Genomic DNA, 111,768 nt, shown 5'->3' with positions numbered 1-111,768 from the left:
TGAACGAGATCCTCGACGCGAGCAACGGCCTCGGTGCCGCTGTGAAGAAGCGCGAGGACACCCACAAGATGGCCGAGTCCAACAAGGCCTTCGCTCACTACCGCTGGTGACGGCGAGGGGCCGTACGACCCGCACCGCGCGTCGTACGGCCCCTCACCCCACGAGCTCCCACCAACTTTCGAGGGACTGAGACACAACAGTGGCTGTCGACATCACCACCGACCTCAACAAGGTCCGCAACATCGGCATCATGGCGCACATCGACGCCGGCAAGACCACCACCACCGAGCGCATCCTCTTCTACACCGGCATCACCTACAAGATCGGTGAGGTCCACGAGGGTGGCGCCACGATGGACTGGATGGAGCAGGAGCAGGAGCGCGGCATCACCATCACGTCCGCCGCGACGACCTGCTGGTGGAAGGACCACCAGATCAACATCATCGACACGCCCGGCCACGTGGACTTCACCGCCGAGGTCGAGCGCTCGCTGCGCGTCCTCGACGGCGCCGTGGCGGTGTTCGACGGTGTCGCCGGTGTGGAGCCGCAGACCATGACGGTGTGGCGCCAGGCCAACAAGTACTCCGTCCCCCGCATGTGCTTCGTCAACAAGCTCGACCGCACCGGAGCGGACTTCTTCCGCTGCGTCGACATGATGGTCGAGCGCCTCAACTCCACCCCGCTGGTCCTCCAGCTCCCCATCGGTGCCGAGTCCGACTTCCTCGGTGTCGTCGACCTGGTCGGCATGCGTGCCCTCACCTGGCGCGGCGAGACCACCATGGGCGAGGACTACGAGGTCGAGGAGATCCCGGCCGAGCTCGCCGAGCAGGCTGCGGAGTACCGCGAGAAGTTCATCGAGACGCTCGCCGAGGCCGACGACGACATCATGGAGAAGTACCTCGAGGAGGGTGACGAGAACTTCACCGTCGCCGAGCTCGAGGCCGCGATCCGTCGCGCCACGCTGGCCGACAAGCTCAACCCGGTCCTGTGCGGCACCGCGTTCAAGAACAAGGGCGTCCAGCCCCTGCTCGACGCGGTCGTCAAGTTCCTGCCGTCGCCGCTCGACATCGACGGCATCCAGGGCCACTCGGTCAAGGACGAGAACGAGGTCATCGTTCGCCAGCCGTCCGACAGCGAGCCGTTCTCCGGCCTGGCCTACAAGATCGCCTCCGACCCGCACCTTGGCAAGCTGATCTACGTCCGCGTCTACTCCGGCAAGCTCGAGGCCGGCTCGACCGTGGTCAACTCGGTCAACGGCCGCAAGGAGCGGATCGGCAAGGTCTACCAGATGCACGCCAACAAGCGTGAGGAGATCGCGTCGGTCGGCGCCGGCCAGATCGTGGCGGTGATGGGTCTGAAGGACACCAAGACCGGTCACACGCTCAGCGACCCGAACAACCAGGTCGTGCTCGAGTCGATGACGTTCCCGGCCCCGGTGATCGAGGTCGCGATCGAGCCCAAGACGAAGAGCGACCAGGAGAAGCTGGGCACCGCGATCCAGCGCCTCTCCGACGAGGACCCGACCTTCACGGTCAAGGCCGACGAAGAGACCGGCCAGACGATCATCGCCGGCATGGGCGAGCTGCACCTCGAGATCCTGGTCGACCGCATGAAACGCGAGTTCCGCGTCGAGGCGACCGTCGGCAAGCCGCAGGTGGCCTACCGCGAGACCGTCCGCAACACGGTCGAGAAGCACTCCTACACCCACAAGAAGCAGACCGGTGGTTCGGGTCAGTTCGCCAAGGTTGTCGTCAACCTCGGTCCGAACATCGACCCGGAGACCGGCACCGGCGCGGGCTACGAGTTCGTGAACAACGTGTCCGGTGGTCGCGTGCCGAAGGAGTACATCCCCTCGGTCGACCAGGGTGGCCAGGAGGCCATGGAGTTCGGCGTGCTCGCCGGCTACCCCATGGTGGACGTGAAGTTCTCCCTCGAGGACGGCGCCTACCACGACGTCGACTCGTCCGAGCTCGCGTTCAAGATCGCCGGAAACCAGGCCTTCAAGGAGGCCGCACGCAAGGCAAAGCCGGTCCTTCTCGAGCCGATGTTCGCCGTAGAGGTCACCACGCCCGACACGTTCCTGGGCACCGTGATCGGCGACATCAACTCGCGTCGTGGCCAGATCCAGGCTCAGGAGGAGCGTCACGGCGACATGGTCGTCAACGCCCTTGTGCCCCTGTCCGAGATGTTCGGGTACGTTGGCGACCTGAGGTCCAAGACCTCCGGTCAGGCGTCGTACTCGATGGAGTTCGACTCGTACGCCGAGGTTCCCACGAACATCGCCGACGAGATCATCAAGAAGGTCCGCGGCGAGTAATCTCGCCCGGATCCTCGGCACCAGCACCACCCCACACCCACGAGTCAAGTAACAACAATCAGGAGGAGCCCCAGTGGCTAAGGCGAAGTTCGAGCGGACCAAGCCGCACGTCAACATCGGCACCATCGGTCACATCGACCACGGCAAGACGACGCTGACCGCGGCGATCACCAAGGTGCTGCACGACAAGTACCCGAACCTCAACGAGGCTTCGGCGTTCGACCAGATCGACAAGGCTCCCGAGGAGCGCCAGCGCGGCATCACGATCTCGATCGCGCACGTCGAGTACCAGACCGAGGCGCGCCACTACGCGCACGTCGACTGCCCCGGTCACGCCGACTACATCAAGAACATGATCACCGGCGCGGCCCAGATGGACGGCGCGATCCTCGTGGTCGCCGCCACCGACGGCCCGATGCCGCAGACGCGTGAGCACGTGCTGCTCGCCCGCCAGGTCGGCGTGCCGGCCCTGGTCGTGGCGCTCAACAAGTGCGACATGGTCGACGACGAGGAGCTCATCGAGCTCGTCGAGATGGAGGTGCGCGAGCTCCTCTCGGAGTACGAGTTCCCGGGCGACGACATCCCCGTGGTTCGCGTTGCCGCCTTCCCGGCCCTGCAGGGTGACGAGAAGTGGGCCGACTCGATCGTCGAGCTCATGACGGCGGTGGACGAGTCCATCCCGACGCCCGAGCGCGAGACCGACAAGCCGTTCCTCATGCCCGTCGAGGACGTCTTCACGATCACCGGTCGTGGCACCGTCATCACCGGTCGCATCGAGCGCGGCATCGTCAAGGTCAACGAGGAGGTCGAGATCATCGGCATCCGCGAGACCGCCCAGAAGTCGACCGTCACCGGTGTCGAGATGTTCCGCAAGCTCCTCGACGAGGGCCAGGCGGGCGAGAACGTCGGTCTGCTCCTCCGTGGCACCAAGCGCGAGGACATCGAGCGCGGCATGGTCGTCATCAAGCCGGGCACCACGACGCCTCACACGAACTTCGAGGCCTCGGTCTACATCCTCAGCAAGGACGAGGGCGGCCGTCACACGCCGTTCTTCAACAACTACCGTCCCCAGTTCTACTTCCGTACGACTGACGTGACCGGTGTTGTGACCCTGCCCGAGGGCACCGAGATGGTCATGCCGGGTGACAACACCGAGATGTCGGTGGAGCTCATCCAGCCCATCGCGATGGACGAGGGCCTGCGCTTCGCCATCCGCGAGGGTGGCCGCACGGTCGGCGCGGGCCGCGTCGTCAAGATCACCAAGTGATCTGAGCGCCTGAGGGCGCACCAGCACCACACCGAGACCCCGTCTCCCGCAAGGGAGGCGGGGTCTCGTGCGTCCCGGGTCGGACCCGCCCGGCAGGATGTCAGCCATGGGGTTCACCAGGGCCGAGCTCGAGTCCTTCCGCGACGTGGAGGTCCCCGACCTCCTCCCGTCCGCCGGCCAGCCGTTGCGGCTGCTGTTCGTCGGCATCAACCCGGGCCTGTGGACCGCCGCCACGCAGTCCCACTTCGCCCGCCCCGGCAACCGGTTCTACCCCGCGCTGCTGCGCGCCGGGATCCTCGCATCTCCGATCGACCCGGCAGCGGGCATGACCGACGAGGACCGCGACCTGCTCCGGCGGCAGGGGATCGGCATCACCAACGTGGCGCCGCGAGCGACGGCACGGGCCGACGAGCTCACGGCAGCCGAGCTGCGGGAGGGCGGGGAGCGGCTCCGCGCACTGGTGGCAGAGCGTCAGCCGGCCGTCGTGGCGGTTGCCGGCATCACCGCCTACCGCACGGCGTTCGGCGAGCCCCGGGCCCGGGTCGGCGAGCAGCCCGGACGCTGGGGCGCCTCGCGGGTGTTCGTGGTGCCCAACCCGTCGGGGCTCAACGCCCACGAGACCGTCGCCACGCTGGCCCTGGCCTACGCCGATGCGGCCCGGGCGGCTGGAGTGCTCGGGAGCACGCCGGAGCCGTGACCTGACCCCCGCGGAGCCGGGAGCGCCCGTCAGGCGGCGTACGGCGGCGGGAGCAGGCCGTGCTGGACGAGCAGTCCCTCCACCCGCTGGCGCTCGTGGTCGAGCTCCTCGCCGGGCGGGAGGACGGCCAGCAGGTGGGGGCATCCCGCCATGTCGGCGGCCTCGCCGAGGACCCGGTCGTAGGCCAGCCGGCAGCCCTCGTACTTCGCGAAGCGCATGCCGCCGCGGTGGAAGGTGGAGTGGAGCCGGCGCAGGTCGGCGCCCACCCTCTCGACCGGTCGGTGGAGCGGGACGACGTCGGCACCGCGCCTCCGTGCGCGCCGTGCGCGCCGCGCTGCGGCCCGGGCGCTGCGCCACTCGGCGAGGTCGCCCCGGAGGGCGGCGCAGGCCAGTCGGAGCAGCACCAGGGCCAGCAGCAGCGCGCCGACGGTGATGAGCCAGCTCCTCATCCGTCCACGGTACGCCGGGCGCGCTCCGGGCGTCAGCCCATGTCGACCCCGTCGAAGTCCTCCGGGACGAAGTCCCGCTTCTCGACCAGCACCATCCAGTTGCCGGAGTTGTCGCGCATCAGCGCCTCGACGCCGTAGGGCCGCTCCTCCGGCTCCTGCAGGAACTCCACGCCCTTGGCCTTGAGGTCCCGGTAGGTCGCGTGGCAGTCGTCGACGTTCATCCCGATGCCGGGCAGGCCGCCCTCGTCCTGCGCGCGCTTCATCGCCTCGATGAGGTAGTCGGGGAGGGGGCCGCTGGGAGTGGTCAGGTGGAGGTGGACCTCGGGCTGCCTGGAGTGGAAGACCGTGCACCAGCGGAAGTCGGGCCCGAGCTGCAGGTCGTCGCCGACCTCGAAGCCGAGGACGTCGGTGTAGAAGGCGAGGGACTCGTCGATGTCCTTCACCCAGACGGACATGAGGGAGATGTTGGTGATCATGCGACGAGCCTAGGAAGGACCGGCGCCGTCCTGCTTCTCCTGCGTTGCGGTCGTGCCAGCACCGCGCTTCTCGACGAGTCCGGCCATGAAGACGTAGCACCCGGGGATGCGCGGGTTCCCTGCCGCGGCGTAGCGCCGCTGGAAGTCGCTGGGGCTCTCGCCGACGATCTCGCGGAAGCGGGAGCTGAACGAGCCGAGGCTGCTGTAGCCGACGGCGTGGCAGACCTCGGTCACGGTCAGGTTGGCCGCACGCAGCAGGTCCTGGGCCCGCTCGACGCGACGCTCGGCGAGGTACGCCGCCGGCGTCGGGCCGTAGGTCATCGCGAAGGACCGGATGAAGTGATAGCGGCTCATCCCGGCGAGCTGCGCGAGGTGGTCGAGGTCGAAGGGCTCGGCGAAGTGCCGGTCGAGGTGGTCGCGCGTGCGGCGCAGGTGCACCAGCACGTCGCCGGGGACGCGTCGTGGCCCGGTCGTGCGCCCCGTCATCCGAGCAGCGCCTCCACGGCGCCGCGGAACGCCGACGTGTGCGCGTCGACGTCCGACCGGTCGTGGAACGGCGAGAAGAGCGACATGTTGTGGAACGGCGCCAGCAGCACGCCGCGGTTGACGGTCCAGAGGTGGAAGAACGCGTCGAGCTCCTCGTCGACGGCGGCCGCGGCCTCCGCGCCGGTGCGCGGCGGCGGGCAGAACCAGTACTCCGCCCGGCAGCCGAGCCGCTGGACGTGCCAAGGCAGCTCGTGCTGGGCGATGACGTCCCGGATGCCGTCGGTGAACTGCTCGGCGAGCGGGATCGAGACGTCGAAGTCCTCCTGCCGCAGGGCGGTGAAGAGGGTGGCCCGCACGGCGGCCATCGCGAGYGCCGACCCCGACAGGGTGCCGCCGACGCCGGCGACGTCGATGTCGTGCCCGAGCATCGGACCCTCGAGTCGCGAGGCGACCTCCTCGGTCATGCCGTAGGCCGCGACCGGGATGCCACCTCCGATGGGCTTGCCGATGACCACGAGGTCGGGGTCGAGGCCCCAGGCTGCGGTCGCGCCGCCCGGGCCGGCGCAGATCGTGTGTGTCTCGTCGTTGACGAGCAGCACGCCGTGGCGCCGGGTCACCTCCCGGACGCCGGCGAGGTAGCCGTCGTCGGGCAGCACGATGCCGATGTTGGTGAGCGCCGGCTCCATCAGCAGGCACGCGACGTCGCCCCGCGCGAGCCGAGCGTCGAGGGCGTCGAGGTCGTTGAACGGCACCACCGCGGTGGTGGTGGCGACGTCGACCTGCGGTCCCAGCGCGCCGGGCCGCGCGACGACCCGGTCGCCCGCACGACCGTGCTCGAGGACGCCGAGCGTCTCGTCGACCGTGCCGTGGTAGCACCAGTCCATCACCGCGATCCGGGGCCGGCCGGTGAGGTGGCGGGCGAACCGGAGCACGAAGCGGTTGGCGTCGGTGGCCGTCATCGCCATCTGCCACCGGGGCAGCCCGAAGCGGCGGCTGAGCTCACCGGCGACCCACGCGGCGTCCGTCGAGGGGAGCATCGTGGTGATGCCACGCTCGGTGCGCTCGCGCACCGCCTCGGCCACCGCCGGCAGGCAGTGGCCCGTCATCGAGCCCGTGTCGCCGAGGCACAGGTCGACGAAGTCGATGCCGTCGACGTCGGTGAAGCGTCCTCCCGCCGCCGACTCGACGAACAGCGGGAAGGAGCCCGGCCAGCGGGTCATCCACGGCATCGGGACGCCCGCCAGCAGGTGCTCGCCCGCCTCCTTCGCCAGCCGCGCCGAGGTGGGGTGCAGGTCGACGAAGCGCTGCTCCTCCTCCGCGTGCAGGGCGGCCAGTCGGGACCGGTCGACCGTCGTCACGGGCACCTCACAGGGCGCTGCCGACGTACTTGGTCTCGAGGTACTCCTCGATGCCCTCGAAGCCGCCCTCGCGGCCGAACCCCGAGTGCTTGACGCCGCCGAACGGGGCGGCGGGGTTGGACACGATGCCGGTGTTGACGCCGACCATGCCGAAGTCCAGCGCCTCGCTGACGCGGAGCACGCGGGCGTGGTCGCGGGTGAAGACGTAGGCGACCAGGCCGTACTCGGTGTCGTTGGCCCGCCGGACCGCCTCGTCCTCGTCCCCGAAGGTGGAGACCGGCGCGACGGGACCGAAGATCTCCTCGCGGAACACGCGTGCCGAGGCGGGTACGTCGACCAGGACCGTGGGCGGGTAGAAGTGTCCGGCACCGTCGGGGACCGCGCCGCCGACGAGCGTCCGCGCACCGGCGGAGACGGCGTCCTCGACGAGCTCGTGGACGCCGGCGCGGGCCTTCTCGGTGATGAGCGGACCCACGTCCACCCCGTCCTCCGTGCCGTCCCCGACCGTCAGGGCTCCCATGCGCTCGGCGAACCGGCGGGAGAACTCCTCGGCAACCGACTCGTGCACCAGGAACCGGTTGGCCGAGGTGCAGGCCTCGCCGATGTTGCGCATCTTGGCCAGCATCGCGCCGTCGACCGCGGCGTCGAGGTCGGCGTCCTCGAAGACGAGGAAGGGTGCGTTGCCGCCGAGCTCCATCGACACCCGCAGCAGCTGGTCGGAGGCCTGGGCGACGAGCTTCTTGCCGACCACGGTGGACCCGGTGAAGGTGAGCTTGCGCAGGCGCGGGTCCTTGATGATCGGCTCGCAGACGCCGCCGGAGTCGGTGGTGGTGACGACGTTGAGCACGCCGGCCGGCAGGCCGACCTCCTCGAGCAGCGCGGCCAGGGCGAGCATCGTGAGGGGGGTCTCGGCGGCGGGCTTGACCACCATCGTGCAGCCGGCGGCGATGGCGGGCCCGATCTTGCGGGTCCCCATCGCGAGCGGGAAGTTCCAGGGCGTGATCATCAGCGTCGGGCCGACGGGAGCCTTCATGGTGATGAGCCGGGTGTTGCCGGCGGGCGCGGGGGAGTAGCGCCCGTGGATGCGGACGGCCTCCTCGGAGAACCACCGGAAGAACTCGGCGCCGTAGGTCACCTCGCCCCTCGCCTCGGCCAGCGTCTTGCCCATCTCCAGGGTCATCAGCCGGGCGAAGTCGTCGGCCCGCTCGGTGAGCAGCTCGAACGCGCTGCGCAGCACCTCGCCCCGCTTGCGCGGCTCGGTGGCACGCCACTCCTGCTGGGCCTCCGCGGCGGCGGCGAGGGCGCGCTGGCCGTCCTCCGGCCTGGCGTCGGCGACCCGCGTGAGGACGCCGGCGTCGGCCGGGTTGTGCACCTCGAAGGTCGCGCCTCCTGTGGCGTCGACCCAGTCGCCGCCGATGAGGAGCTGGGTGGGAACGGTCTCGATCACGGAGTCAGTCACGGCCATCACCCCACCCTGCCACCAGGGCCACCGACCGCCTCCTCGAAGGCGGCCTCGAACACGTCGAGCCCCTCGGCGAGCAGGTCGTCGCCGATCGCGAGCGGTGGCAGGAACCGGAACACGTTGCCGAAGGTGCCGCACGTCAGCGTCACCAGCCCCTGCGCCGAGCAGGCCCGGTGCACGGCGCCTGCGAGCGCGGCGTCCGGCCTACGTCCCGGGCCGTCGCTGACCAGCTCGACCGCCAGCATGGCGCCGCGTCCGCGGACGTCGCCCACCCRGTCGGGGTGGCGCTCGGCGAGGGCGCGGAGCCGCGGCAGGAAGGCGGCCTCGATCTCCCGTGCACGGGCGGGCAGGTCCTCGGCCTCCATGGTCTCGATCGCGGCGAGCGCAGCGGCGCAGGCGACGGGGTTGCCGCCGTAGGTGCCGCCGAGGCCGCCGACGTGGACGGAGTCCATCACGTCCGCGCGACCCGTGACGGCTGCCAGGGGCAGGCCGCCAGCCATGCCCTTGGCGGTGGTCACCAGGTCCGGGACGACCCCTTCGTGGTCGCACGCGAACCAGTCGCCGGTGCGCGCGAAGCCGGTCTGGATCTCGTCGGCGATCAGCAGGATGCCCTGCTCGCGGCACCAGTCGGCGACGCGCGGCAGCCAGCCCGGCGGCGGGACGATGAAGCCGCCCTCGCCCTGGATCGGCTCGATCAGCACGGCGGCGCACTGGTCCTCGCCCACCTGCGCGTGGACGGTGTTGACGAAGGCCTCGAACGCCTCCTCGGCGCACGCCTCGGCGCCACCGGGCCAGCGGTAGGGGTAGGCCATGGGGGCGCGGTAGATCTCGCCGGCGAAGGGCCCGAAGCCGTGCTTGTAGGGCATGTTCTTCGCGGTCAGCGCCATCGTGAGGTTGGTGCGGCCGTGGTAGGCGTGGTCGAAGACGACGATCGCGTCGCGGCCCGTGTGGTGGCGCGCGACCTTGACGGCGTTCTCCACCGCCTCGGCCCCGGAGTTGAAGAGCGCCGACCGCTTCTCGTGGTGGCCCGGGGTCAGGTCGGCCAGCTTCTCGCAGACCGCGACGTACTCCTCGTAGGGCGTGACCATGAAGCAGGTGTGGGTGAAGTCGGCGACCTGGCGCTGCACCGCCTCGACCACGCGCGGGGCGGCGTTGCCGACCGTGGTGACGGCGATGCCCGAGCCGAAGTCGATCAGCTGGTTGCCGTCGACGTCGCGCAGGATGCCGCCGCCCGCCTGCTCGACGTAGACCGGCAGCGTCGTGCCGATGCCGGCCGAGACGGCCGCGACCTTGCGGGCCTGGAGCGCCTGCGAGCGCGGGCCGGGGATCTCGGTGGCCAGGATCCGTTCCTGGGTGAGCGTCGTCGGGGTGTTCATGTGCGGTTCTCCATCCCCCACGGGGAGCCGTAGCCCTCCGGCTTGGGTGCGGCGAGCAGGTCGAGGAAGGGCTTCGGTGGCAGGGCCTCGGGTCCCAGGACGCCGCTGCCCGACCAGGTGCCGTCGGCCAGGAGCTCCAGCGCGACGACGGGGTTGATCGCGGTCTGCCAGACCACGCACTGCGCGCCGTAGTCGCGCATCGAGTCGGCGTTGTCGACGACGTGGAAGAGGTACGTCGACCGGGGGGCACCGTCCTTGCCGGTGCCGGTGACGAGGAGCCCGGCGCACGTCTTGYCCTCCATCCGCGGGCCGATCGTGGCCGGGTCGGGCAGGCACGCCGCCACCACGTCGCGGGGCGAGACCTGTACACCCTTGACCGACACCGGCTCGGTCGAGTCGAGACCGAGCGTGTGCAGGGTGCGGAGGATGCCGATCATCTCCTCGCCCAGGCCGTACTTGAAGGTGACCCGGTCGGCCTCGACCCAGCGAGGCATGAGGAGCACCTCCTCGTGCTCGACGTGCACGCACTCGACGGGCCCGATGCCCTCGGGGAAGTCGAACACCTCGGGCTCGGAGAACGGCGGCAGCGTGAAGAAGCCGGCCTCCAGGTCGCCACCGCCCCGCTCCCGCTCCCACACCACGGGCGGGTTGAGGCACTCCTCGATGATGGTCCACATCGAGAAACCGGGGGCGAACACCTCGTTGCCGTCGTCGTCGCGGATGACGAGGTTGGCGCCGTCGCGGGTGCCGAGCTCGTCGATGTGGTCGAAGAGCTCGTCGGCGGCGTAGCGGGCGAACACGTCGGAAAGACCGGGCTCCACACCGATGCCGAGGAGGGCGAGCCGCCCCGCCGCCTCCCACTCCGCGGCCCGGGCGAACTGCTCGTCGCCGAGCTTCACGCCGACCTTCTCGTAGGGGGCGTCGGGGTGGCGCGCGGACAGGCTCATCGCCATGTCGAGGTAGTCGGCGCCCGCGGCGAGCGCCCCGGTGAAGATGGGCATCACGAACCGCGGGTCCACGGCGTTGAAGACGTGGGTGGCCCGGACCTCGCGGGCGAGCGCGGTCACCGCGTCGGCGTCGGAGGCGTCGACCTGCGCGGTGCTGAAGCGCTCCTCGCCCGTACGACGTCCGCGCGCCGCCTCGACGGTGCGCTCGGCCCGCTCGACGTCGTAGTCGGCCACCACCCAGGCCTCGAAGAAGTCGCGCTCCACCGCGATCCGGGCCGCGGCGTCACCGACGCCACCGGCACCGACCATCAGCACGCGCATGGGTTCAGGCACTCGATCTCTCCTAGCGGGGAAGGGGGTCAGCTCTTGTACTTCGAGGCCCGCAGCGAGCTCACGGCCTGTGCGCCCAGCACGAGCAGGACAGCGATCACGAACATCGAGAAGCCGATGACGTTGGCCTCGGCGGGGATGCCGCGCCGCGAGGCGACGTAGACGAACTTGGGGAACGTCGACTCGTTGCCGGAGACGAAGTTGGTGATGATGAAGTCGTCGAAGGACAGCGAGAAGGCGAGCATCGCCGCACCGGCGATGCCGGGCAGGATCAGCGGGAAGGTCACCTTCCAGAAGGTCTGCATCGGGCTCGCGTAGAGGTCCTGGGCGGCTTCCTCGATCCGTGGGTCGAGGGACTGGATGCGAGCCCTGACCGTGACGACCACGAAGCTCACGCAGAACATGATGTGCGAGAAGACGATGGTGCCGAAGCCGAGGTTGATCCCGATGTTGGCGAAGCCCTGCACGAAGATCGTCAGCAGCGCGGCGCCCATGACGATCTCCGGCGTGGCCATCGGCACGAAGATCAGCACGTTGCTGGCCGCCTTGCCCCGGAACCGGTAGCGGACCATCGCCAGCGCCATCAGCGTGCCGAAGACCGTGGCCACGACCGTGGAGATCACGCCGACCTCGAGCGAGGTGACCAGCGACTCGCACACGCCCTGCACGCCGCAGGGGTCCTGCCAGTGCTTCCACGTGAAGCCCTGCCACACGATGTTGGTCTTGCCGTGGTCGTTGAACGAGAAGGCGAACGTGTAGGCGACCGGGAGGAAGAGGTAGAGGAGCACCAGGATCGCGCTGATCATCGCGAAGTGGTTGGCCAGCCAGACTTGGGCGCGCTTGCCGGCGGACGGCCGGTAGGCCGTCGGCCGGGTCGTGGTCGCGGGTGGGGTCCGGCGCGTCGTCGTGGTCATCTCACACCAGCTCCTCGGTGCCGAAACGGCGGACGTAGAGGAAGACCAGGACGAGGATCGCGGCCATGAGGGTGAAGGACAACGCCGCCGCCACCGGGTAGCCGCCGGGGACGGCGAGGAACTGGTCGTTGATGACGTTGCCGATCATCTTGCCGCGCTGGGGGCCGAGGAGCTCCATGTTGACGAAGTCGCCCGCCGCCGGGATGAAGGTGAGCAGCGTCCCGGCGAGGACACCCGGCATCGAGATCGGGAGCGTCACCGTCCGGAAGGTCGTGAACCCGTTGGCGTAGAGGTCGCCGCCGGCCTCGATGACGCGCGGGTCAGCGCGTTCGAGCGAGGCGTAGATGGGCAGCACCATGAACGGCAGGAAGTTGTAGGTGAGGCCCGCGACCACCGCGATAGGGGTGTTGATGATGTGCCCGTTGGGGAGCACGTGCAGGAAGTTGAGGACGCTCGCCACCCACCCCTCGTCCGCGAGGATCTGCGACCACGCGAACGTGCGCAGGATGAACGAGGTGAAGAACGGCGCGATGACGCAGATCATCATCAGGTTGCGCCACCTCCCGGCCTTGAACGCCATGGCGTACGCCAGCGGGTACGCCACCGCGAACGCCAGCAAGGTCGCCAGGCCGGCGTAGAGGAACGACCGGGCGAAGTGTGGGGCGTAGTCGGTGAGGGCACTGGCGTAGTTGGAGAAGTTGAGGTCGCGGTAGTAGTAGCCCGGGAAGCCGGGGTAGCGGCTCTGCAGGCTCACCGACGCGAGCTGCACCAGCGGCAGCAGGAAGAAGACGCCGAGCCACAGCACGCCCGGCAGCATCAGCAGGTAGGCCGTCCAGGACCGCTGCTTGGACTCGGGCGCCGCGGGCGCGGGCTCCAGCTCCGGGTCACCGGCCACCTGGGCGAGCGCGCTCACGCCTCCTCCGCGGGCACACCGAACGCGTGCCCGGGGTTCCAGGTCAGCCAGACCTCGTCGCCGGGTCGCAGGTCGAGCGGCTCGACGTCGAGGTTCTGCTCGTAGCAGCTCCAGGTCGCGCCGCTCGGCATGTCCACCAGGTAGCTGGTGGCCACGCCCAGGAAGGACACGTCGCGCACCACGCCCCGGACGTCGTTGCCGGCGCCCTCCGGCTGCCTGCGCGACACGGTGACCTTCTCCGGCCGGACGCCGAAGAGCACCTCGCCCTCGTGCACCTGCGAGCGGGACTTGAGGATCTTGACCGGCGTGCCGAGCACGTTGACGACGAGGTGGTCGCCGTCGACGTCCTTGATCGTGCCCGCGCCGGTGTTGGCCTGCCCGAGGAAGTTGGCGACGAACCGGGTGCGGGGCAGGTCGTAGAGCTCCTCCGGTGCTCCGAGCTGCTCGATGTGGCCCCTGTTCATCACCGCCACGGTGTCGGCCATGGTCATGGCCTCCTCCTGGTCGTGGGTGACGTGGATGAAGGTGAGGCCCACCTCGGTCTGGATGCGCTTGAGCTCGACCTGCATCTCGCGGCGCAGCTTGAGGTCGAGCGCGCCCAACGGCTCGTCCAGCAGCAGCACCTCCGGGTGGTTGACCAGGGCTCGCGCCAGCGCCACCCGCTGCTGCTGGCCTCCGGAGAGCTGGGCCGGCTTGCGCGCGGCGAAGGACGCCATCTGCACCAGCTCCAGCGACTCCTCGGTGCGCTGGGCCGCGTCGGCGACCTTGCGCCGCTTGGGACCGAAGGCGACGTTGTCGCGGATCGTCAGGTGCGGGAACAGCGCGTAGGACTGGAACACCGTGTTGACCGGGCGCTCGTAGGGCCGCGAGCCGGTCAGGTCGGTGTCACCGATCGTCACCCGCCCGGCGGTGGGCTGCTCGAGGCCGGCGATCATCCGGAGCGTGGTCGTCTTGCCGCAGCCCGACGGGCCGAGCAGGGCGAAGAAGGAGCCGCGGGGGACCAGGAGGTCGATGCCGTCGACGGCGGTGAAGTCCCCGAACCTCTTGGTGACGCCCTCGAGCCGGAGGTCGCCGCTCGCTTCGCGAAATCCGGCCATGTCAGTTCCCCATCACCTTCGTGGACCAGAGGTCGGCGTACAGGATGTCCTCGTCCGCGTCGAGCACCCGGAACTGCTGGACGTTGTTGTCCTCGATGAACTCGACGCTCGGGAAGATCCACGGGCTCTCGGCCAGCTCGGGGTCGATCTTCTCCATCTCGGCCTGGGCGCCCTCGACGGGACACACGTAGTTGACCCACGCCGCCACCTGCGCCGCGACCGCCGGCTCGTAGTAGTAGTCCATCAGCCGCTGGGCGTTCGAGCGGTGGGTCGAGGTGATCGGGACCATCAGGTTGTCCGACCAGAGCGTGCCGCCTGACTCCGGCAGGGTGAAGGTCCAGCTGGGGTCCTTGGTGTCGGCGGCGAGGACGAAGATGTCACCGCTCCACGTGATGCCGGCCACCGCGTTGCCGCTGGTGAGGTCCTCCATGTAGGAGTTGCCCTTCACCTTGCGGATGTAGCCCTCGTCGATCTTCTGCTCGATGAAGTCGAGCGCCTTCTCGAACTCCGCCTGCCCCCAGTCGCTCTCGATGTCGACGCCCTGGGACTGCATGACCAGGCCGGCGGTGTCGCGGAACTCCGAGAGCACGACGACGCGGCCCTTGAGGTCGTCGGTCCACAGGTCGTCGAGGGACTTCAGCTCGCGACCGACCTTCTCCTTGTTGTAACCGATGCCCGCGAAGCCGCTCTGCCACGTGATCGAGTGGAGCCGGCCGGGGTCGAAGGAGGCGTCCTTGAGCGGCTGCAGGAGGTTGCTCACCACGTTGGGCATCTGGATCAGCTCGAGCGGCTGGACGACCTGGTCCCGGATGAGCCGGGCTGCCATCCAGTCGGTCAGCGTGATGATGTCGCGGTCGATGTCCTGACCGGCACGCAGCTGCGGGCCGACCTTGGCGTAGTAGGAGTCGTTGTCGTCGATCTCCTCGAAGTAGTCGACGTCGATGCCCGACTGCTCGATGAAGGCAGAGAGGGTCGGGGACGTCGTCTCCTTGCCGTTCATGTCGAGGTAGGCCGTCCAGTTGGCCCACTTGAGCGTCTTCTCCTTGTCGGAGACGTCGGTGGGCAGGTCGAGGCTGGCGATGCCTCCCGCCGCGGGCGGCTCGGGCGGGGCGCACCCGGTGAGCGCCAGGCCGGCGCCCGCCGCGACGCCGGTGCCGAGCAGCGCCCGGCGGCTGAGCCCGCCTGAGGCGGCCGCGGTCAGGGCCGCGGCCGGCGCGGACTGGGGGCGCCGTCGGCGCGGGATGGGTCTCATCGGTGCATCTCCTCCGCTTCGCCCCCGAGTCGTGCAGGTGTGGTGGTCGTGGCTGTGTCGACAATGGTGCTCGCCATGTGGTCGCGCGCCGCTCAGCCCTCGATGTTGGCCATGACGTGCTTGATGCGCGTGTAGTCCTCGAAGCCGTACATCGAGAGGTCCTTGCCGTAGCCGGACTTCTTGTAGCCGCCGTGCGGCATCTCCGCGACGAGCGGGATGTGGGTGTTGATCCACACGCAGCCGAAGTCGAGCGCCTTCGACATCCGCATCGCCCGGCCGAAGTCCTTGGTCCACACCGACGACGCCAGGCCGTAGTCGACGCCGTTGGCCCAGCGGAGCGCCTCCTCCTCGTCGGTGAAGCGCTGGACCGTGATGACGGGGCCGAAGATCTCGTTCTGGATCGCCTCGTCGTCCTGGCGCAGGCCGGACAGGACGGTGGGCTCGAGGAAGTAGCCGTCGCCGAGGTCCGTACGACGGTTGCCGCCCGCCGACACGGTCGCGTGGGACGGCAGGTCCTCGATGAACCGGCTCACCCGGGCCAGCTGCGTGGCGTTGTTGACGGGGCCGAAGAGGGCGTCCGCGTCGTCGGGCAGGCCCACCGGTGCCGAGCCCCTCGCGTAGTCCGCGAGCGCCGCCACGAAGTCGTCGTGGATGCCGGGGGCGACCAGGACGCGGGTGGCGGCCGTGCAGTCCTGGCCGGCGTTGAAGTAGCCGGCGATCGCGATGCCCTCGACGGCGGCCTCGATGTCGGCGTCGTCGAAGACCACGACCGGCGCCTTGCCGCCCAGCTCGAGGTGGACCCGCTTGACCTGCGGGGCGGCGCTCGCCGCGACCTCGGCGCCGGCCCGGACCGATCCGGTGATCGCGACGAGCCCGGGCGTCGGGTGCTCGACGAGGAGGCGGCCGGTCTCGCGGTCTCCGGTGACGACGTTCAGCGTCCCGGCCGGGAGGAACTCGGAGGCGAGCTCGGCCAGCCGCAGCGTGCTCTCGGGGGTGGTGTCGCTGGGCTTGAGGACGACCGTGTTGCCGGCGGCGAGGGCCGGGCCGATCTTCCACACCGCCATCAGCAGCGGGTAGTTCCACGGGGTGACCTGGCCGACGACGCCGATCGGCTCGCGACGGATCCACGAGGTGTGCCCCGCCATGTACTCGCCGGCCGCCTTGCCCTCCAGCACGCGGGCCGCCCCGGCGAAGAACCGGAGCTGGTCCACCATCGGCGGGATCTCCTCGCTCGCGGTGAGCGCCTTGATCTTGCCGGTGTTGGCCGACTCGAGCTCGATCAGCTCCTCGGCGTGGGACTCGATCGCGTCGGCGATCTTCAGCAGCGCCTGCTGGCGCTCGCTGGGCGTCGTACGCCCCCACTCGCCGAAGGCGCGGTCGGCGGCCTCGTAGGCCGCGTCCACCTCCTCCGCCCCGCTGACGGGCGCCTGGGCGACGACCTGGCCGGTCGTCGGGTCGACGACGTCGCTCGTCGCGCCGGCGCTGCCGTCGACGTACGTGCCACCGATGAAGTTGCGCAGCGTGCGTGGGCTGGTCACGGGGTCCTCCCGGTCGGGTGCAGTGAGGGGAGACTAGGACGGGTAGGCCCGCAATCGCCATACTTGTTGCCGAAGATTGTGCGGGAATCGCGGAATTAACAGGCCGGAAATGCGGATTCCACGCTCGGTGACTTGCGAACGGGCGAGGTCCCGTCCACCATGGCGCCATGAGCGAGCGCAGGGGGCACGAGCATGGGTGAGGGACAGGTCCGCCTCGACGCGACCGCCAAGCGCATCATCGAGCTGCTCCAGGAGGACGGCCGGATCTCCTACGCCGCGATCGCCAAGGCGGTCGGGCTGTCGGAGGCGGCCGCCCGGGCCCGGGTCCAGAAGCTGCTCGACTCCGAGGTGATGCAGGTCGTCGCGGTCACCGACCCCACCCAGGTCGGCTTCACCCGCCAGGCCATGATCGGCGTCCGCACCGAGGGCGACCCGATGAAGGTCGGCGACCGCCTGGCCGAGGTGCCGGAGGTCGACTACGTGGTCACCACCGCCGGCAGCTTCGACCTCCTCGTCGAGGTGGTGTGCGAGGACGACCCGCACCTGCTCGACGTCATCCGTCAGGTCCGCGAGCTCGAGGGCGTGGTCTCCTCGGAGACCTTCGTCTACCTCAAGCTCAACAAGCAGCACTACAACTGGGGAACGAGATGAGCCTCCACTCCGCCGAGGGCAAGCCCTACGACGAGTCCTTCGACTACCAGGCCGCCGGCCGCGACCACCTCTGGTTGCACTTCACGCGGCACTCGACCTACGAGAACGGCGGCGAGATGCCGCTGATCGTGAAGGGCGAGGGCCACAAGATCTGGGACAGCCACGGTCGCGAGTACATCGACGGGCTGGCCGGCCTGTTCGTCGTCCAGGTCGGCCACGGCCGCGAGGAGCTGGCCGAGGCGGCCGCGAAGCAGGCCAAGGAGCTGGCGTTCTTCCCGCTCTGGTCCTTCGCGCACCCGCGCGCCGTCGAGCTCGCCGACCGCATCGCCGCGATGGCGCCCGGCGACCTCAACCGCGTCTTCTTCACCACCGGCGGCGGCGAGGCCGTCGAGTCCGCGTGGAAGCTGGCCAAGCAGTACTTCAAGCTCACCGGCAAGCCCAACAAGCACAAGGTCATCTCCCGCGCCGTGGCCTACCACGGCACCCCGCAGGGTGCGCTGTCCATCACCGGCATCCCGCCGCTGAAGGAGATGTTCGAGCCGCTCGTGCCGGGCGCCCACAAGGTGCCCAACACCAACTTCTACCGCCGCCCGGAGTTCATCGGCGACGACGAGAAGGCCTTCGGCCGGTGGGCCGCGGACCGCATCGCCGAGGCGATCGAGTTCGAGGGCCCCGACACCGTCGCCGCCGTCTTCCTCGAGCCCGTGCAGAACGCCGGCGGCTGCTTCCCGCCGCCGCCCGGCTACTTCGAGCGGGTCCGCGAGATCTGCGACCAGTACGACGTCCTGCTCGTCTCCGACGAGGTCATCTGTGCCTTCGGGCGCGTGGGGGAGATGTTCGGCGCGACCGAGTTCGGCTACCAGCCCGACATCATCACCTGCGCCAAGGGCATGACCTCCGGCTACTCGCCGATCGGGGCGATGATCGCCAGCGACCGGCTGTTCGAGCCGTTCAGGTCGGGCACGACGGCCTACGCCCACGGCTACACCTTCGGCGGGCACCCGGTCTCCTCGGCGGTGGCGATGGCCAACCTCGACATCTTCGAGCGCGAGGGCCTCACCGACCACGTCCAGCAGAACGCCCCCGCGTTCCGGGCGACCCTGGAGAAGCTCCTCGACATCCCGATCGTCGGCGACGTGCGCGGCCACGGCTACTTCTACGGCATCGAGCTGGTCAAGGACCGCGAGACCAAGGAGACGTTCGACGATGCCGAGTCGGAGCGGCTGCTGCGCGGCTACCTCTCCGGCGCGCTCTGGGAGGCTGGTCTCTACTGCCGCGCCGACGACCGCGGCGACCCCGTCATCCAGCTCGCCCCGCCGCTCATCATCGGCCAGCCGGAGTTCGACGACATCGAGCAGCGACTGCGCTCGGTGCTGACCGGAGCCCTCGAGCACCTCTGACCCGCACGCGCTGATGTGCGTCCGACCCGGGGGAGCGGGGAGGATGGGCCCGTGAACGACGTCGTACGCCCCGCCCGCCCGCACCACAAGCTGACCGCGGACGGACGCCGGATGCGGGAGGTGCTCACCTACTCGCGGCGGGGCAACCGGTTCACGCCGCGACAGGCGGAGTCGTGGGCCGCCCACCACGCCGACTGGGTGATCCCCGAGGAGGCCGTCGACCGGCCCGGCTTCGCCCTCGCGGAGTGGTTCGGCCGTGAGGCGCCGCTGATCGTCGAGATCGGCCCGGGCATCGGCGAGGCGACCTCGGTGCTGGCTGCCGCGCGCCCCGACCACGACGTGCTGGCCCTCGAGGTGTGGCTCCCCGGCATCGCCGACTCGCTGTGGCGCGTCGCCGAGGCGGGGGCCGACAACGTGCGGTTCTGCTCCGTCGACGCGGTCTGGACCCTGGAGAACCTGCTCGGCCCGGCCAGCGTCGCCGAGCTGTGGACCTTCTTCCCCGACCCGTGGCGCAAGACCAAGCACCGCAAGCGGCGGCTGGTCAACCCGGCCAACGCCGCGCTCGCCTCGTCCCGGCTGGTGCCGGGCGGCGCGTGGCGGCTGGCCACCGACTGGGCGGACTACGCCGACCAGATGCGCGAGGTCCTCGACGCCGAACCGACCCTGGAGGGCGGCCCCGTCGTGCGATGGGACGAGCGGCCGGTGACCCGGTTCGAGCGCAAGGGCCGCGACGTCGAGCGCGACATCGTCGACTTCTGCTACCGCCGGTCCGACCGGGGCTGATCGAGCACCAGGCCCGCCTCGCGCAGCAGGTGCTCGAGCCGCAGCCGCTCGGCCTCGCGGTCGGTGCCCTCGCGCAGGTCGGTGAGCAGGTCCGGCACCCTGAGGGCGCGTGCCGCCTGGCCCAGCAGGTCGTCGTACGCCGCCGTGGTCCCGCGCCGGCGGGCCATCGGCGTCCCGGGCGCCGGTGCGAGCACCAGCGGCCGGACGCGGCGCAGGGCGGCCGCGAGCTCCTCGATCGCCGGGACCGACGGCTCCGGCGGGGGAGGGGAGAGGCGCGTGCGCACGCCCCGTAGGACGAGCGCGACCAGGCCGGCCATCCTCCGACGGTAGGTCGGCCCCGCGGGCGCCGCAAGAGCCTTGCTCGAGCGGCGCCGGTTCGCCGTCCGCGCGCCCCGGAGCGTAGGCTGGCGACTTCCCGGGACATCGGGAGCGGGCCACGTGCTCCACCGTCATTGCGATTTGGCGTGGGCGTGCGGAGTCTGTCAAGATGTTCCGGTTGCTCCGGCGGGTCGCCGGGGTGCGGCACACCTTGACTTCTGAATCGCGTCTCCTTTGATCGAGCCAGTCGTCTGCGTGCACCGCACCGGATCACATGGTGATCGGAGACTCGACCAGATCCGACAACCGTCGGGTGCCACCCAGAGCTACACCGACCTCCCGGGGTCGTGTCACGAGGCCCAATGTTTTCAGTTGGGGGCGCGACACGCCCGACCGCGGGGGTCGGAGGGTGGAGGAGAGACAGGCGGCGCTCGCCCACCAGGGGCCGGGAGCCGAAACCAGACCAGGCGTACGAGATCGAAGAGGACAGGGACCTATGGCGGGACAGAAGATCCGCATCAGGCTCAAGGCCTATGACCACGAGGTGATCGACACCTCGGCGCGGAAGATCGTGGACACCGTCACCCGTACGGGTGCGAAGGTCGCCGGCCCTGTGCCGCTGCCGACCGAGAAGAACGTGTACTGCGTCATCCGTTCGCCCCACAAGTACAAGGACTCCCGCGAGCACTTCGAGATGCGGACGCACAAGCGTCTGATCGACATCATCGACCCGACGCCGAAGACCGTCGACTCGCTGATGCGTCTCGACCTGCCTGCCGGTGTCGACATCGAGATCAAGCTCTGAGGCGCGACATGGCTAAGACTTTCGAACGCAACGTGAAGGGCCTGCTGGGCACCAAGCTCGGCATGACCCAGCTGTGGGACGAGAACAACAAGGTCGTCCCCGTGACCGTGATCGCCGCGAGCACCAACGTGGTCACCCAGATCCGCCAGCCCGAGGTGGACGGCTACAACGCCATCCAGGTCGGCTTCGGCGAGATCGAGGCCCGCAAGGTGAACTCGCCCGACGCCGGTCACTTCGCCAAGGCCGGGGTCACCCCCCGCCGCCACGTGGTGGAGATCCGCACCGCTGACGCTGCCGCCTACACCGTGGGCCAGGAGCTGACCGTCGAGACCTTCGCCGCAGGCGAGGAGATCGACGTGACCGGCACCAGCAAGGGCAAGGGCTTCGCCGGTGTCATGAAGCGTCACGGCTTCCACGGTGTCTCCGCCTCGCACGGCGCGCACCGCAACCACCGCAAGCCGGGCTCCATCGGCGCCTGCGCCACCCCGGGTCGCGTGTTCAAGGGCACCCGCATGGCGGGCCGCATGGGCAACGACACGGTGACCACCCAGAACCTGACGGTGCACGCCGTCGACGCCGACAAGGGCCTGATCCTGATCAAGGGCGCCATTCCTGGCCCCAAGAACGGTCTCGTCGTCCTTCGCTCGGCCGCCAAGAAGACGCAGGAGGCCTGAGCATGGCTGTCAAGACCGTCAAGGTCGACCTCCCCGCCGAGATCTTCGACGTCGAGGTCAACATTCCCCTGATCCACCAGGTCGTCGTGGCCCAGCAGGCCGCTGCGCGTCAGGGCACGCACTCCACCAAGCGTCGCGGCGAGGTCCGCGGTGGTGGACGCAAGCCCTACAAGCAGAAGGGCACCGGTCGCGCCCGCCAGGGCTCGACCCGCGCGCCGCAGTTCGCCGGCGGTGGCATCGTCCACGGCCCGCAGCCGCGCAGCTACGACCAGCGCACCCCCAAGAAGATGAAGGCCGCCGCCCTGCGCGGTGCCCTCTCCGACCGGGCCCGCAACGACCGCGTCCACGTGGTCGACGCCCTGGTGTCGGGCGACAAGCCCTCCACCAAGGCCGCGCTGGCCTCGCTGGTCTCGCTGACCGACCGCGTGGGCTACCTCGTGGTGCTCGAGCGTTCCGACGCGATCACCTGGCTCTCGCTGCGCAACGCGCCCGAGGTCCACATCGTCGCCGTCGACCAGCTCAACACCTACGACGTGCTCAACGCCGACGACGTGGTCTTCACCAAGGGTGCCTACGACGTCTTCGTGGGTGGCGCCTCCGCTGCTCCGGCCGCGAAGACCGAGTCGGCTGCTGCGCCCGCCTCCGAGCAGGCCACCGACGAGCCGGCTCTGCCGGCCGGCGCGAAGGCCCCGCTCAAGAGCGGCAAGAACCCCAAGGGCTACGACGTCCAGGGCCTGCAGTCCGGCACCTACCTCGTCGAGGGCGACTCCGCCTACGACGTCTCCGGTGGCGACTTCTGGTTCAAGTCCACCGAGGACGCCGAGGCCGCTGGCCTGAACCGCGCCGACGAGAAGGAGAGCGACAAGTGAGCACCCTGCACAAGGACCACCGCGACATCCTGATCGCCCCGGTCGTGTCGGAGAAGAGCTACGGCCTGCTCGACGCCAACAAGTACACCTTCATCGTCCACCCGGACGCCAACAAGACCGAGATCAAGATCGCGGTCGAGAAGGTCTTCGACGTCAAGGTCACCTCGGTCAACACGATCAACCGCCAGGGCAAGACGCGCCGCACCAAGTACGGCCTGGGCAAGCGTCCCAACACCAAGCGCGCAATCGTCAGCCTCGCCGAGGGTCACCGCATCGACATCTTCGGAGGTCCGGTCTCCTGACCGGGCTCCTGACTAGGAACTGATATGGCTATCCGCAAGTACAAGCCGACCACCCCGGGCCGTCGTGGCTCGTCGGTGGCCGACTTCGTCGAGATCACCCGGTCGACGCCCGAGAAGTCGCTGACGCGCCCGCTGCCGAAGAACGGTGGCCGCAACAACCAGGGCCGCATCACCACCCGGCACAAGGGTGGCGGTCACAAGCGCGCCTACCGCATCATCGACTTCCGTCGCTACGACAAGGACGGCGTCCCGGCGAAGGTCGCTCACATCGAGTACGACCCCAACCGCACCGCGCGCATCGCGCTGCTGCACTACGCCGACGGCGAGAAGCGCTACATCGTCGCGCCCAAGGGTCTGACCCAGGGCACCGCGGTGGAGTCCGGCCCCAACGCCGACATCAAGCCCGGCAACAACCTGCCGCTGCGCAACATCCCGGTCGGTACGACCATCCACTGCGTGGAGCTGCGTCCGGGCGGCGGCGCGAAGATCGCTCGCTCGGCCGGCAACTCGGCCCAGCTGGTCGCCCGCGAGGGCAGCCGCGCCACGCTGCGCATGCCTTCGGGCGAGATGCGCTTCGTGGACGTGCGCTGCCGCGCCACGATCGGCGAGGTCGGCAACGCCGAGCAGTCGAACATCAACTGGGGCAAGGCCGGCCGCATGCGGTGGAAGGGCGTCCGCCCGACCGTCCGCGGTGTCGTCATGAACCCGGTCGACCACCCGCACGGTGGTGGTGAGGGCAAGACGTCCGGTGGTCGCCACCCCGTCTCCCCCTGGGGCAAGCCCGAGGGCCGCACGCGCAAGCGCAAGGCCAGCGACTCCCAGATCATTCGTCGCCGCAAGTCCGGCAAGGGTAGGAAGTAACCGACATGCCTCGCAGCCTCAAGAAGGGCCCCTTCGTCGACGGCCACCTTCAGAAGAAGGTGGACGCCGAGAACGAGAAGGGCAGCCACAACGTCATCAAGACCTGGTCGCGCCGGTCGATGATCGTGCCCGACATGATCGGCCACACCATCGCTGTGCACGACGGTCGCAAGCACGTCCCGGTCTTCGTGACCGACTCCATGGTCGGCCACAAGCTCGGGGAGTTCGCCCCCACCCGCACCTACCGCGGGCACGTCAAGGAAGACCGGAAGGGACGCCGTCGATGAGCACCACCGAGCGCAGCCGCACCAGTGCGCGCCGCACCACGCTGCTCGGCGACCAGCCGGGCGCGTACGCGAGCGCACGCTACGTGCGGATCACCCCGATGAAGGCTCGCCGTGTCGTCGACATGGTCCGCGGCCTCCAGGTCGACGAGGCCCTGACCCTGCTGCAGTTCGCGCCGCAGGCCGCCTCCGAGACCGTCTACAAGGTGCTGGAGAGCGCCGTCGCCAACGCCGAGACGACCGAGGGCCTCAACCGGGCCGACCTGGTCCTCTCCGTCGCGATGGTCGACGAGGGCCCGACGATGAAGCGTTGGCGTCCGCGTGCTCAGGGTCGGGCGACCCGCATCAACAAGCGCACGAGCCACATCACCCTCGCGGTGCAGCCGGCTGACGTGCTCACCGCGCCGGGCAAGAAGGCCCGCGCCTCGAAGAACGGAAAGGGTGCCTGATGGGCCAGAAGATCAACCCGAACGGGTTCCGCCTGGGCATCTCCACCGACCACAAGAGCCGTTGGTACGCCGACAAGCTCTACAAGTCGTACGTCGGTGAGGACGTCGCCATCCGCAAGCTGCTCTCCAAGGGCATGGAGCGGGCCGGCATCTCCAAGGTCGAGATCGAGCGCACGCGTGACCGCGTCCGTGTGGATATCCACACCGCGCGTCCCGGCATCGTCATCGGCCGCCGCGGCGCCGAGGCGGACCGCATCCGCGGCGAGCTCGAGAAGCTCACCGGCAAGCAGGTCCAGCTCAACATCCTCGAGGTCAAGAACCCCGAGATCGACGCGCAGCTGGTCGCCCAGGGTGTCGCCGAGCAGCTCTCGGGTCGTGTGCAGTTCCGTCGCGCGATGCGCAAGGCGATGCAGACCTCGATGCGCTCCGGTGCCAAGGGCATCCGGATCCAGTGCTCGGGTCGCCTCAACGGCGCCGAGATGTCGCGCACGGAGTTCTACCGCGAGGGCCGCGTGCCCCTGCACACCCTCCGCGCCGACATCGACTACGGCTTCTACGAGGCCCGCACGACCTTCGGCCGTATCGGCGTGAAGGTCTGGATCTACAAGGGCGAGGTCGCCGGCACCCGTGCCGAGCGCCAGGCCCAGCAGGCTGCCCGCGCCGGTGCCCCCGGCCGCGGCGGTCGTCCCAACACCCGTGGCGGCGAGCGTCCGAGCCGCGGCTCGCGCGGCGACCGCGCTCCCCGCGCCGAGGGCGCTGCTGAGACCTCTGCGGCCCCGGCTGCCGAGGCTGCACCGAGCACCGGACAGGAGGCCTGAACCTCATGTTGATGCCCCGTCGCGTCAAGCACCGCAAGCAGCACCACCCCAAGCGTCGTGGCGCTGCCAAGGGTGGCACCACGCTGGCGTTCGGTGACTTCGGCATCCAGGCGATCGAGGGTCACTACGTGACCAACCGACAGATCGAGTCGGCCCGTATCGCCATGACCCGCCACATCAAGCGTGGCGGCAAGGTCTGGATCAACATCTACCCGGACCGTCCGCTGACCAAGAAGCCTGCCGAGACCCGCATGGGTTCAGGCAAGGGTTCCCCCGAGTGGTGGGTTGCCAACGTCAAGCCCGGCCGCGTCATGTTCGAACTCTCCGGTGTGGACGAGGTGACTGCTCGCGAGGCCATGCGCCGTGCGATGCACAAGCTCCCGATGAAGTGCCGGTTCATCTCCCGTGAGGCCGGTGAATTCTGATGGCTACCAAGCTGATCGCCCACGAGCTCGACGAGCTCGACGCACCCGCCCTCGAGGCCAAGCTGCGCGAGGCCAAGGAGGAGCTGTTCAACCTCCGGTTCCAGGCCGCGACCGGCCAGCTGGAGAGCAACGGCCGCCTGCGCGTGGTCAAGAAGGACATCGCCCGCATCTACACCGTGGTCCGCGAGCGCGAGCTCGGCATCCGCACCACCCCGGGCACCAACGAAGAGGCGAAGGCATGAGCGAGAACACTGCGACCCAGTCGGTCGACGAGCGCAACCAGCGCAAGGTCCGCGAGGGCCTCGTCGTCAGCGACAAGATGGACAAGACCATCGTCGTCGCCGTCGAGGACCGCGTGAAGCACGCCCTCTACGGCAAGGTCCTGCGCAAGACGTCGCGTCTGAAGGCGCACGACGAGACCAACCAGTGCGGCATCGGCGACCGGGTCCTCATCATGGAGACCCGTCCGCTGTCGGCCACCAAGCGCTGGCGCCTCGTCGAGGTGCTGGAGAAGGCCAAGTGACCTGAGGCCCCCCGGCCTCGAGCACAAGTTTCCACATATCAGTTCGGCCAGGCTCGCTCCCCTCTGAGGGGGCGAGAACCAGCTCGACAACCAGGAGAAATCAATGATCCAGCAGGAGTCGCGACTCAAGGTCGCCGACAACACCGGTGCGAAGGAGATCCTCTGCATCCGTGTTCTCGGTGGCTCTGGGCGTCGCTACGCCGGCATCGGTGACGTCATCGTCGCCACCGTCAAGGACGCGATCCCCGGTGGCAACGTCAAGAAGGGCGACGTCGTCAAGGCCGTGATCGTGCGCACCGTCAAGGAGCGTCGCCGCGCCGACGGTTCCTACATCCGCTTCGACGAGAACGCCGCCGTCATCCTCAAGAACGACGGCGAGCCCCGTGGCACGCGCATCTTCGGCCCCGTCGGCCGCGAGCTGCGCGAGAAGCGCTTCATGAAGATCATCTCGCTCGCCCCGGAGGTGCTCTGAAGATGGGTAAGGACATGAACATCAAGAAGGGCGACACCGTCAAGGTGATCGCTGGCAAGGACAAGGGTGCCCAGGGCAAGGTCATCTCGGTGCTCCGCGAGGAGGACCGCGTGATCGTCGAGGGTGTCAACCTCGTCAAGCGCCACACCAAGTCCGTGCAGCAGACCAACACCACCGGCGGCATCATCACCCGCGAGGCGCCCATCCACGTCTCCAACGTGATGCTCGTCGAGGGCGACGGCGTCACGCGTGTCGGCTTCCGCCGCGACGAGGTCACCAAGCGCCGTCCCGACGGCTCGACCTACTCCGCGACCCGGTCCGTCCGCGTGTCCCGCAAGTCCGGCAAGGAGATCTGAGATGGCCGAGACCCAGACCACTGAGATTCCCCGTCTCAAGGCGCGCTACCGCGAGGAGATCATCCCCGCCCTGCGCTCCGAGTTCGACATCGCCAACATCATGCAGGTGCCCGGCCTGACCAAGATCGTGGTCAACATGGGCGTCGGCGAGGCTGCTCGCGACTCGAAGCTGATCGAGGGCGCGATCCGCGACCTCACCGCGATCACCGGCCAGAAGCCGTCCGTGACCAAGGCCCGCAAGTCGATCGCGCAGTTCAAGCTGCGCGAGGGCATGCCGATCGGCGCGCACGTCACCCTGCGCGGCGACCGCATGTGGGAGTTCCTGGACCGCCTGCTGTCCCTGGCCCTGCCCCGCATCCGCGACTTCCGCGGCCTCTCGCCGAAGCAGTTCGACGGTCGTGGCAACTACACCTTCGGTCTCACCGAGCAGGTCATGTTCCACGAGATCAACCAGGACAGGATCGACCGGTCGCGCGGTATGGACATCACCATCGTGACCACCGCCACCAACGACGACGAGGGTCGGGCGCTGCTCAAGCAGCTCGGCTTCCCGTTCAAGGAGAACTGACATGGCGAAGACTGCTCTCAAGGTCAAGGCCGCCCGCAAGCCGAAGTTCGCTGTCCGCGGCTACACCCGCTGCCAGCGCTGCGGTCGCCCGAAGGCCGTCTACCGCAAGTTCGGCCTGTGCCGGATCTGCCTGCGGGAGATGGCCCACCGCGGCGAGCTCCCCGGCGTCACCAAGTCCTCCTGGTAATCACTCACACCCGTTGAAGGTCCCCCGGCTGTGATGCCTGCGGGAAACCACGACGAGAAAGAACCACATCATGACGATGACTGACCCGATCGCAGACATGCTCACGCGTCTGCGCAACGCCAACCAGGCGTACCACGACGCGGTGTCGATGCCCTACAGCAAGATGAAGGCCGGCCTCGCGGAGATCCTCAAGCAGGAGGGTTACATCACCTCCTACGACGTCGCCGACAACGTCACCGCCGAGGGCGAGCCCTCGGTCGGCAAGACGCTGACCGTGACGCTCAAGTACGGCCGCAACCGGGAGCGCTCGATCGCCGGCGTGCGCCGCATCAGCAAGCCCGGCCTGCGTGTCTACGCCAAGAGCACCAACCTGCCCAAGGTCCTCGGTGGCCTCGGCGTCGCGATCATCTCGACGTCGCAGGGACTGCTGACCGACCGCCAGGCGAACCAGAAGGGCGTGGGCGGCGAAGTCCTCGCCTACGTCTGGTGACCCGGACCAACTGAGACCAGGAAGAGAGAGAAGCATGTCGCGCATTGGCAAGCTCCCCATCGCGGTCCCGTCCGGTGTCGACGTCGCGATCGACGAGTCGCTGGTGACGGTCAAGGGGCCCAAGGGCACCCTGTCGCACACCATCGCCGCGCCGATCACGGTCGCTAAGGGCGAGGACGGCATCCTCGAGGTGCAGCGTCCCGACGACGAGCGCAACAGCCGCTCGCTCCACGGCCTGACCCGCACGCTCATCAACAACATGGTGGTGGGCGTCACCGAGGGCTACGAGAAGAAGCTCGAGATCGTGGGCGTCGGTTACCGCGTCCTGCCCAAGGGCCCGACCCAGCTGGAGTTCCAGCTCGGCTACTCGCACCCGATCATCTTCGACGCCCCCGAGGGCATCACCTTCACCGTCGAGGGCCCGACCAAGCTCGGCGTCGTCGGCATCGACAAGCAGCTTGTCGGCGAGGTTGCGGCCAAGATCCGCAAGCTGCGCAAGCCCGAGCCCTACAAGGGCAAGGGCGTGCGTTACTCCGGCGAGCACATCCGTCGCAAGGTCGGAAAGGCCGGTAAGTGACATGGCGATCTCGCTGAGCAACAACAAGCACACCGCCAACCGCGTCCGGGCGCGCCTGCGTCGTCAGGCACGTGGCCGCAAGCGGATCAACGGCACCGCCGAGCGTCCGCGCCTGGTGGTCACCAAGTCGGCCAAGCACCTCTCGGTGCAGGTCGTCGACGACCTGCAGGGTGCCACGCTGGCCTACGCCTCCACCATGGAGGCCGACGTCCGCGGCACCGACGGCGACAAGACCGCCAAGGCCAAGCTGGTCGGCGAGCTGGTGGCGTCGCGCGCCAAGGCGGCAGGTATCGAGGACGTCGTCTTCGACCGCGCCGGCAACAAGTACCACGGCCGCATCGCGGCCCTGGCCGACGCCGCCCGCGAGGGCGGCCTCCAATTCTGATCGCCCGATCGAAGACAATGATGATGAAGGAGCAAGTCTCATGAGCGGAGCCCAGCGCGGACAGCGCGGTGGCGAGCGCCAGTCTGGTGACCGTCGCGGACGCGACAACGGTCGCGGTCAGGCTGACAAGACCGCCTACATCGAGCGCGTCGTGGCGATCAACCGTGTCGCCAAGGTCGTGAAGGGTGGTCGTCGCTTCAGCTTCACCGCCCTCGTGATCGTCGGCGACGGTGAAGGTCTGGTCGGCGTCGGCTACGGCAAGGCGAAGGAAGTTCCCGCGGCGATCGCCAAGGGTGTCGAGGAGGCCAAGAAGGCCTTCTTCAAGGTTCCCCGCATCCAGGGCACCATCCCGCACCCGGTCCAGGGCGAGAAGGCCGCAGGCGTCGTCCTGCTGCGTCCCGCTGCTCCCGGTACCGGCGTCATCGCCGGTGGCCCGGTGCGTGCGGTCCTCGAGTGCGCCGGTATCCACGACGTGCTGAGCAAGTCGCTCGGCTCGTCCAACCAGATCAACATCGTCCACGCGACCGTCGAGGCGCTGCGGATGCTCGAGGAGCCCGAGGCCGTGGCCGCCCGTCGCGGCATGCGCGTCGAGGACGTCACCCCGGCCGCGCTGCTCAGGGCGCGCGCCGAGGGTCAGGCCGAGACCGCGGGGGTGCAGTCCTGATGGCACAGCTCAAGGTCCAGCAGAAGCGTGGTCTGGTCGGCCTCAAGGCCAACCAGCGCGAGACCCTGCGGTCGCTCGGTCTCAAGCGGATCGGCGACGTCGTCGTGAAGGAAGACCGCCCGGAGATCCGGGGCATGATCAACACTGTCCGTCACCTGGTGACGTTCGAGGAGGTGGAGTGACATGACGCTCAAGCTGCACCACTTGCGTCCCGCTCCGGGTGCCAAGACCGCCAAGACCCGTGTGGGTCGTGGTGAGGGCTCCAAGGGCAAGACCGCCGGCCGCGGTACCAAGGGCACCAAGGCGCGCTACCAGGTTCCGGCTGCCTTCGAGGGTGGCCAGATGCCGATCCACATGCGCCTGCCCAAGCTGAAGGGCTTCAAGAACCCCTTCCGCGTGGAGTTCCAGGTCGTCAACCTCGACCGGCTCGGCGAGCTGTTCCCCGACGGTGGCACCGTGACCGTCGACGACCTCGTGGCCAAGGGCGCCGTTCGCAAGAACCAGCCCGTCAAGGTCCTGGGTCAGGGTGACATCTCCGTCGCCGTCCAGATCAGCGCCCACGCGTTCTCGACCTCCGCCAAGGAGAAGATCGAGGCTGCCGGTGGCACCGCGACCGTGGCCTGAGGCCACGATCTCGCTCATCCGGTGAAGGCCTGGCCGCACAGTGGGAACTGTCGGCCGGGCCTTCGTCGTTGAGCGGGGAAGCGGGTCGAACCCCGACTGTTAGGCTTCCCCGGGCTCTCAGCCGTACGACGGCGAGGGTGTCTCGTCCGCCCGCCGATCCTGGTCGGGCACCCATACGAAAGAGGAACCAGTGCTAGGCGCGTTCGCCAACGCTTTCCGGACTCCGGACCTGCGGCGCAAGCTGCTCTTCGTCCTGCTGATCGTCACGATCTTCCGACTCGGCTCGCAGGTGCCCACCCCAGGTGTGCACGTCGCCAATGTCCAGGCGTGCATCAACCAGCTCGAAGAGGGTGGCCTCTACAGCCTGATCAACCTCTTCTCGGGTGGTGCGCTGCTCCAGCTCACCATCTTCGCGCTGGGGATCATGCCGTACATCACGGCCTCCATCATCCTGCAGCTCCTCGTCGTGGTGATCCCACGGCTCGAGGCGCTGAAGAAGGAGGGGCAGGCCGGTCAGACGAAGATCACCCAGTACACGCGCTACCTGACCCTGGGACTGGCCGTGCTGCAGGCGACCGGCATCGTCGCCCTCGCGCGCAGCGGCGCCCTGCTGCAGGGCTGCACGCGCGACCTGCTGCACGACGACGGCACCTCGACGTTCCTGGTCATGGTCATCACGATGACGGCAGGCACCGCGGTCATCATGTGGCTCGGTGAGCTCATCACCGACCGCGGCATCGGCAACGGCATGTCGATCCTCATCTTCACCCAGGTCGTCGCGACCTTCCCGGCGGCGCTGTGGAGCGTGCAGACCTCCCAGGGCTGGGTCACCTTCGGCATCGTGATGGTGATCGGCCTCCTCCTCGTGGCCGGCGTCATCTTCATCGAGCAGGCCCAGCGCCGCATCCCGGTGCAGTACGCCCGCCGCATGGTCGGCCGCAAGATGTTCGGTGGCAACTCGACCTACATCCCGCTCAAGGTCAACCAGGCCGGCATCATCCCGGTCATCTTCGCCTCGTCGCTGCTCTACCTCCCGGCGATGGCGGTGCAGTTCAACCCCGAGAGCCAGAACCCCGTGCTCGACTTCATCGGCACCTACCTCGTCGGCGGCGACCACCCGCTCTACATGGCGACGTACTTCCTGCTGATCATCTTCTTCACGTACTTCTACGTCTCGATCACCTTCAACCCTGTCGAGGTGGCGGACAACATGAAGAAGTACGGCGGCTTCATCCCCGGGATCCGGGCGGGCAAGCCGACCGAGGACTACCTGTCCTACGTCCTGTCCCGCATCACGTTCCCTGGAGCGCTCTACCTCGGTGCGATCTCGTTGGTCCCGCTCGTCGCCTTCGCGATGATCGACGCCAACCAGAACTTCCCGTTCGGCGGCACCTCGATCCTCATCATGGTCGGCGTGGCACTCGACACGGTGAAGCAGATCGAGAGCCAGCTCCAGCAGCGCAACTACGAAGGATTCCTGAAGTAGATGAGACTGATCCTCATGGGCCCGCCGGGTGCGGGCAAGGGCACGCAGGCCCGCTTCGTGGCCGAGCACTTCGGCATCCCGGCGATCTCGACCGGTGACATCTTCCGCGCCAACGTCTCGAAGGGCACACCTCTGGGCGTCGAGGCGAAGCGCTTCATGGACGCCGGGGAGTACGTCCCCGACGAGGTCACCAACCTGATGGTGCGCAACCGCATCGACGAGGCGGACGCCGAGCCGGGCTTCCTGCTCGACGGCTACCCCCGCACCCTGGCCCAGGTCACCGAGCTCGACGGGATGATCGCCTTCACCGGCCACCGGCTCGACGCGGTCGTCGTGCTCACGGTCGACCCGGAGGAGCTCGTCCAGCGCCTGCTGCAGCGTGCCCAGACCGACGGTCGCGCCGACGACACCGAGGACGTCATCCGGCGCCGTCAGGAGGTCTACGCCGAGCAGACCGAGCCGCTGATCGGGGTCTACCGCGAGCGCGGGATCCTGGTCGAGGTCGACGGGATGGGTGAGGTCGACGACGTGACGACCCGCATCTTCGACGCCCTCGACGTCGTTCCGCAGAGCTGACGGTCGGCACAGGCCCATGGGGTTCCGGGACCGCGGGATCGAGATCAAGACCCCCGAGCAGATCGACCTGATGCGTGTCGCCGGGCTGCTCGTGGGGGAGACCCTCGACCTGCTCCGCGCTGCCGTCCGGCCGGGGGTGACCACCCTGGAGCTCGACACCATCGCGGAGACCAACATCCGCGACCACGGGGGCGTGCCGTCGTTCAAGGGCTACAGCCAGCCGCCGTTCCCGGCGACGATCTGCGCCTCGGTCAACGACGAGGTGGTGCACGGCATCCCGGGTGAACGCACGCTCGCCGAGGGTGACGTCATCTCTATCGACTGCGGCGCCATCGTCGAGGGGTGGCACGGCGACGCCGCCATCACGGTCCCTGTCGGCGAGGTCGCCGACGACGTCGTCGAGCTGCTGCGGGTGACCGAGGAGTCGCTGTGGCGCGGCATGGCAGCCGCCCGTCTCGGCGGTCGGGTGGGCGACATCAGCCACGCCGTGGAGACGCACGTCCGCGCCCAGGGCCGCTACGGCATCCTCGAGGACTACACGGGCCACGGCATCGGCACCGAGATGCACATGCCGCCCAACGTGCCCAACGTCGGCCGGCGCGGCCGCGGACCCGCGATCGTCGAAGGGCTCGCGCTCGCGGTCGAGCCGATGGTCACGCTGGGGAGCAAGCACACCGACCTGCTCGAGGACGAGTGGACCGTCGCAACCGTCGACGGGTCCTTCGCCGCGCACTTCGAGCACACCTTCACGGTGACCCCGCAGGGCGCCTGGGTGCTCACGGCCGTCGACGGCGGCCGGGCCCGCCTCGACGCCCTCGGCGTCCCATTCGGCGGACGCTGACCTCGATTTCACGCCCACCCCGCGACGCGTGACAGACTGACGCGGTTGGAGGGGAGTATTCCCTGACAGTGGTGTCGTCAGTACGGCGTCCGCGAGAGCGGGGGCCCGGTGCCACTGGTTCGCCGAATCAGCGCGAGCGGAAGAGACCTCTGGCGTCCGTGCGCTGCGCGGACCCCGATCTCGCCTCATCCCAAGGAGCAACAGCGTGGACGTACCCACCTGGGTCTGGATCGCGACCTTCGCCGTCACGATCGTGATCTTCACCTTCGACCTGGTCATCGTCGGCCGCAGGCCGCACGAGCCGAGCATGAAGGAGTGTGCGACCTACCTCTCGATCTACGTCGGGCTGGCCATCCTCTTCGGCATCGGTGTGTGGGTCGTCTGGGACCACCAGCACGGCCTGGAGTTCTTCTCCGGGTGGTTGGTGGAGTACTCCCTGTCCATCGACAACCTCTTCATCTTCATCATCATCATGGCGAAGTTCGCCGTGCCCAAGGAGCTGCAGCAGTACGCCCTGATGATCGGCATCGTGATGGCGCTGATCATGCGCGCGATCTTCATCGGAGTCGGCGCCGCGGCGATCGAGCAGTTCAGCTGGGTCTTCTACCTGTTCGGCATCTTCCTGATCTACACCGCCTTCAAGCTCGCCAAGGAGGGCGCCGAGGACGAGGACGACGAGTTCGAGGAGAACAAGCTCGTCGCGTTCGTCGAGCGGCGCTTCCCGGCCACGTCGGAGTGGCACGGCAAGAAGCTCCTGATCAGCGGTGACAACGCCAAGAAGATGATCACGCCGATGTTCATCGTGATCCTCACGCTCGGCACGACGGACCTGCTGTTCGCCCTCGACTCGATCCCCGCGATCTTCGGCATCACCAAGGAGCCCTACCTGGTGCTCACGGCCAACATCTTCGCGTTGATGGGCCTGCGCCAGCTCTACTTCCTCATCGGTGGCCTGCTCCAGCGCCTGATCTACCTCTCCTACGGCCTCGCGTTCCTGCTGGCCTTCATCGGCGTCAAGCTGTTCTTCCACGCGCTGCACGAAAACGAGCTGCCGTTCATCAACGGTGGCGAGCCCCTCGACTACGCGTGGCTGGAGATCCCGATCTGGCTCTCGCTCGTGGTCATCGTCGCCACGCTGGCGATCACCGCGGCGCTGTCGCTGTGGGCGTCGAGCCGGATGTCCGACGAGGAGCAGGACGCGGCCACCGGCCCGCGCCGCGACTGGGAAGACGGCTGACCGCCGCCTGACGTCGGGACCCGTGGGTCAGGACACGCACTGGCTCGCGCTGGGCGAGTTGTCCGATCCGCGGGTCATCCGCACGTCGAGGCACACCGGCTCGTCGGTGCGCACCAGCAGTTGCCTGCGGGACGTGCTGCCGTACTCGTCGGTGTCGTCGCGGTGCCAGCTGAACGAGTCGCCGGCCTCGACGCTCACGGGCGGGCGCCACTCGAACAGGACCCCGCGGGGCGTGCGGCTCCCGGTGAGCGTCACCGCCTCGACGAGGACGTCGGGGATCACGTCGGCCGGCGTCTGCGACTCGGTCGGAACGACGACGCCCGGATCCTCCTCGCGGTCGTTGCCGCCGAGGACGAGGAAGCCGACCAGCAGCGCGAGCACCGCGACGCCGATGCCGGCCCACACCAGGCCCGGCACTCCGGCCCGCTCCTCCTCGCCGTCCTGCAGCGCAGGTGCGGGGTCCTGGGCGGCGATGCGCCGCGGACCGCTCGCCGAGATCACCGTGACGGGCTTCATCGCCGTCGCGTCCTCGCCCGGTCCCGCCGCGCCGGGCGACGCGAACGAGCCCGACGACCCGGAGGTCCCGGACGAGCCGGACGAGCCGGGCGCCTCGGAGGGGCTGACCGACGCGTCGGGCCGGTCGCCCTCCACGGCGACCGAGGTCCGCGCCCAGCCGGCGGCGGACTCGATGCGCTGGAGCGCGCGAGCGAGCTCGAGGGCGCTGGCGGGCCGGTGCTCCGGGCGCTTGGCCAGGCACTGCTGGAGGAGCCGGTCGAGCGCGGGTGGGACGTCGGGGCGCTGGGTGGCCGGGGGAGTGGCGTGCAGGATGCGCGCGCTGAGGGCCCGGGTGGAGTTGTCGCCCGACGGGATGGAGAACGGCGACCGCCCCACGAGCAGGTGCCAGATGGTCGCGCCGAGGGAGTAGACGTCGGAGGCGACCGAGCCGTTGGACCGTCCGTCGAGCAGCTCGGGCGGCGACCAGGGGTAGGAGATGCGGACGTCGTTGTCGCCCTCGACGTCGGCCATGTGGCCGGCGATGCCGAAGTCGGTCAGCGCCGGCTCGTGGTAGGTGGTGACGAGGACGTTGCTCGGCTTGATGTCGCGGTGCAGGATGCCCGAGCGGTGCGCGGTCTCGATCGCGCTCGCCAGCTTGATGCCGGTGGAGACCGCGTCGACCGGAGCCATCGGGTTGGCGCGCACCCGCACGCCGAGGTCCGGCGGGGGGCAGTAGCGCATCACGAGGAACGGGCGGCCGCCCTCGGCCGTGACCCCGGCGGTGATGACCGAGACGATGTAGGGGTGGTCGGCCAGCCGCGCCATGGCGTTGGCCTCGGCGGTGAAGAGGTACTTCTCGCGGTCGGTCAGCGGCACGTCGGGGCGTACGACCTTGACCGCGACGCGCTGGCGCGGCCACTGCTGCTCGTAGAGGAAGACGTCGGCGAAGCCGCCGCTGCCGAGGTGCTCGATGAACGCGAACCCCGGGATGGCTGGTGCGCTCACCGGGCGACCGCCCCGGACTCGTAGCGGACGCTGTAGACGTGGGCCATGTCGAGGACCGTGCCCGGCTCGAGCACGTAGGCGTCGCCGGGCCGCATGCGCTCCGGATCACGGCCCGGGGGCGCGAACGTGGTGCCGCCGCGGCTGTCGAGGTCGCGGGCGACCACGTCCCAGCCGTCGAGCTCGATCTGCAGGTGGCGTCGCGACACGAACGAGTGGTCGGCCGGCAGGTGCACGAGGTGGGGCCAGTCGGTGCTGCCCTCGGCGGGGACCGGCTTGCGCCCCAGGATCACGCCCCGGTCGAGCGGCACGACCTCACCGGTGGGGAGTCGGAGACCGCCGAGGGGCGGCCGGTCCACGCGCCGCGGCTCCTGCGGGGCGACCCGCTGGTGGCACACGCGGCACTGCGGGGAGGCCGGGGGAGTCAGGTGCCCGAGGGGGCAGCTCACGGCGAGCACCGTCGGCGCGGTGGTGTGGGCCAGGTGGGCCGGACGCATGGACGTGGCGCCGTCGTGGTCGTCGGGCTCCGCCGCGGTGGTCGGCGTCGTCGGGGGCCGGATCGTGGTGTGGGCCCCCTCCTCGATGCGCTGCATCATCAGCGGGTCGGGCTCGGAGGTGTCGATGAGCGAACCGGTGTCCTCGACCCGAGGACGTACACGGGTGCGCGGGGGAGGGCCGTCGGGACCCTTCGCCGCGAGGATGGCGTCAGGGATGCCGTCGATGAGGGCGGCCGCCGCGGGCGCCGGGCTCGCCTCGACACGGTGGATGGGAGCGGTGCGGGCCGACACGGGCGTCAGCTCGACGCGATCGGCGGCGACCACCCCACCCACGAGGCGTCGGGTGGTGACGAGGCCGTCGGGGTCCGCCCCGCCATCGAGGCTCAGCACGCGCGACGGCCCGGCGAGGCGCACGTGACCGGCGCCGCGGGACAACGTCGTCGACGCACCCGAGGTGAAGTCGACGAGGGCCAGTCCGGGCGGGTCGCCCTCGAACGCCTTCTCGGCGACGGCCAGCACGCGCTCGGCGACGCTGGCCCCGGACGGCGCCGTCAGCGACAGCGCGTCCCAGATCTCCTGGACCACCCGCTCGTCATCGGGGTCGGTGAGCAGCACCCAGTGCGCGCCACTGCCGACGAGCACCCCAGCACCGCTGGCGTACCGCGCTTCCACGATCAACGTCGGCTCCCCTCGTACACGCCCACCCCGCCATCATCACCCATCACGCCAGTCCGGCGCACATGGTCACGATTTGTCGGAAACTTGTCCGAACCTCGGCGACATACATACGCTCCTCTCTGGGTGTGTGCGGCGGGCGTACGTCATCCGTGGGGCCAAGGGGGACTGGCGTGGCACGTGTGACTGCTCTGCGTCGACACCGGGCGGGAATCGCCTCGGGCGTTGCGCTGGCCGTCGCGACGACCGTCATCGCCGTCTACGCCGTCTCCGCCGACGGCTACAAGAAGCACGAGGCCGAGCTCAACGACGGCGGCGTGTGGGTGGTCAACGGCAAGAAGGGCTGGTCGGGCCGGCTGAACAAGCCGATCAACCAGCTCGACGGCGTGGTGCCCGGCGACAACGGCAAGGCCCGCCTCGACGTGGTCCAGGACGGCGCGGCCGTGGTGACCCTCGACGCCGGCACCAGCCGCGGGCAGGTGATCGAGACGAGTCGTCTCGAGGCCCAGGACGGCGGCTCCGCCGCGATCCCGGTCACCGGCGACGTCGCCATGGCCGGCGGCTCGCTCGCCACCGCGGACGCCGAGACCGGCGAGGTCTGGGCCGTCCGCTACGACGACGAGCTCGGCAAGCCTGTCGTCAGCGCCGTCGACCGGCAGGCCGAGCCCCTCGCCGAGGCCGGCGAGGGCGCGGCGCTCACGGTGAGCCAGTCGGGCACGGTCGTGGTGACCTCCACCGAGGAGAGCACCGTCACGACCCTCGCCCCGACCGACGCGGGATTCCGCAAGCCGCGCACCCGCGACCTGTCGGACGACGCAGGCCAGGTGTCCGACGTCACCACGGTCGGGGACCGCATCGTCACCCTCGACGCCGACGCCGGGGTCCTCAGCGTGGTCGGCGGCGCCACCGTGTCCGTCACGCCCGGCAGCAAGCTCCAGCAGCCGGGGCCGGCCTACGACGCCGTGCTCGTCGGGGCTCCCGACGGGCTGCTGAGCGTCGACCTCGCGTCCGGCGACGTCACCACCGTCTCCACCAGCTCCGGCACCTCCGCCGTCGAGCCGGTGCGCCTCGGAGCCTGCGCCTACGGCGCCTGGTCCGGCGGCCTGGGCGCCGTCGCCGTGCAGTGCGGCTCGCAGGAGGTCATGGAGGACGACCTCGGCGGCAACGCCACCAGCCTCGCGTTCCGGGTCAACCGCGGCGAGATCGTCCTGAACGACGCCAACAGCGGCACCGTCTGGGACGTCCAGGAGGACAAGCCGATCCGCATCGACAACTGGGAAGCCTTCACGTCGAAGAAGAAGAACAAGGACGACGACGAGGAGAACGAGAACCAGACCGACGCCGACCGCCGCCCGCCGCGGGCCAAGCCCGACTCCTACGGCGTCCGCGCGGGGCGCACGACCGTGCTCCACCCGCTCGACAACGACTCGGCGCCCGACGGTCGCCTGCTGAGCATCGTCGACGTGGACCAGCCGTCCGGCGGGGCGCGCGTCGAGATCAGCCCCGACGGCCAGACGCTGGTCCTGGAGATGCCCGAGGACGGTCGTCCCGCCCGGTTCGACTACTTCATCGACGACGGGCGCAACGGCCTCTCGGCCAACGCGGCCGTCGACGTCACGGTGCGCGGCTCCGAGCAGAACGAGCCACCCGCCCTGCGGGAGGGGTGGAAGAAGCCGACCTACAAGGTGCCGCACGGCGGTGAGCTCGCTGTCCCGGTGCTGGGGGACTGGCGCGACGACAGCGACGGCGACACCTTGCTCCTCGAGTCGGCGAAGGCGGTCGGCGGGGAGGAGTCGGGCGCTGCCGCCCGCACCACGGCCGACGGTCGGATCCGCTTCACTGCCCCGACCGGTCCCGCCGACGGATCCCAGCTGGTGCGCGTGGAGTTCGCCGTGACCGACGGTCGCTCCGCCCCGGTCACGAAGTCGATGAGCTTCCAGGTCCAGGCGCCCAAGGACCAGAAGTCCTACGCGCCGCAGGCCGAGCCCGACGTCGTACGCGGTGAGGTCGGCAAGCCGATCAAGATCCGGCCACTGCTCAACGACCTGCCGGGGTCCGACCCCAACGCCACCGACGCCGAGCTGTCGCTGGGCGGGAAGGTGCCCCAGCAGCCCAACGCCAAGGTGGTCACCGACCTCGACGCCGGGCAGCTGACCTTCACCGGGGAGCGGGCCGGGACCTACTTCCTCAGCTACGACGCGGCCTTCGGCAACGCCCCGCTCGATCAGGGCACGATCCGCGTCGACGTCAAGGCGAGCCCCAAGCGCTCCGCCGAGCCGATCGCCATGCCCGACACCCTCACCGTCTACGGGCAGGCCCCCGGCATCGTCGACGTGCTGGCCAACGACCTCGACCCGGCGGGCGGCCTGCTGGTCGTGCAGCGCGCCGTCGGGGACCGCGCCGACCAGCTGGACGTGGCGATCGTCGACGGGCGGTGGCTGCGCATCTCCGCGACCCGCCCCGACCTCGCTCCCGCCACGCAGACCGTCTCCTACACGATCAGCAACGGCACCAGCTCCGCCGTCCGCGGGGAGGTGGTGGTCACCCAGCGTCCGGCGCCGGAGGACAACACCCCGATCACGGTCTCCGACAAGGTCGTGGTGCGGGCCGGCGGCTCGGTCGCGGCCCCCGTGCTCGACAACGACGTGTCCCCGGCGGGCGACCGCCTGACCCTGCTCAACGACCTGGCGAGCACCGACACCCCGGGCGAGCTCGCGGTGGTCGCCCCCATCGACGTCACCGGCGACGTCGGCAAGGCCTTCGTCTCCGGCCGCGTGGTGCGCTACGTCGCGCCCGAGAAGGTCGAGGAGCGCGACACCTACACGGTGAAGTACGTCGCGCAGAACCTCGAGGGCAAGCGCGCCGACGGCACCCTCAAGGTGACCGTGGTGCCCGCCGACGACCCGAACGACGCGCCCGAGCCGCCGACCCTCGAGGGCCGGGTGGTCTCCGGGGACACCGTGAAGGTCCGGGTGCCCGGGGTGGGCGTCGACCGCAACGGCGACCCGGTCACGGTCACCGGCATCACCTCTGCCCCCCGGCTCGGTCGGATCGAGGCCGTCGGCGGCAACTTCCTCGAGTACGAGGCCTACCCGCGCACGGTCGGCACCGACGAGTTCACCTACTCCGTCGTCGACTCCCAGGGCGCCTTCGCGACCGGCACGGTCCGGGTGGCCGTGGTCGAGCCGGGCCAGCCCCAGCCGCCGCTGGCGGTCGAGGACCGGCTCACCGTCGAGCCGGGACGCACCGCGACGTTCGACCCGCTGGCCAACGACTACATCGCCGCCGGCGACTCGGTCGAGGTCGAGATCCTCGACGGTCCTGACGGTGCCCGCCTCGACCCCGACACCAACCTGGTGACGGTGCCGGCGCCCGACTCCGCGGACGCCGCGCCGACCGTGCTCGTCTACCGGGTCACCAACGGCATCGACGAGTCCCGCTCGACGATGACGCTGACCACGGCGGAGGACTACGACAACCCGCCGATCGTCTACGACGCCTTCGGCCGGGCCGACGACAGCGGGAGCGTCGTCGTCGACGTCCTCGAGGGCGCCTACGACCCGGACGGTGACGTCGAGGACCTCGAGGTCGTCGACGTCTCCGGTGACCCGTCGGCCCGGGTGGTCGACGGGGTGCAGGTACGTGCCGACCGCGGGAAGGCGCCGAAGGTGCTGCCCTTCCAGGTGCGCGACGCCGACGGCGCGACCGCCGCTGCATCGGTCTACATCCCGCCCACGGGTGACGGCCTGCCCTACGTCCTGCCCGGGTCGCTCATCGAGCTCGACTCCGGCGAGAGCACCACTGGCAAGGTGACTGACTACATCGCCGCGCCCGACGGCGGCAAGGTACGCCTCGCGTCCGGCCGCCGCTCCTACTCGGCCTCGCCCACCTCCCTCACCGTCGGACCCGACGGGGACAACCAGTTCACGCTCTCGGCCCCGGCGACCTTCCGCGGACCGGGCTCGGTGCTCGTGGAGGTCACGACCGCCACCGACGCCAGCGGCAACGAGGACGCCACGACGACCGAGGACGGCGTCACCGCGATCCTGTCGATCCCGGTGGTGGTGGGCGACGACGTCCCGTCGCTCGAGTGCCCCTCCAACGTCATCCCGATGTCGTCCGGCCAGCGCTACGACCTCGACATCGAGACGTACTGCAAGGTCTTCACCGTCGACCCTCGCGACGCCGCCGACCTCGACTTCACCGCCGAGTGGAGCCAGGCCGTCGACGGTGTCGACGTCGGGAGCCCCGTGGGCTCCGTCGTGCCCGTCACCGCCTCGGAGGACGCCACGGAGGGCGGCGAGGCCGTGCTGACGGTGCGTGCCGGCGAGAGCAACCCGCAGGAGGTGCGCTTCCGGCTGGCCCAGGCACCGCCGCCGCGACTCAACCCGATCCGGGTCGAGACCATGGAGGCCGGGCAGAGCCGCACCTACGACATCGCCGCCTACCTCCAGGCCGGCGTCGCCAACCCTGATCCCACCATCGTGCAGGTGCAGAACACCGGGACCCCCGGCGTGAAGGCCAGCGTGAACGGCAGCCGGCTCACACTGACGGCCGAACGCGACACCCGTGGTGCGGACGCGAGCTTCCGGCTGGTCGTCAGCGACGTGTCCGACGGCGACCCGCCGTCGTCGCGCACCGCCGAGGGCCGGATCCAGTTCCGCGTCATCGGCACGCCGTCGCCGCCCGGTGAGCCGCGTCCCTACCCCCTGTCCGACGAGGTCGGCACCATCAAGATGGGATGGGCGCCGCCCGACGACGACGGCGGGGCGCCGCTGACGTACTACATGGTGCGCGAGGAGAGGTCCGGCACCAAGCAGCGGTGCGACACCAACGAGTGCGTCTTCCGCAAGCTCAAGACGGGTGGCAACTACAGCTTCCGCGTGCAGGCGTTCAACCGGGTGGGCGGCAGCGAGTGGAGCAACCTGTCGCGCACGGCGAGGGCCGACACGCAGCCGGGTCGGGTCCAGAACATCCGGATGGCCAGCCGCGACAACGGCCAGATCACCGTCGCCTGGGACAAGCCGTCCACCAACACCTCCCGGATCCTGGACTACACGATCACGTGGCCCGGTGGAGGCCCCGTCGTCGTGGACGGCGGCACCACGTCCTTCCCCGTCACGGGCCTGGACAACAACACGGAGTACGTCTTCACGATCAAGGCCCAGAACGCGGTCGGCTACTCGCTTCCCCGCACGTCCGGGCCGATGCAGCCGCTCGGCACGCCGCCGGCGCCGGCGGCCCCGGCGGTGACCGACCTCGAGTCCGGCGCCAACCAGACCAACATCCGGATCGCCTGGCAGGGCGTGCTGCCCGAGGGCCCCGGGCCGACGGTCTACACCGTCAGCTACACCAACGGCGTGACCTCCGGGACGGTCTCCGGCTGCCAGCGACTGGCGTCGCTGACCTGCACCCACGCCGGCGTGCCCTACGACGGCCTCACCTACACCTACACGGTCGTCGCGGCGAACCAGCCCAGTGACCAGCCGGGCAAGCGTTCCCAGCCGAGTCCCGGCACTTCCATCGAGGTCGTCGGACGCCCGGCGGGCTGGGGCGACTGGACGGTCGTGCCCACGGGCGCGAGCCAGGAGATCCAGCTCACTTTCACTGTGCCGGACTCGCGCGGAAGCGTCAGCAACGTCGACGTGCTGGTCGGCGGTTCGATCGCAAGGCCACTGCCCGGCGCCACCGGCACGGTGACGACGAAGGTCAACATGCCGAGCAACGAGCAGCCCTACAGCGTCGAGCTCAGGGTGTGCAACGAGAAGGCGCCGGCGGGGTGCACCCTCAGCGGAGCGAAGTCCGCACAGAGCTACGGCCCGCTGGGAGACGCGCTCCTGGACGTCAGGCCGGTCGTGAACGGCAAGGACGTCTACTGGGTGATCACCGGGACCGCAAACGGCTCGCCCGTCTCCGTCCGCTACGAGGTGGGGGGTGACGTCACGACGTTGCAGCCGTCCGGAGCCGGCCAGTTCAGCCTCCAGACCAAGACGTTCACCACCTCCCGCTACCGCCAGGACATCCGTATCAGCGTGGCGCTGTTCGACTCCTCCAAGCCAGGGCGCGGACAGGACACCGGTGACAACACGGCCACGTCCGGCAATCCGCCACCACCGCTGGTCAGCATCTCGCGGGGTGACAGGTGCGGTGACGGTCCGCAGACGACGAATCCCTGCAAGTCCAACGGCTTCCAGGCACCCTGCCTCGTCAACAGCTGCAGCTTCGTACGGCTCACGACCTCCGGGTTCGAGGAGAACTACCGCTGCACCATCCAGGGCACGGGTAGCGACGGCTCGGAGTGGTACAACCAGAACTTCCCCGGTGGTTCCCAGACGAGCTGGTACTCCGCGGGCGGCACCATCTCGATCTCGTGCACCGACAGCACGGGCTTCCAGACCAACTCCGCCACGGTCTATTGGGACATCAACAACGACTGACCGGCACGTGCCGGCAGCCCGAAGGAGCAGCATGACGATCAGCCACGAACAGGCCGAGTGGTTCAGGTCGACCTTCGACCAGCTCACCGAGAACATGGAGAAGGCGGTCCTCGGCAAGCGGCACGTCGTCCGGCTCGCGCTGACCTGCCTGCTGTCGGAGGGGCACATCCTCATCGAGGACTTCCCCGGCACCGGCAAGACGATGCTGGCTCGGGCGTTGGCCAACACCGTGCAGGGCAGCCACGCCCGCATCCAGTTCACCCCCGACCTGCTGCCCTCCGACGTCACCGGCGTCACCGTCTACGACCAGCACAAGGGCACGTTCGAGTTCCACCCGGGCCCGATCTTCCACACGATCGTGCTGGCCGACGAGATCAACCGCGCCTCGCCCAAGACGCAGTCGGCGCTGCTCGAGGTCATGGAGGAGGGCCAGGTCACCGTCGACGGCGTGGCCCACCCTGTCGGCAAGCCGTTCCTGGTGATCGCCACCCAGAACCCCATCGAGCAGGCCGGCACCTACCGGCTGCCGGAGGCCCAGCTCGACCGCTTCCTGATGAAGACCTCGGTCGGCTACCCGGACCGCCAGGCGACCGTCGAGCTGCTCAACAACGCGGCGGTCCGTGACCGGGCCGCCCTGGTCACCCCGGTGATCACCGCCGCCACCATCGCGCAGATGAGCGGCCTCGCGGACGAGGTCTACGTCGACCCGGCCGTGGTCGGCTACGTCGCCGAGCTCGCCGAGGAGTCGCGCCGGCAGCCGCACGTCAAGCTCGGTCTGTCGCCCCGCGGCTGCCTGGCGTTCGTCCGCGTGGCGAAGACCTGGGCCGCTGCCGACGGTCGCGACCACGTGGTGCCCGACGACATCAAGGACCTCGCCGAGCCGGTGCTCTCGCACCGACTGCTGCTCGACGCCGAGGCGCAGTTCAGCGGCGTCGACGTGCAGACGGTGATCTCGCGCCTGCTCGACGCCGTCGCGCCGCCGACCGACCGCGTGGGGGCCTGACCGCCTTGGTCCGGCAGCGGTTGAACGACGCGCTCGAGGTCATCAAGCCGATCGGCTGGCTGGTCCTCGGTCTCGGCCTGGGTTCCCTCCTGGTCGCCGTCTTCGCGCAATGGCGCGAGCTGGCGGTGCTGGGCACGGGCTGCCTGGTGCTGATGGTGCTCGCGCTGCCGTTCCTCCTCGGCCGGACGTCGGTGTCGGTCGACCTGCGGCTCCAGCCCGAGCGGGTGGCGGCGGGGGAGTCGGTGGCTGCCGGCGTCCTGGTGGTCAACCGCGCGTCCTCGCGCCTGGTCCCGACGACGCTCGAGGTCCCGGTCGGATCGGCCGTGCACCGCTACGGCATCAGCTCGCTCGCGCCCGGGGCCACCCACGAGGAGTCGTTCACGATCCGCACCGAGCGGCGCGGCGTGATCGCCGTCGGCCCGGCGATGACGCGTCGTGGCGACCCGGTGGGCATCTTCTCCCGCGACGTGGTCTGGACGCCGGTGCGCGAGGTGCTCGTACGTCCGCACCTGCTGCCGGTCGAGTCGCTCGGCGCCGGACTGCTGCGCGACCTCGAAGGGGTCTCGACCGACGCGGTCAGCCAGAGCGACCTGGCGTTCCACGCCCTGCGGGAGTACGTCCCCGGTGACGACCTGCGCCACATCCACTGGCGGTCGTCGGCGAAGGTGATGGCCTCGAGCGGCGAGTCCTCCCTGCTCGTGCGCCAGTACCTCGACACCCGCCGCAGCCACGCCACGATCGTCGTCGACGACCGGCTCGACTCGTGGTCCGACCCGGAGGACTTCGAGGCGGCGATGGCCGTCGCGGCGTCGATCGCGGTGCGGGCGGTGCTCGACGAGTTCGACGTGTCCTTCGTGTGCGGCACCCACGCCTCGTCGGGCTCCGACGGCCACCTCGCGCTCGACGCCGTCTGCCGCGCCGACTTCGGCGACCGCGGCCTCGTCGAGTCCGGGCGGCAGGCCAGCATGCTGGCTCCCGACACGAGCCTCGCGTTCTTCATCGGCGGCAGCGAGTCGCCGTTCACCGACGTGCTCCGCTCCTCGGCGGCCTTCCCGCCCGAGGTGCGCCGCTACGGCATCGTCGTCGACCCCCAGGGCAACAGTCGCGTCACCGAGACCGGCGGCCTGCCCGTCCTCCACCTCGCTGCCAAGGAGGACCTCGGCGGTCTCCTGCGCTGGAGCGTCCGATGAGACTCACCCCACGACGTTCTCCGTCTCCTCCGCCCCGCTCCTCCGCCGGACAACGCCGCGGGGACCCCGAAACCGCCCGAGGACCTTCGGGCATGGCGACCGGCACCCGCACCCGCGTACGCCCGCACGCGCTGCTGCCCGACCGCCACTCGTGGGTCGACATGGGCTTCACCCTCGCGCTGGCAGGGGTGGCGCTGACGGCGTTCGGCTCGTCGTTCACCGGGTCGGCCTACCTCGTGGTCGGCCTGCTCGGCACGGTGATCGCGATCCTGGTGACCCACCTGACCCGCGCCGCCGGCTGGCCCGTGATCTCCGCGGTCGTCATCTGCCTCGTCCTCTTCTTCCTGCTCGGCGGACCGCTCTGCCTGCGCTCGCTGGGCGACACCTACACGCTGCCCGGCTCCGGCACCCTCGCCCGGGTCGCGGACCAGGCGGTCTTCGGCTGGAAGGACCTGCTGACCACGCTGCCCCCCGTCGACGGTGACGGGCCGCTGCTGGTGCTGCCGTGGCTGTCAGGGATGGTCGCGGGGCTCGTCGGCAGCACGCTGGCCCACCTCCCGGTCCGCCGCGCGTGGCTGGCCGCCCTGCTGCCCGTGGCCGGGATGACAGCTGTCCTCTCCGGAGCGATCCTGCTGGGGGTCCGCCACCCCGAGTCGCTGGTCGTGCAGGGCGCGGTCTTCACCGCGCTCGCCCTGGCCTGGCTGGCCATCCGGGCCCGCCGGGCCAGTGCCACCGTGCACGGCGGCACCACGTCGTACGTCCGCGGTGTGGGCGCCGTCGTCATGCTCGGCCTCGCGGCGCTTCTCGCCCATCCCGCCAGCGCCCTCTTCGTCAGCGACGACTCGGAGCGCGCGGTGGCCCGCAACTGGGTCGAGCCGCCCTTCGACATCGGCCGCTACCCCTCGCCGCTCGCCGGCTTCCGCAAGTACGTCGACCTGAAGGGCGAGCCCAACCCGGCCAACGTCTACGACAAGACGCTGCTCGACATCGACGGGGTGCCCGCCGGGTCCCGGGTGCGGTTCGCCGCCATGGACCGCTACGACGGGATGGTCTGGGGCGCCACCGACGACGCGCTGCCCGGCCCGGCCGACGACTCCTTCCAGCGCGTGTCGTCCACGATCGACAACCCGGTCGAGGGCAAGGACGTCGACGCGACCGTCACCCTCGGCGAGGGTTGGAGCGGGGTGTGGCTGCCCACCGTCGGCGCCCTCCGGTCGATGGACTTCCAGACCGGTGACGCACGCGCCAAGGCCGAGGTGTTCCGCTACAACCTCGCCACCTCCACCGCTGTCGTCCCCACCGGGATGCAGCGCGGCGACAGCTACTCCTTCACGGCCGTCCAGCCCGACGACGAGCTCAGCGAGGAGACCGTCGGGTCAGCCGACCTGACGCCCCTGCCGGCAGGGGCGGCGTTCATCCAGGGCCCGACCGAGAAGTGGACCGAGGACGCCGGCACCGACCCGATGGACCGCGTGCTGGCCGCCGCCGAGCACCTGCGCTCGGAGGGCAAGTACTCCGACGGCATCGGCCGCACCGAGCGCATCTACGTCGCCGGCCACAGCGCGTGGCGCCTGTCCGACGAGTTCGTCAACGCGCCGCAGATCGTGGGCAACGACGAGCAGTACGCCGCGACCATGGCCCTGATCGCCAACGACATCGGGGTGCCCGCCCGCGTCGTGCTCGGCGCGGTCGTCCCGGAGGGCGGTCGGGTCACCGGCAAGGACGTGTCGGCCTGGGTGGAGCTCCGCGCCGCCGACGGGTCGTGGAAGACGCTGCCGACCGAGGCCTTCATGTCGGACACGCCTCCGGCCGACCAGGTGCCCGAGACCAACACCCCGATGTCCGGGACGGTCATCCCGCCGCCCAACCCGATCCCGCCGCCGTCCGACGCGGGGGAGCAGAGCGACGCCGACCTCAAGGAACGCAAGGCCACCCGCAAGAAGAAGGCCGAGGAGGACGAGGACGGCATCATCCCGGGCCTCCCGTCGTGGGTCGGAACCGTGGTGACCTACATCGGTCTCCCGCTGCTCGCCGCCGCCCTGCTGCTGGCCGCCGTGGTCGGCCTCAAGGCGTGGCGTCGGCACCGCCGCCGCAGCGCGGCCTCGGCCTCGGCCCGATTCGTGGGCGCCTGGCGCGAGCTCGTCGACCACGCGCGCGACCTCGGCCAGCCCGTGCCGCTCGGGCCGACGGTCACCCGGCGCGAGCAGTCGGCCGGCATCGTGTCCGGCGAGGCCGGCACGCTGGCCCGCCGTGCCGACAGCTTCGTCTTCGGCCCGAGCACGCCCGAGACGGCCGCGGCCGCGAGCTACTGGGACTCGGTCGACGCCGAGCGGCGGGCGATGTCGCAGGAGGTCGGCCGCTGGCAGCGCGTCCGGGCCGCGACCAGCCTCCGCTCGCTGCGGCGTACGACGTCCCGGTCGGCGCGCGACGCCGATCGGCAGCCCGCCACCGACGACACGGAGCCGACCCCCGCGCCCGGGCGTGTCCCGGCGGGGGCGCGACGGCTGCGCGGGCTCGCTGATTGGCGTTCTCGACGTACGCCTGACTAAACTGGTGCGTCGGCCCAACGTGGGCTGTGTTTCGTGGCGCCTCGCGGCTGCCCGGGAAACTCGTGTGATCGTCCCAGACGTTTGCGCGCGTGCCGGGAAGAGGCTCCCCGGACCGCCTCACGAGGTCCACCGGCCCCCTGCTTGCAGGTGCCGGGCGGTTCCCGGGCCACGGTAGACAACGAGACAACAGATTGTGGAGGACATGCCGAAGAAAGAAGGCGTGATCGAGATCGAGGGCACCGTCGTGGAGGCCCTTCCCAATGCGATGTTCCGCGTGGAGCTGTCCAACGGGCACAAGGTACTCGCGCACATCAGCGGCAAGATGCGACAGCACTACATCCGGATCCTCCCCGAGGACCGGGTCGTGGTGGAGCTCTCGCCGTACGACCTCACCCGGGGTCGGATCGTCTATCGCTACAAGTGACATTGCCAGCCGAGTAGCAAGGATTCGTTGACATGAAGGTCAACCCGAGCGTCAAGCCCATCTGTGACAAGTGCAAGGTCATCCGCCGTCACGGCCGGGTCATGGTCATCTGCGAGAACCCGCGCCACAAGCAGCGGCAGGGCTGAGTGTGGGCGTTCAGACACGGCGAAGCCGGAGCTGAACGCTCATCACGAGCCGCGCAGCCGCTTGCGGCCAGCGGGCTTGAACCCCAGCAGGACCACAGCACCACCGCACCACCACACAACGTGATCGCTAGGCCAGGCAGCCCCTGTCCGAAATCACCTCCGGAGCACCGGCCGGAGCCCACCCGAGGCGGGTTGGGACGCGACACGAACCGAAACCGATGCGAGACAGACAAGGAACCGCCACATGGCACGCCTCGTTGGTGTTGACCTCCCGCGCGACAAGCGCATCGAGGTCGCTCTCACCTACATCTACGGCATCGGCCGTACCCGCTCCCAGCAGCTCCTGGCTGCCACCGGTGTCGACCCGAACGCTCGGGTCCACACGCTCGGTGACGAGGAGCTGGTCAAGCTTCGCGACGAGATCGAAGCCAACTTCAAGATCGAGGGTGACCTCCGACGTGAGGTCCAGGCGGACATCCGCCGCAAGATCGAGATCGGCAGCTACCAGGGTCGCCGCCACCGCATGGGCCTTCCGGTCCGCGGTCAGCGCACCAAGACCAACGCGCGCACCCGCAAGGGCCCGAAGCGCACCGTCGCCGGCAAGAAGAAGGCGAAGTGATCGGCGCCCTGCGCTGATCCTCGTCCCCGAAGCTTCCAGACCAGACCTCACCAGGAGTTAATGCATGCCTCCCAAGAGCCGCGCGACCAAGGTCCGCCGCAAGGAGAAGAAGAACATCGCTCAGGGCGAAGCCCACATCAAGAGCACGTTCAACAACACCATCGTCACCATCACCGACCCGACCGGCGCCGTGATCTCGTGGGCCTCCGCCGGCACCGTCGGCTTCAAGGGCTCGCGCAAGTCGACCCCCTTCGCCGCGCAGATGGCCGCCGAGGCCGCTGGCCGTCGCGCCATGGACCACGGCATGAAGAAGATCGACGTCTTCGTCAAGGGTCCGGGTTCGGGCCGCGAGACCGCGATCCGTTCGCTCGGGGCCCTCGGCCTCGAGGTCGGCCAGATCCAGGACGTCACGCCCACCCCCCACAACGGATGCCGGCCTCCCAAGCGCCGCCGCGTCTGACCCGAGACTGAGAAAGAGAGACTGACATGGCCCGCTACACCGGTCCCATGACCCGCAAGTCGCGCCGTCTCGGTGTCGACCTCGTCGGCGGCGACGCTGCCTTCGAGAAGCGTCCCTACGCCCCCGGCCAGCACGGCCGCGGTCGCATCAAGGAGTCCGAGTACCTGCTGCAGCTCCGCGAGAAGCAGAAGGCTCGCTTCACCTACGGCGTGATGGAGAAGCAGTTCGTCCGCTACTACAAGGAGGCCAGCCGTCGCCAGGGCAAGACCGGCGACAACCTCCTGCAGCTCCTCGAGTGCCGCCTCGACAACGTGGTCTACCGCGCCGGCTTCGCCCGGACGCGCCGCCAGGCCCGCCAGCTCGTCACGCACGGCCACTTCCTGGTCAACGGCAAGAAGGTCGACATCCCGTCCTTCCAGGTCACCGACCACGACATCATCGACGTGCGCGAGAAGTCGCTCGAGCTGACCCCGCTGATCGTGGCTCGCGAGACCCACGGCGAGCGCGTCACCCCCGCGTGGATGGAGGTCATCCCGTCGCGGATGCGCGTCCTCGTGCACCAGGTCCCGGTCCGGGCGCAGATCGACGTCCCGGTCCAGGAGCAGCTCATCGTGGAGTACTACTCCAAGAAGTGATCTCCAGTCGGTGGTCGCCCGTGCTGCGGGCGGCCACCGATGCCCCTCTTCCACGCCACTCCTCACCATGTTCGGATCCGTCAAATAGCGGGTGGATCCGGAAAGGAAAAACTCCGTGCTCATCGCTCAGCGCCCCACCCTCACGGAAGAGACCGTCGACGAGTTCCGCTCGCGGTTCGTCATCGAGCCCCTCGAGCCCGGCTTCGGCTACACGCTCGGCAACTCGCTGCGCCGTACGCTCCTCAGCTCCATCCCGGGTGCCTCGGTCACCAGCATCAAGGTCGACTCCGTCCTCCACGAGTTCTCGACGATCGAGGGCGTCACCGAGGACATGACCGAGATCATCCTCAACCTCAAGGGCATCGTCGTCTCCTCCGAGCACGACGAGCCCGTCGTGATGTACCTGCGGAAGTCCGGTGCCGGTGACGTCACCGCCGCCGACATCACCCCGCCCGCCGGCGTCGAGGTGCACAACCCCGAGCTCAAGATCGCCACGCTGTCCGACAAGGGCAAGCTGGAGATGGAGCTCGTCGTCGAGCGTGGCCGCGGCTACGTCTCGTCCGTGCAGAACAAGGGCGCCGACAACGAGATCGGCCGCATGCCGGTCGACTCGATCTACAGCCCGGTCATGAAGGTGACCTACAAGGTCGAGGCCACCCGTGTCGAGCAGCGCACCGACTTCGACAAGCTCGTCATCGACGTCGAGACCAAGCAGTCGATCCGTCCCCGCGACGCGATCGCCTCGGCCGGCAAGACCCTCGTCGAGCTCTTCGGCCTGGCCCGTGAGCTCAACGTCGAGGCCGAGGGCATCGACATCGGCCCGTCGCCCGTCGACGAGCAGCTCGCCGCCGACCTGGCCCTGCCGGTCGAGGACCTGCAGCTCACGGTCCGCAGCTACAACTGCCTCAAGCGCGAGGGCATCCACACCGTGGGCGAGCTCATCTCGCGCTCGGAGCAGGACCTGCTCGACATCCGCAACTTCGGTGCCAAGTCCATCGACGAGGTGAAGGCCAAGCTCGTCGAGATGGGCCTCTCGCTCAAGGACAGCGCGCCCGGCTTCGACCCGCACGCCGCCCTCGCCGCCTACGGCGACGACGACGACGACGCGTTCATCGAGGACGAGCAGCTCTGATCTCCCGACCCTCGCCACGAGGGTCGTACCACCAAACCGACCGGGCTCAGTCGAACGTCTGAGCCGGTCGTCTACCCGGGTACCTGACACGGCCCGAGAGAAGGAAGGCACCACATGCCCAAGCCCAAGAAGGGTCCCCGCCTCGGCGGTAGCCCCGCCCACCAGCGCCTGATGCTCTCGAACCTGGCCACCGCCCTGTTCGAGCACGGCCGGATCACCACCACCGAGACCCGTGCGCGCCTGCTGCGCCCGGTCGCGGAGAAGCTGATCACCAAGGCCAAGCGCGGCGACCTGCACAACCGTCGTGAGGTCCTCAAGACCGTCCGCGACAAGTCGGTCGTCCACACGCTGTTCACCGAGATCGCGCCGACCTTCGCGGAGCGTCCCGGTGGCTACACCCGCATCACCAAGATCGGCCCCCGCAAGGGCGACAACGCCCCCATGGCGGTCATCGAGCTGGTGACCGAGGCCTACAGCCCGAAGGCGCCCTCGACCAAGAAGACCCAGGCCGCTGCCGCTCCGGCGACCGCGTCCGACGAGCCGGTCGAGGACACCACGGCCGAGACCGCTGCCGAGGAGCACGAGGCTGCTGCCGCCGAGCACGAGGCCGCCGCCGCGGAGCACGAGGCCGCTGCGGAGGAGCACGAGGCTGCTGCCGAGGAGCACCAGGCTGCCGCCGAGGCTGCCGAGGAGTCGGACGACTCCAAGGCCTGATCCCAGGTCCGCAACGCAGGCCCGTCACCCCGCTGGGGTGGCGGGCCTTCGTGCGTCCGGGGCCGGTGGGCGGGCGGTGGCCCAGCCACATTCCCGGGTCGGCGGATGTGGGTGGCGCACCGCCCGCCGGCGCGGCGTACGACGACACGCGGCGGGCGGTGGCCCAGCCACATGCCCGGGCCCACTGATGTGGGTGGCGCACCGCTGGCGGGGGAGCGGTGAGTGGTGCAGGTTCCACCGGCCGAAAAGCTGTCTCACTCACCGCCCGCGGCTCAGACGCGGGCGAGGACCTCGGTGGCGTCGAGGCTGCGGGCAGCGCCGCCGGTGGCGGCGAGGTGGCGGGTCGCGGCGACCACGGCGTCGTTGACGGGCGTGGGGACGCCGTGCAGGCGGCCCTGGAGCACGACCTCGCCGGCGAGGTAGTCGATCTCGGAGTCGCCGGTGCCGCGGGTGAGGCTCTGCCAGGTGGAGCCGCCGCGACGCTCGAGGTCGGGCCGGCGCTGCAGGATCGAGCCGCGCCGCTCGCGGTCCTCCTCTGCGAGGACGACGGTGAGCCCGGCCGCGGCCAGCACCCGCTCGCCCTCGGCCTGCGCCCGCTCGGCGAGCTCGTCGGCGGCGTCGCCCTGGGCGAACGACGCGTCGACGCCGTTGCCGAGGTTCATCACGAGCTTGCGGCGCTTCATCGCCATGACGTCGTCGCGCTCCTCCGACGCGATCCCCGCGGCGCGGAGGTCGGCGGCCACGGCCGCGGTGGTCTCGTCGGTGCCGCCGGGGAAGCGGCCGATGTCGAGGATCGCCGGCGTCGGGTGGCATCCCGCGACCACCACGCCGGGCTCGAGGTGGGTCGCCGGGAGCATGACGCAGACGGCGTACGTCCGCTCGAACAGCCGCAGCGCGGCGTACTCGGTCGCGATCCCGTTGGTGGCGCAGACGACGGGTACGTCGGCGGGCGCATGGGCGCGGAGGTCAGCGAGCGCGACGGCTGCCTGGTGCGACTTCACCGCCAGCAGCACGACGGTGTCGTCGGTCCAGTCGACCTCCGCTGCCGTGTCGGTGGCGGGGGCCTCGATGCGGTGCCGGCCGTCACCGGCGTCGAGCAGCAGCCCTCCGGACCGGATCGCCTCGAGGTGGGCACCGCGCGCGACGAGGGTGACCGGCAGTCCGGCGAGGTGCAGGTGGGCGCCGATGACTCCACCGACGGCCCCGGCGCCGTACACGACGTACTTCATGTCCTCGACCATACGAGGAAGGCGGTCCCTGTCAGGTGCGAGGGCCGCGCACCGTGAAGCGCAGGTGCAGCACGCGGTCGCCCTGGACGACGACGTCCGGGTCGTCGAGCAGGTGCTGGGTCTCGACGGAGCCGAAGTAGCGCTTGCCGGTGCCGAAGACCACCGGCACGACGTCCATGGCCACCTCGTCGACGAGACCGAGGGCGAGGGCCTGTCCGCCCACGTCGCCCGCCGCGACGGACACCGTCCGGTCGCCGGCCAGCTCCCGTGCGGTGGCGATCGCGGCGCTCACGTCGTCCACGAAGTGGTACGACGCCTCTGGGTGCCAGCCCTCCGGCCTGGGTCGGTGCGACACCACGACCACGTGGTCGCCCGTCGGGGGACGCCCCTCCCACCCGTTGGTGATGTCGAACAGGTGACGGCCGATCACCATGCAGCCGATGGAGTCCCACACGGGTCGGACGTAGTCGTACGACGTCTGCRACACCCGGAGCCCCCCGGGCGACGGGTCGTCCATGTCCTGGGCGGCCAGGGTCCGGTCCCCGTTGAAGTACCACTCGAACAGGGGGCCCGGATCGTCGTGCAGGTCGGCGATGAACCCGTCGAGCGAGACGACGTTGTTCATCACCACGGTGCTCATGCGGTGCCTCCGTCCCGGGGGTCCCACGCAGGATCGCGACCGACGAAGCCCATCAGGCGGTCGACGACGGGCGCGTCGTCCGGCACGGGGACCGCGGGGCCGTACTGCCCGGAGTCGCGCAGCATCTGCTCGATCGGGCGCATCCCCTCCAGGAGCTGGGTGGCGAAGTCCTCGTCGAGCCCGGCGTCCTGGCCGCCGGCCCGGGCGAGGTCCCACGAGTGCATGAAGACGTCGGCGGTGTAGAACTGGTCGACCGCGTCGGCGAGCCGGTGGGTGCCGGCGCGGGGGTGGGTGAAGGTCTCGTCGCCGCGCTGCTCGAGCAGCCCCTGGACGGCGTCGGAGTGGTGCTGCCACGCCGCGAGCGGGTCGTCGTCGACCGCGGGGCCGGCGGGCAGGTCGACCCCTCCACTGGCGAGGAAGGGGGGGAACCAGCCGACGAGGTGGCCCACCACGTCGCGCGCGGTCCACCCGTCGACGGGGGCCGGGGCCGACCAGTCGGTGGTCTGCGCCACCAGGCGGCCGAAGCCCCCGGCGACCGCCGCGTGGCGGCCGGCCGGGGCGTCGGGGAGTGCCATCAGAGCGCGCCCTCGGCGAGGAGGCGGTCGATGGTGGCGTAGCCGTCGTTGACGCCGACCTCCATCCCGCTGCGCAGCCAGGCGTCGCGGCCCTCGAAGGAGTCGCAGAGGCTCACCGCGTGGAGTCGGGTGCGGCCGTCGCCGAGGTCCTCGAAGGTCATCGTCTCCAGCGAGACGCCGTCGGGCATGCCCTCCCAGGTGAACGTCTGCACGATGCGGTCCTCGCGCACCGTGTGGAAGCACCCGCGGAAGGAGGTCTCGAAGTCCTCGCGTCCGTCGCTGCCGCGCGCGGTGTAGCTCCAGCTTCCGCCGTCGCGGGCCTCCCAGTGGGTGATGTCGGCGCCGACGCCGTCGGGGCCGATCCACTGCGCGTAGAGCTCCGGGTCGGTGTGCGCCCGGAACAGCTGCGCGGGGGTGGCCGCGAAGTCGCGCCAGATGTGGATGGCGGGCACGTCGCTGTCGGCCTCGATGGCGGCCTCGGGGTAGCGCGTGGCGGCGTCGTTGGTCTGAACGGTGGTCATGATGCGGTTCCTTCCTGCGGTGGGGTGGAGCTCGGGTTGTCGTCGTCCTGCAGTCGCGCGAGCACGGCGTCGAGGCGCGAGAAGCGCTCCTCGGCCTGCCGGCGGTAGCGCTCGATCCACTTCGTCATGAGGTCGAACACCTCGGCTTCCAGGTGCACGGGGCGTCGCTGCGCCTCCCGGGTCCGCGTCACCAGGCCCGCGTCCTCGAGCACCTTGAGGTGCTTGGAGACGGCCTGCAGGCTCACGTCGTACGGCGCGGCCAGGTCGTTGACCGTGTGGTCGCCCTCGGTGAGGCGGGCCACCATGTCCCGACGGGTCGGGTCGGCCAGTGCGGCGAAGACTCGGGAGAGCTGGTCGGTCACGGAGCACCTTCTTCAACTGAATGGTTGAATAGACGGTAGGCCGACGAGGCGAGGCTTGTCAACCATCTGGTTGAACAAAGTCGGGCGGCGGCGAGGCCCGGGCGACGGCGTCCTAGGATCGCTCCGTGCGCCTGCGGATCGACTGTGCCTACGACGGCGCCGAGTTCTCCGGCTGGGCCACCCAGCCCGGGCGTCGTACGGTCCAAGGGACGCTCGAGGCGGCGCTGGCCACCGCGCTGCGGGTGCCCGAGCCGCGGGTGACCGTGGCCGGCCGCACCGACGCCGGCGTGCACGCGCGCGGCCAGGTGGCGCACGTCGACGTCGATCCCGGGGTGGTCGCCGCCTCCGCGGGCCGATCGACCGAGCCGCCGCTGCAGGCCCTCGCCCGGCGCGTGGACGGGATCCTGCCGCCCGACCTGCGCGTACGACGAGTGGTCGAGGCGCCCGAGGGGTTCGACGCCCGCTTCTCCGCGGTCTGGCGGCGCTACGCCTACCGCGTCGCCGACGCCCAGGAGCTGGCCGACCCGCTCGTGCGGGGCCACGTGCTGACCTGGGGGCGCCCGCTCGACCTCGACGCGATGAACGAGGCGTCCGCGCCGCTGGTCGGCCTGCGCGACTTCGCCTCCTTCTGCAAGCAGCGGGAGGGGGCGACCACCGTCCGCACGCTGCTCGACCTCGACTGGCGGCGTGACGACACCGGACTCGTCGTCGGCTCGGTGCGTGCCGACGCCTTCTGCCACAACATGGTGCGCGCCCTGGTCGGCTGCCTCCTCGCGGTCGGCGAGGGCCGGCAACCGGCCGGGTGGCCGGCCGAGGTGATGGCCGGCCGCCGGCGCGACCAGGGCGTGCGTGTGGTGCACGCCCACGGCCTCACGCTGGAGGAGGTCGGCTACCCCGACGACGACGAGCTCGCCGCCCAGGCCGAGCGTGCCCGAGCCCGACGAGAGGCGATCCATGACTGAGCACTACTTCTCCGCCGACCCCGGCGTGCCCTTCGAGCGGGAGAGCTTCACCGCCGAGCTGTGGGGCAGCACGCTGACCATCGACACCGGCTCGGGGGTGTTCAGCCGCGGACACCTCGACCACGCGACAGCGGTGCTGTTCAAGGAGCTCGAGCCGCCCGTGCAGGGCCAGTTCCTCGACCTCGGCTGCGGCTACGGGGTCATCGGGCTGGCGATAGCGAAGGCCGTGCCGCTGGCCAACGTCACCGGCGTCGACGTCAACGAGCGCGCGCTGCTGCTCGCCAACGACAACGCCCGCGCCGCCGGCCTCGACTCGCGCTTCGTCGCCTGCCTGCCCGAGCAGGTGCCCGGCAACCAGGTCTTCGACGAGATCTGGTCCAACCCGCCCATCCGCATCGGCAAGGAGGCGCTGCACGAGCTGCTGCTGACGTGGCTGCCGCGCCTCGCGCCGGGCGGGCGGATGGTCATGGTCGTCGGCAAGAACCTCGGTGGCGACTCGCTGCAGCGGTGGCTGACCGAGCAGGGCTGGCCCACGGCGCGCCTGGCCAGCCACAAGGGCTTCCGCGTGCTCGAGACGAAGCGGGCCGAGGTGCCCGCCTAGGTCGTGCCGGCGAGGAACATCCCCAGCCGGGTGTGCGTCTGGCCGGGGTCCTGGGGCAGCGCGCCGTTGATCGCGCGGCACACCCAGCCCAGGCGCATCGCGATCGCGGCCGCCTCGCGCAGGTGGGCGACGGTGGTGCCGTAGTGGGCGGCGTACGGCCCGAGGTAGGCCGCGAGGTGCGGGCGGAGGTCCTCGGAGTCCTCCACGTCGTCGACACCCCACGCGATGACGCCCTCCAGCGTCACCGCGAGGGTGAAGAAGGGGTGGGAGACGCAGGCGTCGCCCCAGTCGAGCACCTGGTGCACGCCCGCGCCGAGGAAGACCTGCCCGTCGTGGAGGTCGTCGTGCTGGACGGTCTCGCGGATTCCGAAGGCGCCCAGCCGGTCACACAGGTCGGCGATCGCGTCAGCACCCGGCAGCCGTGGGTCGACGTCGTCGAGCTGGGCGAGGAGGGCGTCGTACGCCCCGGGCAGCGTCGGCAGCCGACGGTCGGGCAGCCCGGCGGCGAGCAGCGCGTCGACCTCGTCCTCGCACGCGAGCTGGACCCGGGCGTACGCCTCCAGCACGTCGAGCCAGCGCTCCAGGCTGCGCTCCTCGACGATCACGTCGCGCAGGCGCGGCCCGGCGTCCGCCAGCAAGAGCCATCCGGTGTCCGGGTCGCTGGCGAGCGGCATCGGCACCCGTCCGTCGGAGTGCGGCGCGACCAGTGCGGTGACGGCCGCCTCGTGGCGCATCGCCTCGTCGTTGGCCTTGAACCAGACCGGTCCGTCGTCCGTCGGCACCCGCAGGACGGTGGACCAGTCGGTCACGTGCGGCTGCTCGACCGGGCCGGCCACGGAGCGGCCCTGCTCGGCGAGTCGGTCCGCGATCCACGCCCCGGCGGCCTCGAGGAAGGCGGGGTCGCGCCACCTGGCGGTCAGCTCGGACGGGTCGGTCATGCCGCGCATCCAACCCCGGGCCGGTCGCTGCGGGCAACGGGGTTTCGTCAGGCCGGGCGGGTCGCGACCAGGACGCCGATCTTGTCGATGCGGTGCTCGGGGTTGTCGAACTCGTCGGACCAGTAGTTGCCGTTGGCGTGGTCCTCGAGCGTCGCGCAGGTGGAGAGGGTGATCATCGGCTGCACGGCCGGCTCGCCCGGTCGTCCAGGAACCTCGGCCCGCTGCGCGCGGAGCGAGGCCGGCTGCCGGAACGACGTCCAGCGGGTGCGGCGCACCTCGTAGACGAACACGGTGTCGCCGGTGCGCACCTGGATCCGGTCGCCCTTCGACAGCGACGGCGAGTAGCGCAGGGGAGCGGTCCCGGTCAGCCGGTGCCCGGTCACGATGTAGTTGCCGACGTCGCCGGGCCGGGTGCCGCCGCGCGGTCCGCGCGGCGAGGCCATCTCACCGGCGTTCTGCAGCACGGTCCCGGGTGCGTCGTCGGGCGTCCCGCGGTAGCGCACGACCGGGAAGTCCCGCAGGCCGATCGCCGGGATGGTGACGAACGAGCGACGTGGCTCGGGGACCGCCTCCTCGGCCGGCTCCTCGGTGGGGGTCTCGGTGGGCGCGCTTGTCGTACGACGCTCGCGCGGTGCCTCTGTCGGGCCCTCGCCGGATCGCTGGGTGGACTCGCCCGAGCAGCCGGAGACCACCGCGACCATGGCCGCGGCGAGGAGGGCGACCGCTCGTCCTGGCACCGTTCCACCGTACGCAGCGCGTGGTGGGCCTCAGGGTGGGTCTCAGCCGAGCCGGACGGGCAGCGCCTCCACGCCGTGGACGATGGCGAGCTCGGTGAACCGCAGGTCGGCGGGGTCGCAGGCGAGCGCGAGGTCCGGGAAGCGGCGGGCGAGCGCGACCAGTGCGGTGCGCAGCTCCATGCGGGCCAGCTCGGCGCCGAGGCACCGGTGCAGCCCGTGGCCGAAGGCGAGGGTGCCCGCGACGGCGGAGGTCGGGTCGAACTGCTCGGGGTCGATGCGGTGGGCCGGGTCGCGCTCGGCGCCGGTCAGCGAGACGAGGACGATGTCGCCCTGCTGGACGACCTGGTCGCCGACCGTGACCTGGTGGCGCGCGATCCGGGGGAACGCCATCTGCACGGGGCACACGAAGCGCAGCAGCTCCTCGACCACCCGGTCGACGTTTCCGGGCTCGCCGCGACGCAGCGCGTCCCACGACTCGGGGTGCTGGAGCAGGACCCAGGTACCGAGCGAGAGCATGCTGGCGCTGGTCTCGTAGCCGCCGAGGAAGACCCCGTCGGCCAGGCCGCCCAGCTCGACGTCGTCGAGGTCGGCGCCGTGGTCGGCGACCATCCGGGCGATCAGCCCGTCCGGCAGGTGGGGGGAGCGGCGCTCGGACGCCACCAGGTCGATGAGGAACTGCCGGGTGCCGGCGGCCGTGTCGAAGATGCCGACGCCCGCGTCGCGAAGGTCGAAGCGGGCAGCGCCGTGCTGCCGGAACTCCGCGCGGTCGACCTCGGGCATGCCGAGCAGGTCGCACATCACCCCGAAGGGGACCTGGAAGCCGAACCGCTCGACGAGGTCGACCACCGGGCCGTGGGCGGCCATGTCGTCGAGCGCGGCGTCGACGACGCGGTCGATGTCGTCCTGGAGGTCGGCCAACCGGCGGCGGGTGAACCAGGGCGTGAGCACACCGCGCAGGCGCCCGTGGTCGGGCTGGTCGGTCATGCCGAGCCCGCCGATCCGCTCGGCGGGGGCCCGGTCCTGGCGGCCGATGATGTCGCGCACGTCGTTGGCGTACGACGCGGAGTCGGCCAGCACGGCCCGCGCGGCGTCGTACCCCGTGACCAGCCAGACACGTGTGCCCAGCAGGCTCGCGAAGCGCACCACCTCGCCTCGTTCGCGCGTCCTCGCCAGCCTGGCTACCGGGTCGACCCCGTCGCGCTGGAGGGGGAAACGGATGCTCGCGGGCACCCGACGCACGTACGGCACCCGTCGCGCGGTCGACAGCGCGAGCTTGAAGGCAGTGCCGCGCAACGAGGAGGTCATGTGCCCAGTGAATCCCACCTGCACCGTCACCGTCGATCAGGTACAACCCCGGTCTGCCCCGGGGACGCCCCCGAACGCGGACCGGGCAGGATGTGCGGCATGGCCTACGACGCAGCCCCCGACAGGTACGACGACACCACCGGGATGCACTACCGGAGGACGGGCCGCAGCGGACTGAGGCTGCCGGCGCTCTCCCTCGGACTGTGGCAGAACTTCGGCACCGACCGGCCCGAGGGCACCCAGCGCGCGATCCTGCGTCGGGCGTTCGACCGCGGGGTCACCCACTTCGACCTCGCCAACAACTACGGCCCGCCCTACGGTCGGGCGGAGGAGAACATCGGCCGCTACCTCGCCGACGACTTCGCGCCCTACCGCGACGAGCTGGTGATCTCCACCAAGGCGGGCTACGACATGTGGCCGGGTCCCTACGGGCAGGGCGGCGGCTCCCGGAAGTACGTGCTGGCCTCTCTCGACCAGTCGCTGGCGCGGATGGGGCTCGACTACGTCGACATCTTCTACAGCCACCGCTTCGACCCCGAGACGCCCGTCGAGGAGACGATGACGGCGCTCGACACGGCGGTGCGCTCGGGGCGCGCGCTCTACGCCGGCATCTCCTCCTACTCCCCGGAGCGGACGCACGAGGCGGCCACGATCGCGCGCGAGCTCGGCACGCCGCTGCTGATCCACCAGCCGTCCTACTCGATGCTCAACCGCTGGATCGAGGGCGGGCTGCTCGACGAGCTCGAGGAGCAGGGGATGGGCTGCATCGTCTTCACCGCGCTGGCCCAGGGACTCCTCACCGACCGCTACCTCGACGGCGTCCCGGCCGACTCGCGCGCGGCCCGCGACGACTCGACGATCGCGGGGTTCGACGACGAGACGATCGAGCGCGTCCGGTCCCTCAACGCCATCGCCGAGGGGCGCGGCCAGAAGCTCGCCCAGCTGGCGCTGCAGTGGGTGCTCCGTGACGACCGGGTGACGAGTGCGGTGATCGGTGCCTCCAGCGTCGAGCAGCTCGACACCAACCTCGACGCGCTCGAGGCGCCGCCGCTGACCGAGGCCGAGCTCGCCGAGATCGACCGCTTCGCCGTGGACTCGGGCGTGAACCTCTGGGCGAAGCAGACCGAGGCGTGAGCGCGCGGAGCGAACGAGTGCGCTCGTGGACGCACGCAGCGGAGCGAGCGCGCACATGAGTCCCGGGCGCCGCGTCGTCGTCGTCGGCGCGGACGCCGCCGGCATGGGGGCGGCCCACCAGGCGCTCCGCACGGCCGCGCGCAGGGGCGAGGCGCTGTCCGTCACGGCCCTCGAGGCGAGCGGCCACACCTCCTACAGCGCCTGCGGGATCCCCTACTGGATGGCCGGCGACGTCGGGAGCGGCGACGACCTCGTGGCCCGCACGGCCGAGGAGCACCGGAAGGCCGGGATCGACCTGCGGCTACACACCGAGGTCGTCGCCGCGGACCTCGAGGCCCGCACGGTGACGACGGCTGCGGGCGAGGTGCTGGAGTACGACGACCTGGTGGTCGCGACAGGCGCCCCCGCAGTGGTGCCCGACTGGGCGCTGCGCCCCGACGGGACGTCGTACGACGGGGTGGGTGTGGTCAAGACGCTCGACGACGGGGCCGCCTGGGTGCGCAGCTTCGCCCGCGTCGGACCGGGCGCGCACGTGGTGGTCGTGGGCGCAGGCTACGTCGGTGTCGAGGTCGCCGAGGCGGCGCTCGACCAGGGTTTCGGTGTCACCGTCCTGACCCGCACGCGCGGCATGGGGATGCTCGAGGACGAGATGTCCGAGCGGGTCAACGCCGGCCTCGTCGACGCCGGTGTCGAGCTGGTGCTCGGGGCCGAGGTCACGGGGCTCGAGCTCGACGGCGACCGGGTGACCGGCGTGCACTGGGAGGGCGGCGCGCGGGAGGCCGACCTGGTCGTGGTGGCGATCGGCGTGCGGCCGGCCACCGACTTCCTCGTGGGCAGCGGCCTGGAGATGACCGACGACGGCGCACTCCGGCCCGACCCGCACGGACGGGTGGCCGACCACGTGTGGGCCGCGGGGGACTGCTGCGAGGTGCGCCGCCGGATCGACGACCAGTGGGTGTTCCGGCCCCTCGGCACCCACGCCGCCAAGCACGGCCGGGCGCTCGGCGACAGCCTGGCCGGGGGCGACCTGTCGTTCGACGGGATGGTCGACACGTCGATCACCCGCTTCGCCTCGGGTGGGGTCCACCTCGAGATCGCGCGCACGGGCCTGTCCCGCGCCGACGCGGATGCCGCCGGGCTCGACCCGGTGGCCCTGGTCACCGACGGCACGACCGCCGCCGGCTACATGCCCGAGGCCGAGCCGATCGCCATCTGGGTGATGGCCGACCGCGGGACGCGACGGCTCCTCGGCGTGCAGGTCGTCGGCGGGCACGGCGCCGGCAAGCGGATCGACACCGCGGCCGCCGTGCTGTGGGCGGGCGGCTCGGTCGACGACCTCGCGTGGATGGACCTGTCCTACGCCCCGCCGTTCGCGACCACCTGGGAGGTGCTGCAGATCGCGGCGCGACGGGTGGCCGAGCGGCTCTGAAAACCACGGGCGCCCACCGTCCGGCTCGGTCAGGATGAGGCCATGCACCTCGAGCTGTTCACCCTCGCCGAGCGTCCCGACCTCATGGACACCTTCTGGGACATGGAGACGTCGTGGCCGGAGTTCATGAAGCACGACCCCATCGGCAACGGCTACTACGCCTCGCTCGACCACTTCCGCGAGTTCGTGCTGGTCTGCCTCGACGAGTCGGGCCGGATGGTCGCCAAGGCGCACTCGGTGCCGTTCCAGCTCCCCGAGGGCGAGCTGCCCGACGCCGGCTGGGACTTCGCCATCCGCAGCGGTCTGCTGACCGAGCTGTGGGGCGAGAAGCCCGACGCCGTCACCGCGGTCGAGATCGCGATCGAGCCGGGCCTGCAGGGATCCGGCCTGTCGGGGCGGATCGTCGCCGCGCTGCGCGACAACGCCGGTCGGCTCGGCTTCTCCGAGCTGCTGGCGCCGGTGCGGCCCAACGGCAAGACCGACGTGCACGAGCCGATGGCGGACTACGCCGCCCGCACCCGCGACGACGGGCTGCCCGTCGACCCGTGGCTGCGCGTCCACGTCCGGGCCGGCGGGCGCATCGACCGGGTGGCGCCGCGCTCGATGGTCATCCCCGGCACCGTCGAGGAGTGGCGCGAGTGGACCGGGCTGCCGTTCGACACGACCGGTCCCGTCGTCGTGCCCGGTGCCCTGGCGCCGGTGATGTGCGACGCCGAGCACGGCACGGCGACCTACGTCGAGCCCAACGTCTGGGTCAGGCACCCCACCGGCGTGTGAGGGTCAGGCTCCGTCGATCGCCTTGCGGACCTCGTTGACGCACAGTGCGACGAAGGCCAGCGCGATGATGACCATCAGCACGTTGGAGTGGAGCTTGTTGCGCCACTCCGCCGGCGTGCGGTCGGTGTTGAGCAGCCACAGCAGCGTGACCGCGAGGAACGGCATGAAGAACGCGCCGAGCACGCCGTACGCGAGGATCAGCCACACCGGCTTGCCGAGGAACAGCATCACCATCGGCGGGAAGGTGAGCCACAGGATGTAGACGCGGTACCACTTGCCGCCGGCGCGGGCCTCGGCCGCCTCGCCGTTGGTCACGTGGGTCATGAAGTCGGCGAACATCAGGCTGACGCCGTTCCAGACCCCGACCAGGGACGACATGGCCGCGGCCCAGAAACCCAGCAGGAAGAGCTTTCCGGCCCACGCGCCGTAGCGGTCCTGCAGCACGACGCCGAGGTCGAGCAGGCCCTGGTCGCCGCTCTCGATCGCGACGCTGGTGGAGTAGAGCAGCTCGGCGCCCACGACGAGGGTGGCCAGCACGAAGAGGCCGGTGACGACGTAGGCGACGGTGTTGTCGATGCGCATGACGCGCATGTAGCGCGGGGTGTCCCAGCCCTTCTCGCGCAGCCAGTAGCCGTAGGCCGCGAGGGTGATCGTGCCGCCCACGCCGCCGGCGAGCGCGAGGGTGTTGACCAGGCCGCCGTCGGGGATGCGCGGCGCCAGACCGGTCATCAGCTCGCCGAGGTTCGGCAGCGTCAGCAGGGCAGCGCCGACCATCGTCACGAACATGATGCCGACGAGAGCGGCGAGGACCTTCTCGAAGACGCCGTAGCGACCGCTCCACACCAGCACCAGGCCGAGGACGCCGGACAGGATGCCCCACCACGTGGTGGAGAGCCCGCCCACCAGGCCTTGCAGCGCGAGGCCCGTGCCGGCCATGGCGGCGGCGCCGTAGACGAAGCCCCAGACGACGATGTAGGGCGCGAAGTACCAAGTGGTCCAGGCACCCAGCGTGCGCCAGCCCTCGAAGATCGTCCGGCCGGTGGCGAGCGAGTATCGCCCGGCGCCCTCGACGAGCACGATCTTCATGACGCAGCCGACGACCACGCACCACAGCAGGGTGTAGCCGAACTTCTGCCCCGCGATGAGGGTCGCCACCAGGTCGGCGGCGCCGACGCCCGTGGCGGCGACCACCAGGCCGGGGCCGACGATCTTCCATCGGGGGGCGGTGGACTGCTCGGTCGAGCCTGTGGTGGTGTCAGCCATGAGCAGCACCTTAATACTGGTCTGGACCAGTTGCCGGCCCACGTCGCCGAGGAGGGTCGTGCGCGCGGGGCGCCTGCCCGAGCTCGTGACGTCGCAGCGAACCAACGGCGACGACCGCACCTGACCCGGTGCCGGTTCAGCAGGCGGGATAACCAGGCGACGGGAACGGTGCGGCTTGCGAGAATCCTCGCGTGGGTCACGTGGATGTCGCCGGAGTGCGCTACGAGCTGCCGGACGGGCGGGTGCTGCTCGACGACGTCAGCTTCCGGGTCGGCGACGGGCAGAAGGTCGCGCTGGTCGGCGCCAACGGTGCCGGCAAGACCACCCTGCTGCGGATCGTCACCGGCGACCTGACCCCGCACGCGGGCGTGGTCACCCGCTCGGGAGGGCTGGGCGTGATGCGCCAGTTCGTCGGTCACGGTGGCGGGGACGAGACCGTCCACGACCTCCTGCTGTCGGTGGCCCCGCCCCGGGTCCGGACGGCTGCCGAGGCGGTCGACGCCGCCGAGCTCGCGCTGATGGACGTCGACGACGAGCGCACCCAGATGGCGTACGCCACGGCCCTGGGGGAGTACGCCGACGCCGGCGGCTACGACACCGAGGTGACGTGGGACGTGTGCACCACGGCAGCCATGGAGCTGCCCTTCGAACGCGCCCGTCACCGGCTGCTGAGCACGCTGTCGGGTGGTGAGCAGAAGCGGCTGGTGCTCGAGTACCTCCTGCGCGGCCCCGACGAGGTGCTGCTGCTCGACGAGCCGGACAACTACCTCGACGTACCCGGCAAGATCTGGCTCGAGGGCCGGATCCGCGAGTCGGTGAAGACGATCCTCTTCATCAGCCACGACCGCGAGCTGCTGGACAACACCGCGACCCGCATCGTGACCGTCGAGCTCGGCAGCGCCGGCAATCTGGTCTGGACGCACCCGGGCGGCTTCGCGAGCTACCACGAGGCGCGGAGCGACCGCTTCGAGCGCTTCGAGGAGATGCGCCGCCGCTGGGACGAGGAGCACGCCAAGATCAAGGCGCTCGTGCTCCGCCTCAAGATCAAGTCGGAGTACAACGACGGGATGTCCTCGCAGTACCGCGCGGCCCAGACGCGGCTGAAGAAGTTCGAGGACGCCGGGCCGCCCACCGAGCAGCCGCGCGAGCAGCAGGTGAAGATGCGGCTGAAGGGTGGACGCACGGGCAAGCGCGCGGTCGTGTGCACCGCCCTCGAGCTGACCAACCTGATGAAGCCGTTCGACCTCGAGGTCTGGTACGGCGAACGGGTGGCCGTGCTCGGCTCCAACGGGTCCGGCAAGTCCCACTTCCTGCGGCTCCTCGCCGCCGGCGGCAGCGACCCCGACGTCGAGCACCAACCCGTCGGCGTACCTCCCGCACCGGTCCCGCACACCGGCAGCGCCAAGCTGGGCGCGCGGGTCCGGCCGGGCTGGTTCGTGCAGACGCACGAGCACCCCGAGCTCGTCGGTCGCACCCTGCTGGAGATCCTGCACCGCGGCGACGACCACCGCGACGGGATGGGCCGCGAGGCCGCCAGCCGGGTGCTGGACCGCTACGAGCTGGCGCACGCAGGCGAGCAGAAGTTCGAGTCCCTCAGCGGTGGGCAGCAGGCGCGGTTCCAGATCCTGCTGCTCGAGCTGTCCGGAGCGACGCTGCTGCTCCTCGACGAGCCCACCGACAACCTCGACGTGCAGTCCGCCGAGGCGCTGGAGGCCGGGCTCGAGGCCTTCGACGGCACGGTGCTCGCGGTGACCCACGACCGGTGGTTCGCCCGCGGCTTCGACCGCTTCCTCGTCTACGGCGCCGACGGCGAGGTCTACGAGCCCGACGCCCCGGTGTGGGACGAGGGCCGGGTGTCGCGCGCCCGATGAGCCTGCGCATGGGCGCCGATCTCGTCCGCGCGATCCCCGGCTGACCGGCACTTCCGTACGTTGTCAGGCCTTGCACGGCCTGACAACGTCAGCGATCCCCGGCTGACCGGGGATCGCTGGACGAGGGCCCAGCGCCGATCCCCACGCTTTGGGGGGAGGTCGGGTCTGTCCGACCTCGACAGGATGGGCGGGTGCTCATGCCGGCCTCCCACCTCCGCGACGCCGACCCTGCCGCGCCCCACCACCTGCTGCTCGGGCCCGACACGCACGGCGTCACGAGGTACGCCGGCGAGGTGGCGGACGCTGCTCGGGCACCGGTCGTCCGCGACGTCGCCCAGCTGGTGCCGGGGGCGGCGGTCCACCTGCACCTGACGGACCGGCTCCTGGGCAGCGACCCCCTCGACGCGGCGGCCGTGGTCGAGCAGCTCGCGCGGCGCGTACGCCTGACGGTCACGCTGCACGACGTCCCGCAGCCGACCGACGGGCCCGTCTTCGCGGCCCGCGCCGCGGCCTACGGCCGGATCGTGCGCGCCAGCCACGCGTGGGCGACCAACTCGTGGCACGAGCACGACCTCGTGGACCGCTGGAGCGCGTCCGGCGCCCGCGGGACCGTCATCCCGCTGCCCGTTCCGGTCCCGGCCGGCCTCGACGGCCAGCCCGGTCGGCCAGGCCGCGCGGTGGTGGGAACCGTCGCGACGGAGCCGGTGGTCGGCGTCTTCGGTTTCGTCTATCCCGGCAAGGGCCACCGGCAGGTGGTGCGCGCGGCGGCCGCGCTGCGTCGCGCCGGGACGATGGCGTCCGTGCGCGTCCTCGGTGACGCCGCGCCCGGCCACGCCGACGAGCTCGAGGCGCTGGTGCGGACGGGCCGGGAACGCGGCGTGCCGGTGGAGGTCACCGGCCGGGTGCCGGAGGACGACCTGGTCAGCGCGCTGCGCGGCGTCGCGGTCGGCGTCACGGCGCACCGCAACGTCTCCGCGTCCGGCAGCCTCAACTCGTGGATCGCCGCGGGCCGGCGACCCCTCGCGCGCGACGGTGCCTACACCCGGGAGATGGCGGCGCTCCGCCCCGGCACCCTCGGCCTCTTCGACGACGCCACCTTGGTGCCCTGCCTCGACGCCGCGCTGCGCCGACCGAGCTCGACCTGGACCTCACCCGACGCCGACCTCGGGCCGCGGCTCGAGGACACGGCAGCCGCCTACCGGGCGTGGTGGGCGACGGTCGGATGACCGCCCCGCCCCACGGCACCTCGGTGCCGGGCAACCGGTGGGACCTCGCGCCCGACGCCGACCGGCGCCGGCGGGTGTCGGTGGTGGTCACCCATTTCGAGCAGCAGGACCAGCTCGACCGCACCCTGGCGGCCCTGCGCCGCCAGACGCGCCCGCCGGACGAGGTCGTCGTCGCCGACGACGGGTCCCGCGGGGTGCCCGCGGTCCCGGCCGGCGTGCGGCTCGTGCGGCAGCACGACGACGGCTTCCGGGCAGCCGCCGCGCGGAACCTCGGCGTGCAGGCCAGCACCGGCGACCTGCTCGTGCTGCTCGACGCCGACACCGCTCCCGAGCCGGCCTTCGTGGAGCGCATGGTCGCGCTCCCCGAGGCGCTCCCGGAGGCCCTGGTGGTGGGGCGCCGCCGGCACGCCGACCTGGCGGGCACCTCGCCGGAGCAACCGGTCGAGCAGGTCGCGCCGGCGCTCGAGCTGCCCGAGCCCGCCTGGCTGCGCGACGCGTACGCCGACAGCCGTGACCTGCTGGACGCCGACGCCAGCAGCCACCGCTTCGTCATCAGCGCGGTCCTGGCCTGCAGCCGGTGGTGGTACGACGAGGTCGGCGGCTTCGACGAGACCTTCCGCGCCTACGGTGGGGAGGACTGGGACTTCGCCCACCGGTCGTGGACCGCCGGCGGCCTGCTGGCGCACCGGCCCGACGCCGTCGCCTGGCACGACGGGCCTGACGCCGGCTCCCGGGAGCGCGACCCTGCCGCACTCCTGGCCGAGACCGTGGCCGTCGCGGACCGCACGTCCGGGCCGATGACGACGTGGCGGGGACTCGCCCGCGGCCCGGGCGACCTCGTCGTCACCTGCGCTCCGGCCCTGGCCGACGCCGAGCTGCTCGTCACGGTCGACTCGCTGCTGGCGGCGCTGCCGCGAGCCGTCGTACGCCTCTCCGAGCGGCACCGTGACCTGGTCGGCGGCGACCCGCGGGTGGTCGCCGCCGACGCGGACCTGCCCGCTTCGGCGCGGCTGCACCTCGACGTGCGCGGTGGCCTCGTCGGTGACGCCGGCGCCTGGGCCGCGCTCGTCGACGCCCTCGACGGGTGCACGGGATCCCGCGAGATCGGCGACGGCCGCGCCGAGCTGCAGGACCTGCGCCTCCTGCGCCGCGCTGCGCGGTGGGGTCGACCCGACCTGGCGCCGGCGGGGCCGTCGCTCGCCACCTCGCTCCACCCCTGGGCCGAGGACGTCACCCTCGCGTCGTGGCTCGGCGGCTGGGCCGGCGCATGATCGAGCCGCGTGCTCGAATGGCGTCATGACCACGCGCCGCGGCCTCTTCGTCGCCCCCTTCGACGACCTGGCCGACCCGAGGCTTGTCGGCGACCTCGCCGCCGAGGCGGAGGCGGCCGGCTGGGACGGCTTCTTCGTCTGGGACCACCTGCTGTACGGCGACCGGGTGGCCGCGATCGCCGACCCGTGGACGTGCTGCGCGGCGATCGCGATACGCACCGAGCGGCTGTTGTTCGGGCCGATGGTGACCCCGCTGCCGCGCCGCCGGCCACAGGTGCTGGCCCGGCAGGCCGCGAGCCTGGCGGTCCTGTCCGGCGGCCGTTTCGTGCTGGGCCTCGGGCTCGGCGACGACTGGGTGGGGGAGTTCAGCGCGTTCGGCGACGAGGCGGACCCCAAGGTGCGCGGCCGGATGCTCGACGAGGGTCTCGCGGTCCTGACCGGCCTGCTGAGCGGCGAGAGCGTCGACCACGAGGGTGAGCACCACGCCGCCCGCGACGTCCGGTTCCTCCCGGCGCCGCGGGTGCCCGTCTGGTTGGCCGGCCGCTACGGCAACAGGGCTCCGCTGCGGCGTGCGGCGTCGTACGACGGCTTCTTCGTCATCGGGCTGGACGGTCCCGCCGACCTCGACACCGTCACCGCTGACCTCGCCGCGCACGAGCCGGGGCCCGGGTACGACGTCGTCGTCGACCTGCAGCCCGACCAGGACCCCGACGTGTGGGTCGACCGCGGGGCGTCGTGGGTGCTCACCCGGATCGGACCGTACGACCTCGACCTCGACGAGGTACGTCGGATCGTCCGGGCGGGACCGCGGCCGGCCTGACGGCATGTCGAGTGCGGAGCCCCACGGGGGACCACTACCGCGTGCGCACCCGACCGCGAGGGAAGCGTCGGGCGATGGACCACGCCAGCAGACCCGCCGCGACCGTGAGCACGCCGCGGAGCGCCCACGGCCACGGACCGCGGTCCACGCCGTCGGGATCGACGACCTCGAGGGAGCCGGCGACCGACGACGCGAGCTGGAAGCGACCGACGCCGTAGGACCCGAGGTCGGACATCCGCATCAGCGGGCGCGGGTCGGCGCCGTCGAGCGGCACGACCGACAGCGTCTGGTCGTCGGCCCCGTTCGCGAGCACCGTCAGCACCTCCGCGTCACCCGCCCAGCCGAGCACGCGCCCCGGACCGGACAGGTCGAGCGGCAGCGGGTCGGGAACGGCGGCGTCCCGACCGTCGGCGTCGACGAACGACAGCCCGCTCGGGACACCGGGAGCGTCGACGCCGGGCGGCGCACCGGTCGGCTCGACGGTCGTGACGGCGAGCAGCCGGCCGTCGGGGGACCACGCGGCGGGTCCGGCGAGCACGCCGTCGACCTCGAGGCTGCGCCGGTTGCCGTCCTGCAGGTCCACCACCGTGATCCCGCCGGACTGCTCGACGGCGAGCTCCGAGCCGTCGGGGGAGAACGCGGCCGCGGTGGCGGAGCCGTCGAGCTCCAGGACCTCGGCGGAGTCGTCAGGGAGGTCCAGCAGCGCGATCGAGCCCGTGATCCGACCGCCGGAGTAGGGGCTCGTCGCCTCGTCGGACACCAGGCTCGCGAGCGCCTCGCCGTCGCTCGACCACGCCACCGGAACGACGCTGCGTCCCGCGGGGAGCGCGTGCCTCGAGGTCGCCCCGGTGGTCAGGTCGGCGACGACCACGTCGGATCGCTCGACGTCGTGGTCGCCGACCGCCACCCGGGTGCCGTCCGGGGAGAGCAGCATCGGCGCCGGGTCGCCCTGGGTCTCGGAGCCGGCCCGCTCCTCGGCGACGTCGACGCGTCGGTAGCTGTCGCCACCGGCGCCGAGCACGACCGCCTGCGGGAAGTCCAAGAACTCGACGCCGTAGCCGTGCTGCCAGAGCGCGACGGCCGGTCCCGGTGGGGACGACGACACCGACCCGGTGAGGTGGGAGTAGCCCGCCATCACCTCCGGCACGGCGGGTGTCGCGACCGCTGCAGGGCTGCCGCCCAGCCCGGTGAGGACGACGACGATCCCGGCGACGACCGCGCCGACGACGGGGGGCACTGCGGCTGCCGGGTGCACGCCCGGAGTCTAGGGGCGCACGACGTCAGCCGAAGGCGCTGATGCCGGTCTCGGCGCGGCCGATGATGAGCTTCTGGATCTGCGACGTGCCCTCGTAGAGCGTCATCACCCGCGCGTCCCGGAGGTACTTCGCGACGGGGAAGTCGTCGACGTAGCCTGCCCCGCCGTGCACCTGGATCGCGTTGTTGGCCGCGCGCACCGCGGCCTCCGACGCGAACAGCTTCGCCTTGGAGGCCGCGACGCCGAAGGGCTCGCCGCGGTCGATGAGGTCGGCGCACCGCCACGCCAGCAGGCGGGCGGCGTCGGCGTCGAGCGAGATGCCGGCGATCAGGTCCTGCACGAGCTGGAACGAGGCGATCGGCTTGCCGAACTGCGTGCGCTCGCGGGCGTACGCCACCGACGCCTCGAGGCAGCCCTGCACGATCCCGACACAACCCGAGGCGACGGCGAGCCGGCCCTTGTCGAGGGTGCCCATCGCGATCTTGAACCCCCGACCGACCTCGCCGAGGCGTGCCGAGTCGGGGACACGTACGCCGGTCAGGAACAGCTCGGCGGTCGCCTGGCCGCGCAGCCCGAGCTTGTGGGTGACCTCGCGGGCCTCGAAGCCGGGGGAGTCGGTCGGCACGAGGAACGCCGTCACGCCGCGCGCGCCGTCGTCACTCGTGCGGGCGAAGACCAGGGCCACGTCCGCCCAGGTGCCGTTGGTGATGAAGAGCTTCTGCCCGTCGAGCACCCAGTCCGACCCGTCGCGGACCGCCCGGGAGGTGAGGTTGCCCGCGTCGGAGCCGGTGCCGGGCTCGGTCAGCCCGAAGCAGCCGAGCGCGGTGGCGGAGGCGAGACGGGGCAGCCACTCCTGCTTCTGCTCCTCGGTCCCGTGGTCGAGGATCGACTTGCCGACCAGTCCGCTGCTCACCGACACGATGCCGCGCAGCGCGGAGTCGGCTCGGCCGAGCTCCTCCATGGCGAGGGAGTAGGTGACGTAGTCGCCCCCGACACCGCCGTACTCCTCGGGGATGGTCAGCCCGAAGAACCCCAGCTCGGCCATCTTCGGCACGATCGCCAGGTCGACCGCCTCGTCGTGGTCCCACCGCATCCGGTGGGGCACGGCCTCGCGCTCGAGGAAGTCGCGGGCGAGGTCGCGGAAGGCCTGCTGCTCCTCGGTCAGCGAGAGGTCCATCAGACCGCGTCCACCATCTCGTGCTCGGTGACCCGGGCGGCGAGCCGCGTGAGGTGGTGCCCGGCGTTGCCGAGCCACTGCTCGAGCACGGTGAGGTGGGCGGTGCCGACCCCGACGGCGTACTCCGCGGTCATCCCGATGCCGCCGTGGAGCTGGATGGCCTCCTCCCCTATGTGGCGCGCCGCCCGGGACACCTGGAGCCCGACGCGGTCGGCGGCGTCGGCCACGACCTCGCGGTCGCCACCGGCGATCGTCATCGTCGCCCAGTCGACGGTGCTGTGCGCGAGCTCGAGCGAGACGTACATGTCGGCGGCGCGGAAGGTGAGCGCCTGGAAGGTGTTGAGGGTGACGCCGAACTGCTTGCGGCTCTTGAGGTAGTCGGTCGTCGCGCGGACCTGGCTCTGCATCACCCCGAGCGCCTGGTTGGCACCCATGATGCGGGTCAGGTCGCTGATGGTGGCGATGCTCGGCGACAGGTCGCGGCCGGGCTCGCCGAGCGGTGTGGCGGCGCTGGCCTCGAACCGGACGCTCGCCGCGCGGGTGAGGTCGGCTGCGACGTAGCCGGTGACCGACGCCGCGGAGGCGTCCACCACGAACACCCCCGTCCCGCCGCCGTCGGGCAGCGCGGCGGTGACGACGAGGTGGTCGGCGGACGCACCGCCCACGACGGGGTCGGCCACGCCGTCGAGCGTCCAGCTGCCGTCGGACACCGAGGCGCGTACGCCGTCCGCGCGCGAGGCCCAGCGACCGCCGGGCGAGGTGTCGGCCGCAGCCAGCACGATCTCGCCGGCGCTGAGCCGGCCCAGCAGGTCGGCCTTCTGCTCGGCGGTCCCGACGGCGGCGACGAGGCCACCGGCGTGAACGACCGACGCGAGGTAGGGCTCGGGGGCGAGCACGCGGCCCAGCTCCTGGCACACGATCCCGATCTCGACGGGCCCGGCGCCGACGCCGCCGTCGGCCTCGCTGAACGGCAGGCCGAGGACGCCCATCTCGGCCAGCCGGCCCCACAGGGCACGGTCGAACCCCGGGTCGTCGGCCACCGTGCGGCGCCGCGCGTCGTGGTCGGCGTAGGCCGTCGCGAGCAGGCCGCGGACCGCCTCGCGCAGGGCTTGCTGCTCGTCGTCGTAGGTGAAGTCCATGTCGAAGTCCCCTCAGAGTCCCAGGATCGTGCGGCTGATGATCTGGCGCTGGATCTCGTTGGACCCGCCGTAGATCGAGGCCTTGCGCAGGTTCAGGTAGGTCGGCGCGGACCGCCGGGCCCAGCCCTCCTGCGGCGAGTCGTCCCCGGCACGGGCGGCGAGCGAGGCCGGCCCGGCGAGGTCGAGCGCGAGCTCGCTCACGGCCTGCTGGAGCTCGGTGCCGCGCAGCTTGAGGACCGACGAGGCCGGGTGCGGAGCCCCGTCCGAGGAGTGCGCCACCACGCGCAGCGCGGTGAGCTCGAGGGCGAGCAGGTCGTTCTCGAGCTCGGCGACCCGGGCGCGGACCAGGGGGTCGTCCATCAGGGGGCCGGCGTTGTCCTTCAGCGCGGCCAGCGCCCGCTTGGTCGCACCGACGGGCGCCACGCCGACCCGCTCGTTGCCGAGGAGGAACTTGGCGATGGTCCAGCCACCGTTGAGCTCCCCGACCAGCAGGTCGCCCGGCACCCGCACGTCGGTGAACCACACCTCGTTGACCTCGTGGCCACCGTCGATCAGCTCGATCGGCCGGACCTCGACCCCCGGGGTGGTCATGTCGATGAGGAGCATCGAGATGCCGGCCTGCTTCTTCACCTCGGGGTCGGTGCGGACGAGCGTGAAGATCCAGTCGCCGTGCTGGCCGAGCGTGGTCCACGTCTTCTGGCCGTTGACGACCCAGTCGTCCCCGTCTCGCACCGCAGTCGTGCGCAGGGAGGCGAGGTCGGAGCCGGCATCGGGCTCGGAGAAGCCCTGCGACCACCAGATGTCGAGGTTGGCCGTGGCGGGCAGGAAGCGTTTCTTCTGCTCCTGCGTGCCGAAGTGGGCGATGACGGGCCCGATCATCGAGGCGTTGAAGGCCAGCGGGATCGGCACGCCGGCGCGCTGCATCTCCTCGTGCCACAGGTGCCGCCGGAGGTCGGTCCAGTCCTGGCCGCCCCACTCGACGGGCCAGTGCGGCACGGCGAGCCCCTCGGCGTTGAGGGTCCGCTGGGCCTCGACGATCTGGTCGCGGGTCAGGTGGCGCCCCTGGAGGACCGTGTCGCGGATCTCCGGCGACACCTTGGTCGTGAAGAAGTCCCGCATCCTTCCCCGGAACTCCGCGTCCGCGGGGCTGAGCTCGAGCTGCATGTGACTCCTCGGGTCGTGGTCCGGGCGCGCACGGCAGAGGGCCGGCCGCACCATCATGGCGCGGCCGGCCCAAACCGGTGGCGGGACTCAGCCCTGTGTCGCGTCGGAGTCCAGCACGAGGTTCGCGGTCTGCTCCTCGCCCCCGCTCGTCCAGGTGACGCTCACCGAGTCGCCGGGGCGGTAGGAGCGGATGGTCGCAACGAGGGAGTCGGCCCCGGTGATGCGGTGGTCGTCGACCTTGGTGATCACGCTGCCCGAGCCCAGGCCCGCCTTCTCGGCGGCCGAGCCGGAGGTCACCTCGCGCACGACGGCGCCTGCCGCGTCGCCCGTCTGCGCGTCGCCGACCTGGATGCCGAGCCGCGCGTGCGTCGGGGTCTCGCCCGAGGCCATCTGGTCCACGATCGGCATCACCTCGTCGATGGGGATCGCGAACCCGAGGCCGATCGAGCCCGACGCGGACTGGCCGCCGTCGGGTGACTGCGACGCCGCGGTGCGGATCGAGGAGTTGATGCCGATCACCGCACCGGTCAGGTCGACCAGCGGGCCGCCGGAGTTGCCGGGGTTGATGGCCGCGTCGGTCTGGATCGCGGGGTACGTCGTGGAGTTGCCCTGGTCGTCGGAGCCGACGTTGACCGGACGGTCGAGGGCGCTGACGATGCCGCTGGTGACGGTCGCGTCGAGGCCGAAAGGCGACCCGATGGCGACGACGCCCTCGCCGACGCCGAGGTTGGCGGACTTGCCGATCGTGGCCGGGGTGAGGTCGGAGACCCCCTCGGCCTTGATGACGGCGGTGTCGGTGAGCGGGTCGGTGCCGAGGACCTCGGCCTTGGCGCTCGTGCCGTCGTCGAAGGACACGGTGAGGCTGCCGGCCTCGGCGCCCTCCACCACGTGGTTGTTGGTCAGGATCGTGCCGTCGGCGGTGAGGATGATGCCGGAGCCCGACGCGCCCCCCTGGGCCGTGGTCACGTCGATCTTGACGACGCTGGGCAGCACCTTCTGGGCCACCGACTCCACGGACCCGTCGGCCGCGGGGGCCTGGGACTGCGACGACACCGGCGACGCCGACAACGGGCTCGCCTGCGACGAGCCGCCCGAGCCGTCCTGGGTCGCGTCCCACCAGGCAGCACCGCCGATGCCGGCCCCTCCGCCGACCAGCAGGGAGGTGGCGACGACGGCGGCGGCCAGACCCGTCCGGCCCCGGCCCTTGCGCTCGCGGGGCGGCGCGTGGGTGGGCTGCTGGAGCGGGAGCCCGGGGTAGGTGGGCTGCACGGGCTGGGTGGGGTGCGAGTCCGCCCCGGTCCACCCGGAGGAGGCACGCTGGTACGGGTTGTCGTCGGCGGGCCGCGGGTGCTGGGGGTTCTGGGGGCCGCCGTGCTGGGGGGTCTGTCCGTCGCTCATGTCTTCGACAGTGCGCCGTGACCCTGTGGATGCCCTGAGAACGTGCTGTAAAGGTGCAGAGACCTGAGATCAGCGTGGCAGGTCAGGCAGCGCGAGCCACTCGGCCCACGTGAGGTCACGACCGACGTAGCGCGGGCGCGCGAGCGGCCAGTCCGCGGCGATCCAGCGCGGGACGAGCTCGTCGAGCGCCACCTCGAGCTCGGTGCCCACGCACTCGTCCACCACCCACCACGAGATCTCCGCGTCGGCGCCCGGCTTCTCCGGCGGGTCGATGTAGACGCAGCCGAGCAGCGCCGTCTCGTCGGTGTCGAGGAGCGCGTAGTTGAACGACTCGTGCGTCTCCATCTCCGCCGCGTGGCGGGCCAGGTCGGCACGGTCGGCCTCGTGCGTCATGTCGGCGGGTGGCCACCCCCACGCCTCGCCGTAGATGCTCCACAGCCGATCGCGCGAGCCCATGACGGCGACCATGTCGAGGTCGGTGTCCTCGGCGCGGATCGGTCGCAGGTGGTGTCCGTACGGGACCTCGACCCGGGTCGGGTGGCGGAAGTCGGCGGGTAGCCATGACTCGGCCGGCGTGGCGGGCGTGCTGGTGGGAGGTGTCGACATGGGGTGTCCTCTCAGGTGGTCGTCGGGTGGTCATCGTGCCGGTGCCTGGTCGGCGGCGAGCCGGCGGAGCGCCGCTATGCCGCGGCTGGTGTTGGACTTCACTGTGCCGGTCGAGCAGCCGAGGACGGCGGCGGTCTCGGCGACGTCGAGCTGCTCGTAGTAGCGGAGGGCGACGGCGGCGCGCTGCTGGGGCGGGAGTGCCAGGACCAGGTCCCAGAGCCGTCCCGACGGGTCGGCGGGCGGACGAGGACCGACGTCGCGGACGGTCTCCGGGAGGTCGTCGGAGGCGACCTCGTCGCGTCGCCACGGCTGGCGCTGCCAGCTGACGTACTGGCGGGTGATGGTGCGCCGGACGTAGGCGTCGGCCGCGGCCCGCTCGCGCAGGCCCTCCCAGCGGGGGAGGACCCGGACCAGGGAGTCCTGGAGCAGGTCCTCCGCGCTGTGCGGGTCGCCGGCGACGGCGCGCGCCCAGCGGAGCAGCGCGGGTCGTCGCGCGGCGACGTACGACGCGAAGTCGGGCGCGGTCCCCACCTCGTCGTGCACGACGGGCGCCATGTCAGACGCGGCGGGCCGAGCGCAGGAGCGCGACGGAGACGATGACGAGCCAGATCGGTCCGGTCATGCCCGCCATGTACTGCACGGGGCTGACGAGGAACAGCGTGGTGATGCCGCCGAGCACGAGGCTGGTCCAGCCGAGCCAGCGGGCGAAGGCGCCCTGCCTGAACGCTGCGCTGGCCATGGCGAGGGCGGTGAGCCCGATGCCGCCCCAGAGCCACGGGATGGTGCCGATCCAGTGGCCGAAGAAGACGACCGTCTCGGGGACGAGGACGTTGTCCGGGTCGGCGAGCCCGAAGGCGAACTCGGTGGTCAGGCCGGCCCCCAGCAGCTGGGCGACGCAGACCATCACCAGCCCGATCGCCGCCACTCCCGGCACGATGCTGTCGGCGTGCGTACGTCGCTGCAGGTGGCGGTGCAGGCCTGCCGCGAAGACGACCAGAAGGGCGCAGGAGACCATCGTCGCGGTGTGGAAGGTCAGGATCTGCGGCACGAGCTCCGCGGTGGCCTCGGTGATCGCCTCGGCGTCGCCACTGGTGGCCGGGTCGTAGACGGCGTCGACCATGCCGCTGGCGACGACGGAGGCGATCCCGGCGAGGCCGGCGCCGAGGCCCGCGAGCACCCACCCGCGGCCGGGTGGCCGCGTTGGTGCGCCGGTGCTGGCGTCGCGGTGCGGACCGGACGCGGTGGACGGGTCGAGCGTGGTGCTCATCTGCGGCTCCTCAGGGTGTGGGCACGGGTGCGTGCCGTGCCTCCACCCTCGGCGCCGTACGACGTCTCGACCACGGACAGCCGCAGGTGTACGAGCGGTGTACGGGGTGCGGCCGGGTCAGCCCGCGGCCGCGCCGGGCTCGCGCAGCATCGCGGCGGCCTGGGCGCCGGTGAACCCGCGCCCGGTGTCGAGGGCGTCGTCGTAGCGGTCGGCGCCGAGGTGCGACCGGGCGTCGTCGGCGGCGGCGGTGATGGTGGCGGGGTCAGGCCGGTAGTAGCCGTAGCCCTGCGCTCCCTGGACCTCGCGGATCGCCTGGGCGGCGCCGAGCAGCAGCGGCACCCGCGCGTGCTGGTCGGAGGCCGCGGCGAGGACCGCTCCCGCGTCGAGCAGGTAGGCGAGGTTGGCCTGGTCGCCGGTCTCGAGCGACAGCCGGGTGCTCTCCTCGAGGTGGCGGCGGGCGGCGTCGTGGTCGCCGCGCCCGAGCTCGACCTGGAAGAGGTTGTAGAGCGCGATGTAGGACGACAACCGGTCCTCTCGGCTCCGCGCCGAGGCCAGTCCGGCCTCGATCAGCCGCACCGCCTCGTCGGCGTCACCCTCGAGGAGGGCCACGGTGCCCAGCCAGACGTGCGCCAGTCCCCAGGTCCACTGGACCTCGGGGCCGCCGACCTGGGCATGGTGCCTGGCCGCCTCGAAACGGTCGCGGGCCAGGGCGAGGTCGCCGTCGACGAGTGCCACCAGGCCCTCGCCCGCAACGGCGTTGGAGAGGATCGCCGGGTCGTCGCCGGCGTGCTCGTGGGAGCGTGCCCACCATCCGGCGGCCGCGGGGACGTCGTCCATGGCGAAGGCCATCGTGGCGGCAGCGAGTGCGGCGCGGGCATGCACGTCGTCGGGCAGGTCCGCGGCGCGGTGGAGGGCGCTCTCCGCGAACCGCCGGCCGTGGTCGTGGTCGCCGCGCAGCCACCAGTAGAGCCACAGCTCCCACGCCATCCGGGCCGGGGTCTCGATGTCACCGGCCGCCAGCGAGCGCTCGGCGGCCGCGGTGAGGTTGGCGTGCTCGAGATCGATGCGGTTGAGCGCCGCGACCTGGCCGCCGTCGCGATAGCTCGAGTGATTGGTCTCGGCAACCGTGAGGTAGTGAGCCGCATGGGCCCGCGCGGCGTCCTCCCACTCGTCCGCCTCGCGCAGCAGGTCGCGGGCGTACTGCGCGACCGGCTCCAGCATCCGCAGCCGGCCCGACCCCTCGGCGAGGACCAGGGAGTGCTCGACCAGCTCCTCGAGGCTGGTGACGACCTCGTCCTCGGCGATCCCGACCCGGGCGGCGATCGCCTCGAGGTCGGCCAGGGTGGTGCCGCCGACGAAGACACCCATCAGCCGCAGCAGCCTGCGTGCCGGTGCGTCGAGCAGTCCCTGGCTCCAGTCCAGGGTGGCGCGCATCGTGCGCTGGCGGGGCGGGAGGTCGCGCGGACCCGCCTGCAGCGCCGTGTCGAGCCGCTGGAGGAGCGACGCAGGGTCGAGCAACCGCGCCCGGGCGGCAGCGAGCTCGAGGGCGAGGGGCAGCCCGGCGAGGCGCTCGCAGGTGGCGCCGACGGCCGCGGCGTCGGCCGGGTCGGCGCCCCAGCCGGGGTTGACCCGCTGCGCGCGATCGAGCAGCAGCCGTGCCGCGGGGGAGGGCGTTCCGTCCGGGTGGTCGTCCACCTCGAGCGGCTCCACGGCGTACTCCGTCTCGCCGCGCACGCGCAGCGGCGCGCGGCTGGTGGCCAGGACGGACAGGTCGGGCACGGCCTCGACGATCGCGGCGACGTCCGGCGCGGCGTCGAGGAGGTGCTCGACGTTGTCCAGGACGAGGAGCAGGTGCTGGCCGCGCAGCCGGTCGACGATGTCGTCGGTGACGGACCGCGCGGGGTCGCGGGTGGCGGCCACGGCGTCGGCGACCGCCGGGAGCAGCTGGCCCGGCTCGAGGAGCGGCGCGAGCTCGACCAGGCGTACGCCGTCCGCGTAGCGGTCGCGGACCGACGCCGCTGCGGCCAGGGACAGGCGGGTCTTGCCCACGCCGCCGGGGCCGCTGAGGGTGACGAGGCGGCTCGTGCGAAGGAGGTCGGCGACGCGGCCGACGTCGTCGTCGCGACCGATGAGCGGCGTGGCCGGGACAGGCAGGTCGCGCGAGCCGGAGGTGCCGTCCGCCGCCGAGGTCGGCGCGGGGTGGCGCGGTGACCTCGGCGGGACCGCGGCCAGCAGCGCGGCGCGCTGGTCCTCGCCCAGGTCGAGCGCGGCCGCCAGCGAGCGCAGCGTGTGAGGGTAGGGCCGGGTCCGGGTGCCGCGCTCCAGCGCGCTGATCGCGTGCGGGCTCAGCCCCGCGCGCTCGGCCAGCTCCTCCTGCGAGAGACCGGCGTCCTCCCGTAGCCCGCGCAGCACCGAGCCGAGAGTGCCGTCCCCACGTGTCCCCACGTCACCTCCGTGACCGCCCGTCGTCCCACGCCCCCGAGTGCTCGGGAGTGTAGTGACATCCGCGGCTCCGGATGAAGCATCGAGAGTGGTGGTGCGGGTCGGGACGCACGAACGCCCTGAACGCCGCGAGGGCCATGCGGCGAAGCCGCATGGCCCTCGGTGGTGTGAGCGCCGCAGCACGGCGCAGCCGCGCAAGGTGACACCCGTTGGTGCTGAGGCTCAGCTCCAGCGCTCGGAGGCAGCGGTGAAGGTGAGCTCGCGGTCGCCGGTGTAGATCTGCTTGGGACGGGCGATCTTCTGGTCCTTGTCCTGCACCAGCTCCGACCACTGCGCCAGCCAGCCCGGGGTGCGGCCGATGGCGAACAGCACGGTGAACATCTCCGGCGGGAACTGGAAGGCCTCGTAGATCAGGCCCGAGTAGAAGTCCACGTTGGGGTAGAGCTTGCGCTTGACGAAGTACTCGTCCTCCAGCGCGATCTTCTCCAGCTCCAGCGCGATGTCGAGGAGCGGGTTGGTGCCGGTGACCTCGAAGACGTCCTCGGCGGACTTCTTGATGATCTTGGCGCGCGGGTCGTAGTTCTTGTAGACCCGGTGGCCGAAGCCCATCAGGCGCTCGTTGCCGTCCTTCACGCCGTCGATGAAGGCGGGGATGTTCTCCTTGCTGCCGATGCGCTTGAGCATCCGCAGCACGGCCTCGTTGGCGCCACCGTGCAGCGGGCCGTAGAGCGCGCCGACGCCGGCCGAGACGGCCGAGTAGGGGTCGACCTGCGAGGAGCCGACCGAGCGGACCGCGTTGGTCGAGCAGTTCTGCTCGTGGTCGGCGTGGAGGATGAAGAGCACGTCGAGGGCCTTGACCAGGCGCTCGTCGGCCTCGAACTTCGACTCGCTCATCTTGAACAGCATCGAGAGGAAGTTGGCGGTGTAGCCGAGGTCGTTGTCGGGGTAGACGTAGGGCTTGCCCTGCGCGTGCCGGAACGACCAGGCGCCGAGGGTCGGCATCTTCGCGATCATGCGGACGATCTGCATGTGGCGGTTGTCCGCGTCGCTGATGTTGCGGGCGTCGGGGTAGAACGTCGACAGCGCGCCGACCGAGGCCATCAGCATGCCCATCGGGTGGGCGTCATAGCGGAAGCCCTGCATGAAGGTCTTCACGTTCTCGTGCACGAACGTGTGGTAGGTGATCTCGTGCACCCAGGCGTCGTACTGCTCCTTGGTGGGCAGGTCGCCGTGGATGAGGAGATAGGCCACCTCGAGGAAGTTGGACTTCTCCGCGAGCTGCTCGATCGGGTACCCGCGGTACTCGAGGATGCCCTTGTCTCCGTCGATGAAGGTGACGGCCGAGCGGCACGACGCGGTGTTGACGAACCCGGGGTCGTAGGTCGCGAGACCGGGCTGCTCCTCATCGAGGCGGATCTGCCCGAGATCCTTGGCTGCGATCGTGTTGTCGGTGATCGCGATGTCGTACTTCTGACCAGTCCGGTTGTCGGTGACAGTCAGGGAATCCTTGGCCGCAACGTCGGTCACGTCGGCTCCTGTTCATACGTATTTGTACGTCTGTGGGGTCCCCTCAACCTAGTCCGCCGTCTGCGAGGACCGCGAATCAGGTGTCCAGCAGTGGGACGGGCGCCGGAGCTCCTCGAGGTCAGCGTCCCGCGACGCGGTGCGCGACGCGGGCGATGCGGCTGGTGCGTCGCAGACCGTCGTCCTCGCGGCGGTCCGCGGCGCGGTAGAGGCCGTACAGCGCGTGCACGCCGGCCCACCGGAACGGCTCCGGCTCCCACCTCCGGACCCGGTGACCGGTCCATGGCAGGCGGGTCAGGTCGGTGTCGTGGCCGAGCACCAGGTCGCGCAGCGTGCGGCCGGCCAGGTTGGTCGCGGTGAGCCCCGAGCCGACGTAGCCGCCGGCGTGCCCGAGGCCGGTCGCCGGGTCGTACGAGACGCTGGCGCTCCAGTCGCGCGGCACGCCCAGGACGCCGCACCAGGCGTGGTCGAGCCCGATGCCGGCCAGCGACGGGAACAGGCTCGTCAGCGTCGAGCGCAGCGACTCGACGGTCCGGTCCTGGGTGCGGCCGTCGACGTCGGTGCGCGAGCCGAACCGGTAGGGGATGCCCCGCCCGCCCATCGCGATGCGGCCGTCGGCGGTGCGCTGGGCGTAGCAGTAGGCGTGCGCCTCGTCGCCGAGCAGCTCCTCGCCGGCCCACCCGATCTCGCCCCACTGCGCGTCGGTGAGCGGCGCGGTCACGACGATCGCGGAGTTCATCGGCAGCCAGTCGCGGCGGTGCCCGGCGAGCCCGGCGGTGAAGCCCTCCAGGCAGCGCAGCACCACGGGCGCCCGCAACGTGCCGCGGTCGGTCACCACCGCGCCGGGGGAGACCGACGTGACCCGGGTGCCCTCGTGGATGCGTATGCCGCGCTCCCGCACGACGCGGGCGACGCCCGACACCAGCCGGGCCGGCTGCACGCGGGCGCAGTCGGGGTCGAAGTGCCCGGACACGGCTCCGGCCACCCGGACCCGGTCGGCCACCTGCCCGGCGGTGAGCTCCCCGTCGAGCCGCTGCCGCTGGGCCTCCGAGCGGGCGACGGTGAGGACGCCGCTGCGCACGATGTCGGCCTCGATGCCCTCCCGGGCGGCCACCCCGACGACCTCGTCGACCGTGGCGCGCAGCGCGTCCCTGAGGCGCCGGACGCCGTCCTCGCCCGCCACGGCGGCGTACGTCCGCGCGCTCCCGGCGAGCTCGCTCGACAGCCAGCCGCCGTTGCGCCCGGACGCGCCGAAGCCGKCGAACTCCGCCTCGACGACCCGGACGTCGAGGGTCGGGTCGGCCTCCGCGAGGTAGTACGCCGTCCAGAGACCGGTGAGCCCCCCGCCCACGATCGCGACGTCGCAGGACGTGTCACCCTGGAGCCGGTCGGTGGGGGAGGGCAGCCCGACCTGCTGCCACCAGAAGGACACGCCGCCGTTGCGCACGCCGCCATTGTGCTCGCGCGTCCCCGCTCCGGCAGCCCGCTCGCCGTTTTGACCCCCCTCGCGCGTGCGCCGTAGTCTTGCTGGTCGCGACTCCTGCCGCGCCTGCTCCCTTCGGGGACGGGTGCAGATCCGGACGTCATCCCTCCGCTGAGCCAGTTCTCGGGGTGGGAGCGATCCGGGCCGTGTTCGTCAGAAGCCGCAGCAGCACCAGTCGGCCCTCGTCCGAGGGCCGGGACCAACGAACCAGAACGGGATACCGCCGTGCGCACGTACAGCCCCAAGCCCGCTGACATCCAGCGTGAGTGGCACGTCATCGACGCCACCGACGTGGTCCTGGGCCGCCTCGCCGTCCAGACCGCCAACCTCCTCCGCGGCAAGCACAAGCCGACCTTCGCCCCCCACATGGACATGGGCGACTTCGTGATCATCGTGAACGCGTCGAAGGTGTCGCTCTCCGGGACGAAGAAGACCACCAAGATGGCCTACCGTCACTCCGGCTTCCCGGGCGGCCTCTCGGCCACCCCCTTCGGTGAGCTCCTCGAGAAGGACGCCCGCAAGGCCATCGAGGGCGCCGTGTGGGGCATGCTCCCGAAGAACAAGCTCGGTCGACAGGTGCTGAAGAAGCTCAAGGTCTACTCCGGCCCCGACCACCCGCACCTGGCCCAGCAGGCCACTCCCTTCGAGATCGCGCAGATCTCCCAGTGACTGAGGACGCACAGATGACTGAGAACACCACCCTGGACTCGGGCGAGGTCGAGGAGACCTTCGAGACCGGCGCCGACGGCGTGAGCTACACGTCCGAGAGCGACGCCTCCGCCGACACCCCGGCCCGTCCGGCCACCATCGCCCCCGGCGCGGCCACTGGCCGTCGCAAGGAGGCCGTCGCCCGTGTGCGCATCGTGCCCGGCACCGGCGAGTGGACCATCAACGGCCGCTCGATGGACAGCTACTTCCCGAACAAGCTGCACCAGCAGATCGCCAACGAGCCGTTCGTCGAGCTGCAGCTCGAGGGTCGCTTCGACGTGATCGCCCGCATCCACGGCGGCGGCATCGCCGGCCAGGCCGGCGCCCTGCGCCTCGGCGTGGCGCGCTCCCTCAACGGGATCGACACCGACGCCAACCGCCCGGCGCTCAAGAAGGCCGGTCTGCTGACCCGCGACGCCCGCGTCGTGGAGCGCAAGAAGGCCGGACTGAAGAAGGCCCGCAAGGCCTCGCAGTTCAGCAAGCGCTGATCCAGCCTGCACCTCGAGGCCCGCACCGTCGTCCGACGGTGCGGGCCTCGTCGCACGTCCGGCCTCGTTTCTGCACCGGACGCGGGCGACCCGTAGGCTCCCGGGCCATGACGCGACTCTTCGGCACCGACGGCGTCCGGGGCCTGGCCAACGCCGACCTGACGGCGGAGCTCGCCCTCGACCTCTCGGTCTGCGCCGCCCACGTCCTGGCCGATCGCGGCGAGTTCGCCGGGCACCGACCCCTCGCCGTCGTGGGCCGCGACACCCGCATCTCGGGCCAGTTCCTCGAGGCCGCGGTCGTCGCGGGCCTCGCGTCGGCCGGTGTCGACGTGCTCCTGCTCGGCGTGCTGCCGACGCCGGGTGTGGCCTACATGACCGACAGGCTGGGCGCCGACCTCGGCGTGATGCTGTCGGCGTCCCACAACCCCATGCCCGACAACGGCATCAAGTTCCTCGCCCGCGGCGGGCACAAGCTCGACGACGCGATCGAGGTCGCGATCGAGCGGCGGATGGGCGAGCCGTGGGAGCGGCCCACCGGTGGCAGTGTCGGCCGGGTGAGCACCTACGAGACCGCGGTCGAGGAGTACGCCGCCCACCTCGAGGGCACGATCAGCCACCCGCTGGTGGGGCTCAAGGTCGTCCTCGACTGCGCCGAGGGCGCCGCTCACGCCGCGGGTCCGCGTGCGCTCGAGGACGCCGGCGCGACCGTGATCGCGATCCACGCCGACCCCGACGGCCTCAACATCAACGACGACTGCGGGTCCACGCACCTCGGTGACCTGCAGAAGGCCGTCGTCGAGCACGGCGCCCACGCCGGCTTCGCGCTCGACGGCGACGCGGACCGCTGCCTGGCCGTCGACGCCGACGGCAACGTCGTCGACGGCGACCAGCTCCTCGCGATCCTGTCGCTCTCGCTGCTCGAGCAGGGCCGGTTGGCGAAGGACACCGTCGTCGCCACCGTGATGAGCAACCTCGGCTTCGTGCATGCCATGCGCGCCGGTGGTGTCGGCGTGCGCCAGACCAAGGTCGGCGACCGCTACGTCCTCGAGGCGATGAAGGTCTCCGGCTACAACCTCGGCGGCGAGCAGTCCGGCCACGTCATCCTCAGCGACCACGCCACCACCGGCGACGGCATCCTGACCACGCTCCACGTCATGGAGCGGATGGCCACCACCGGCCGGTCGCTGGCCGACCTCGCCTCGGTGATGTCCCGGCTCCCGCAGGTCCTGCTCAACGTGTCGGGCGTCGACAAGTCGCGCGCCGACGAGGACGCCGTGCTGGCCGCGGCCGTCGCGGAGGAGGAGGCCGTGCTCGGGGAGCGCGGTCGCATCCTGCTGCGCCCGTCCGGCACCGAGCCGATCGTGCGCGTGATGGTCGAGGCGCCCACCGAGGACGAGGCCGAGGGCGTCGCGTCGCGGCTCGCCGACGTCGTACGCCGCCAGCTCTCACTTCCGTGACCACCGATCCACGGCCGGGCCCCGAGGAGCACGAGCCGGAGCACCGCGGGTGGCTCTCGCTCGGCGACGTGGCCTTCGGGATCGGGATCGGGCTGGCGCTCGCCGTCGTGCTGGCCGTCCTGACGCCCGGCACGCGCGCCCACCTGTTGGGCGGCACCGACCAGCGGGAGACGACGGTCGTCTCCGTGCACGAGGGTCCGCGACCCGGGGATGACGACCGGACCTTKACCTCCTACGAGCTGCGCTGGTCCGAGGGCGACGACGTGCGGACCGCGACGTTCCGTCGATCGGGCCCGAAGGAGCGCGAGGTCGGTGACACGTGGACGCTGTGGGTCTCGCCGGACGGCTCGTCGGTGGAGGCGAGCTCGCCGCTCTCCACCTGGCTCTGGCTCGGGATCGGCATGCCCGCCTTCGTCCTCGTGATCGGCGCCCTCGTGCGCTGGCGGGGGCGCGTGATGGCGAGAGCGTCCATCCGCGAGGCCGACCGTATCGAAGCGGCCCGCCGACGGCGGGCCTCGCGCTCCTAGGCCTCCCGCAGGTCGGCGAGCACCCCGGCGGCGCGCCGCACCGCTGTCGCCCGCTCGGGCGCGGTGGACGCGAGCACCCGTCCAGCCTCGTGCAGCGAGGCGATCTCCTCGTCGAGAAGTGCGAGCTCGTCGGCGTCGCTGAGCACCCGGCGCTCCGCCTCGGCGGCGCCCGCCCCGACCGGCGCCTGCTCGATCGCGCCGGCGCGGGCAGCGGTCGGCACCGCCTCGGCGTTCTCGAGCGCGGACAGCGCCGTCCGCAGGGTCGACACGGTCTCGGCGTCCCTGGCCTTGCGGGCCTCGAGAAGCGCCGCGCGCAGCCGGGTGCGGAGCGGTGAGTCGGTGGTCATGCCCCGACCCTCCCGCAGCAGCGTCGTCCTACGCACCCTGTTATCGGCGTGCAGGTCGACCTCCCGGGCCACTACCGTCACGGCGTGGGCGTCGACATCGAGCAGTTCAACCCGCACAACCAGGCGGCCCTGCGCGCGTGGTGGGAGGTCGGGCATGCCGCCACCGCCGACCGGCCCGGCAAGCCGTGGCCGCTGTGGGAGCAGAGCCGGGTCGCGCTGCCCACCCCGAACCCCGAGCGCGGCGTCACCCTGGTGGCCGCGATCGACGGCCGCGAGATGGTCGGCGCGGGGCTGGTCGTCCGCACGCTGAAGGAGAACCTGCACACCGCCATGGGCTTCGCCTACGTCCGGCCCGACCGCACCCGCGAGGGCATCGGCCGCCGGCTGGTGGAGGAGGTCGAGGTGATCGCCGCGGGCGACGGTCGTACGACGATCCAGAGCGAGGCCTACCTCCCGCCGGGCGGGTCCGGCACCGGGCCCGAGCTCTTCGCGCGGGTCATGGGCTACGAGGTGGCGAGCCGGGAGTCCATCAAGGAGCTGACCCTCGCCGACTTCGTGGCTCGCCGCGACGCGCTGGCCGCATCGGCCCCGGTCCCGGAGGGCTACCGCGTCATCACCTTCGACACCGTGTGCCCGGAGGAGCACCTGGCGTCGTTCGGGCGCCTGCTGGGCATGCTGATGTCGGAGGTGCCGCTCGGCGAGCTCGACCTCCAGGCGTCCGAGTGGACCCTCGAGCGCATCCGCGAGGCCGAGCAGCGGCAGGTGTCCGTGGGGCGGCACCTGCTGACGGCGATGGCCATCGCGCCGGACGGCTCCGTGGCCGGCGTGTCCGACCTGCGCGTCGACGACAGCGACCCGGCCCACGGCCAGATCGGCATCACGATCGTCGACCCCGCGCACCGGGGCAGGCGCCTCGGGCTGGTGCTCAAGACCGCGACCCACGACCTCGCGGTCGCGAGCTGGCCCGGGCTGCTCTCGGTCGACACCTCCAACGCCGAGGTCAACGCCCAGATGAACGCCGTCAACGAGGCGCTGGGCTACCGCACCATCGAGACGCTGCTGGAGCTGCAGAAGAAGCTGTGACCAGCGGGCGTCGTCAGTCGTACGGCGACACTCGCCGCCTGACGTCATGGCGGGTGGCTGTCCTGACGACCGCCGGCCATGACGTCCAACGACAGCGTCATGGAAGGTGGCTGCTCGGAGGACCGTGCGCCATGACGTCCTGGCGGTACCTCGGCGACCGAGTAGGCCGCAGTCGATCCACAGGGCGCTCACCAAGGGTCCTGTCCACAGGCGCGAGGGCCGCGGCCTCGTCCAGGCTGTCCGGTGCATCGACCCTGAACGGCATGCAGCCAATCGCGAGAAGGCACGGTCCACGGGAGCGGCGACACATCCACGCGGAGCTGTCGGCGCTTGCCGACACGCAGGGCGGCGTCGTCTCCCGAGCCCAGGCCTACGCAGCCGGGCTCACCCGCGGTGAGCTGCGGGCACAGATCAGCGCGCAGCGTTGGCAGCGAGTGTGGACACGGTCCGTCTGCCTGCACACGGGTCCCGTCTCACCCGCGGGCCGCCGCTGGGCGGCCGTCTCCGAAGGCGGCGACCGCGCGATGCTCGACGGAGAGGCAAGCCTGGTCGCCTCCGGTCTGTCGAACTACGACGTGTCGGTGCTCCGGGTGTCCGTGCCGCGGGGTGTGAAGCCGCTGACGGGGACCGGGCTCGACATCCGCCGGACGCGACGCTGGTGCGCGGTCGACTGCGTAACGACCGGAGTACCCCGTACGCGAGTGCCCGTCGCAGCATTGAGAGCCGCGATGTGGGCGAGGAGCGACAAGCAGGCGGCGCTCCTGCTGACGATGCCGGTGCAGCAAGGGCTCACGACCCCGGAGCTCGTCGGACGGGCACTGCTCGCCATCCACCGCGACCGGCGCCGCGAGCTGATGCACGCGGTCGTCACCGACCTGCTCGGTGGGGTGCGGTCGCTGGGTGAGCTCGACTTCGCCCGGGAGTGTCGCCGCCGAGGGATTCCCGAGCCCGACCGCCAGCAGGTGCGCCGGGGCCGCCACGGTCGTTACTACCTCGACGTGTGCTGGGACGACTTCGGCCTGGTGGTCGAGATCGACGGCATCCACCACTCGTGGGCCACGTCAGTCGTCCCGGACGCGCTTCGCCAGAACGAGGTCAGCCTCAGCAGGTCGACCGTCCTGCGACTCCCGCTCCTCGGTCTCCGCGTCGCCGCCGACGACTTCTTCGACCAGGTCGAGCGCGGCTTGGCGGCCGGAGGGTGGTGCCGGGCGGCCTGACGTCGTCAGGTCGTGCTTCAGAGCTTGCGCAGCCGCACGTAGCGGACGGAGTGGTCGGCGTCCTTGCGGAGGACGAGGTTGGCGCGGGAGCGGGTGGGGGAGACGTTCTGGACCAGGTTGGGCTCGTTGATCGAGTCCCAGATGCGGGTGGCCTGGTCGACGGCCTCGTCGTGGGAGAGCGCGGCGTACTTGCGGAAGTAGGACGCCGGATCGCGGAAGGCGGTCTCGCGCAGGCGGAGGAAGCGGTCGACGTACCAGCGCTTGATGTCGGTCAACGCGGCATCGACGTAGACGGAGAAGTCGAAGAAGTCGCTCACGGCCAGTCCGGTGCGGCCGTCGTCGCGCACCCGCGCGGGCTGCAGGACGTTGAGGCCCTCGATGATGACGATGTCGGGGCGCTTCACCACGACCTTCTCGTCGGGGAGGACGTCGTAGACGAGGTGGGAGTAGATCGGCGCCTCGACCTCGTCGCGGCCGGACTTGATGTCGATGACGAACTTGAGCAGTGCCCGGCGGTCGTAGGACTCCGGGAAGCCCTTGCGGTGCAGGATCCCTCGGCGCTCGAGCTCGGCGTTGGGCAGCAGGAAGCCGTCGGTGGTCACCAGCGCGACGTTGGGGTGCTCGGGCCAGTGGGCGAGCATCTGCTGCAGGACGCGGGCGGTCGTCGACTTGCCGACCGCCACGGATCCCGCGAGCCCGATCACGAACGGCGTACGCGGCGGGGTGACGCGGTGCAGGAACTCCTCCTGCTCGCGGTGGAGCCGGGAGTTGGCCGCGACGTAGAGGCTCAGCAGGCGCGACAGCGGGAGGTAGACCTGCTCGATCTCGCGCAGGTCGAGCTGGTCGCCGAGTCCGCGCAGCCGGGCGACCTCCTCACGCGTCAGCGTCGTCTCGGCCGTTCCGGCCAGCTGCGCCCACGCCGCGCGCTCGAGCTCGACGTAGGGGGAGGTCTCATTGCTGGGGGTCGTGCCGTTGGAGGGCGGTGCGACCTCGGACATGGGTGCGATTGTGGCACCGCACGGGGGCGCAGCCGTGCAGCGGCCTATAGATAGACTCCCCGGCCATGTGCGGAATCGTCGGGTACGTAGGTGCCCAGCCGGCTGAAGGCGTCGTGATCGAGGGCCTCAGGCGCCTCGAGTACCGGGGTTACGACTCCGCGGGGATCGCCCTCGTCGACGGCGGCACGATCGTCTCCGACAAGCGCGCCGGCAAGCTGGCCAACCTCGAGAAGGCCATCGCCGACGCTCCGCTTCCGCAGGTGACCACCGGCATCGGCCACACCCGCTGGGCGACCCACGGCCCGCCGACCGACCGCAACGCCCACCCGCACCTCGGGCGTGAGCGCCGCGTCGCGCTCGTGCACAACGGGATCATCGAGAACTTCGCCGAGCTGCGCCAGCGCCTCGAGTCCGAGGGCGTCGAGATGGCCTCCGACACCGACACCGAGGTGGCGGCCCACCTGCTGGAGGAACAGCTCGAGACGGGTGTCGACCTGACGGTCGCCATGCAGAACGTCTGCCGTGGCCTCGCGGGCGCCTTCACGCTCGTCGCCGTCGACGCCCAGGACCCCGACCGCGTCGTCGCGGCCCGCCGCAACAGCCCGCTCGTCGTCGGCATCGGGGAGGGCGAGAACTTCCTCGGCTCCGACGTCGCTGCCTTCATCGAGCACACCCGCGAGGCGATGGAGCTCGACCAGGACCAGGTCGTCACCATCACCCGCGAGGGCGTCAGCGTGTCCGGCTTCGACGGCACGCCCGCCGAGGGCCGCCGCTACCACGTCGACTGGGACCTCTCGGCCGCCGAGAAGGACGGCCACGACTGGTTCATGCGCAAGGAGATCTTCGAGCAGCCGCGCGCGGTCGCCGACTCGCTCCTCGGGCGCCGCGGCACCGACGGCCTGCTGCAGCTCGACGAGATGCGCCTGTCCGACCAGGACCTGCGCGACGTCGACAAGATCATCATCATCGCGGCCGGTACGTCGTTCTACGCCGGCATGGTGGCCAAGTACGCCATCGAGCACTGGTGCCGCATCCCGGTGGAGGTCGAGCTCGCCAGCGAGTTCCGCTACCGCGACCCGATCCTCACCACCTCCACCCTCGTCGTCGCGATCAGCCAGTCCGGCGAGACCGCCGACACCCTCCAGGCGATCCGGCACGCGCGGGTGCAGCGCTCGAAGGTCCTCGCCATCTGCAACACCAACGGCTCGACCATCCCGCGCGAGTCCGACGGCGTGATCTACACGCACGCCGGCCCGGAGATCGGCGTCGCGTCGACCAAGGGCTTCCTCACCCAGCTCGTCGCCTGCTACCTCCTCGCCCTCTACCTCGCGCAGGTCAAGGGCACCCGCTACGGCGACGAGATCTCGCAGGTCATGGACCAGCTCGACCAGATGCCTGCCCACATCCAGACCGTGCTCGACAAGTCCGAGCAGGTCTACGGCCTGGCCCGCGACCACGTCGAGAGCCGCTCGGTGCTCTTCCTGGGCCGCCACGCCGGCTACCCGGTGGCCCTCGAGGGCGCGCTCAAGCTCAAGGAGATCGCCTACCTCCACGCCGAGGGCTTCGCCGCCGGCGAGCTCAAGCACGGCCCGATCGCCCTGGTCGAGGAGGGCCTGCCGATCCTGTGCGTGGTGCCGCCCCGCGGCCGCGACCAGCTGCACGACAAGATGATCAGCGGCATCCAGGAGGTGCGAGCGCGCGGCGCCCGCACCCTCTGCCTGGCCGAGGAGGGCGACACCACCATCACGCCCTACGCCGACGTGCTGATCACGCTGCCGCAGGTGCCGGTGCTGCTGCAGCCGCTCGTCGCCGTGGTGCCGCTGCAGCTGTTCGCGTGCGAGCTGGCCACCCAGCTCGGCCACGACGTCGACCAGCCCCGCAACCTCGCCAAGTCCGTCACGGTCGAGTAAGGGCCAGGAGCAGCGCGTGCCGGTCATCGGCGTCGGTATCGACGTGGTCGACATCGACCGCTTCGTGCAGTCCCTCGAGCGCACGCCGTCGCTGCGGTCGCGGCTGTTCACCGACGCCGAGGCGTCGCGGCCGCCCGCGTCGCTGGCCGCGCGGTTCGCCGCCAAGGAGGCGATCGCCAAGGCGCTCGGTGCGCCCGTCGGGATGGCGTGGCACGACGCCGAGATCGTCTCGGAGGAGACCGGGCGGCCGCGTTTCGAGATCCGCGGCACCGTCGCCGCCCGCGCCGAGGCGATGGGCGTCGCCCACGTCCACGTCTCGCTGTCCCACGACGCCGGCATCGCGTCGGCCGTCGTGGTGCTGGAGAGCTGACCGTGCTGCGCGCCCACCTCGTCTCGGACGTACGCCGCGCGGAGGCGGCCGCGATGGCCCGCCTGCCCGACGGCGCCCTGATGCAGCGCGCCGCCGCGGGCCTGGCCGCCGCGGTCCTCGACCTGCTCAGCGGCGGCTACGGCCGGCGCGTGCTCCTGCTGGTCGGCCCCGGGGACAACGGTGGCGACGCGCTGTGGGCGGGAGCCCGGCTCGCGGCGCGGGGCGCGGCGGTGGAGGCCCTCCTCCTCGCCGATCGCGTGCACGACGCGGGGCTCGCCGCCCTGCGTGCCGCCGGCGGCCGGGCGACCCGGGACCTCGACACCCTCCACCCAGTGCCCGACGTGCTGGTGGACGGCATCGTCGGCATCGGCGGTCGCCCGGGGCTCCGCCCCGACGCGGTGGCGGCGCTCGAGCGCTTCCCCGCGGTGCCCGTCGTGGCGGTCGACGTGCCGTCCGGCGTCGACGTCGACGGCGGCACCCTCGACGGCCCGCACGTCCGCGCCGACCTGACGGTCACCTTCGGCACCCACAAGGTCGCCCACCTCGTCGACCCCGCCTGCCTCGCGAGCGGTGCCGTCCACCTCGTCGACCTCGGCCTCGACGACCCGGAGCTCGGCCCGCCCGTGGTCGAGGCGCTCCAGCCCGACGAAGTGCGCGCCCTGCTGCCGCGGCCCGACGACGTTGCGCACAAGTACACCCGCGGCGTGGTCGGCGTGCGCGCGGGCTCGGGCACCTACCCGGGTGCCGCCCTGCTCGCCGTGTCCGGAGCGAACTCCGGGCTGGTCGGGATGGTCCGCTACGTCGGGCCTGCGGCGATCGCCGACACCGTGCGCAGCGCGCACCCCGAGGTCGTCGGCGACGGCCGCGTCCAGGCGTGGGTCGTGGGCCCCGGCGGTGGTGACGACGCGGGCACGATGCTCGCCGAGGCCCGCGCCGACGACGTGCCGGTGGTCGTCGACGCCGACGCCCTGCGCCACGTGGACGGGACGGTGCCCGGCTGCGTGCTGACCCCGCACGCCGGCGAGCTGGCGGCCATGCTCGGCATCGAGCGTCAAGAAGTCGAGGCCTCGCCGCTCGAGCACGCGCGCGCCGCGGCGACCCGCTTCGACTGCGTGGTCCTGTTGAAGGGGCACCACACGCTCGTCGCCAGCCCCGACGGGCGGGTCCGGGTGACCACCACGGGGGTGCCGTGGCTCGCCACCGCCGGCGCCGGCGACGTGCTCGCCGGGCTCGTCGGTGCGCTTCTCGCGGCGGGACTGGAGCCGTACGACGCCGCGTCCGTCGGTTCGTGGCTGCACGGAGCCGCCGCGACCCAGGCAGCCGCCGGTGGACCGCTGACGGCGAGCCGCGTCGCGGTCCAGATCCCGCGGCTGGTGCGCGACGTCCTCGAAGGTTTGGGATGATCGAGGGCATGACCGATCGCGTGCCGCATCGCGCCGAGATCGTGGTGGACCTCGCCGCCGTCCGGCACAACGTGCGCATCCTCAAGGACCTGGTGAGCGTCGACGGCCCCGTGCAGCTGATGGCGGTCGTCAAGGCCGACGGCTACGGCCACGGCATGGTCGAGGTCGCGGCCGCCGCCCGCGACGCCGGCGCCGACTGGCTCGGGGTGGCGACCATCGAGGAGGCGCTCGCGCTGCGGGCCGCCGGCGACCACGGCCCGCTGCTGTGCTGGCTCAGCGCTCCCGGCGACGACTTCGCCGCCGCCGTCGCGGCCGGGATCGAGGTCACTGCCTACTCGGTCACCGAGCTCGAGGAGATCGCGGCGGTGGGCTCTGCCCGGGTGCAGCTCAAGGTCGACACCGGTCTCTCGCGCGGCGGATCGCCCCGCTCGGAGTGGCAGCGCCTCTTCGCCGTGGCGAGCGACCTCGAGCGGCAGGGGCGGATCACCGTCACCGGGATCTGGTCCCACTTCGCCGCGAGCGACGAGCCGGCCCACCCGGCCAACGACGCCCAGGAGGCGGCCTTCCGCGAGGCGCTCGCCCTGGCCGAGAGGGCCGGGCTCGACCCGGACGTCACCCACCTCGCCAACTCCGCCGCGACGATCCTGCGGCCCTCCTCCCACTTCGACCTCGTCCGCTGCGGCATCGCGACCTACGGCCTCGACCCGGCGCCCGGCGTCAGCCCGCGCCTCGGCCTCCGGCCCGCCATGACCGTGCGTGCCCGCCTGGTGATGAGCAAGGTCGTCCGGGCCGGTGAGGGCGTCTCCTACGGGCACACCTGGCACGCCGCCGAGGACACCACCGTCGGCGTCGTGCCGGCCGGCTACGGCGAGGGGGTGCCACGCGCCGCCGGCAACACCGCCCACGTCTGGGTCGGCGACTCCCAGCGGCCGGTCCGCGGCCGCGTGTGCATGGACCAGCTCGTCGTCGACCTCCACGGCGAGCTGCCGCCGGCCGGGACCGAGGTCGTCCTCTTCGGCGCCGGCGACCTCGGCGAGCCCACCGCCCAGGACTGGGCGGACGCCGTCGACACGATCAGCTACGAGATCGTCACCCGCGTCGGAGGCCGGCTGGTCCGCAGGCACATCGACACCGAGGCGGACACCGAGACAGACACCGAGGCGGACACCGAAGCCGACACCGAAGCCGACACCGAGGACTCCGGAAGGACCCCCCGTTGAGCATCAAGGGCCGCATCTTCGGCACCGTCGTGGGCGCAGCCGGCCTGGCCGCTGCCGCCGGCGCCGTGGGCATCGCCCGCCAGAACCGCGTCATCGGCAACCGTGCCGCCGGCGAGGACGTGGCGTTCGGTGAGCTCCACAGCGCGCCGCGCGTGGTCGTCGCCGACGACGCGCTCGACCTCCACGTCGAGATCGACGAGCCGGAGGACTTCGGCGGTGTGCCCGCCACCGACGACGACCTGACCGTCGTCTTCGTGCACGGCTACTCGCTCAACCTCGACTGCTGGCACTTCCAGCGCGCCGCCTACCGCGGCCAGGTGCGCACGGTCTTCTACGACCAGCGCAGCCACGGCCGGTCGGCCCGCTCCGACGAGGAGCACTGCACGATCGAGCAGCTCGGCCACGACCTGCGCCGCGTCATCGAGGACACGGTCCCCGGACGCTGCGTCGTCGTCGGCCACTCGATGGGCGGGATGAGCGTGATCTCCCTGGCCGAGCACTACCCCGAGCTGTTCGGCGACACGGTCGTCGGTGCCGCCCTCATGTCGACCACGGCCGGCGGGCTGGACCCCGGCCGGATCCTGTTCCCGATGCTGCCGCTGGGCCTCGGCGGCCGGTTCGTCGGTCGCGCCGTGCGCACCCTCGACCGCGGTCACCGGGTCGTCGACGTCGCGCGCGCGTGGGGCCACGCCGTCGCCGACGTCTTCACCGACCGCTACGCGTTCGGCGATGGCGACGACGTACCGGCCGCGATGGTGGAGTTCGTCTACTCGATGCTGAACTCGACGCCGTTCGCCGTCGTCGCGGACTTCTACCCGGCCTTCGCGACCCTCGACCACTTCGATCACCTCGAACCCCTCAGCCGGGTGCCCACGGCGATCATCTGCGGCACCGAGGACAAGATCACCTCCGTCGGGCACAGCCGCAAGCTGCACAGCCGGATCCCCGGCTCGAGCCTGCTGGAGTGCGAGGGCGCCGGCCACATGGTGCTGCTCGAGCGCCACAAGCAGGTCACCGCCGAGCTCGACGACCTCATCTCCCTCGCCCAGGGCGAGGGCCTGCTGTGAGCGTTGTCGTACGCCGGGTGGGACCCGAGGCGGCCGCCGACGTCCTCGCGGTCGTGCGGGAGGCCTTCGGTGCCCGGCCCGCCCTGGACCCACCGGCCGACGCGCTCGGCGAGGACATCGACTCCGTCAAGCGCCTGCTCGCCCGGCGCGGTGGCCTGCTCGCCGTCCTCGACGACCGTCCCGTGGGGTGCGTCGTGCTCGACCCCGACCCCGACGGGCTCGTGCTCCGCCGCTTCGGCGTGACGCCCGCCGCCCAGGGCAGGGGAGTGGCCTCGGCCCTGGTGGAAGCGGCCGTGGAGGCGGCGACCGGTCGCTCGGCGGTGCGGGTCGTCGCCCGCGAGGAGCTGCCCGGCACCGTCGCCTTCTGGGAGGCGCACGACTTCGTCGTCACCGGCGGGACGAGCCCCTACGTCGAGCTCGCGAGGTGGCTCGGCACGACCTTCGACGCCCCCGACGCGGAGACGATGCGCGAGCTCGGTGTGCGCGTCGGGTCCGGCCTGGTCGCCGGCGACCTGGTCGTGCTCACCGGCGAGCTGGGGGCCGGCAAGACGACCTTCACGCAGGGGCTCGGCCAGGGACTGGACGTGCGCGGCGGCGTCACGTCGCCGACGTTCGTGATCGCCCGCGTGCACCCTGCCCTGGGCGACGGGCCCGACCTCGTCCACGTCGACGCCTACCGGCTCGGCGGGCTCGACGAGCTCGACGACCTCGACCTCGACACCTCGCTCGACTCCGCGGTGACCGTCGTGGAGTGGGGTGCGGGCCTGGCCGAGGGCCTGGCCGACTCGCGCCTCGAGGTCGTGATCGAGCGGACCGTCGGTGACGCGCCGGTCGGCGACGAGCTCGACCCCCGCCGGGTTTCGCTGCGCTGGATCGTCGGGCAGTAGCCTCGACGCCGTGCTGCTGGCCTTCGACACCGCGACCCCGCTGGTCTCCGTCGCCCTCCACGACGGCGAGCGCGTGGTCGTCGAGCACTCCTCCGAGCAGCCGATGAAGCACGGGGAGCACCTCGCGCCGCTCATCGCGCGGTGCATGGAGGAGGCGGGCGTCGTGCGCCAGGACCTCACGGCCGTCGCCGTCGGCGTCGGTCCCGGTCCGTTCACCGGCCTCCGCGTGGGGGTCGTGACCGCTCGCACCCTCGGCTTCGTCCTCGACATCCCCGTCTACGGCGTCTGCTCCCTCGACGCCGTCGCGCTGGAGGTCGTCGGCAGCGGGACCACCCACGACAGCTTCCTCGTCGCCACCGACGCCCGGCGCAAGGAGGTCTACCTGGCCTCGTACGACGTCGAGGGCCGCCGCCTCGAAGGACCGGTCGTCACCCGCCCGGCCGAGGTCGCCACCGACGCCCCGGTCGCCGGCGCCGGGCCCGGGCTCTACCCCGACGCCTTCCCGCACCCGATCACCCCCACCCGGCCGAGCGCCGGCTGGCTGGCTGCCGGCGTCGTGTCCGAGCTCGTAGAATTGCTCGACCCCGAACCCCTCTACCTGCGCCGCCCCGACGCGGTCGCCGGCGCACCCAGGAAGCCCGTCTCGTGATCCGTCCCGCCACCCTCGCCGACCTGCCGGCGCTCCGTGCCCTCGAGCAGGAGCTGTTCGGACCCGACGCGTGGAGCGAGGAGCTCATCCGCCAGGAGATCGACGGCCTGGGGCGCCGCTTCGTCGTCGCCGACGACCTCTCCGGCTACGCCGTGACCATGACCGCGGGCGACATCGTGGACCTGCTGCGGATCGGCGTCCGCCCCGCCGCGCGCCGCACGGGCCTCGCCTCGCGCCTGCTCGACGAGCTCCTCGTCGACACCGAGGGCGCCTCGCGGATGCTGCTGGAGGTGAGCGTCACCAACGCCCCCGCCCTGGGCTTCTACGTGGCCCGGCAGTTCAGCGTCATCGACGTCCGCCCCCACTACTACCGCGACGGGTCCGAGGCGCTGGTGATGTGTCGCTGGCTCCCGGGCGCCGCCCGCGAGCACACGGCGACGGCCCATGACTGACGAGCCGCTGGTCCTCGGGATCGAGACCTCCTGCGACGAGACCGGGGTCGGCATCGTCCGGGGGCACACCCTCCTGGCCGACACGGTGGCCAGCAGCGTCGAGGAGCACGCCCGCTTCGGCGGCGTGGTGCCCGAGGTCGCCAGCCGCGCCCACCTCGAGGCGATGGTGCCCACGATCGAGCGCGCCGCGGAGACGGCCGGTATCGCGCTGAGCGACATCGACGCCGTGGCCGTCACCAGCGGCCCCGGCCTGGCCGGAGCGCTGCTGGTCGGCGTGGCCAGCGCCAAGGCCCTGGCTCTCGGCCTGGGCAAGCCCATCTACGGCGTCAACCACCTCGCCGCCCACGTGGCGGTCGACCAGCTCGAGCACGGACCGCTGCCGGAGCCGTGCCTGGCCATGCTCGTCTCGGGCGGCCACTCCAGCCTGCTCGAGGTCACCGACGTCACCGTCGGCGTCGAGCCGATGGGCTCGACCATCGACGACGCGGCGGGGGAGGCCTTCGACAAGGTCGCCCGACTCCTGGGCCTGCCGTTCCCCGGCGGACCCCACATCGACAAGCAGGCGCGCAGCGGCAACAGCGTCGCCATCGACTTCCCGCGCGGGCTCACCAACCGACGCGACCTCGAGCGGCACCGCTTCGACTTCTCCTTCTCGGGGCTCAAGACCGCCGTCGCCCGCTGGGTCGAGACCCAGCAGCGCGAGGGCGTCGCCATCGACGTCGCCGACGTCGCCGCCTCCTTCCAGGAGGCGGTGTGCGACGTGCTGACCCGCAAGGCGATCGACGCGGCCACCAGCCGCGGGATCGAGGACATCCTCATCGGCGGCGGTGTGGCCGCCAACAGCCGGCTGCGCGCGATGGCCGAGGAGCGGGCAGCGGCGCAGGGCATCCGCGTGCGCGTGCCGCGTCCGGGTCTGTGCACCGACAACGGCGCCATGGTCGCCGCCCTCGGGGCCGAGCTCGTCGCCCGCGGCCGTACGCCGTCAGGGCTCGACCTGCCGGCCGACTCCTCGCAACCGATCACGACCGTCGTCGCCTGACACCACCCGACGTCGTCCGCGACGTCGCTCCCACGTCCTCCGGACATGACGAAGGTCCCCGCCCGAGAGCGGGGACCTGCATCACGGACGCTCGAACGAGGCGGACCTCAGTCGAGGACTCCGGGTGCGACGTCGTCGTCACCGAGCCAGTCCTGCTCGTAGACCAGGCTGTCGCGATCGGCGGCCTGGTCGTCGTCGCCCTTGCGGCCGCCGCGACCGTTGGCGCCTCCGGCGGCGCCGCGGGCACCGGTCGATCCGCGTCCACCGGACCGCGACCCGGTGCCCGATCCTGCGCTGCGACCACCGGCCGAGCCGGCTCCACGACCGCCGGCCGAGCCCGCGCCACGCGCCCCGGCCGAGCCGGCACCGCGGGCACCTGCGGAGCCGGCACCGCGGGCACCTGCCGAGCCCGCACCGCGGGCGGCGGGGCTCCCGGCCGTGCCAGCGCGCGCGGCTGCCGAGCCGGAGGCGCTGGCGGGACGCGACAGCGCGCCCGCGCTGCCACTGCGGCCGGTCGCGCCGATCGGTCGGGCGGGTGAGCTGCCGGCCGGAGCCGGAGCTGCGCCGGCCCGGATGCCGCCCGCCATGCCGCTGGCGCCGCCGGCGGCACCTGCGGCGCCCATCGCGGCGGCGTTCATGCCGCCGGCCGATCCCCCCGTGCTCGGGCCGGCCGGAGCCTGGCCCGCCGAGGGGTTGTAGGTGACGCCGCTCTGCGACGAGCCCCCGATCGTGCTGGTCTCTCCCGGCACCTGGTGGATCGGGTGGGTCGGCGTGGTGATCGGGTTGCGGGGCGGCTGCGGGTCGACCGGGTCCGGCTTCTCAGGGTCGACCGGGTCCGGCTTCTCCGGCTTCTCCGGCTTCTCCGGGTCGACCGGGTCGGGCTTGTCCGGGTCCTTGTCGCGATCCTTGTCCGGGTCCTTGTCCGGGTCCTTCGGATCCCTGGGGTCCGTCGGGTCGGGGACGCCGGGGGTGCGCGGCCCGGTCGGCGGCAGGGAGGGACTGGACGGGCTGCTCGGCACCGACGGCGGCGGCTCGGTGGGGTCGGGCTGCCCGTGGATCGCCTGCATCGGCGGGATCGACCCGAGGAAGACTGCGTCGAGCTTCTGCGTCCACTGCGCGGCCGCGGCCTCCTGCTGGGCGCGGGCCGTGTTGTAGGCCGACATCTCCTGGTTCGCGGCGTGCCGCTTGTTGGCCTCGGCCTGGATCTCCTTCGGCGTGGGAGGGAGGCCCGGCAGCGGGGTCGGCGCCGTGTAGGCCGGCGGTTGCTGCAGGTCTGCCATGCCGGCCTCGGCGGTCTTGGCGTTGCTCATCACGCGGGCCGCGTCCTTGAGGGCGTCACCGCCGCCGACGAGGCGCGTGCCCTTCTCCTCCATGCTGCTCGAGGAGTCCTCGAAGGCCGCCAGCAGGGCGTCGGCCATCATCCCGGACAGCCCACCGTCCTGGCCGTCGCCCTCGCCGTCGCGGATCTGGGTGGCTCCCTTGCGCAGTGCCTCGGCGGTCTCAGCGAGGATGTAGCCGCAGTGCCGCCAGTTGTCGCCGGCGAGGTCACTCGTCTCGGCCTGGGCGCCGGTGAGGTAGGTGCGCAGGCGGGCGCGCTCGACTCCGTCGGTCATCAGGCACCGTCCCCTGCAGCCGGGGGCTCGGTGTACTGGCCGTCGCCCATGGTGCTGCTCGAGGACTGGTCGCGCGCCTGGTCGATGGTGTCGTTGACCTGGGCGAGCGCGGCCGCACGCGTCGTCATCTCGGCGTTGGTGCTGCCGTCGACGTCACGGACGTCGTCGGCCCAGAGCTTGATGGCGTCGCTGTAGGCGCGCAGCGAGTCGGCGAGCTTCTGGAACTCCTGCTCGGCCTCCTGGTGCGCCATCTGGGCGTTGACACCGAGGCGGTGGCCGTTGGTCGAGCCGCCGAAGTGGCTGGTCCCCACCGGGATCAGCTTCGTGCCGCCCAGGCCGTCGGAGTTGGTGGTGAGCAGCGTGCGGATGCTCTGGATGAGGCTCTCGGGCGCGTTGATGCCCTTCATCACGTTGGTCACGAGCCCTACGTCGGCAGCGGTCAGCATGGGTCCCCCATTCCCGCCGTGCCCGGCGGTGAAACGTCGTTGTCGGAGGCATTTTCACAGATCAGGTCACGTCGGGACCACACGTGGTCGTAACTGCCCCGTCCGCTACCGTCTGGGCGTGCGACGACGACTCGGGGGTACGACGGTGGGTGGACGCCGAGCTGCGGCGCTGACGGTCTCGATCGTGACGGTGCTGGCGCTGGGCGCGTGCGGGAGCGACGACGGCGGCACCGACCCGTCCGGGACCGAGACGTCGTCGGCGGCTCCGACCGACAGCCCCACGGACACCCCGACCGAGAGCCTGACCGCAAGCCCGACCGAGCCGCTGCTCGTGCCCGAGGCCGAGGCCGTCGAGCCGGCATCGGGACCGCGGCTCGACGTCAGCGACATCCGGGTCAACATCCCCCAGGGCTGGAAGCAGACCTTCGACTCAGTGGTCGTCGACAGCGCCCTTGGCCGAGTGGACGGGAAGAGCGGGGGCGCGCTGCTCAGCGTGGTCGCGACGGGTGGCGACGTGCTGACGCCCAAGCAGGCCGAGAGCTACTTCTGGACGCGCGGGCGCAAGCCGAAGAACTACCAGAAGCAGGACGACGTCCTCATGGGCGGGCTGACCTCCGGCTACTACACGGCGAGGGACAAGTTCTACGACATGCACGCGGTCACGCTCTGGGAGGACAACCACGTCACGAAGGTCCAGCTGAACTTCGACCTCGAGGTGCCGGACGAGGTGCAGCAGGAGCTGTTGCAGTCGGTTATCGCGACCTACTCCAGCCCGCGGATGCGCCTGTGACCTTCCTCAGCCCGGCGGGTCGCCGGGGGCGGCGAGCTTGAGCGCGACCTGACCCGGCCGCAGGTCGACCGCCTCGCCGCCGACCCGCTCGACCGTGCCGTCGAGCCCGAGGCGTACGACGTACTGCCGGTTGCCGGCCACGAGCGTGGCCGCGACGGTGTCGTCGTCCTCCCAGGCCACCTCCGGGTTGATGCCGACCACGCCGGTGCGGGCGCCGACCAGCTCGAAGTCGACCACCCGCTCGCCGGTTGCCGCGTCGAGGACCGCCATGGTCGGCGATCCGTCGGGGGTGAGGTAGTCGGTGAAGCCGAGCAGGTGGCGACCGTCGGGGCTGAAGCCGAGCAATGAGTAGTCGCACGTCTGCCAGACCTCGGCACCGCCCGCGCCGGCGTCGCGCACCTGCCAGCAGGAGCCGTCGCCGGTGAACCTGGTCTGGACGGAGAAGAGGCCGGTGGCCTCCGACGCCGAGCCCACCCGCAGCGAGCCGGGCAGCGGTGCGGTGCTCCCGTCCGGACCGACGACGGACGCCGACTCCCGGTTGGTGGCGGGGTCGGTCGTGCCGAGCAGGAGCGCGTCGCCGGGGAGGAAGCCGACCGGGCGGACCCGGGCGTCCTGAGGACCGGGGGGCAGTGCCGTCCGTCGCTCCTCGCGGGCTCCGTCCCGGTCCCGGTCCACGACGGTCCAGCGCGAGCCGTCGTGCTCGGCCCACGCGATCCGCGAGCCGTCCGCCGAGACGGCCATGGGGCTGCTCGGCGCCGCCTCGTCGAGGACACGGAAGTCGGGGTCGAGGACCTGCACGGCGCGCCCGCCGCCGTCGTCGGTGAAGCTGACGCCGACCCAGCCCTCGACGTACGGCGTCAGCTGGTCGTAGACGCGGGGGAGGGCGACGGTCTCGCCGTCGACGGTCAGGCTCGGCTCGTCGACGTTGATGAGGGGCACGGCGAGCTCGGCGCCGACGGGGGCGGTGAGCGGGTCGATGCGGACGGTCCCGGTGATCCGGGGTGCGGGCGGCTCGGTGGCGGGAGGGACGTCGCTCCGTGGGGACGGCCCGACCATGCCGGCGCCGACAGGGATGGCGATCGCCAGGACGGCGGCGACCGCGGCGCCGGCCACCACGGCGCGGCGGCGCTGGATCCGGCGGGCGTGCGTGCGGACGTCGGTCACGGTGAACGGCGCGCGCTGCAGGGGATCGGCGGTGCGGTGCAGCGCGTCGTGCACCTGGTCCTCGAGGGGAGTGGGGCTCATCGTGCATCGTCTCCGGACTCGTGGGGGTTGAGGGAGTGCGGGGCACGGGCGCGCAGCGCGGCCAGCGCGCGGCTGGCCTGCGACTTCACGGTCCCGACGGAGATCCCGAGCACGTCGGCGATCTCGGCCTCGCTCAGCTGCTCGTAGTAGCGCAGGACGACGACCGAGCGCTGCTTGGGCGGCAGGGTCTGGACGAACGACCAGAGCGCCCCGCCCATGCCGTCGTCGTACACGTCGACAGCGCCGGTCTCGGGCATGGTGTCGGTCGTGTGCTCGCGGCGCTTCCACGCCCGCCGCCACAGCGAGTTGTTCTCGTTGACCATGATCCGTCGGACGTAGCCGTCGAGGGCCTCGCGGTCGCGGATGCGGTCCCAGGACAGGTAGAGCTTGGCGAACGCCGTCTGGAGCAGGTCCTCGGCGCCGGCGTGGTCGCCGGCGAGGAGGTACGCCGTCCGGTAGAGCGCCGACTGGCGCCCCGACATGTACGCCGAGAAGTCGGCGTCCTTGTCGGCCTGCCGGTCGTGCTTGCCCATGTCGACGAGTGTCGCGCTCATCGTCCACCTCCTGTCCGTCCGCGTGTTCTTCCGCGTGGTGTGTCGGGGTGAGGACGCGACTCCTCGGCAGGTGGTTGCATCTGTTTGGCTTGCGTTGCAAGGCTCTCGTCGACCCGATCCACAGGAGGCACACCCATGCAGCAGGTCCAGGCCGTCGTCGCGCTCGCGAAGGGCGAGCCGGTGCAGCTCACCACGATCAACGTCCCCGATCCCGGCCCGGGCGAGGCGGTGGTGAAGATCCAGGCCTGCGGGGTGTGCCACACCGACCTGCACTACCGCGAGGGCGGGATCAACGACGACTTCCCCTTCCTCCTCGGCCACGAGGCGGCCGGCGTCGTCGAGTCGGTCGGCCCGGACGTGACCGGGCTCGAGCCGGGCGACTTCGTCGTCCTCAACTGGCGCGCCGTGTGCGGCGACTGCCGCGCGTGCAACCGCGGCGAGCCGTGGTACTGCTTCGCCACCCACAACGCCACGCAGAAGATGACGCTCGCCGAGGGTGACCTCGCCGGCACCGAGCTTTCGCCCGCGCTGGGCATCGGCGCCTTCGCGGAGAAGACGCTGGTCGCCGCAGGCCAGTGCACGAAGGTCGACCCGTCGGCCCGTGCAGCTGCGGTCGGCCTCCTCGGCTGCGGCGTGATGGCCGGCCTCGGTGCCGCCATCAACACCGGCAACGTCGGCCGCGGCTCCACCGTGGCCGTCATCGGCTGCGGCGGCGTCGGCGCGGCCGCGATCGCCGGGGCGGCCCTGGCGGGGGCGGCGCGGATCATCGCCGTCGACCTCGACGACCGCAAGCTCGAGCTGGCGCGCTCGATGGGCGCCACCCACACGGTGAACTCCTCCGAGGTGGACCCGGTCGAGGCGATCCGGTCGCTGACGCCGCCGCCGGACGGCACCGGCCACGAGGGCGGCGCCGACGTGGTGATCGACGCCGTCGGACGCCCGGAGACGTGGAAGCAGGCGTTCTACGCGCGCGACCTCGCCGGGACCGTCGTGCTGGTCGGCGTGCCGACGCCGGACATGAAGGTGCCGGACATCCCGCTCATCGACGTCTTCGGACGCGGCGGGTCGCTGAAGTCCTCCTGGTACGGCGACTGCCTGCCGTCGCGCGACTTCCCGATGCTCGTCGACCTCTACCAGCAGGGCCGGCTCGACCTCGACGCGTTCGTGACCGAGGAGATCGGCATCGGCGACGTCGAGGCCGCCTTCGACAAGATGCACCAGGGCGACGTGCTGCGCTCGGTGGTGGTGCTGTGATGGGCGCCTCGTCCGTGCGGGTCGACCACGCCGTCGTCTCGGGGACGTTCTCCCTGGACGGCGAGACGCACGACGTGGACAACAACCTGTGGGTGATCGGTGACGACGAGCAGTGCCTGGTCGTCGACGCTCCCCACGACGTCGACGCGATCATGGCGGTCGTCGCCGGCCGGGCCGTCAAGGCGATCGTGTGCACCCACGCCCACGACGACCACGTGCGCGTGGCGCCGGAGCTCCGGCGCCGCACCGGGGCGCCGATCCTGCTGCACCCCGACGACCGCCCGCTGTGGGAGCTGACCCACGGGGGCGACGAGGAGGGCGCCGAGCTCTGGGACGTCGACCTGGCCGACGACCAGACCCTCACGATCGGGGGTGCTGCGATCAAGGTGATCCACACCCCGGGTCACGCGCCGGGCGCGGTGTGCCTCTACGTCCACGACCTCGGCTGCGTGTTCACCGGCGACACCCTGTTCGAGGGTGGCCCGGGTGCGACGGGCCGCTCCTACAGCGACGCCGATGTCATCAGGGACTCGATCCGTCGCCGGCTGCTCGAGCTGCCGGACGAGACGGTCGTGCACACCGGCCACGGTCCCGACACCACGATCGGTGCGGAGCGCGAGGGCCTCTCCGCCTGAGGCGCCAGGCCGCCCGGCTCTCCTCGAGCCGGGCGGCTCGGCGGCCGGCCGGGCTACGGTCGCCGGATGACCACCGACTTCGTGCCCGAGGACTTCGCGCCACCGACGTCGCTGGTGACGGACGACTTCGTGCTCGAGCCGCTCGGGCCGCAGCACAACGAGTCCGACCACGCGGCGTGGTCGTCGAGCATCGCGCACGTCCGCGCCACGCCGGGCTACGCGGACGGGTCGTGGCCGCCCGCCGGCGGCATGTCGCTCGAGGACAACCTCGCCGACCTCACCCGGCACGCGGCGGACTTCGAGGCGCGACGTGGTTTCACGTTCACCGTGCTCGAGCCGGGCAGTCGTGAGGTGATCGGCTGCGTCTACCTCTACCCGAGCAGGTCCGACCAGCACGACGTCAAGGTGCAGTCGTGGGTGCGGGCCGACCGGGCCGGGCTCGACCAGCCGTTGGCAGCTGCCGTGGCTGCCTGGATCGAGAGCGACTGGCCCTGGGAGCGTCCTGACCGTCGCGGGCGGTGAGCTGTCGGTGGTGCCGTGCCACCATGGCGTGATGCGCTCCCGCCCCGCCTCGCCCCTGGTGAGCCTCGGAGCCTCCCTCGTGCTCGTCGCGTCGCTGGCCGCGTGCGACGGACAGGGCCCGGGCGGGGACGAGGAGAGGACCGCAGAGAGCACGGCCGCCACGAGCACGCCGACCGTCCCGCCGACGCCGTCGGAGGAGCTCGGGCTGGCCGAGGGGTGGGGTCCCACCGGGGCCGAGCTGGACCGGGCGGCGCGGATCGTCGGCCGGATGAAGCTGCCCGACCTCGCCGGTCAGGTCATCGTCGCCGACTGGCAGGGGACCGACGCCCCGGTGCGGATGGTCCGGGACCTGCACCTCGGAGGCGTGATCGCCTTCAGTGCCAACGTGGCCTCGGCCGAGCAGGTCAGGGCCGTCAACAGGGCGCTGACCCGCCAGGTCCCCCGCACGTGGCCGCTCTTCCTCGGCGTCGACCAGGAGGGTGGCGTGGTCGAGCGGCTGCGCGGCGCGGCGACCCGGTTCCCGACCTTCATGAGCACCGGCGCCGCTGGTGACGCGGGGCTGACGCAGGAGGCGTACGCCGCCGGGGCCGCGGAGCTGCGCGGGCTCGGCTTCACCGTCGACTTCGCCCCGGACGCCGACGTCACGTCGGGCCCCGGCGACCCCACGATCGGGTCGCGGTCCGCCTCGTCGCGACCCGGTGTCGTCGCCGAGCACGTCGTCGCGGCGGCCACCGGCTTCGGCACGGCCGGCGTCCTGCCGGTCATCAAGCACTTCCCGGGCCACGGGTCCGTGCCGGCCGACAGCCACCTGACCCTGCCGGTGCAGGGCAGGACGAAGGCGCAGCTCGAGGCGTCCGACCTCGTGCCCTTCGCCCGCGGCATCGAGGCCGGGCTCCCGGCGGTGATGGTCGGCCACCTCGACGTGCGCGCCGTGGACCCCCGGGTGCCGTCGTCGTTGTCGCGCAAGGTGGTCACCGGGCTGCTGCGCGACGAGCTCGGCTTCGCGGGCCTCGTCGTGACGGACTCGCTGGAGATGGCCGCCGTGACCCGCGGCCGCGACCCCGGGCGCACGGCGGTGCAGGCCCTCCGCGCCGGCTCCGACGTCCTGCTGATGCCGCCCTCGCCCGCCGTGGCGCGGGCAGCGCTGGTGCGCGCCGTACGCGGTGGCACCCTGCCCCGCCACCGGCTGGAGCAGGCGGCCGCGCGGCAGATCGCCCTGCTCACCCACCTCGCCGCGTCCGCGCAGCAGCCGAGGTCGGCGCCCGGCGCGGCGGCTGCAGCGTCGCGACGCCTCTCCGCCGCCGCCGTGACGGTCACCGACGGTGCGTGCTCGGGCAAGCTCGTCGGCGACGCCGTGCATGCCTACGGCGACCCGAGCGCGGTCGGGGCGTTCACCCCCGCCGCCCAGGCTGCCGGGATCACGGTCCTGGCGCGTCGCTCGCCGCCGGCCGGCCTCACCAGCGCCAAGCCGAGGCCCGATCGTAGGAAGAAGGAGCGCAAGCGCGCCTACCAGCGACGCGTGCGCGCCTGGGAGAAGGCCGAGGCCCGCCGGGAGCGGCGCCTCGACGCGTGGCAGGCCGGTGAGGACGCGCGACTCGCGGCAGGAACGCAGATCGGGTTCACCGGCTACCGGGACGCCCCCGTCGACGGCCAGGTCGCCGTGGCCACCGACAGCCCGTGGGTGCTGGGACGCGTGGCGGCCCCGACCCGGATCGCCACCTACGGCGACACGCCCGCCGCGATGCAGGTGCTGGTCGAGGTGCTGACCGGTCAGGCGCCGGCACGGGGCCGGCTGCCGGTCGACGTCCCGGGCGTGGGACGACCCGGCTGCTGACCGCGCGCTCGCAAGCGCCGTCAGAAGGGGTCGACGAGCAGGGCCGTCCCCTGACCGGAGACCCGGGTGAGCACCAGGGTGGCCTCGTTGTCCCCGCGCAGGGTCAGCCGCTTGCGGAGCTCGTCGGGGACGACCTGCACCCCGCGCTTCTTGATCGTGAGCCGGCCGATCCCGCGCTCGTGCAGGGCCGCGCGCAGCTGCTTCTCGCGGTAGGGCAGGTGCTCGACGACGCGGTAGCCGCGCGCGAACGGCGTACGGAACGAGGCGTCGCTGGTGACGTACGCGATGTGCGGGTCGACCAGCCCGCCACCGACGCCGGCGGCGACCGCGGTGACCAGACCGGCACGGATCACGGCACCGTCGGGCTCGTAGAGGTAGGCGCCGACGGCGCGGACGTCGGTCCCGGGCTCCCCGTCGACGGGGGAGTCCTCGTCGGTGAGCGTGGCCAGCCCGTGCTCGCCGATCACGGTCGCGCGGCGGTCGGTGGTGGCGAGCGCCGGGGACCAGAGCACGGCCTCCTTGACCTCGCCGCCGTCGCTGACCCACTCCGCCTCGACGCCCGACGGCACCAGGTCGTGGTCGATGCCGGGGGCGACCTTCACCAGCGAGCGGTGGGTCAGGAGGTCCAGCACCCACGGCCACGGGGGCGTCCACCCCTCGACGTCGAACACCCGGCCTCGGCCGCCACGACGAGCCGGGTCGGCGAAGGCGACGTCGAAGGCGGCCGCGCCGATCGTGGTGGCGTCGCCCACCTGCACGGCACCGGCGAGGCCGAGCGCCTCGAGGTTGGCGCGGGCCATCGCCACCCGCACGGGGTCGAGGTCGACCCCACCCACGACGAGCCCGGCCCGCGCGAAGGCGAGGAGGTCGCCGCCGATGCCGCAGCCGAGGTCGATGACGCTGCCGCCGGGGATCGCGGCGGCCACCCGTGCCGCCCGGTGGTCGGCGACGCGCGCTCGTGTCGACTGCTCGAGCGCGTCGGGGGTGAAGAACATCAGGTGCGCCGCCTCGCCGAACTTCGCCACGGCCTTCGCGCGCAGCTGCGCCTGCGTGGTGGCCGCGGCGGCCTTCTCGGCGTCGGGCTCGAGACGTCGTACGACGGCAGCGACCCGCACCGGGTCGCCCGCGTGCTCCGCCCAGGCCCGGGTGGCGTCGACCAGCAGACGGGCTCCCTCGGCTGTCCGCAGCCAGTCCAGCGTCTCGATCTGCATGCCGTCATCCTGTCAGCGGCGACTCCGGCTAGCACTCGATTGGGCAGAGTGCTAGCGTCTGCTCTGGCACTCTCACCCCGAGAATGCCAACGCTCGCGAGCCTGGCACGACCCCCGCGACGGCGTGCCGCCGGACCGCGAGCCCACGTCCTGAAGATCTCTTGTTTGAGAAAGTGGAGGTTGATCCGAAGTGTCGGTCAACATCAAGCCCCTCGAGGACCGCATCGTCGTCCAGACGCTCGAAGCCGAGCAGACCACCGCCTCCGGCCTGGTCATCCCGGACACCGCCAAGGAGAAGCCCCAGGAGGGCGAGGTCGTGGCGATCGGTCCCGGTCGCATCGACGACAACGGCAACCGAGTTCCGCTCGACGTCGCCGTGGGTGACAAGGTCATCTACAGCAAGTACGGCGGCACCGAGGTCAAGTACTCCGGCCAGGAGTACCTGATCCTCTCGGCGCGCGACATCCTCGCCGTCGTCTCCTGATCTCCTCTTCGCCCGGAACGTCATGGCCGCCGGTCGCTCCTGCGACCTCCGGCCATGACGTCCGGGCGAAACCCTTTCACCCCGAACCTTTCCTAGGAGCACTTCGATGCCCAAGATCCTGGAGTTCGACGAGAACGCCCGCCGCGCCCTCGAGCGCGGCGTGGACGCCCTCGCCAACGCCGTCAAGGTGACGCTCGGCCCCAAGGGCCGCTACGTCGTCCTCGACAAGAAGTGGGGCGCCCCCACGATCACCAACGACGGGGTGACCGTCGCTCGCGAGATCGAGCTCGACGACCCGTTCGAGAACCTCGGTGCCCAGCTCACCAAGGAGGTGGCCACCAAGACCAACGACGTCGCTGGTGACGGCACCACCACCGCCACCGTCCTGGCCCAGGCCATGGTCCACGAGGGCCTGCGCGCCGTCGCGGCCGGCGCCAACCCGATGGGTCTCAAGCGCGGCATGGACGCAGCGGCCGAGGCCGTCGGCGACGCCCTGCGCGAGGCGGCCCGCGAGGTCGAGTCCCGCGAGGACATGGCGTCCGTCGCCACGATCTCCAGCCGCGACAGCCACATCGGCGACCTGCTCGCCGAGGCCTTCGACAAGGTCGGCAAGGACGGCGTGATCACGGTCGAGGAGTCCAACACCATGGGCACCGAGCTCGAGTTCACCGAGGGCATGCAGTTCGACAAGGGCTACATCTCGGCCTACTTCGTCACCGACCCGGAGTCGATGGAGGCCGTCCTCGACGACGCCTACATCCTTCTCCACCAGGGCAAGATCTCCTCGATCCAGGAGCTGCTCCCGGTCCTCGAGAAGGTCATCGGGACCGGCAAGCCGCTCTTCATCCTCGCCGAGGACGTCGACGGCGAGGCGCTCTCGACCCTGGTCGTCAACAAGATCCGCGGCACCTTCAACGTCGCCGCCGTGAAGGCTCCGGCCTTCGGCGACCGCCGCAAGGCGATGATGCAGGACATCGCGACCCTGACCGGTGGTCAGGTCGTCGCCCCCGAGGTCGGCCTCAAGCTCGACCAGGTGGGCCTCGAGGTCCTGGGCCAGGCGCGTCGTGTGGTCATCACCAAGGACCACACCACGATCGTCGAGGGTGCGGGCGACAGCTCGGCCGTCGAGGGCCGCGTCAACCAGATCAAGGCCGAGATCGAGAACACCGACTCCGACTGGGACCGCGAGAAGCTCCAGGAGCGCCTCGCCAAGCTCGCCGGCGGTGTCTGCGTGATCAAGGTCGGCGCCGCCACCGAGGTTGAGCTCAAGGAGAAGAAGCACCGCATCGAGGACGCCGTCTCCGCGACGCGCGCCGCGATCGAGGAGGGCATCGTCGCCGGCGGTGGCTCCGCGCTCATCCACGCCGTGTCGGTGCTCGAGGACAACCTCGGCCTCACCGGTGACGAGGCTGCCGGTGTCCGCGTGGTCCGCAAGGCGGCCGACGAGCCGCTGCGCTGGATCGCCGAGAACGGTGGCGTCAACGGCTACGTGGTGACCTCCAAGGTCCGCGAGCTCGGCGTCGGAAACGGCTACAACGCCGCCACCGGCGAGTACGGCGACCTGGTCGCCCAGGGCGTCCTCGACCCGGTCAAGGTCACCCGCTCGGCGCTGGTCAACGCGACCTCGATCGCCGCGATGCTGCTCACGACGGAGACCCTCATCGTGGACAAGCCCGAGGAGGAGGAGCCGGCCGCCGCCGGTCACGGTCACGGCCACGGCCACTGATCGATCCCGCTCCCAGCAGCACCCGCCGGCCCGGC

Annotated in this window: 116 protein-coding genes (1 of these 116 only partly in view); 74 read left to right on the top strand and 42 right to left on the bottom strand. The window is 71.5% G+C overall.

Annotated features, from left to right (window positions below):
* From rpsG to AC1DP1_RS14630, 4 genes are all read left to right on the top strand, one after another.
* Positions 1-110, top strand: the 3' portion of a protein-coding gene (gene rpsG, locus AC1DP1_RS14645) for a 30S ribosomal protein S7 (RefSeq protein ID WP_191194606.1). 361 nt of this gene lie to the left of the window's left edge; only the last 110 of its 471 coding nucleotides appear in the window; its start codon lies off the left edge, out of view; its stop codon occupies positions 108-110.
* 89 nt (positions 111-199) lie between these two features.
* Positions 200-2,317 carry an elongation factor G gene (fusA, locus tag AC1DP1_RS14640; RefSeq protein WP_191194607.1) on the top strand — a complete coding sequence of 706 codons (2,118 nt, stop codon included), beginning with the start codon at positions 200-202 and terminating at the stop codon, positions 2,315-2,317.
* A gap of 73 nt (positions 2,318-2,390) precedes the next feature.
* A complete protein-coding gene (gene tuf / locus AC1DP1_RS14635) occupies positions 2,391-3,584 on the top strand; it encodes an elongation factor Tu (protein WP_300049773.1) in 1,194 nt (397 codons plus the stop codon).
* A gap of 106 nt (positions 3,585-3,690) precedes the next feature.
* Positions 3,691-4,281 (top strand): mismatch-specific DNA-glycosylase, encoded by a 591-nt coding sequence (locus AC1DP1_RS14630; RefSeq protein WP_477507431.1) that lies wholly within the window; start codon positions 3,691-3,693, stop codon positions 4,279-4,281.
* A 29-nt stretch (positions 4,282-4,310) separates the two neighbouring features.
* Here the strand turns inward: AC1DP1_RS14630 and AC1DP1_RS14625 are convergent, their stop codons facing one another.
* The 12 genes from AC1DP1_RS14625 to AC1DP1_RS14570 all read right to left on the bottom strand — a co-directional run bounded on the left by AC1DP1_RS14625 (position 4,311) and on the right by AC1DP1_RS14570 (position 16,879).
* Positions 4,311-4,730 carry a hypothetical protein gene (locus tag AC1DP1_RS14625; RefSeq protein ID WP_477507430.1) on the bottom strand — a complete coding sequence of 140 codons (420 nt, stop codon included), beginning with the start codon at positions 4,728-4,730 and terminating at the stop codon, positions 4,311-4,313.
* A gap of 32 nt (positions 4,731-4,762) precedes the next feature.
* A complete protein-coding gene (locus tag AC1DP1_RS14620; protein WP_477507429.1) occupies positions 4,763-5,206 on the bottom strand; it encodes a VOC family protein in 444 nt (147 codons plus the stop codon).
* A gap of 9 nt (positions 5,207-5,215) precedes the next feature.
* Complete coding sequence (locus AC1DP1_RS14615) at positions 5,216-5,692, bottom strand: helix-turn-helix domain-containing protein (RefSeq protein ID WP_477507428.1); 477 nt, start codon at positions 5,690-5,692, stop codon at positions 5,216-5,218.
* Positions 5,689-7,050, bottom strand: a complete 1,362-nt coding sequence (locus tag AC1DP1_RS14610; RefSeq protein ID WP_477507427.1) for a transaminase — start codon at positions 7,048-7,050, stop codon at positions 5,689-5,691. The genes AC1DP1_RS14615 and AC1DP1_RS14610 overlap by 4 nt, the downstream gene beginning before the upstream one ends.
* Positions 7,051-7,057: 7 nt before the next feature.
* Positions 7,058-8,515: an NAD-dependent succinate-semialdehyde dehydrogenase gene (locus tag AC1DP1_RS14605; protein WP_477507426.1), complete on the bottom strand. Its 1,458-nt coding sequence runs from the start codon at positions 8,513-8,515 to the stop codon at positions 7,058-7,060.
* Positions 8,515-9,888 carry a 4-aminobutyrate--2-oxoglutarate transaminase gene (gene gabT, locus AC1DP1_RS14600; protein ID WP_477507425.1) on the bottom strand — a complete coding sequence of 458 codons (1,374 nt, stop codon included), beginning with the start codon at positions 9,886-9,888 and terminating at the stop codon, positions 8,515-8,517. The genes AC1DP1_RS14605 and gabT overlap by 1 nt, the downstream gene beginning before the upstream one ends.
* On the bottom strand, positions 9,885-11,168 hold the full coding sequence (locus tag AC1DP1_RS14595; RefSeq protein ID WP_477507424.1) for a saccharopine dehydrogenase family protein: 1,284 nt from the start codon (positions 11,166-11,168) through the stop codon (positions 9,885-9,887). Before AC1DP1_RS14595 ends, gabT begins: the two co-directional genes overlap by 4 nt.
* 26 nt (positions 11,169-11,194) lie before the next feature.
* Positions 11,195-12,079: an ABC transporter permease gene (locus tag AC1DP1_RS14590; RefSeq protein ID WP_477507423.1), complete on the bottom strand. Its 885-nt coding sequence runs from the start codon at positions 12,077-12,079 to the stop codon at positions 11,195-11,197.
* Position 12,080: 1 nt separating this feature from the next.
* Complete coding sequence (locus AC1DP1_RS14585) at positions 12,081-12,992, bottom strand: ABC transporter permease (RefSeq protein ID WP_477507422.1); 912 nt, start codon at positions 12,990-12,992, stop codon at positions 12,081-12,083.
* The gene (locus AC1DP1_RS14580; protein WP_477507421.1) at positions 12,989-14,089 is read right to left on the bottom strand and encodes an ABC transporter ATP-binding protein; all 1,101 of its coding nucleotides are present in this window, start codon (positions 14,087-14,089) and stop codon (positions 12,989-12,991) included. The genes AC1DP1_RS14585 and AC1DP1_RS14580 overlap by 4 nt, the downstream gene beginning before the upstream one ends.
* A gap of 1 nt (position 14,090) precedes the next feature.
* On the bottom strand, positions 14,091-15,341 hold the full coding sequence (locus tag AC1DP1_RS14575) for an ABC transporter substrate-binding protein (protein ID WP_477507420.1): 1,251 nt from the start codon (positions 15,339-15,341) through the stop codon (positions 14,091-14,093).
* Between the two features lie 92 nt (positions 15,342-15,433).
* Entirely contained in the window at positions 15,434-16,879 is a 1,446-nt protein-coding gene (locus AC1DP1_RS14570) for a gamma-aminobutyraldehyde dehydrogenase (protein ID WP_477507419.1), read from the bottom strand.
* A gap of 192 nt (positions 16,880-17,071) precedes the next feature.
* Between AC1DP1_RS14570 and AC1DP1_RS14565 the strand changes: the two genes are divergently transcribed.
* The 3 genes from AC1DP1_RS14565 to trmB are packed head-to-tail and all read left to right on the top strand — an operon-like array spanning position 17,072 to position 19,713.
* Complete coding sequence (locus tag AC1DP1_RS14565; protein WP_457188141.1) at positions 17,072-17,530, top strand: Lrp/AsnC family transcriptional regulator; 459 nt, start codon at positions 17,072-17,074, stop codon at positions 17,528-17,530.
* Positions 17,527-18,930 carry an aspartate aminotransferase family protein gene (locus tag AC1DP1_RS14560; RefSeq protein ID WP_477507418.1) on the top strand — a complete coding sequence of 468 codons (1,404 nt, stop codon included), beginning with the start codon at positions 17,527-17,529 and terminating at the stop codon, positions 18,928-18,930. Before AC1DP1_RS14565 ends, AC1DP1_RS14560 begins: the two co-directional genes overlap by 4 nt.
* A 51-nt stretch (positions 18,931-18,981) precedes the next feature.
* Positions 18,982-19,713, top strand: coding sequence for a tRNA (guanine(46)-N(7))-methyltransferase TrmB (gene trmB / locus AC1DP1_RS14555; protein WP_477507417.1), 732 nt, complete (start codon positions 18,982-18,984; stop codon positions 19,711-19,713).
* On the opposite strand, the gene AC1DP1_RS14550 is transcribed toward trmB, so the two are convergent.
* On the bottom strand, positions 19,689-20,030 hold the full coding sequence (locus AC1DP1_RS14550; protein WP_457188147.1) for a hypothetical protein: 342 nt from the start codon (positions 20,028-20,030) through the stop codon (positions 19,689-19,691). The genes trmB and AC1DP1_RS14550 overlap by 25 nt on opposite strands.
* Before the next feature lie 497 nt (positions 20,031-20,527).
* Here AC1DP1_RS14550 and rpsJ point away from each other — a divergent pair, with 497 nt between their 5' ends.
* The 25 genes from rpsJ to AC1DP1_RS14425 all read left to right on the top strand — a co-directional run bounded on the left by rpsJ (position 20,528) and on the right by AC1DP1_RS14425 (position 34,504).
* Positions 20,528-20,836 carry a 30S ribosomal protein S10 gene (rpsJ, locus tag AC1DP1_RS14545; RefSeq protein ID WP_008360994.1) on the top strand — a complete coding sequence of 103 codons (309 nt, stop codon included), beginning with the start codon at positions 20,528-20,530 and terminating at the stop codon, positions 20,834-20,836.
* Positions 20,837-20,844: 8 nt separating this feature from the next.
* Positions 20,845-21,510, top strand: coding sequence for a 50S ribosomal protein L3 (gene rplC, locus AC1DP1_RS14540; RefSeq protein WP_191194624.1), 666 nt, complete (start codon positions 20,845-20,847; stop codon positions 21,508-21,510).
* 2 nt (positions 21,511-21,512) lie between these two features.
* Positions 21,513-22,379: a 50S ribosomal protein L4, sunset domain variant gene (gene rplD, locus AC1DP1_RS14535; RefSeq protein WP_477507416.1), complete on the top strand. Its 867-nt coding sequence runs from the start codon at positions 21,513-21,515 to the stop codon at positions 22,377-22,379.
* The gene (gene rplW, locus AC1DP1_RS14530) at positions 22,376-22,681 is read left to right on the top strand and encodes a 50S ribosomal protein L23 (protein ID WP_457188153.1); all 306 of its coding nucleotides are present in this window, start codon (positions 22,376-22,378) and stop codon (positions 22,679-22,681) included. Before rplD ends, rplW begins: the two co-directional genes overlap by 4 nt.
* A gap of 24 nt (positions 22,682-22,705) precedes the next feature.
* A complete protein-coding gene (gene rplB / locus AC1DP1_RS14525) occupies positions 22,706-23,542 on the top strand; it encodes a 50S ribosomal protein L2 (protein ID WP_129453376.1) in 837 nt (278 codons plus the stop codon).
* 5 nt (positions 23,543-23,547) lie between these two features.
* Positions 23,548-23,829: a 30S ribosomal protein S19 gene (rpsS, locus tag AC1DP1_RS14520; RefSeq protein WP_056906592.1), complete on the top strand. Its 282-nt coding sequence runs from the start codon at positions 23,548-23,550 to the stop codon at positions 23,827-23,829.
* The gene (rplV, locus tag AC1DP1_RS14515) at positions 23,826-24,275 is read left to right on the top strand and encodes a 50S ribosomal protein L22 (RefSeq protein WP_191194626.1); all 450 of its coding nucleotides are present in this window, start codon (positions 23,826-23,828) and stop codon (positions 24,273-24,275) included. Before rpsS ends, rplV begins: the two co-directional genes overlap by 4 nt.
* On the top strand, positions 24,275-25,093 hold the full coding sequence (gene rpsC / locus AC1DP1_RS14510) for a 30S ribosomal protein S3 (RefSeq protein WP_457188156.1): 819 nt from the start codon (positions 24,275-24,277) through the stop codon (positions 25,091-25,093). The genes rplV and rpsC overlap by 1 nt, the downstream gene beginning before the upstream one ends.
* A gap of 5 nt (positions 25,094-25,098) precedes the next feature.
* Positions 25,099-25,518 carry a 50S ribosomal protein L16 gene (gene rplP / locus AC1DP1_RS14505; RefSeq protein ID WP_129426329.1) on the top strand — a complete coding sequence of 140 codons (420 nt, stop codon included), beginning with the start codon at positions 25,099-25,101 and terminating at the stop codon, positions 25,516-25,518.
* Positions 25,518-25,760 carry a 50S ribosomal protein L29 gene (gene rpmC, locus AC1DP1_RS14500; protein WP_477507415.1) on the top strand — a complete coding sequence of 81 codons (243 nt, stop codon included), beginning with the start codon at positions 25,518-25,520 and terminating at the stop codon, positions 25,758-25,760. Before rplP ends, rpmC begins: the two co-directional genes overlap by 1 nt.
* Positions 25,757-26,041: a 30S ribosomal protein S17 gene (rpsQ, locus tag AC1DP1_RS14495; RefSeq protein WP_300049831.1), complete on the top strand. Its 285-nt coding sequence runs from the start codon at positions 25,757-25,759 to the stop codon at positions 26,039-26,041. Before rpmC ends, rpsQ begins: the two co-directional genes overlap by 4 nt.
* Positions 26,042-26,144: 103 nt before the next feature.
* Entirely contained in the window at positions 26,145-26,513 is a 369-nt protein-coding gene (gene rplN / locus AC1DP1_RS14490; RefSeq protein WP_056887123.1) for a 50S ribosomal protein L14, read from the top strand.
* Between the two features lie 2 nt (positions 26,514-26,515).
* Positions 26,516-26,869, top strand: coding sequence for a 50S ribosomal protein L24 (gene rplX / locus AC1DP1_RS14485; protein ID WP_300049836.1), 354 nt, complete (start codon positions 26,516-26,518; stop codon positions 26,867-26,869).
* Between the two features lies 1 nt (position 26,870).
* Positions 26,871-27,437: a 50S ribosomal protein L5 gene (rplE, locus tag AC1DP1_RS14480; RefSeq protein WP_457188162.1), complete on the top strand. Its 567-nt coding sequence runs from the start codon at positions 26,871-26,873 to the stop codon at positions 27,435-27,437.
* Between the two features lies 1 nt (position 27,438).
* Positions 27,439-27,624: a type Z 30S ribosomal protein S14 gene (locus AC1DP1_RS14475; RefSeq protein ID WP_011757321.1), complete on the top strand. Its 186-nt coding sequence runs from the start codon at positions 27,439-27,441 to the stop codon at positions 27,622-27,624.
* Positions 27,625-27,694: 70 nt separating this feature from the next.
* Positions 27,695-28,114, top strand: coding sequence for a 30S ribosomal protein S8 (gene rpsH / locus AC1DP1_RS14470; RefSeq protein ID WP_300049842.1), 420 nt, complete (start codon positions 27,695-27,697; stop codon positions 28,112-28,114).
* A gap of 34 nt (positions 28,115-28,148) precedes the next feature.
* Positions 28,149-28,691, top strand: coding sequence for a 50S ribosomal protein L6 (rplF, locus tag AC1DP1_RS14465; RefSeq protein ID WP_300049844.1), 543 nt, complete (start codon positions 28,149-28,151; stop codon positions 28,689-28,691).
* 1 nt (position 28,692) lies between these two features.
* Entirely contained in the window at positions 28,693-29,076 is a 384-nt protein-coding gene (gene rplR, locus AC1DP1_RS14460; RefSeq protein ID WP_191278204.1) for a 50S ribosomal protein L18, read from the top strand.
* Between the two features lie 40 nt (positions 29,077-29,116).
* Positions 29,117-29,740 (top strand): 30S ribosomal protein S5, encoded by a 624-nt coding sequence (gene rpsE, locus AC1DP1_RS14455; RefSeq protein WP_457188167.1) that lies wholly within the window; start codon positions 29,117-29,119, stop codon positions 29,738-29,740.
* Positions 29,740-29,922: a 50S ribosomal protein L30 gene (gene rpmD, locus AC1DP1_RS14450; protein WP_056599717.1), complete on the top strand. Its 183-nt coding sequence runs from the start codon at positions 29,740-29,742 to the stop codon at positions 29,920-29,922. Before rpsE ends, rpmD begins: the two co-directional genes overlap by 1 nt.
* A gap of 1 nt (position 29,923) precedes the next feature.
* Positions 29,924-30,364: a 50S ribosomal protein L15 gene (gene rplO, locus AC1DP1_RS14445; protein WP_477507414.1), complete on the top strand. Its 441-nt coding sequence runs from the start codon at positions 29,924-29,926 to the stop codon at positions 30,362-30,364.
* Positions 30,365-30,554: 190 nt separating this feature from the next.
* A complete protein-coding gene (gene secY, locus AC1DP1_RS14440) occupies positions 30,555-31,850 on the top strand; it encodes a preprotein translocase subunit SecY (RefSeq protein ID WP_457188170.1) in 1,296 nt (431 codons plus the stop codon).
* Positions 31,851-32,426 (top strand): adenylate kinase, encoded by a 576-nt coding sequence (locus AC1DP1_RS14435; RefSeq protein ID WP_477507413.1) that lies wholly within the window; start codon positions 31,851-31,853, stop codon positions 32,424-32,426. It begins immediately after the preceding gene.
* A 16-nt stretch (positions 32,427-32,442) separates the two neighbouring features.
* Complete coding sequence (gene map / locus AC1DP1_RS14430; protein ID WP_477507412.1) at positions 32,443-33,267, top strand: type I methionyl aminopeptidase; 825 nt, start codon at positions 32,443-32,445, stop codon at positions 33,265-33,267.
* 205 nt (positions 33,268-33,472) lie between these two features.
* Positions 33,473-34,504 (top strand): TerC family protein, encoded by a 1,032-nt coding sequence (locus AC1DP1_RS14425; RefSeq protein ID WP_477507411.1) that lies wholly within the window; start codon positions 33,473-33,475, stop codon positions 34,502-34,504.
* A gap of 27 nt (positions 34,505-34,531) precedes the next feature.
* On the opposite strand, the gene AC1DP1_RS14420 is transcribed toward AC1DP1_RS14425, so the two are convergent.
* Complete coding sequence (locus tag AC1DP1_RS14420) at positions 34,532-36,004, bottom strand: serine/threonine-protein kinase (protein ID WP_477507410.1); 1,473 nt, start codon at positions 36,002-36,004, stop codon at positions 34,532-34,534.
* The gene (locus AC1DP1_RS14415; protein ID WP_477507409.1) at positions 36,001-37,170 is read right to left on the bottom strand and encodes an FHA domain-containing protein; all 1,170 of its coding nucleotides are present in this window, start codon (positions 37,168-37,170) and stop codon (positions 36,001-36,003) included. Before AC1DP1_RS14415 ends, AC1DP1_RS14420 begins: the two co-directional genes overlap by 4 nt.
* A 176-nt stretch (positions 37,171-37,346) precedes the next feature.
* Here AC1DP1_RS14415 and AC1DP1_RS14410 point away from each other — a divergent pair, with 176 nt between their 5' ends.
* The 11 genes from AC1DP1_RS14410 to rplQ all read left to right on the top strand — a co-directional run bounded on the left by AC1DP1_RS14410 (position 37,347) and on the right by rplQ (position 52,482).
* Positions 37,347-43,610, top strand: a complete 6,264-nt coding sequence (locus tag AC1DP1_RS14410; RefSeq protein WP_477507408.1) for an Ig-like domain-containing protein — start codon at positions 37,347-37,349, stop codon at positions 43,608-43,610.
* A gap of 31 nt (positions 43,611-43,641) precedes the next feature.
* A complete protein-coding gene (locus tag AC1DP1_RS14405) occupies positions 43,642-44,613 on the top strand; it encodes an AAA family ATPase (RefSeq protein ID WP_477507407.1) in 972 nt (323 codons plus the stop codon).
* A 20-nt stretch (positions 44,614-44,633) separates the two neighbouring features.
* Positions 44,634-45,803, top strand: a complete 1,170-nt coding sequence (locus AC1DP1_RS14400; RefSeq protein WP_477507406.1) for a DUF58 domain-containing protein — start codon at positions 44,634-44,636, stop codon at positions 45,801-45,803.
* Positions 45,804-45,895: 92 nt separating this feature from the next.
* Entirely contained in the window at positions 45,896-48,352 is a 2,457-nt protein-coding gene (locus tag AC1DP1_RS14395) for a transglutaminase-like domain-containing protein (protein ID WP_477507405.1), read from the top strand.
* A gap of 202 nt (positions 48,353-48,554) precedes the next feature.
* On the top strand, positions 48,555-48,776 hold the full coding sequence (gene infA, locus AC1DP1_RS14390; RefSeq protein WP_011757309.1) for a translation initiation factor IF-1: 222 nt from the start codon (positions 48,555-48,557) through the stop codon (positions 48,774-48,776).
* 32 nt (positions 48,777-48,808) lie between these two features.
* Positions 48,809-48,922, top strand: a complete 114-nt coding sequence (rpmJ, locus tag AC1DP1_RS14385; protein ID WP_004008316.1) for a 50S ribosomal protein L36 — start codon at positions 48,809-48,811, stop codon at positions 48,920-48,922.
* Positions 48,923-49,166: 244 nt separating this feature from the next.
* Positions 49,167-49,541 (top strand): 30S ribosomal protein S13, encoded by a 375-nt coding sequence (gene rpsM / locus AC1DP1_RS14380; protein WP_090969288.1) that lies wholly within the window; start codon positions 49,167-49,169, stop codon positions 49,539-49,541.
* 64 nt (positions 49,542-49,605) lie between these two features.
* Entirely contained in the window at positions 49,606-50,001 is a 396-nt protein-coding gene (rpsK, locus tag AC1DP1_RS14375) for a 30S ribosomal protein S11 (protein ID WP_300049882.1), read from the top strand.
* 26 nt (positions 50,002-50,027) lie between these two features.
* Positions 50,028-50,636, top strand: coding sequence for a 30S ribosomal protein S4 (gene rpsD / locus AC1DP1_RS14370; RefSeq protein WP_191194645.1), 609 nt, complete (start codon positions 50,028-50,030; stop codon positions 50,634-50,636).
* Between the two features lie 115 nt (positions 50,637-50,751).
* Positions 50,752-51,768, top strand: a complete 1,017-nt coding sequence (locus AC1DP1_RS14365; protein ID WP_129474471.1) for a DNA-directed RNA polymerase subunit alpha — start codon at positions 50,752-50,754, stop codon at positions 51,766-51,768.
* Between the two features lie 114 nt (positions 51,769-51,882).
* The gene (gene rplQ / locus AC1DP1_RS14360; protein ID WP_477507404.1) at positions 51,883-52,482 is read left to right on the top strand and encodes a 50S ribosomal protein L17; all 600 of its coding nucleotides are present in this window, start codon (positions 51,883-51,885) and stop codon (positions 52,480-52,482) included.
* Positions 52,483-52,754: 272 nt separating this feature from the next.
* On the opposite strand, the gene AC1DP1_RS14355 is transcribed toward rplQ, so the two are convergent.
* From AC1DP1_RS14355 to AC1DP1_RS14335, 5 genes are read right to left on the bottom strand one after another with little or no spacing between them, the layout of a single operon-like run.
* Positions 52,755-53,711 (bottom strand): ketopantoate reductase family protein, encoded by a 957-nt coding sequence (locus AC1DP1_RS14355; protein ID WP_477507403.1) that lies wholly within the window; start codon positions 53,709-53,711, stop codon positions 52,755-52,757.
* A gap of 31 nt (positions 53,712-53,742) precedes the next feature.
* Entirely contained in the window at positions 53,743-54,351 is a 609-nt protein-coding gene (locus AC1DP1_RS14350; protein WP_477507402.1) for a dihydrofolate reductase family protein, read from the bottom strand.
* A complete protein-coding gene (locus tag AC1DP1_RS14345; protein WP_477507401.1) occupies positions 54,348-54,926 on the bottom strand; it encodes a TIGR03086 family metal-binding protein in 579 nt (192 codons plus the stop codon). The genes AC1DP1_RS14350 and AC1DP1_RS14345 overlap by 4 nt, the downstream gene beginning before the upstream one ends.
* Positions 54,926-55,447, bottom strand: coding sequence for an SRPBCC domain-containing protein (locus tag AC1DP1_RS14340; RefSeq protein ID WP_477507400.1), 522 nt, complete (start codon positions 55,445-55,447; stop codon positions 54,926-54,928). Before AC1DP1_RS14340 ends, AC1DP1_RS14345 begins: the two co-directional genes overlap by 1 nt.
* Positions 55,444-55,809, bottom strand: coding sequence for an ArsR/SmtB family transcription factor (locus AC1DP1_RS14335; RefSeq protein ID WP_477507399.1), 366 nt, complete (start codon positions 55,807-55,809; stop codon positions 55,444-55,446). The genes AC1DP1_RS14340 and AC1DP1_RS14335 overlap by 4 nt, the downstream gene beginning before the upstream one ends.
* Before the next feature lie 125 nt (positions 55,810-55,934).
* Between AC1DP1_RS14335 and truA the strand changes: the two genes are divergently transcribed.
* Positions 55,935-56,771, top strand: coding sequence for a tRNA pseudouridine(38-40) synthase TruA (gene truA / locus AC1DP1_RS14330; protein WP_477507398.1), 837 nt, complete (start codon positions 55,935-55,937; stop codon positions 56,769-56,771).
* Positions 56,764-57,372, top strand: coding sequence for a class I SAM-dependent methyltransferase (locus tag AC1DP1_RS14325; protein WP_477507397.1), 609 nt, complete (start codon positions 56,764-56,766; stop codon positions 57,370-57,372). The genes truA and AC1DP1_RS14325 overlap by 8 nt, the downstream gene beginning before the upstream one ends.
* On the opposite strand, the gene AC1DP1_RS14320 is transcribed toward AC1DP1_RS14325, so the two are convergent.
* The 3 genes from AC1DP1_RS14320 to AC1DP1_RS14310 are packed head-to-tail and all read right to left on the bottom strand — an operon-like array spanning position 57,369 to position 60,352.
* On the bottom strand, positions 57,369-58,310 hold the full coding sequence (locus AC1DP1_RS14320; protein WP_477507396.1) for a phosphotransferase: 942 nt from the start codon (positions 58,308-58,310) through the stop codon (positions 57,369-57,371). The two genes, AC1DP1_RS14325 and AC1DP1_RS14320, sit on opposite strands and share 4 nt — an antisense overlap.
* A 47-nt stretch (positions 58,311-58,357) precedes the next feature.
* Complete coding sequence (locus AC1DP1_RS14315; RefSeq protein WP_477507395.1) at positions 58,358-59,047, bottom strand: class E sortase; 690 nt, start codon at positions 59,045-59,047, stop codon at positions 58,358-58,360.
* 42 nt (positions 59,048-59,089) lie between these two features.
* Positions 59,090-60,352 carry a cytochrome P450 gene (locus AC1DP1_RS14310; RefSeq protein WP_477507394.1) on the bottom strand — a complete coding sequence of 421 codons (1,263 nt, stop codon included), beginning with the start codon at positions 60,350-60,352 and terminating at the stop codon, positions 59,090-59,092.
* 99 nt (positions 60,353-60,451) lie between these two features.
* On the opposite strand from AC1DP1_RS14310, the gene mgrA reads away from it, so the two are divergent.
* From mgrA to AC1DP1_RS14295, 3 genes are read left to right on the top strand one after another with little or no spacing between them, the layout of a single operon-like run.
* Positions 60,452-61,486 (top strand): L-glyceraldehyde 3-phosphate reductase, encoded by a 1,035-nt coding sequence (mgrA, locus tag AC1DP1_RS14305; RefSeq protein WP_477507393.1) that lies wholly within the window; start codon positions 60,452-60,454, stop codon positions 61,484-61,486.
* A gap of 25 nt (positions 61,487-61,511) precedes the next feature.
* Entirely contained in the window at positions 61,512-62,915 is a 1,404-nt protein-coding gene (locus AC1DP1_RS14300) for an FAD-dependent oxidoreductase (protein WP_477507392.1), read from the top strand.
* Between the two features lie 42 nt (positions 62,916-62,957).
* Entirely contained in the window at positions 62,958-63,692 is a 735-nt protein-coding gene (locus AC1DP1_RS14295; protein ID WP_477507391.1) for an N-acetyltransferase, read from the top strand.
* A gap of 3 nt (positions 63,693-63,695) precedes the next feature.
* Here the strand turns inward: AC1DP1_RS14295 and AC1DP1_RS14290 are convergent, their stop codons facing one another.
* On the bottom strand, positions 63,696-64,955 hold the full coding sequence (locus AC1DP1_RS14290; protein ID WP_477507390.1) for an Nramp family divalent metal transporter: 1,260 nt from the start codon (positions 64,953-64,955) through the stop codon (positions 63,696-63,698).
* Positions 64,956-65,146: 191 nt separating this feature from the next.
* On the opposite strand from AC1DP1_RS14290, the gene AC1DP1_RS14285 reads away from it, so the two are divergent.
* The 4 genes from AC1DP1_RS14285 to AC1DP1_RS14270 all read left to right on the top strand — a co-directional run bounded on the left by AC1DP1_RS14285 (position 65,147) and on the right by AC1DP1_RS14270 (position 70,143).
* A complete protein-coding gene (locus AC1DP1_RS14285) occupies positions 65,147-66,826 on the top strand; it encodes an ABC-F family ATP-binding cassette domain-containing protein (RefSeq protein WP_457188233.1) in 1,680 nt (559 codons plus the stop codon).
* A 191-nt stretch (positions 66,827-67,017) separates the two neighbouring features.
* Positions 67,018-68,052 carry a glycosyltransferase family protein gene (locus tag AC1DP1_RS14280; RefSeq protein WP_477507389.1) on the top strand — a complete coding sequence of 345 codons (1,035 nt, stop codon included), beginning with the start codon at positions 67,018-67,020 and terminating at the stop codon, positions 68,050-68,052.
* The gene (locus tag AC1DP1_RS14275) at positions 68,049-69,323 is read left to right on the top strand and encodes a glycosyltransferase (RefSeq protein ID WP_477507388.1); all 1,275 of its coding nucleotides are present in this window, start codon (positions 68,049-68,051) and stop codon (positions 69,321-69,323) included. The genes AC1DP1_RS14280 and AC1DP1_RS14275 overlap by 4 nt, the downstream gene beginning before the upstream one ends.
* Positions 69,324-69,348: 25 nt before the next feature.
* Positions 69,349-70,143 (top strand): LLM class flavin-dependent oxidoreductase, encoded by a 795-nt coding sequence (locus AC1DP1_RS14270; RefSeq protein ID WP_477507387.1) that lies wholly within the window; start codon positions 69,349-69,351, stop codon positions 70,141-70,143.
* 34 nt (positions 70,144-70,177) lie between these two features.
* Here the strand turns inward: AC1DP1_RS14270 and AC1DP1_RS14265 are convergent, their stop codons facing one another.
* The 11 genes from AC1DP1_RS14265 to AC1DP1_RS14215 all read right to left on the bottom strand — a co-directional run bounded on the left by AC1DP1_RS14265 (position 70,178) and on the right by AC1DP1_RS14215 (position 83,562).
* Positions 70,178-71,398 carry a WD40 repeat domain-containing protein gene (locus tag AC1DP1_RS14265; protein ID WP_477507386.1) on the bottom strand — a complete coding sequence of 407 codons (1,221 nt, stop codon included), beginning with the start codon at positions 71,396-71,398 and terminating at the stop codon, positions 70,178-70,180.
* A 25-nt stretch (positions 71,399-71,423) separates the two neighbouring features.
* Positions 71,424-72,575, bottom strand: coding sequence for an acyl-CoA dehydrogenase family protein (locus tag AC1DP1_RS14260; RefSeq protein WP_477507385.1), 1,152 nt, complete (start codon positions 72,573-72,575; stop codon positions 71,424-71,426).
* Positions 72,575-73,714: an acyl-CoA dehydrogenase family protein gene (locus AC1DP1_RS14255; RefSeq protein ID WP_477507384.1), complete on the bottom strand. Its 1,140-nt coding sequence runs from the start codon at positions 73,712-73,714 to the stop codon at positions 72,575-72,577. The genes AC1DP1_RS14260 and AC1DP1_RS14255 overlap by 1 nt, the downstream gene beginning before the upstream one ends.
* 12 nt (positions 73,715-73,726) lie before the next feature.
* Positions 73,727-74,878, bottom strand: coding sequence for an acyl-CoA dehydrogenase family protein (locus AC1DP1_RS14250; RefSeq protein WP_477507383.1), 1,152 nt, complete (start codon positions 74,876-74,878; stop codon positions 73,727-73,729).
* 87 nt (positions 74,879-74,965) lie between these two features.
* Positions 74,966-76,276 carry a S1C family serine protease gene (locus AC1DP1_RS14245; RefSeq protein ID WP_477507382.1) on the bottom strand — a complete coding sequence of 437 codons (1,311 nt, stop codon included), beginning with the start codon at positions 76,274-76,276 and terminating at the stop codon, positions 74,966-74,968.
* A 69-nt stretch (positions 76,277-76,345) separates the two neighbouring features.
* Entirely contained in the window at positions 76,346-76,882 is a 537-nt protein-coding gene (locus AC1DP1_RS14240) for a GNAT family N-acetyltransferase (protein WP_477507381.1), read from the bottom strand.
* Positions 76,883-76,912: 30 nt separating this feature from the next.
* Positions 76,913-77,425 carry a SigE family RNA polymerase sigma factor gene (locus AC1DP1_RS14235; protein ID WP_477507380.1) on the bottom strand — a complete coding sequence of 171 codons (513 nt, stop codon included), beginning with the start codon at positions 77,423-77,425 and terminating at the stop codon, positions 76,913-76,915.
* Positions 77,426-77,438: 13 nt separating this feature from the next.
* Entirely contained in the window at positions 77,439-78,149 is a 711-nt protein-coding gene (locus AC1DP1_RS14230) for a hypothetical protein (RefSeq protein ID WP_477507379.1), read from the bottom strand.
* Between the two features lie 117 nt (positions 78,150-78,266).
* Entirely contained in the window at positions 78,267-80,594 is a 2,328-nt protein-coding gene (locus AC1DP1_RS14225; RefSeq protein ID WP_477507378.1) for an ATP-binding protein, read from the bottom strand.
* A 219-nt stretch (positions 80,595-80,813) separates the two neighbouring features.
* Positions 80,814-82,118, bottom strand: coding sequence for a citrate synthase (locus AC1DP1_RS14220; RefSeq protein ID WP_477507377.1), 1,305 nt, complete (start codon positions 82,116-82,118; stop codon positions 80,814-80,816).
* Positions 82,119-82,236: 118 nt separating this feature from the next.
* Positions 82,237-83,562: an NAD(P)/FAD-dependent oxidoreductase gene (locus AC1DP1_RS14215; RefSeq protein ID WP_477507376.1), complete on the bottom strand. Its 1,326-nt coding sequence runs from the start codon at positions 83,560-83,562 to the stop codon at positions 82,237-82,239.
* 261 nt (positions 83,563-83,823) lie between these two features.
* On the opposite strand from AC1DP1_RS14215, the gene rplM reads away from it, so the two are divergent.
* From rplM to AC1DP1_RS14195, 4 genes are all read left to right on the top strand, one after another.
* Positions 83,824-84,267, top strand: a complete 444-nt coding sequence (gene rplM / locus AC1DP1_RS14210; RefSeq protein ID WP_477507375.1) for a 50S ribosomal protein L13 — start codon at positions 83,824-83,826, stop codon at positions 84,265-84,267.
* Between the two features lie 14 nt (positions 84,268-84,281).
* Positions 84,282-84,794: a 30S ribosomal protein S9 gene (rpsI, locus tag AC1DP1_RS14205; protein ID WP_191194681.1), complete on the top strand. Its 513-nt coding sequence runs from the start codon at positions 84,282-84,284 to the stop codon at positions 84,792-84,794.
* A 107-nt stretch (positions 84,795-84,901) separates the two neighbouring features.
* Positions 84,902-86,251: a phosphoglucosamine mutase gene (gene glmM / locus AC1DP1_RS14200; protein ID WP_477507374.1), complete on the top strand. Its 1,350-nt coding sequence runs from the start codon at positions 84,902-84,904 to the stop codon at positions 86,249-86,251.
* Positions 86,248-86,778 carry a hypothetical protein gene (locus AC1DP1_RS14195; RefSeq protein ID WP_477507373.1) on the top strand — a complete coding sequence of 177 codons (531 nt, stop codon included), beginning with the start codon at positions 86,248-86,250 and terminating at the stop codon, positions 86,776-86,778. The genes glmM and AC1DP1_RS14195 overlap by 4 nt, the downstream gene beginning before the upstream one ends.
* On the opposite strand, the gene AC1DP1_RS14190 is transcribed toward AC1DP1_RS14195, so the two are convergent.
* Positions 86,775-87,125, bottom strand: a complete 351-nt coding sequence (locus AC1DP1_RS14190) for a GatB/YqeY domain-containing protein (protein WP_477507372.1) — start codon at positions 87,123-87,125, stop codon at positions 86,775-86,777. The genes AC1DP1_RS14195 and AC1DP1_RS14190 overlap by 4 nt on opposite strands.
* A gap of 84 nt (positions 87,126-87,209) precedes the next feature.
* Between AC1DP1_RS14190 and AC1DP1_RS14185 the strand changes: the two genes are divergently transcribed.
* A complete protein-coding gene (locus AC1DP1_RS14185) occupies positions 87,210-88,208 on the top strand; it encodes a GNAT family N-acetyltransferase (RefSeq protein WP_477507371.1) in 999 nt (332 codons plus the stop codon).
* Between the two features lie 263 nt (positions 88,209-88,471).
* Complete coding sequence (locus AC1DP1_RS14180) at positions 88,472-89,425, top strand: hypothetical protein (protein WP_477507370.1); 954 nt, start codon at positions 88,472-88,474, stop codon at positions 89,423-89,425.
* Positions 89,426-89,442: 17 nt separating this feature from the next.
* On the opposite strand, the gene coaA is transcribed toward AC1DP1_RS14180, so the two are convergent.
* Positions 89,443-90,423, bottom strand: coding sequence for a type I pantothenate kinase (coaA, locus tag AC1DP1_RS14175; protein WP_477507369.1), 981 nt, complete (start codon positions 90,421-90,423; stop codon positions 89,443-89,445).
* A gap of 65 nt (positions 90,424-90,488) precedes the next feature.
* Here coaA and glmS point away from each other — a divergent pair, with 65 nt between their 5' ends.
* From glmS to tsaD, 9 genes are read left to right on the top strand one after another with little or no spacing between them, the layout of a single operon-like run.
* Complete coding sequence (gene glmS, locus AC1DP1_RS14170) at positions 90,489-92,333, top strand: glutamine--fructose-6-phosphate transaminase (isomerizing) (RefSeq protein ID WP_477507368.1); 1,845 nt, start codon at positions 90,489-90,491, stop codon at positions 92,331-92,333.
* A gap of 16 nt (positions 92,334-92,349) precedes the next feature.
* A complete protein-coding gene (locus tag AC1DP1_RS14165; RefSeq protein WP_457188292.1) occupies positions 92,350-92,703 on the top strand; it encodes a holo-ACP synthase in 354 nt (117 codons plus the stop codon).
* 2 nt (positions 92,704-92,705) lie between these two features.
* Positions 92,706-94,106 (top strand): NAD(P)H-hydrate dehydratase, encoded by a 1,401-nt coding sequence (locus tag AC1DP1_RS14160; protein WP_477507367.1) that lies wholly within the window; start codon positions 92,706-92,708, stop codon positions 94,104-94,106.
* A gap of 8 nt (positions 94,107-94,114) precedes the next feature.
* Positions 94,115-95,326: an alanine racemase gene (gene alr, locus AC1DP1_RS14155; protein ID WP_477507366.1), complete on the top strand. Its 1,212-nt coding sequence runs from the start codon at positions 94,115-94,117 to the stop codon at positions 95,324-95,326.
* Positions 95,323-96,393: an alpha/beta fold hydrolase gene (locus AC1DP1_RS14150; protein ID WP_457188297.1), complete on the top strand. Its 1,071-nt coding sequence runs from the start codon at positions 95,323-95,325 to the stop codon at positions 96,391-96,393. Before alr ends, AC1DP1_RS14150 begins: the two co-directional genes overlap by 4 nt.
* Positions 96,390-97,280, top strand: a complete 891-nt coding sequence (gene tsaE, locus AC1DP1_RS14145; protein WP_457188299.1) for a tRNA (adenosine(37)-N6)-threonylcarbamoyltransferase complex ATPase subunit type 1 TsaE — start codon at positions 96,390-96,392, stop codon at positions 97,278-97,280. The genes AC1DP1_RS14150 and tsaE overlap by 4 nt, the downstream gene beginning before the upstream one ends.
* Positions 97,281-97,290: 10 nt before the next feature.
* Positions 97,291-97,929, top strand: a complete 639-nt coding sequence (tsaB, locus tag AC1DP1_RS14140; protein ID WP_477507365.1) for a tRNA (adenosine(37)-N6)-threonylcarbamoyltransferase complex dimerization subunit type 1 TsaB — start codon at positions 97,291-97,293, stop codon at positions 97,927-97,929.
* On the top strand, positions 97,926-98,381 hold the full coding sequence (locus AC1DP1_RS14135) for a GNAT family N-acetyltransferase (protein ID WP_477507364.1): 456 nt from the start codon (positions 97,926-97,928) through the stop codon (positions 98,379-98,381). Before tsaB ends, AC1DP1_RS14135 begins: the two co-directional genes overlap by 4 nt.
* Entirely contained in the window at positions 98,374-99,420 is a 1,047-nt protein-coding gene (gene tsaD, locus AC1DP1_RS14130; RefSeq protein WP_477507363.1) for a tRNA (adenosine(37)-N6)-threonylcarbamoyltransferase complex transferase subunit TsaD, read from the top strand. The genes AC1DP1_RS14135 and tsaD overlap by 8 nt, the downstream gene beginning before the upstream one ends.
* Positions 99,421-99,527: 107 nt before the next feature.
* On the opposite strand, the gene AC1DP1_RS14125 is transcribed toward tsaD, so the two are convergent.
* Together AC1DP1_RS14125 and AC1DP1_RS14120 are read right to left on the bottom strand one after the other, a co-directional pair.
* Entirely contained in the window at positions 99,528-101,033 is a 1,506-nt protein-coding gene (locus AC1DP1_RS14125; protein WP_477507362.1) for a hypothetical protein, read from the bottom strand.
* Complete coding sequence (locus tag AC1DP1_RS14120) at positions 101,033-101,479, bottom strand: hypothetical protein (RefSeq protein WP_300050003.1); 447 nt, start codon at positions 101,477-101,479, stop codon at positions 101,033-101,035. The genes AC1DP1_RS14125 and AC1DP1_RS14120 overlap by 1 nt, the downstream gene beginning before the upstream one ends.
* Before the next feature lie 118 nt (positions 101,480-101,597).
* Here AC1DP1_RS14120 and AC1DP1_RS14115 point away from each other — a divergent pair, with 118 nt between their 5' ends.
* Entirely contained in the window at positions 101,598-102,269 is a 672-nt protein-coding gene (locus AC1DP1_RS14115) for a hypothetical protein (RefSeq protein ID WP_477507361.1), read from the top strand.
* Between the two features lie 6 nt (positions 102,270-102,275).
* Here AC1DP1_RS14115 and AC1DP1_RS14110 read toward each other — a convergent pair whose 3' ends face one another.
* Positions 102,276-103,514, bottom strand: a complete 1,239-nt coding sequence (locus AC1DP1_RS14110) for a hypothetical protein (protein WP_477507360.1) — start codon at positions 103,512-103,514, stop codon at positions 102,276-102,278.
* Positions 103,511-104,068: a SigE family RNA polymerase sigma factor gene (locus AC1DP1_RS14105; protein ID WP_457189050.1), complete on the bottom strand. Its 558-nt coding sequence runs from the start codon at positions 104,066-104,068 to the stop codon at positions 103,511-103,513. The genes AC1DP1_RS14110 and AC1DP1_RS14105 overlap by 4 nt, the downstream gene beginning before the upstream one ends.
* A 135-nt stretch (positions 104,069-104,203) precedes the next feature.
* Between AC1DP1_RS14105 and AC1DP1_RS14100 the strand changes: the two genes are divergently transcribed.
* The 4 genes from AC1DP1_RS14100 (at position 104,204) to AC1DP1_RS14085 (ending at position 108,313) form a co-directional block, all read left to right on the top strand.
* Entirely contained in the window at positions 104,204-105,322 is a 1,119-nt protein-coding gene (locus AC1DP1_RS14100) for an S-(hydroxymethyl)mycothiol dehydrogenase (protein WP_457189052.1), read from the top strand.
* The gene (locus AC1DP1_RS14095; RefSeq protein WP_477507359.1) at positions 105,322-105,957 is read left to right on the top strand and encodes an MBL fold metallo-hydrolase; all 636 of its coding nucleotides are present in this window, start codon (positions 105,322-105,324) and stop codon (positions 105,955-105,957) included. The genes AC1DP1_RS14100 and AC1DP1_RS14095 overlap by 1 nt, the downstream gene beginning before the upstream one ends.
* A 66-nt stretch (positions 105,958-106,023) precedes the next feature.
* Entirely contained in the window at positions 106,024-106,479 is a 456-nt protein-coding gene (locus tag AC1DP1_RS14090) for a GNAT family N-acetyltransferase (RefSeq protein WP_457189055.1), read from the top strand.
* Between the two features lie 31 nt (positions 106,480-106,510).
* Positions 106,511-108,313 (top strand): glycoside hydrolase family 3 N-terminal domain-containing protein, encoded by a 1,803-nt coding sequence (locus AC1DP1_RS14085; protein ID WP_477507358.1) that lies wholly within the window; start codon positions 106,511-106,513, stop codon positions 108,311-108,313.
* 20 nt (positions 108,314-108,333) lie between these two features.
* On the opposite strand, the gene AC1DP1_RS14080 is transcribed toward AC1DP1_RS14085, so the two are convergent.
* On the bottom strand, positions 108,334-109,524 hold the full coding sequence (locus AC1DP1_RS14080; RefSeq protein WP_477507357.1) for a class I SAM-dependent methyltransferase: 1,191 nt from the start codon (positions 109,522-109,524) through the stop codon (positions 108,334-108,336).
* A gap of 189 nt (positions 109,525-109,713) precedes the next feature.
* On the opposite strand from AC1DP1_RS14080, the gene groES reads away from it, so the two are divergent.
* Entirely contained in the window at positions 109,714-110,007 is a 294-nt protein-coding gene (gene groES / locus AC1DP1_RS14075) for a co-chaperone GroES (RefSeq protein ID WP_129455534.1), read from the top strand.
* A 106-nt stretch (positions 110,008-110,113) separates the two neighbouring features.
* On the top strand, positions 110,114-111,733 hold the full coding sequence (groL, locus tag AC1DP1_RS14070; RefSeq protein ID WP_457189062.1) for a chaperonin GroEL: 1,620 nt from the start codon (positions 110,114-110,116) through the stop codon (positions 111,731-111,733).
* The last annotated feature ends 35 nt before the right edge of the window (positions 111,734-111,768 follow it).

The organism is Nocardioides sp. P4_G10 (assembly GCF_056401175.1).
Note: the sequence above shows the minus strand (reverse complement) of the source record. Positions and strands in the feature narration are given on the sequence as shown.

Coding starts and splice junctions, on each gene's coding strand:
- AC1DP1_RS14180 (WP_477507370.1), top strand. CDS start 88,472: ATGCAGCCAATCGCGAGAAGGCACGGTCCACGGGAGCGGCGACACATC.
- AC1DP1_RS14100 (WP_457189052.1), top strand. CDS start 104,204: ATGCAGCAGGTCCAGGCCGTCGTCGCGCTCGCGAAGGGCGAGCCGGTG.
- alr (WP_477507366.1), top strand. CDS start 94,115: ATGACCGATCGCGTGCCGCATCGCGCCGAGATCGTGGTGGACCTCGCC.
- AC1DP1_RS14270 (WP_477507387.1), top strand. CDS start 69,349: ATGACCACGCGCCGCGGCCTCTTCGTCGCCCCCTTCGACGACCTGGCC.
- AC1DP1_RS14240 (WP_477507381.1), bottom strand. CDS start 76,882: ATGTCGACACCTCCCACCAGCACGCCCGCCACGCCGGCCGAGTCATGG.
- AC1DP1_RS14080 (WP_477507357.1), bottom strand. CDS start 109,524: ATGCAGATCGAGACGCTGGACTGGCTGCGGACAGCCGAGGGAGCCCGT.
- rplO (WP_477507414.1), top strand. CDS start 29,924: ATGACGCTCAAGCTGCACCACTTGCGTCCCGCTCCGGGTGCCAAGACC.
- rplP (WP_129426329.1), top strand. CDS start 25,099: ATGTTGATGCCCCGTCGCGTCAAGCACCGCAAGCAGCACCACCCCAAG.
- rplF (WP_300049844.1), top strand. CDS start 28,149: ATGTCGCGCATTGGCAAGCTCCCCATCGCGGTCCCGTCCGGTGTCGAC.
- rpsH (WP_300049842.1), top strand. CDS start 27,695: ATGACGATGACTGACCCGATCGCAGACATGCTCACGCGTCTGCGCAAC.
- AC1DP1_RS14310 (WP_477507394.1), bottom strand. CDS start 60,352: ATGACCTCCTCGTTGCGCGGCACTGCCTTCAAGCTCGCGCTGTCGACC.
- rpsS (WP_056906592.1), top strand. CDS start 23,548: ATGCCTCGCAGCCTCAAGAAGGGCCCCTTCGTCGACGGCCACCTTCAG.
- AC1DP1_RS14550 (WP_457188147.1), bottom strand. CDS start 20,030: ATGGCCGGCCTGGTCGCGCTCGTCCTACGGGGCGTGCGCACGCGCCTC.
- AC1DP1_RS14275 (WP_477507388.1), top strand. CDS start 68,049: ATGACCGCCCCGCCCCACGGCACCTCGGTGCCGGGCAACCGGTGGGAC.
- rplE (WP_457188162.1), top strand. CDS start 26,871: ATGGCCGAGACCCAGACCACTGAGATTCCCCGTCTCAAGGCGCGCTAC.
- AC1DP1_RS14395 (WP_477507405.1), top strand. CDS start 45,896: ATGGCGACCGGCACCCGCACCCGCGTACGCCCGCACGCGCTGCTGCCC.
- AC1DP1_RS14475 (WP_011757321.1), top strand. CDS start 27,439: ATGGCGAAGACTGCTCTCAAGGTCAAGGCCGCCCGCAAGCCGAAGTTC.
- glmS (WP_477507368.1), top strand. CDS start 90,489: ATGTGCGGAATCGTCGGGTACGTAGGTGCCCAGCCGGCTGAAGGCGTC.
- AC1DP1_RS14085 (WP_477507358.1), top strand. CDS start 106,511: ATGCGCTCCCGCCCCGCCTCGCCCCTGGTGAGCCTCGGAGCCTCCCTC.
- AC1DP1_RS14090 (WP_457189055.1), top strand. CDS start 106,024: ATGACCACCGACTTCGTGCCCGAGGACTTCGCGCCACCGACGTCGCTG.
- AC1DP1_RS14580 (WP_477507421.1), bottom strand. CDS start 14,089: ATGGCCGGATTTCGCGAAGCGAGCGGCGACCTCCGGCTCGAGGGCGTC.
- AC1DP1_RS14575 (WP_477507420.1), bottom strand. CDS start 15,341: ATGAGACCCATCCCGCGCCGACGGCGCCCCCAGTCCGCGCCGGCCGCG.
- AC1DP1_RS14230 (WP_477507379.1), bottom strand. CDS start 78,149: ATGAGCACCACGCTCGACCCGTCCACCGCGTCCGGTCCGCACCGCGAC.
- coaA (WP_477507369.1), bottom strand. CDS start 90,423: ATGTCCGAGGTCGCACCGCCCTCCAACGGCACGACCCCCAGCAATGAG.
- rpsI (WP_191194681.1), top strand. CDS start 84,282: ATGACTGAGAACACCACCCTGGACTCGGGCGAGGTCGAGGAGACCTTC.
- rplQ (WP_477507404.1), top strand. CDS start 51,883: ATGCCCAAGCCCAAGAAGGGTCCCCGCCTCGGCGGTAGCCCCGCCCAC.
- AC1DP1_RS14120 (WP_300050003.1), bottom strand. CDS start 101,479: ATGCTGACCGCTGCCGACGTAGGGCTCGTGACCAACGTGATGAAGGGC.
- infA (WP_011757309.1), top strand. CDS start 48,555: ATGCCGAAGAAAGAAGGCGTGATCGAGATCGAGGGCACCGTCGTGGAG.
- AC1DP1_RS14590 (WP_477507423.1), bottom strand. CDS start 12,079: ATGACCACGACGACGCGCCGGACCCCACCCGCGACCACGACCCGGCCG.
- AC1DP1_RS14250 (WP_477507383.1), bottom strand. CDS start 74,878: ATGCAGCTCGAGCTCAGCCCCGCGGACGCGGAGTTCCGGGGAAGGATG.
- AC1DP1_RS14630 (WP_477507431.1), top strand. CDS start 3,691: ATGGGGTTCACCAGGGCCGAGCTCGAGTCCTTCCGCGACGTGGAGGTC.
- rpmD (WP_056599717.1), top strand. CDS start 29,740: ATGGCACAGCTCAAGGTCCAGCAGAAGCGTGGTCTGGTCGGCCTCAAG.
- AC1DP1_RS14255 (WP_477507384.1), bottom strand. CDS start 73,714: ATGGACTTCACCTACGACGACGAGCAGCAAGCCCTGCGCGAGGCGGTC.
- rplX (WP_300049836.1), top strand. CDS start 26,516: ATGGGTAAGGACATGAACATCAAGAAGGGCGACACCGTCAAGGTGATC.
- glmM (WP_477507374.1), top strand. CDS start 84,902: ATGACGCGACTCTTCGGCACCGACGGCGTCCGGGGCCTGGCCAACGCC.
- rpsQ (WP_300049831.1), top strand. CDS start 25,757: ATGAGCGAGAACACTGCGACCCAGTCGGTCGACGAGCGCAACCAGCGC.
- rpsM (WP_090969288.1), top strand. CDS start 49,167: ATGGCACGCCTCGTTGGTGTTGACCTCCCGCGCGACAAGCGCATCGAG.
- AC1DP1_RS14405 (WP_477507407.1), top strand. CDS start 43,642: ATGACGATCAGCCACGAACAGGCCGAGTGGTTCAGGTCGACCTTCGAC.
- AC1DP1_RS14290 (WP_477507390.1), bottom strand. CDS start 64,955: ATGGCTGACACCACCACAGGCTCGACCGAGCAGTCCACCGCCCCCCGA.
- rplR (WP_191278204.1), top strand. CDS start 28,693: ATGGCGATCTCGCTGAGCAACAACAAGCACACCGCCAACCGCGTCCGG.
- AC1DP1_RS14245 (WP_477507382.1), bottom strand. CDS start 76,276: ATGAGCGACGGACAGACCCCCCAGCACGGCGGCCCCCAGAACCCCCAG.
- AC1DP1_RS14340 (WP_477507400.1), bottom strand. CDS start 55,447: ATGACCACCGTTCAGACCAACGACGCCGCCACGCGCTACCCCGAGGCC.
- rpsE (WP_457188167.1), top strand. CDS start 29,117: ATGAGCGGAGCCCAGCGCGGACAGCGCGGTGGCGAGCGCCAGTCTGGT.
- groL (WP_457189062.1), top strand. CDS start 110,114: ATGCCCAAGATCCTGGAGTTCGACGAGAACGCCCGCCGCGCCCTCGAG.
- rpsC (WP_457188156.1), top strand. CDS start 24,275: ATGGGCCAGAAGATCAACCCGAACGGGTTCCGCCTGGGCATCTCCACC.
- AC1DP1_RS14615 (WP_477507428.1), bottom strand. CDS start 5,692: ATGACGGGGCGCACGACCGGGCCACGACGCGTCCCCGGCGACGTGCTG.
- map (WP_477507412.1), top strand. CDS start 32,443: ATGGGGTTCCGGGACCGCGGGATCGAGATCAAGACCCCCGAGCAGATC.
- AC1DP1_RS14560 (WP_477507418.1), top strand. CDS start 17,527: ATGAGCCTCCACTCCGCCGAGGGCAAGCCCTACGACGAGTCCTTCGAC.
- rpsK (WP_300049882.1), top strand. CDS start 49,606: ATGCCTCCCAAGAGCCGCGCGACCAAGGTCCGCCGCAAGGAGAAGAAG.
- AC1DP1_RS14325 (WP_477507397.1), top strand. CDS start 56,764: ATGACTGAGCACTACTTCTCCGCCGACCCCGGCGTGCCCTTCGAGCGG.
- AC1DP1_RS14565 (WP_457188141.1), top strand. CDS start 17,072: ATGGGTGAGGGACAGGTCCGCCTCGACGCGACCGCCAAGCGCATCATC.
- AC1DP1_RS14625 (WP_477507430.1), bottom strand. CDS start 4,730: ATGAGGAGCTGGCTCATCACCGTCGGCGCGCTGCTGCTGGCCCTGGTG.
- AC1DP1_RS14095 (WP_477507359.1), top strand. CDS start 105,322: ATGGGCGCCTCGTCCGTGCGGGTCGACCACGCCGTCGTCTCGGGGACG.
- rplV (WP_191194626.1), top strand. CDS start 23,826: ATGAGCACCACCGAGCGCAGCCGCACCAGTGCGCGCCGCACCACGCTG.
- tsaD (WP_477507363.1), top strand. CDS start 98,374: ATGACTGACGAGCCGCTGGTCCTCGGGATCGAGACCTCCTGCGACGAG.
- AC1DP1_RS14355 (WP_477507403.1), bottom strand. CDS start 53,711: ATGAAGTACGTCGTGTACGGCGCCGGGGCCGTCGGTGGAGTCATCGGC.
- rpsD (WP_191194645.1), top strand. CDS start 50,028: ATGGCCCGCTACACCGGTCCCATGACCCGCAAGTCGCGCCGTCTCGGT.
- AC1DP1_RS14125 (WP_477507362.1), bottom strand. CDS start 101,033: ATGACCGACGGAGTCGAGCGCGCCCGCCTGCGCACCTACCTCACCGGC.
- rpmC (WP_477507415.1), top strand. CDS start 25,518: ATGGCTACCAAGCTGATCGCCCACGAGCTCGACGAGCTCGACGCACCC.
- AC1DP1_RS14295 (WP_477507391.1), top strand. CDS start 62,958: ATGCACCTCGAGCTGTTCACCCTCGCCGAGCGTCCCGACCTCATGGAC.
- AC1DP1_RS14620 (WP_477507429.1), bottom strand. CDS start 5,206: ATGATCACCAACATCTCCCTCATGTCCGTCTGGGTGAAGGACATCGAC.
- AC1DP1_RS14190 (WP_477507372.1), bottom strand. CDS start 87,125: ATGACCACCGACTCACCGCTCCGCACCCGGCTGCGCGCGGCGCTTCTC.
- rpmJ (WP_004008316.1), top strand. CDS start 48,809: ATGAAGGTCAACCCGAGCGTCAAGCCCATCTGTGACAAGTGCAAGGTC.
- AC1DP1_RS14435 (WP_477507413.1), top strand. CDS start 31,851: ATGAGACTGATCCTCATGGGCCCGCCGGGTGCGGGCAAGGGCACGCAG.
- rplB (WP_129453376.1), top strand. CDS start 22,706: ATGGCTATCCGCAAGTACAAGCCGACCACCCCGGGCCGTCGTGGCTCG.
- AC1DP1_RS14320 (WP_477507396.1), bottom strand. CDS start 58,310: ATGACCGACCCGTCCGAGCTGACCGCCAGGTGGCGCGACCCCGCCTTC.
- AC1DP1_RS14110 (WP_477507360.1), bottom strand. CDS start 103,514: ATGAGCCCCACTCCCCTCGAGGACCAGGTGCACGACGCGCTGCACCGC.
- AC1DP1_RS14605 (WP_477507426.1), bottom strand. CDS start 8,515: ATGGCCGTGACTGACTCCGTGATCGAGACCGTTCCCACCCAGCTCCTC.
- rplD (WP_477507416.1), top strand. CDS start 21,513: ATGGCTGTCAAGACCGTCAAGGTCGACCTCCCCGCCGAGATCTTCGAC.
- mgrA (WP_477507393.1), top strand. CDS start 60,452: ATGGCCTACGACGCAGCCCCCGACAGGTACGACGACACCACCGGGATG.
- rpsJ (WP_008360994.1), top strand. CDS start 20,528: ATGGCGGGACAGAAGATCCGCATCAGGCTCAAGGCCTATGACCACGAG.
- AC1DP1_RS14260 (WP_477507385.1), bottom strand. CDS start 72,575: ATGGACCTCTCGCTGACCGAGGAGCAGCAGGCCTTCCGCGACCTCGCC.
- AC1DP1_RS14105 (WP_457189050.1), bottom strand. CDS start 104,068: ATGAGCGCGACACTCGTCGACATGGGCAAGCACGACCGGCAGGCCGAC.
- rplN (WP_056887123.1), top strand. CDS start 26,145: ATGATCCAGCAGGAGTCGCGACTCAAGGTCGCCGACAACACCGGTGCG.
- AC1DP1_RS14345 (WP_477507401.1), bottom strand. CDS start 54,926: ATGGCACTCCCCGACGCCCCGGCCGGCCGCCACGCGGCGGTCGCCGGG.
- rplC (WP_191194624.1), top strand. CDS start 20,845: ATGGCTAAGACTTTCGAACGCAACGTGAAGGGCCTGCTGGGCACCAAG.